Annotated in this window: 89 protein-coding genes, 3 tRNA genes, 3 rRNA genes and 1 pseudogene (2 of these 96 cut by a window edge); 43 read left to right on the forward strand and 53 right to left on the reverse strand. The window is 54.1% G+C overall.

Going from position 1 to position 115,343, the window contains the following annotated elements; translation table 11 throughout:
• On the forward strand, positions 1-125 hold the 3' portion of the coding sequence (locus tag AC52W5_RS11775) for a DUF411 domain-containing protein (protein WP_074972301.1). The gene continues 349 nt to the left of window position 1, outside the view; 125 of the gene's 474 nt are visible here — the last part of the coding sequence; its start codon lies beyond the left edge, outside the window; its stop codon occupies positions 123-125.
• Positions 122-838 (forward strand): c-type cytochrome, encoded by a 717-nt coding sequence (locus AC52W5_RS11780; RefSeq protein ID WP_495671130.1) that lies wholly within the window; start codon positions 122-124, stop codon positions 836-838. The genes AC52W5_RS11775 and AC52W5_RS11780 overlap by 4 nt, the downstream gene beginning before the upstream one ends.
• Before the next feature lie 318 nt (positions 839-1,156).
• On the opposite strand, the gene rplS is transcribed toward AC52W5_RS11780, so the two are convergent.
• The 5 genes from rplS to polA all read right to left on the reverse strand — a co-directional run bounded on the left by rplS (position 1,157) and on the right by polA (position 6,010).
• Positions 1,157-1,564 carry a 50S ribosomal protein L19 gene (gene rplS / locus AC52W5_RS11785; RefSeq protein ID WP_495671131.1) on the reverse strand — a complete coding sequence of 136 codons (408 nt, stop codon included), beginning with the start codon at positions 1,562-1,564 and terminating at the stop codon, positions 1,157-1,159.
• Between the two features lie 54 nt (positions 1,565-1,618).
• Positions 1,619-2,389, reverse strand: coding sequence for a tRNA (guanosine(37)-N1)-methyltransferase TrmD (gene trmD / locus AC52W5_RS11790; RefSeq protein WP_495671132.1), 771 nt, complete (start codon positions 2,387-2,389; stop codon positions 1,619-1,621).
• Between the two features lie 2 nt (positions 2,390-2,391).
• Positions 2,392-2,898 (reverse strand): ribosome maturation factor RimM, encoded by a 507-nt coding sequence (gene rimM, locus AC52W5_RS11795; RefSeq protein WP_495671308.1) that lies wholly within the window; start codon positions 2,896-2,898, stop codon positions 2,392-2,394.
• Positions 2,899-2,920: 22 nt separating this feature from the next.
• The gene (rpsP, locus tag AC52W5_RS11800) at positions 2,921-3,184 is read right to left on the reverse strand and encodes a 30S ribosomal protein S16 (RefSeq protein WP_011379931.1); all 264 of its coding nucleotides are present in this window, start codon (positions 3,182-3,184) and stop codon (positions 2,921-2,923) included.
• Positions 3,185-3,292: 108 nt separating this feature from the next.
• Complete coding sequence (gene polA / locus AC52W5_RS11805; RefSeq protein ID WP_495671133.1) at positions 3,293-6,010, reverse strand: DNA polymerase I; 2,718 nt, start codon at positions 6,008-6,010, stop codon at positions 3,293-3,295.
• 21 nt (positions 6,011-6,031) lie between these two features.
• On the opposite strand from polA, the gene AC52W5_RS11810 reads away from it, so the two are divergent.
• From AC52W5_RS11810 to AC52W5_RS11825, 4 genes are read left to right on the forward strand one after another with little or no spacing between them, the layout of a single operon-like run.
• Positions 6,032-6,760 carry an LOG family protein gene (locus AC52W5_RS11810; RefSeq protein WP_107762491.1) on the forward strand — a complete coding sequence of 243 codons (729 nt, stop codon included), beginning with the start codon at positions 6,032-6,034 and terminating at the stop codon, positions 6,758-6,760.
• 55 nt (positions 6,761-6,815) lie between these two features.
• A complete protein-coding gene (locus AC52W5_RS11815; RefSeq protein WP_074972313.1) occupies positions 6,816-7,181 on the forward strand; it encodes a DUF2782 domain-containing protein in 366 nt (121 codons plus the stop codon).
• 57 nt (positions 7,182-7,238) lie between these two features.
• Positions 7,239-8,189 carry a homoserine kinase gene (locus tag AC52W5_RS11820; RefSeq protein ID WP_495671134.1) on the forward strand — a complete coding sequence of 317 codons (951 nt, stop codon included), beginning with the start codon at positions 7,239-7,241 and terminating at the stop codon, positions 8,187-8,189.
• A gap of 33 nt (positions 8,190-8,222) precedes the next feature.
• Positions 8,223-8,990, forward strand: coding sequence for a BPSS1780 family membrane protein (locus AC52W5_RS11825; RefSeq protein WP_495671135.1), 768 nt, complete (start codon positions 8,223-8,225; stop codon positions 8,988-8,990).
• A 114-nt stretch (positions 8,991-9,104) separates the two neighbouring features.
• On the opposite strand, the gene AC52W5_RS11830 is transcribed toward AC52W5_RS11825, so the two are convergent.
• Entirely contained in the window at positions 9,105-11,336 is a 2,232-nt protein-coding gene (locus tag AC52W5_RS11830; protein WP_495671136.1) for a UvrD-helicase domain-containing protein, read from the reverse strand.
• Between the two features lie 219 nt (positions 11,337-11,555).
• A complete protein-coding gene (locus AC52W5_RS11835; protein ID WP_113066557.1) occupies positions 11,556-12,428 on the reverse strand; it encodes a phosphoribulokinase in 873 nt (290 codons plus the stop codon).
• Between the two features lie 348 nt (positions 12,429-12,776).
• On the opposite strand from AC52W5_RS11835, the gene rplM reads away from it, so the two are divergent.
• From rplM to erpA, 6 genes are all read left to right on the forward strand, one after another.
• Positions 12,777-13,211, forward strand: a complete 435-nt coding sequence (rplM, locus tag AC52W5_RS11840) for a 50S ribosomal protein L13 (RefSeq protein WP_074972322.1) — start codon at positions 12,777-12,779, stop codon at positions 13,209-13,211.
• Positions 13,212-13,216: 5 nt separating this feature from the next.
• On the forward strand, positions 13,217-13,609 hold the full coding sequence (gene rpsI / locus AC52W5_RS11845; RefSeq protein WP_074972681.1) for a 30S ribosomal protein S9: 393 nt from the start codon (positions 13,217-13,219) through the stop codon (positions 13,607-13,609).
• Positions 13,610-13,783: 174 nt separating this feature from the next.
• Complete coding sequence (gene argC, locus AC52W5_RS11850; RefSeq protein ID WP_074972324.1) at positions 13,784-14,812, forward strand: N-acetyl-gamma-glutamyl-phosphate reductase; 1,029 nt, start codon at positions 13,784-13,786, stop codon at positions 14,810-14,812.
• A gap of 245 nt (positions 14,813-15,057) precedes the next feature.
• Complete coding sequence (locus AC52W5_RS11855; protein WP_495671137.1) at positions 15,058-15,837, forward strand: DUF6776 family protein; 780 nt, start codon at positions 15,058-15,060, stop codon at positions 15,835-15,837.
• A 9-nt stretch (positions 15,838-15,846) separates the two neighbouring features.
• A complete protein-coding gene (locus tag AC52W5_RS11860; RefSeq protein ID WP_074972328.1) occupies positions 15,847-16,272 on the forward strand; it encodes a bactofilin family protein in 426 nt (141 codons plus the stop codon).
• A 78-nt stretch (positions 16,273-16,350) separates the two neighbouring features.
• The gene (erpA, locus tag AC52W5_RS11865; protein ID WP_495671309.1) at positions 16,351-16,692 is read left to right on the forward strand and encodes an iron-sulfur cluster insertion protein ErpA; all 342 of its coding nucleotides are present in this window, start codon (positions 16,351-16,353) and stop codon (positions 16,690-16,692) included.
• Positions 16,693-16,720: 28 nt separating this feature from the next.
• On the opposite strand, the gene AC52W5_RS11870 is transcribed toward erpA, so the two are convergent.
• Together AC52W5_RS11870 and AC52W5_RS11875 are read right to left on the reverse strand one after the other, a co-directional pair.
• Positions 16,721-17,821: an anhydro-N-acetylmuramic acid kinase gene (locus tag AC52W5_RS11870; protein ID WP_074972330.1), complete on the reverse strand. Its 1,101-nt coding sequence runs from the start codon at positions 17,819-17,821 to the stop codon at positions 16,721-16,723.
• Positions 17,822-17,872: 51 nt separating this feature from the next.
• Positions 17,873-19,420: an OapA family protein gene (locus tag AC52W5_RS11875; protein WP_495671138.1), complete on the reverse strand. Its 1,548-nt coding sequence runs from the start codon at positions 19,418-19,420 to the stop codon at positions 17,873-17,875.
• 201 nt (positions 19,421-19,621) lie between these two features.
• Between AC52W5_RS11875 and AC52W5_RS11880 the strand changes: the two genes are divergently transcribed.
• From AC52W5_RS11880 to AC52W5_RS11910, 7 genes are all read left to right on the forward strand, one after another.
• On the forward strand, positions 19,622-20,812 hold the full coding sequence (locus AC52W5_RS11880; protein WP_495671139.1) for a sensor histidine kinase: 1,191 nt from the start codon (positions 19,622-19,624) through the stop codon (positions 20,810-20,812).
• A 254-nt stretch (positions 20,813-21,066) separates the two neighbouring features.
• Positions 21,067-22,560 carry an apolipoprotein N-acyltransferase gene (gene lnt, locus AC52W5_RS11885; RefSeq protein WP_166636957.1) on the forward strand — a complete coding sequence of 498 codons (1,494 nt, stop codon included), beginning with the start codon at positions 21,067-21,069 and terminating at the stop codon, positions 22,558-22,560.
• Between the two features lie 96 nt (positions 22,561-22,656).
• Entirely contained in the window at positions 22,657-23,562 is a 906-nt protein-coding gene (glyQ, locus tag AC52W5_RS11890) for a glycine--tRNA ligase subunit alpha (protein ID WP_495671140.1), read from the forward strand.
• A complete protein-coding gene (gene glyS / locus AC52W5_RS11895; protein WP_495671141.1) occupies positions 23,529-25,766 on the forward strand; it encodes a glycine--tRNA ligase subunit beta in 2,238 nt (745 codons plus the stop codon). Before glyQ ends, glyS begins: the two co-directional genes overlap by 34 nt.
• Before the next feature lie 14 nt (positions 25,767-25,780).
• Positions 25,781-26,314 carry a D-glycero-beta-D-manno-heptose 1,7-bisphosphate 7-phosphatase gene (gene gmhB / locus AC52W5_RS11900; protein WP_074972334.1) on the forward strand — a complete coding sequence of 178 codons (534 nt, stop codon included), beginning with the start codon at positions 25,781-25,783 and terminating at the stop codon, positions 26,312-26,314.
• The gene (locus AC52W5_RS11905; protein WP_107762503.1) at positions 26,311-27,084 is read left to right on the forward strand and encodes a lysophospholipid acyltransferase family protein; all 774 of its coding nucleotides are present in this window, start codon (positions 26,311-26,313) and stop codon (positions 27,082-27,084) included. The genes gmhB and AC52W5_RS11905 overlap by 4 nt, the downstream gene beginning before the upstream one ends.
• Positions 27,081-27,848 (forward strand): M48 family metallopeptidase, encoded by a 768-nt coding sequence (locus tag AC52W5_RS11910; RefSeq protein WP_495671142.1) that lies wholly within the window; start codon positions 27,081-27,083, stop codon positions 27,846-27,848. Before AC52W5_RS11905 ends, AC52W5_RS11910 begins: the two co-directional genes overlap by 4 nt.
• Positions 27,849-28,264: 416 nt before the next feature.
• Here AC52W5_RS11910 and AC52W5_RS11915 read toward each other — a convergent pair whose 3' ends face one another.
• The gene (locus tag AC52W5_RS11915) at positions 28,265-29,098 is read right to left on the reverse strand and encodes an SIR2 family protein (RefSeq protein ID WP_495671143.1); all 834 of its coding nucleotides are present in this window, start codon (positions 29,096-29,098) and stop codon (positions 28,265-28,267) included.
• Positions 29,099-29,344: 246 nt separating this feature from the next.
• Between AC52W5_RS11915 and lptM the strand changes: the two genes are divergently transcribed.
• Entirely contained in the window at positions 29,345-29,506 is a 162-nt protein-coding gene (gene lptM, locus AC52W5_RS11920; RefSeq protein WP_256210247.1) for an LPS translocon maturation chaperone LptM, read from the forward strand.
• Entirely contained in the window at positions 29,503-30,759 is a 1,257-nt protein-coding gene (lysA, locus tag AC52W5_RS11925) for a diaminopimelate decarboxylase (RefSeq protein WP_495671144.1), read from the forward strand. Before lptM ends, lysA begins: the two co-directional genes overlap by 4 nt.
• A 12-nt stretch (positions 30,760-30,771) precedes the next feature.
• Here the strand turns inward: lysA and mgtE are convergent, their stop codons facing one another.
• From mgtE to AC52W5_RS11960, 7 genes are all read right to left on the reverse strand, one after another.
• Positions 30,772-32,208: a magnesium transporter gene (mgtE, locus tag AC52W5_RS11930; RefSeq protein ID WP_495671145.1), complete on the reverse strand. Its 1,437-nt coding sequence runs from the start codon at positions 32,206-32,208 to the stop codon at positions 30,772-30,774.
• A 222-nt stretch (positions 32,209-32,430) separates the two neighbouring features.
• On the reverse strand, positions 32,431-33,123 hold the full coding sequence (gene mtgA, locus AC52W5_RS11935) for a monofunctional biosynthetic peptidoglycan transglycosylase (protein ID WP_074972347.1): 693 nt from the start codon (positions 33,121-33,123) through the stop codon (positions 32,431-32,433).
• A gap of 82 nt (positions 33,124-33,205) precedes the next feature.
• A complete protein-coding gene (aroE, locus tag AC52W5_RS11940; RefSeq protein WP_495671146.1) occupies positions 33,206-34,033 on the reverse strand; it encodes a shikimate dehydrogenase in 828 nt (275 codons plus the stop codon).
• Positions 34,034-34,150: 117 nt separating this feature from the next.
• A complete protein-coding gene (locus AC52W5_RS11945; RefSeq protein ID WP_495671147.1) occupies positions 34,151-35,146 on the reverse strand; it encodes an energy transducer TonB in 996 nt (331 codons plus the stop codon).
• Between the two features lie 75 nt (positions 35,147-35,221).
• A complete protein-coding gene (locus tag AC52W5_RS11950) occupies positions 35,222-37,075 on the reverse strand; it encodes a ribonuclease catalytic domain-containing protein (RefSeq protein WP_495671148.1) in 1,854 nt (617 codons plus the stop codon).
• Positions 37,076-37,476: 401 nt separating this feature from the next.
• Positions 37,477-38,784 carry an alpha/beta fold hydrolase gene (locus tag AC52W5_RS11955; RefSeq protein WP_495671149.1) on the reverse strand — a complete coding sequence of 436 codons (1,308 nt, stop codon included), beginning with the start codon at positions 38,782-38,784 and terminating at the stop codon, positions 37,477-37,479.
• Positions 38,785-38,821: 37 nt separating this feature from the next.
• Positions 38,822-40,921 (reverse strand): S8 family peptidase, encoded by a 2,100-nt coding sequence (locus AC52W5_RS11960; protein WP_495671150.1) that lies wholly within the window; start codon positions 40,919-40,921, stop codon positions 38,822-38,824.
• Positions 40,922-41,475: 554 nt separating this feature from the next.
• Here AC52W5_RS11960 and AC52W5_RS11965 point away from each other — a divergent pair.
• A complete protein-coding gene (locus AC52W5_RS11965; RefSeq protein ID WP_495671151.1) occupies positions 41,476-42,882 on the forward strand; it encodes a peroxidase family protein in 1,407 nt (468 codons plus the stop codon).
• Positions 42,883-42,955: 73 nt separating this feature from the next.
• Positions 42,956-44,620 (forward strand): lipoxygenase family protein, encoded by a 1,665-nt coding sequence (locus tag AC52W5_RS11970; RefSeq protein WP_495671152.1) that lies wholly within the window; start codon positions 42,956-42,958, stop codon positions 44,618-44,620.
• Positions 44,621-44,835: 215 nt separating this feature from the next.
• Here the strand turns inward: AC52W5_RS11970 and AC52W5_RS11975 are convergent, their stop codons facing one another.
• The 4 genes from AC52W5_RS11975 to AC52W5_RS11990 form a co-directional block, all read right to left on the reverse strand.
• Positions 44,836-46,041 (reverse strand): catalase family protein, encoded by a 1,206-nt coding sequence (locus tag AC52W5_RS11975; protein WP_074972359.1) that lies wholly within the window; start codon positions 46,039-46,041, stop codon positions 44,836-44,838.
• Positions 46,038-47,552, reverse strand: coding sequence for a Dyp-type peroxidase (locus tag AC52W5_RS11980; RefSeq protein ID WP_495671153.1), 1,515 nt, complete (start codon positions 47,550-47,552; stop codon positions 46,038-46,040). Before AC52W5_RS11980 ends, AC52W5_RS11975 begins: the two co-directional genes overlap by 4 nt.
• Before the next feature lie 11 nt (positions 47,553-47,563).
• Positions 47,564-48,868 carry a hypothetical protein gene (locus tag AC52W5_RS11985; RefSeq protein WP_074972361.1) on the reverse strand — a complete coding sequence of 435 codons (1,305 nt, stop codon included), beginning with the start codon at positions 48,866-48,868 and terminating at the stop codon, positions 47,564-47,566.
• 213 nt (positions 48,869-49,081) lie between these two features.
• Positions 49,082-49,513, reverse strand: coding sequence for a hypothetical protein (locus tag AC52W5_RS11990; protein ID WP_074744536.1), 432 nt, complete (start codon positions 49,511-49,513; stop codon positions 49,082-49,084).
• A gap of 1,382 nt (positions 49,514-50,895) precedes the next feature.
• On the opposite strand from AC52W5_RS11990, the pseudogene AC52W5_RS11995 reads away from it, so the two are divergent.
• Positions 50,896-52,139, forward strand: a pseudogene (locus AC52W5_RS11995) (IS3 family transposase).
• An 843-nt stretch (positions 52,140-52,982) separates the two neighbouring features.
• Here AC52W5_RS11995 and AC52W5_RS12000 read toward each other — a convergent pair.
• Both AC52W5_RS12000 and AC52W5_RS12005 read right to left on the reverse strand, forming a co-directional pair.
• Positions 52,983-53,627, reverse strand: coding sequence for a hypothetical protein (locus AC52W5_RS12000; RefSeq protein ID WP_495671154.1), 645 nt, complete (start codon positions 53,625-53,627; stop codon positions 52,983-52,985).
• Between the two features lie 186 nt (positions 53,628-53,813).
• Positions 53,814-56,264: a S8 family peptidase gene (locus AC52W5_RS12005; protein ID WP_495671155.1), complete on the reverse strand. Its 2,451-nt coding sequence runs from the start codon at positions 56,262-56,264 to the stop codon at positions 53,814-53,816.
• An 813-nt stretch (positions 56,265-57,077) separates the two neighbouring features.
• On the opposite strand from AC52W5_RS12005, the gene AC52W5_RS12010 reads away from it, so the two are divergent.
• The 3 genes from AC52W5_RS12010 (at position 57,078) to AC52W5_RS12020 (ending at position 62,900) form a co-directional block, all read left to right on the forward strand.
• The gene (locus AC52W5_RS12010; RefSeq protein WP_495671156.1) at positions 57,078-58,019 is read left to right on the forward strand and encodes a tyrosinase family protein; all 942 of its coding nucleotides are present in this window, start codon (positions 57,078-57,080) and stop codon (positions 58,017-58,019) included.
• 90 nt (positions 58,020-58,109) lie between these two features.
• Positions 58,110-60,755 carry a c-type cytochrome gene (locus tag AC52W5_RS12015; protein ID WP_495671157.1) on the forward strand — a complete coding sequence of 882 codons (2,646 nt, stop codon included), beginning with the start codon at positions 58,110-58,112 and terminating at the stop codon, positions 60,753-60,755.
• Positions 60,756-60,914: 159 nt separating this feature from the next.
• Positions 60,915-62,900, forward strand: coding sequence for a GMC family oxidoreductase (locus AC52W5_RS12020; RefSeq protein WP_495671158.1), 1,986 nt, complete (start codon positions 60,915-60,917; stop codon positions 62,898-62,900).
• 31 nt (positions 62,901-62,931) lie between these two features.
• On the opposite strand, the gene AC52W5_RS12025 is transcribed toward AC52W5_RS12020, so the two are convergent.
• Genes AC52W5_RS12025 through AC52W5_RS12045 form a run of 5 tightly spaced genes read right to left on the reverse strand, consistent with a single transcriptional unit; the run spans position 62,932 to position 68,388 of the window.
• The gene (locus AC52W5_RS12025; protein WP_495671159.1) at positions 62,932-63,858 is read right to left on the reverse strand and encodes a hypothetical protein; all 927 of its coding nucleotides are present in this window, start codon (positions 63,856-63,858) and stop codon (positions 62,932-62,934) included.
• An 11-nt stretch (positions 63,859-63,869) separates the two neighbouring features.
• A complete protein-coding gene (locus AC52W5_RS12030; RefSeq protein WP_495671160.1) occupies positions 63,870-64,931 on the reverse strand; it encodes a hypothetical protein in 1,062 nt (353 codons plus the stop codon).
• A gap of 2 nt (positions 64,932-64,933) precedes the next feature.
• Entirely contained in the window at positions 64,934-65,848 is a 915-nt protein-coding gene (locus AC52W5_RS12035; RefSeq protein WP_495671161.1) for a hypothetical protein, read from the reverse strand.
• A 2-nt stretch (positions 65,849-65,850) separates the two neighbouring features.
• A complete protein-coding gene (locus AC52W5_RS12040) occupies positions 65,851-67,401 on the reverse strand; it encodes a hypothetical protein (RefSeq protein ID WP_495671162.1) in 1,551 nt (516 codons plus the stop codon).
• A 57-nt stretch (positions 67,402-67,458) separates the two neighbouring features.
• Entirely contained in the window at positions 67,459-68,388 is a 930-nt protein-coding gene (locus AC52W5_RS12045; protein ID WP_495671163.1) for a hypothetical protein, read from the reverse strand.
• Between the two features lie 270 nt (positions 68,389-68,658).
• Here AC52W5_RS12045 and AC52W5_RS12050 point away from each other — a divergent pair, with 270 nt between their 5' ends.
• Positions 68,659-69,177, forward strand: a complete 519-nt coding sequence (locus AC52W5_RS12050; RefSeq protein WP_495671164.1) for a DUF3617 domain-containing protein — start codon at positions 68,659-68,661, stop codon at positions 69,175-69,177.
• Between the two features lie 59 nt (positions 69,178-69,236).
• Here AC52W5_RS12050 and mpl read toward each other — a convergent pair whose 3' ends face one another.
• Entirely contained in the window at positions 69,237-70,607 is a 1,371-nt protein-coding gene (mpl, locus tag AC52W5_RS12055; protein WP_495671165.1) for a UDP-N-acetylmuramate:L-alanyl-gamma-D-glutamyl-meso-diaminopimelate ligase, read from the reverse strand.
• Positions 70,608-70,998: 391 nt separating this feature from the next.
• On the opposite strand from mpl, the gene lptD reads away from it, so the two are divergent.
• From lptD to AC52W5_RS12090, 7 genes are all read left to right on the forward strand, one after another.
• A complete protein-coding gene (gene lptD, locus AC52W5_RS12060) occupies positions 70,999-73,785 on the forward strand; it encodes an LPS assembly protein LptD (RefSeq protein WP_495671166.1) in 2,787 nt (928 codons plus the stop codon).
• Positions 73,786-73,854: 69 nt separating this feature from the next.
• Positions 73,855-75,177: a peptidylprolyl isomerase gene (locus AC52W5_RS12065; protein ID WP_495671167.1), complete on the forward strand. Its 1,323-nt coding sequence runs from the start codon at positions 73,855-73,857 to the stop codon at positions 75,175-75,177.
• 44 nt (positions 75,178-75,221) lie between these two features.
• On the forward strand, positions 75,222-76,202 hold the full coding sequence (pdxA, locus tag AC52W5_RS12070) for a 4-hydroxythreonine-4-phosphate dehydrogenase PdxA (RefSeq protein ID WP_495671168.1): 981 nt from the start codon (positions 75,222-75,224) through the stop codon (positions 76,200-76,202).
• 70 nt (positions 76,203-76,272) lie between these two features.
• Positions 76,273-77,052 carry a 16S rRNA (adenine(1518)-N(6)/adenine(1519)-N(6))-dimethyltransferase RsmA gene (rsmA, locus tag AC52W5_RS12075; RefSeq protein WP_495671169.1) on the forward strand — a complete coding sequence of 260 codons (780 nt, stop codon included), beginning with the start codon at positions 76,273-76,275 and terminating at the stop codon, positions 77,050-77,052.
• Positions 77,053-77,258: 206 nt separating this feature from the next.
• The gene (locus AC52W5_RS12080; protein ID WP_495671170.1) at positions 77,259-77,885 is read left to right on the forward strand and encodes a transglycosylase SLT domain-containing protein; all 627 of its coding nucleotides are present in this window, start codon (positions 77,259-77,261) and stop codon (positions 77,883-77,885) included.
• A 235-nt stretch (positions 77,886-78,120) separates the two neighbouring features.
• Positions 78,121-79,326, forward strand: a complete 1,206-nt coding sequence (locus AC52W5_RS12085; RefSeq protein ID WP_495671171.1) for an ammonium transporter — start codon at positions 78,121-78,123, stop codon at positions 79,324-79,326.
• Positions 79,327-79,967: 641 nt separating this feature from the next.
• Positions 79,968-80,381: a DUF6299 family protein gene (locus tag AC52W5_RS12090; RefSeq protein WP_495671172.1), complete on the forward strand. Its 414-nt coding sequence runs from the start codon at positions 79,968-79,970 to the stop codon at positions 80,379-80,381.
• 127 nt (positions 80,382-80,508) lie between these two features.
• Here the strand turns inward: AC52W5_RS12090 and lpdA are convergent, their stop codons facing one another.
• The 7 genes from lpdA to ttcA all read right to left on the reverse strand — a co-directional run bounded on the left by lpdA (position 80,509) and on the right by ttcA (position 90,737).
• Complete coding sequence (lpdA, locus tag AC52W5_RS12095; RefSeq protein WP_495671173.1) at positions 80,509-82,404, reverse strand: dihydrolipoyl dehydrogenase; 1,896 nt, start codon at positions 82,402-82,404, stop codon at positions 80,509-80,511.
• A gap of 50 nt (positions 82,405-82,454) precedes the next feature.
• On the reverse strand, positions 82,455-83,720 hold the full coding sequence (locus AC52W5_RS12100) for a glutamate-5-semialdehyde dehydrogenase (RefSeq protein ID WP_495671174.1): 1,266 nt from the start codon (positions 83,718-83,720) through the stop codon (positions 82,455-82,457).
• Between the two features lie 252 nt (positions 83,721-83,972).
• Positions 83,973-84,989 (reverse strand): DNA polymerase III subunit delta, encoded by a 1,017-nt coding sequence (holA, locus tag AC52W5_RS12105; protein ID WP_495671175.1) that lies wholly within the window; start codon positions 84,987-84,989, stop codon positions 83,973-83,975.
• Positions 84,990-85,027: 38 nt separating this feature from the next.
• Positions 85,028-85,540, reverse strand: a complete 513-nt coding sequence (locus tag AC52W5_RS12110; protein ID WP_107761065.1) for an LPS-assembly lipoprotein LptE — start codon at positions 85,538-85,540, stop codon at positions 85,028-85,030.
• Between the two features lie 41 nt (positions 85,541-85,581).
• Positions 85,582-88,182, reverse strand: coding sequence for a leucine--tRNA ligase (gene leuS, locus AC52W5_RS12115; RefSeq protein WP_495671176.1), 2,601 nt, complete (start codon positions 88,180-88,182; stop codon positions 85,582-85,584).
• Positions 88,183-88,362: 180 nt separating this feature from the next.
• Positions 88,363-89,733, reverse strand: a complete 1,371-nt coding sequence (locus AC52W5_RS12120) for a DegQ family serine endoprotease (RefSeq protein ID WP_495671177.1) — start codon at positions 89,731-89,733, stop codon at positions 88,363-88,365.
• A 101-nt stretch (positions 89,734-89,834) separates the two neighbouring features.
• Positions 89,835-90,737, reverse strand: coding sequence for a tRNA 2-thiocytidine(32) synthetase TtcA (gene ttcA / locus AC52W5_RS12125; RefSeq protein WP_495671178.1), 903 nt, complete (start codon positions 90,735-90,737; stop codon positions 89,835-89,837).
• A 312-nt stretch (positions 90,738-91,049) separates the two neighbouring features.
• On the opposite strand from ttcA, the gene AC52W5_RS12130 reads away from it, so the two are divergent.
• The 7 genes from AC52W5_RS12130 (at position 91,050) to AC52W5_RS12160 (ending at position 97,886) form a co-directional block, all read left to right on the forward strand.
• On the forward strand, positions 91,050-91,241 hold the full coding sequence (locus tag AC52W5_RS12130; protein ID WP_495671179.1) for a YezD family protein: 192 nt from the start codon (positions 91,050-91,052) through the stop codon (positions 91,239-91,241).
• 159 nt (positions 91,242-91,400) lie between these two features.
• A complete protein-coding gene (locus tag AC52W5_RS12135) occupies positions 91,401-93,029 on the forward strand; it encodes an alginate export family protein (RefSeq protein ID WP_495671180.1) in 1,629 nt (542 codons plus the stop codon).
• A 61-nt stretch (positions 93,030-93,090) separates the two neighbouring features.
• Positions 93,091-94,083: a sulfate ABC transporter substrate-binding protein gene (locus tag AC52W5_RS12140; RefSeq protein WP_495671181.1), complete on the forward strand. Its 993-nt coding sequence runs from the start codon at positions 93,091-93,093 to the stop codon at positions 94,081-94,083.
• 94 nt (positions 94,084-94,177) lie between these two features.
• Entirely contained in the window at positions 94,178-95,071 is an 894-nt protein-coding gene (locus tag AC52W5_RS12145) for an EAL domain-containing protein (RefSeq protein ID WP_495671182.1), read from the forward strand.
• A 1-nt stretch (position 95,072) separates the two neighbouring features.
• The gene (gene cysT / locus AC52W5_RS12150; RefSeq protein WP_495671183.1) at positions 95,073-95,909 is read left to right on the forward strand and encodes a sulfate ABC transporter permease subunit CysT; all 837 of its coding nucleotides are present in this window, start codon (positions 95,073-95,075) and stop codon (positions 95,907-95,909) included.
• A 16-nt stretch (positions 95,910-95,925) separates the two neighbouring features.
• Complete coding sequence (gene cysW / locus AC52W5_RS12155; RefSeq protein WP_495671184.1) at positions 95,926-96,807, forward strand: sulfate ABC transporter permease subunit CysW; 882 nt, start codon at positions 95,926-95,928, stop codon at positions 96,805-96,807.
• On the forward strand, positions 96,804-97,886 hold the full coding sequence (locus AC52W5_RS12160; protein ID WP_495671185.1) for a sulfate/molybdate ABC transporter ATP-binding protein: 1,083 nt from the start codon (positions 96,804-96,806) through the stop codon (positions 97,884-97,886). Before cysW ends, AC52W5_RS12160 begins: the two co-directional genes overlap by 4 nt.
• Positions 97,887-98,005: 119 nt before the next feature.
• Here AC52W5_RS12160 and AC52W5_RS12165 read toward each other — a convergent pair whose 3' ends face one another.
• The 8 genes from AC52W5_RS12165 to AC52W5_RS12200 form a co-directional block, all read right to left on the reverse strand.
• Complete coding sequence (locus AC52W5_RS12165; protein WP_495671186.1) at positions 98,006-98,440, reverse strand: quinol oxidase; 435 nt, start codon at positions 98,438-98,440, stop codon at positions 98,006-98,008.
• A 142-nt stretch (positions 98,441-98,582) separates the two neighbouring features.
• A 5S ribosomal RNA gene (rrf, locus tag AC52W5_RS12170) occupies positions 98,583-98,695 on the reverse strand.
• A gap of 124 nt (positions 98,696-98,819) precedes the next feature.
• Positions 98,820-101,709: ribosomal RNA gene (locus tag AC52W5_RS12175) — 23S ribosomal RNA — on the reverse strand.
• 372 nt (positions 101,710-102,081) lie between these two features.
• Positions 102,082-102,157 (reverse strand) — tRNA-Ala (locus AC52W5_RS12180).
• Positions 102,158-102,164: 7 nt separating this feature from the next.
• Positions 102,165-102,241, reverse strand: a tRNA-Ile gene (locus tag AC52W5_RS12185).
• Between the two features lie 123 nt (positions 102,242-102,364).
• Positions 102,365-103,900: ribosomal RNA gene (locus AC52W5_RS12190) — 16S ribosomal RNA — on the reverse strand.
• The 16S, 23S and 5S rRNA genes sit together here with 2 tRNA genes alongside, the layout of an rRNA operon.
• A 475-nt stretch (positions 103,901-104,375) precedes the next feature.
• Positions 104,376-105,587 carry a tyrosine--tRNA ligase gene (gene tyrS / locus AC52W5_RS12195; RefSeq protein ID WP_495671187.1) on the reverse strand — a complete coding sequence of 404 codons (1,212 nt, stop codon included), beginning with the start codon at positions 105,585-105,587 and terminating at the stop codon, positions 104,376-104,378.
• 17 nt (positions 105,588-105,604) lie between these two features.
• Positions 105,605-106,222, reverse strand: a complete 618-nt coding sequence (locus AC52W5_RS12200) for a superoxide dismutase (protein WP_495671188.1) — start codon at positions 106,220-106,222, stop codon at positions 105,605-105,607.
• Positions 106,223-106,771: 549 nt separating this feature from the next.
• Here AC52W5_RS12200 and AC52W5_RS12205 point away from each other — a divergent pair.
• Positions 106,772-108,034 carry an OmpP1/FadL family transporter gene (locus AC52W5_RS12205; protein ID WP_495671189.1) on the forward strand — a complete coding sequence of 421 codons (1,263 nt, stop codon included), beginning with the start codon at positions 106,772-106,774 and terminating at the stop codon, positions 108,032-108,034.
• 47 nt (positions 108,035-108,081) lie between these two features.
• Here the strand turns inward: AC52W5_RS12205 and AC52W5_RS12210 are convergent, their stop codons facing one another.
• From AC52W5_RS12210 to pheT, 9 genes are all read right to left on the reverse strand, one after another.
• Positions 108,082-108,507 carry a group III truncated hemoglobin gene (locus AC52W5_RS12210; RefSeq protein ID WP_074972422.1) on the reverse strand — a complete coding sequence of 142 codons (426 nt, stop codon included), beginning with the start codon at positions 108,505-108,507 and terminating at the stop codon, positions 108,082-108,084.
• A gap of 418 nt (positions 108,508-108,925) precedes the next feature.
• Entirely contained in the window at positions 108,926-109,879 is a 954-nt protein-coding gene (gene rpoS, locus AC52W5_RS12215) for an RNA polymerase sigma factor RpoS (RefSeq protein ID WP_143104256.1), read from the reverse strand.
• Between the two features lie 15 nt (positions 109,880-109,894).
• Positions 109,895-110,806 carry a peptidoglycan DD-metalloendopeptidase family protein gene (locus AC52W5_RS12220; RefSeq protein WP_495671190.1) on the reverse strand — a complete coding sequence of 304 codons (912 nt, stop codon included), beginning with the start codon at positions 110,804-110,806 and terminating at the stop codon, positions 109,895-109,897.
• Between the two features lie 207 nt (positions 110,807-111,013).
• On the reverse strand, positions 111,014-111,676 hold the full coding sequence (locus AC52W5_RS12225; RefSeq protein ID WP_495671191.1) for a protein-L-isoaspartate(D-aspartate) O-methyltransferase: 663 nt from the start codon (positions 111,674-111,676) through the stop codon (positions 111,014-111,016).
• 13 nt (positions 111,677-111,689) lie between these two features.
• Positions 111,690-112,457, reverse strand: coding sequence for a 5'/3'-nucleotidase SurE (gene surE, locus AC52W5_RS12230; protein WP_074972424.1), 768 nt, complete (start codon positions 112,455-112,457; stop codon positions 111,690-111,692).
• A 95-nt stretch (positions 112,458-112,552) separates the two neighbouring features.
• Positions 112,553-112,629, reverse strand: a tRNA-Pro gene (locus AC52W5_RS12235).
• Positions 112,630-112,758: 129 nt separating this feature from the next.
• Entirely contained in the window at positions 112,759-113,124 is a 366-nt protein-coding gene (locus AC52W5_RS12240) for a MerR family transcriptional regulator (RefSeq protein WP_107760865.1), read from the reverse strand.
• On the reverse strand, positions 113,105-113,410 hold the full coding sequence (locus tag AC52W5_RS12245) for an integration host factor subunit alpha (RefSeq protein ID WP_011379855.1): 306 nt from the start codon (positions 113,408-113,410) through the stop codon (positions 113,105-113,107). The genes AC52W5_RS12240 and AC52W5_RS12245 overlap by 20 nt, the downstream gene beginning before the upstream one ends.
• A gap of 50 nt (positions 113,411-113,460) precedes the next feature.
• Positions 113,461-115,343 carry the 3' portion of a phenylalanine--tRNA ligase subunit beta gene (gene pheT, locus AC52W5_RS12250; protein ID WP_495671192.1) on the reverse strand. It continues 502 nt past the right edge of the window, so 1,883 of the gene's 2,385 nt are visible here — the last part of the coding sequence; the start codon falls outside the window, past its right edge — the gene reads right to left on this strand; the stop codon is at positions 113,461-113,463.

Here is a 115,343-nt window from a genome sequence, read left to right on the forward strand (position 1 = left end):
CTGGAATGGAAGGCGAGCGTAACGATCCATACGATGTACTTCTGATTAACAAACAGGGGGTCACATCGATTTATAGCCGTCATCTTCCTTCTGATCCGAAAGCATCTGTGATGAGACTCAAATGAGAAACTTCAGATCATCGCGCGATAGCGAGGTATGCGATAAAAAGCTTGCGGGTCCCGGCATTCTGGGCAGTAACTGTGGCGGTAACTGGAAAAATGACAGGCATGAGAGCCGGACAATCATGAATATGCGGTTATTGCTCCTGGCAAGTATGACGGTTGGACTGATCGCGGGATGCGGCGAGCCGAAGCAGCTCGCCTCGCCATCCGCAACCACTCCACCTTCCGCCACGGAGACTGCGCCACCCGAGGCGCCACCGGCGTCTTCTGCACCTCCTGCCGCGGAGTCCAGTACGGTTCCGGCTGAACCAACTCCACCTGCCGCTGCTCAGGTGGAGCAGCCTAAAAACCTCGCCGCACGCAAGTTGGCACCGGAAAAAATCAAGCGCGGTGAAGAGACTTATCGAAAGAATTGTGCAAGTTGTCACGGACCGAACGGTGAAGCTACACCAGGTTGGCGTACTCCGGGACCGGACGGGCGGTATCCTCCACCGCCATTGGATGGCAGTGCTCACGCCTGGCATCACTCAACGGAAACGTTGGAAAAGATGATTCAGGATGGCAGCGTGGATGGAGCTATGCCTGCCTGGAAGGGAAAACTGACAGACCAGCAGATCGGGGACGTGATCGTCTGGATCAAATCGCTCTGGCCCGATGAGGTTTATGATATCTGGTACAAGGAAATCGAAAACAAGCCGCAGCCGAAGCAGAATTAAGGGCTGACCAGCGAAGAGTGGGGTTAGGGTGAGGGCAGAAAGCCTTAACCCTAACCCCACAACACATGATCTGAATCGATGGCCTAATTCGCTGGATTGCTATGCTACAGTCCGTCCTGCCTTGACTGTCTCTTACCTTCGCTACCTTTGCGGATCCCGGACCAATCCTGAGTGAGTCGACGCCGAGTGACGAACGTGCGTAGCGCACAAGAGCATGAACGAGAGTAACGTGCACAAAGGTGCCCCCCTGTGCAGAAAGGAACCGCTGAGGACCTGCTCCGCGGTTCCTTGAAGCCGGTTTAATGCCGGCTTAATGGTTTAGGCCTGCTCGGTCTTTTGCGTTCCGTTTTCTGCTTTCCTGGCTGAAGCGCGAGCCGGCAGTTTTTCGCGAATGCGAGCAGATTTTCCGGAGCGATCACGCAGATAATAAAGCTTGGCGCGCCGGACCGCCCCACGGCGCTTGATCTCTATGCTTGCGATCAAGGGAGAATAGGTCTGAAACGTTCTTTCCACTCCCTCGCCGCTCGATACCTTGCGCACGGTAAAGGCAGAATTGAGACCACGGTTACGCTTGGCAATGACGGTACCCTCGTACGCTTGAATGCGTTTTCGGTCCCCTTCCACCACCTTGACGTTGACGACAACCGTATCTCCAGGGGCAAAATCGGGAATTGTCTTGCCCAGGCGGTTGATTTCTTCGCTTTCAAGTTGCTCGATCAGATTCATTTCGTGACTCCTTGCCTTATATTCCTTACGTTTCGGTAACTTTCAATTTGGCACTCAATTCGCTTCGTATGCGTGCTGGAATTCTTCCAGCAACTTCCGCTCTTCCGCGGTGAGGCCTTTCTCCATTTTCAATGACAGCAGGTCAGGCCGCCGCAACCATGTTCTTCCCAGGGACTGCTGTAGCCGCCAGCGTTCGATCCTCGCGTGATTTCCGGACAATAAGACCTCGGGCACTACGCTTCCCCGATAGACCTCCGGCCGGGTGTAGTGGGGAAAATCCAGCAAACCTGCTGTAAAGGAATCCTGATTCGCGGATTCCGGATCTCCCAATACGCCGGGCAACTGCCGCACCAGACAATCCATGAGCACCATCGCCGCCAGTTCACCGCCGGATACGACATAATCCCCAATGGAAATCTCATAGTCCACCTGACGTTCGATCAGCCGCTCATCCACTCCTTCATAACGGCCTGCCAGCAACACCAATGCAGACAATTCGCTTAACTCCGTCACCATGTTCTGGTTCAGCGGTCTTCCCTGAGGTGACAGATAAATTACTTTCGTGCTGCTGATACCACAGGCTCTTTGCCTTTCCCTGGCAGCAGTTATCGCTTTTTCCAGGGGCTCCGCCAGCATTACCATGCCGGGTCCGCCCCCGTAGGGCCGGTCGTCCACCCTGCGATAATTGTCCTCGGTAAATTCCCGCGGATTCCAGGTATACAGGCGATAAATGGCATTTTCATTCGCCCGCCCGGTTACCCCGAACCTGGTTACAGCGTTGAACATTTCGGGGAACAGGGTGATAACGTCGAAATCGAACGTCATAATCAGTAGTCCAGACCCCAATCCACCGTAATCCGACCCGCCGCCAGATCGACTTTGAGGATTACCTGGTCAATGAAAGGTATCAGTCTTTCGGTTTCTCCCGGATTTTGCACCTGAAGCACATCGTTCGCTCCGGTTTCCAGTAGCCCTGTCACCTTACCCAGCGCCTCACCCTGCAGATTGATGACTGCAAGCCCGATGAGATCCGACCAGTAATAACCCTCTTCACCGCTCTCCGGCAATGCCGGCAGCAGCCTGCGGGGAATGGCGATCTTCAGTCCCTTCAGCCGCGCAGCCGCATCACGGTCCGCACATCGTTCAAGTGAGGCCAGCAATACGCTCCCGTGAACCTCGCCCTCGATCACCTTGAATTTGTGCCATTTGCCACCCTCGCTGCCCAGCCACCAGTCCGGGTAATCCAGCAAGCCATCCACATATTCAGTATAGGGAAAAACCTTGATCCAGCCGCCTACCGCATATGGACCGGTAACGCGGCCCATTATCACCATTGGTTCGGTGGATTGGTCCGGCTCAGCTTCCTGCGACTTCTTGCCTGGAATCAAATTGCTTGATCAGCTTTTTCACGGTATCTGACGGCTGCGCACCTTTTGATTGCCAATAGGTGACGCGATCCAGCTTGACGCGAAGCGATTCCTCACCCTCGGCTGCCCGCGGGTTATAAAAACCGACGCGCTCGATAAACTTGCCATCACGCGCATTGCGTGAATCTGCTACGACCATATTGAAAAACGGGCGTTTTTTTGCGCCGCCTCGCGCCAGTCGAATAATGACCATGTAAATTGCCTATGGAGGTCCAAAACCGAAAAGGGGGTGATTTTACGGCAATTTTCAGCAGTTTAGCAAGCAATACTTCTCCCCTTCCCGCTCTTTTCACCCCTGTGTTCAGTGCGCCTGCTCCCAGTTTGGCCCGATGCCTACCTCCACCAATAACGGGACCTGAAGTTGCGCCACGTTGCCCATGAGCAGCGGCAGCTCGCGCTTTATCGTCTCGATTTCATTTTCCGGCACTTCCAATACCAGCTCGTCATGGACCTGCATGATGAGTTTGCTGCCCAGGTCATTCCGCCGCAGCCAGTCATGCACTTCTATCATCGCAAGCTTGATGATATCCGCGGCAGTACCCTGCATGGGCGCATTGATCGCTGCGCGTTCTGCCGCCTGTCTGCGCATGCCGTTGGCACTGTTGATCTCCGTCAACCAAAGCCGCCGCCCCAGGACAGTCTCCACATAGCGGTTTTCCCTTGCGGTTTTTCGCGTCCGCTGCATGTAGTCCGCCACTCCGGGATAGCGGGCAAAGTAGCGGTCCATATAAGCTCTGGCCGCCGCCCGCTCGATGCCGAGCTGCGTAGAGAGCCCGAATTCGGACATCCCGTAGATCAGGCCAAAATTAATGATCTTTGCATATCTGCGCTGTTCGCTGCTCACTGCCTCCAGAGGAACGCCGAATATCTCGGAACCCGTGGCGCGATGGATGTCTTCCCCTTGTGCGAAGGCCTTGAGCAGTCCGGCATCCTGTGAAATGTGCGCCATGATGCGTAATTCGATCTGTGAATAATCCGCGGAAACGATCCTGTATCCGCTCGGGGCGATGAATGCTTCCCGGATACGCCGCCCTTCGGCAGTGCGAATGGGTATGTTCTGCAGGTTCGGTTCGTTACTGGCGAGCCTGCCCGTTACCGCGACGGCCTGGGCATAATTCGTGTGCACTCTTCCAGTGACGGGATGCACCATGCGCGGCAGCTTGTCGGTGTAAGTCGACTTGAGTTTGGCAAGACCGCGATAATCCAGCAGAGCCTTGGCGAGCGGATAATCGAGTGCGAGTTTTTGCAGCACATCTTCGTCGGTGGAAGGAACGCCGGTCGGTGTTTTTTTTATGACAGGCAGCTTGAGTCTGTCAAACAGGATTTCCTGAATCTGTTTGGGTGAATTCAGGTTGAATGACAGCCCGGCAATGGTGCAGGCGCGCTCCTCCAGCGCCAGCATTTTCTCGCCGAGCTCGCGGCTTTGCGTTTCCAGCAATTTGAGGTCCAGCAGCACGCCGTTACGCTCCATCTCGAACAAGACATCCATCACGGGCATTTCCAGCGTGCGATAGATATGATCGAGCTTTGCATCGTTGCCAACTTCAGCATACAGATGCTGGTGCAGCTGCAGCGTGATATCCGCATCCTCGGCCGCATATTGCGCAGCGCGTTCGATATCCACCTGCTCGAAACCTATTCGGGCCGCTCCCTTGCCGGTGACTTCATCATAGCTGATGGTTTTGATCCCCAGATGCCGCAGCGCAAGGTTGTCCATATCGTGCGGGCGATGGGATTCAAAGACATAGGATTGCAGCAGCGTGTCGTGAACGATTCCTTTCAACCCGATACCGTAGTTGGCGAACACGTGCCTGTCAAACTTCAGGTTCTGTCCCAGTTTCGGAGCGGCGGCGTCTGTCAGCCAGGGTTTGAGCTTTTCGAGTACGAAGTCGAGCGACAACTGGCTGGGAGCGCCGGCATAACGATGCCCCAGCGGTACATATCCCCCTTGATGCGGTTCCACGGAAAACGAGATACCCACCAGCTCGGCACGCATCGGATCGAGCCCGGTCGTTTCGGTGTCGAGCGAAACAAGCTGCGCGGCGGCGATTCGCATCATCCACTCATCAAGCTGCTCCGGGGTAAGAATGGCCTGATAATCGGCCTGCACCAGACTCGAGCCTGCCTGGGCTGAACCTGCAGAAAGCGCATCAGTACCTCCTCCCGCCTGGGATTCCTGTTGCAGCTCGCGCAACCAGCTCTTGAAATCCAGCCGCTCGTACAACTCCGCGAGCTTTACTGTATTTAGGGGCTGGGGTCCGAGATCATGCAGGCTGACCGGCAACGAAACATCGCACTTGATGGAGAGCAGCTGCCGTGATCTGCTCAACCAGTCCAGTGCATTGCGCAGATTCTCCCCGATCACACCGCCTATTTCGTGAGCGTGGACAATCAGGTTGTCGAGCGTCCCATATTGGTTGAGCCACTTCACCGCGGTTTTCGGTCCCACTTTCGCCACGCCGGGAATGTTGTCGACCGCGTCGCCCACCAGCGCCAGATAGTCGAGCATGCGTTCCGGGGATACGCCGAAACGGCCGAGCACACCGGCTTCGTCGAGTGTTTCATTCGTCATGGTATTGACGAGAGTCACCCGTGGGTTCACCAGTTGTGCAATATCCTTGTCGCCAGTCGAAATGATGCAGCGCATGTTCTCGCATTCCGCCTGCTTGACCAGCGTACCGATCACATCGTCCGCCTCTACCCCTTCCACAGAGAGCATCGGCCATCCCATCGCATTGATGCATTCCAGGAGCGGCGCGATCTGGGTGGCAAGCTCGTCGGGCATGGGTGGCCGGTTCGCCTTGTACTCGGCATAGAGCTCGTCGCGGAAAGTCTTGCCTTTTGCATCAAATACGCAAGCGCTATAATCGGCCTGATAATCCTTGTGCAAGCGACGCAGCATATTCAGCACGCCATAGACTGCACCGGTCGGCTCGTTATTGCGGTTGCGAAAATCGGGCAGCGCGTGGAAAGCGCGATACAGATAAGATGAACCATCGACCAGCAGTAGTGTTTTCATTTAACTTCCAAAGGTTTTCAGATGAGCCTGAAAAACAAAGCAGCCCGTACCATGACAAACGATTTCCGGGAGAAGGCATGGTCAGGGCGTGAATCCTGGCGCGTGTTCGGGATTATGGCAGAATTTGTCGAGGCAACGGAACGCCTCCACGCCGTCATGCCCGCGGTCAGCATTTTCGGCAGTGCCCGCACCCTTCCTGATCATCCCTACTATGAGTTAACTGAACAGATTGCACGGCAACTCTCTGATGCAGGCTTTTCCGTCATTTCCGGTGGAGGCCCGGGCATCATGGAAGCCGCGAACAAGGGAGCCTATTATGGCGAATCCCCCAGTATCGGACTGAATATCCAGCTGCCGCACGAACAGCACCGGAATGTTTATCAGGACGTCAGCCAGACGTTTCGCCATTTTTTTGCGCGCAAATACATGTTCGTCAAACTCGCAACAGCCTATGTGGTGCTGCCCGGCGGATTCGGCACGCTGGACGAACTGATGGAGGCGCTGACACTGGTCCAGACCGGGAAGACGCGCAGAATGCCCATTATCCTGGTTCGTTCGGATTTCTGGCGCGGCATGCTCGAGTGGCTGCAGAATGTGCTCGTTGCGGAGGGCATGATCGCCCCTGAAGATATGGACCTGATCCAGGTAATCGACGAGCCGGCGGAGGTGGTGGACGCGATATTCAAGTATTACGAGACGCGCGGTTTCGAGCCTTCCGCCGCGGAACGGGAAATTCAACTCAATCTATAACAGCCAGGGCATTTCGGATAGAATGACGTATTGACCTGACCCGCCGGGAGGCGCCATGCGTCGTATCGTTGTTGCACTGTTATTGAGTTCTGCACTACCGGCGGCGGCGCAATCCAATCAACCCAAGGATCTGCGGCCCATACCGGAAGTGCCGGAACCCCCGGAATTATCGCTGCCCTCGCCCGGCATCGAGGACGAGGAAGAATCGCTTGAACCGCAGGTTACCATCACCAAGCGGGGGGAGGACCAGATCGAGGAATATCGCCTCAATGGACGCCTCTACATGATCAAGGTCATACCGCGTATAGGGCTTCCGTATTACCTGATCGACAATCGCGGCGATGGCACTTTTTCCACCCACGACACAGGTGGTCTGGATCAGCGTATTCGCCCTCCGATGTGGGTGATACGAGAGTTCTGATTTCCCAGGACAGCCATTGCGCCTGATTAAACTGCTTCTGCCTTACTTTCCCGCTCCATGTCTGTCTTCACCACTGTTACCCATGAGCAGCTTTCCGCATGGCTGAGAAATTATTCCATCGGCAAACTGATCAATCTGCAGGGCATCTCTTCCGGCATTGAAAATACGAATTATTTTGTCACCACCAGCCACGGCAAATATGTTCTGACACTGTTTGAGAAATTGGCTCCGGCGGAGCTGCCCTACTATTTGAACCTGATGGCCTACCTGGCGCGCCACGGCCTTCCCTGCCCCAGCCCTGTGGCGGATCTCGCCAATAAATTCCTGGGAGAGCTCAACGGCAAGCCGGCGAGCATTGTCACCTGCCTTCCCGGAAAGTCGCAGGAATCTCCCACGGCGGCGCACTGTGCCGAGGTTGGCGAACTCCTGGCGAACATGCATTTATCCGGCTTATCCTATCCGGAAAAAATGGAGAACTCGCGAGGACCCAGGTGGTGGAAAGCTGCGGCGCAGGAAGTCATGCCGTTTCTTTCAGAGGATGAGGCGGCAATTCTCAGGGAGGAATTACGCTTCCAATCATCGCATCGGGCGGAAAGTCTTCCGCGCGGCGTGATTCATGCCGACCTGTTTCGTGACAACGTGCTTTTCAACGACGGCGCAATGGGCGGAGTAATCGATTTCTACTTTGCCTGCAACGACGTGCTGCTATACGACCTGGCGATTACGGCGAACGACTGGTGCCTCAACGAAAACGCGGAACTGGACACGGAGCGAACCTCATCACTGCTCGAAGCCTATCATCGCACCCGGCCGCTGCTGGAGGTCGAGCGTGACGCCTGGCCGGTGATGCTGCGCGGCGGCGCGTTGCGCTTCTGGCTCTCACGCCTGCAGGATTATCACCTGCCGCGGGCCGGAGAACTTACGCATGTGAAGGATCCCGCTCACTTCAAGCGTATACTGAAAAACCATGCAGCAGCACGCTCCAAGCTCGCCGAGGTGTGGATCTGACCGTCAGTTGAACAGCCAGCGGCATGCCAAAGCATGGAAGGCGTTTACCGGAGAAAAAACAAGATGGATATCAGGCAGGTAGATGGGAGAAGGGGATGGGAGTGGATAGCGGAAGGTTTTCAGTTGTTCCGCAAGGTCCCCATGGTATGGATTCTTCTTTGCACCACCCTTCTGCTGATCGCAGCCACCCTGGGGCTTATCCCGACAGCGGGTCAATTCATTTTCACGCTCCTCTCGCCGGTATTCCTGGCGGGACTGATGATTGGCTGCAGAACGCTGGAACGCGGGGGACAACTGGAAATAGCGCATCTCTTTGCGGGCTTTCGCAACGCCGGACCGCTGGTTACGATAGGAGGAATTTATCTGGTGGGCCAGGTGCTCATCGTTGGCATATTCATGCTGGTCGGTGGCGACGTGCTCATGAGCCTGCTGCTGGAAGGAAAACGGGTCGATGAAAACGAATTGAAAAACGTATCAGGCGATATGCTATCCGCTTCCCTGGTAGCGCTGACCCTGTCCATCCCTCTCCTGATGGCGACCTGGTTCGCACCCCTGCTCACGGTATTCAATGAAATGCCTCCAGTGGAAGCAATGCGAACGAGCTTTTTCGCGTGCGTGAAAAATATCGTGGCATTCCAGATTTACCTGGTGGTACTCGTGGGGCTTACAATCACCGCCATGATTCCTTACGGCCTGGGATTTTTTGTGCTGGTCCCGACCGTTTTTGCTTCGATCTATACCAGCTACATGGATATCTTTCAGGAAACAGCAAACTCCGGGGATGTCACGGAAGCCGCGTGAATCCGCCTGGGAATTCCCAGCGGGAAATGCCGGCGGGAACTGCCGGCGGAAAACTACGGGGAGATGCGAAAGTGCAACGTTTCCAGCTCACACCGGGCACATGGACTCACGAACTCACACCGCCGTCAGTTTTGCGTATTCCAGTAACAGCCACTTGGTGCCATTTCGGCCGAATTTAACCTCAACCCGCGCGTCTGCACCGCGGCCTTCGCAGCTGACGATCACCCCTGCCCCGAACTTTGCGTGAACCACGTTCTGGCCCACCCGCCAAGGCGATGCCGCCGTCTCCCGGGTACCCGTTTCCCGGATTTGCGGGCGCGGCGCAAACTCCCGACCAGGGGAAACCGGCTCTGGTCGCCAGGGCGCTGTCTTCTGCACGGGTTGCAGCCATTTGAGCACGCTCTGGGGTATTTCCTCCAGGAATCGGGTGGGAATGTTGTAGCGGGTCTGGCCATGCAACATGCGGCTTTGGGCAAAGCTCAAATACAAGCGGCGCCGCGCGCGCGTCACGGCTACATACATCAGGCGTCGCTCCTCTTCCAGTCCCCCTGCCTCGTTACGGCTGTTATCGTGGGGAAACAGACCTTCTTCGAGACCGCTTAGAAATACGCTGTGAAATTCCAGTCCTTTGGCGGAGTGCACGGTCATCAGCTGCAAAGCGTCCTCCCCTCCGCCAGCCTGGTGCTCGCCTGCTTCCAGGGAAGCGTGATTGAGAAAAACGGCCAGGCCGTCATCTTCGGTTTCATGCACGAAGGCAGTAGCCGCATTGATCAACTCGTTCAGATTCTCCAGCCGGTCGGTACCCTCGCGCTCGGCGCGGTAATGCCCAATCAATCCGCTCTGCTCCAGCATGTGTCCGACGATTTCCGGGAGCGGCAGGGTTTCACAAACCTGCCGCATCGATTCGATCAGCGCGACGAAGCCCTCGATGCCTCTTCTGGGCCTGTCCGGCTCTTTATTCTCTCCCGTTCCTACTGGCGGCTTATTCGGCAAGCCTGACGTGGAAGGCTCTCTGCCCCTGCATTTTTTCAGCATCGCGTCCCAGAGACTTCCCCCTTGTTGCCTGGCTTCGTCCTGCAATTGCTCCAGGCTCCGCAGGCCGATGCCACGCGCGGGGAAGTTGACGATTCTCAGTAGCGCGTTGTCATCCTCCGGATTGGCTATCATCCGCAGGTAAGCCAATGCGTGCTTGATTTCCTGCCGCTCGAAGAAGCGCATGCCCCCGTACACCCGATAAGGCAGCGAGGCATTGAACAAGGCGTGCTCCAGAACGCGTGATTGCGCGTTGGAACGATAAAGGAGTGCGATCTGGGACAATGCGACACCCTCCGCACGCAGGGATCTGACCTCATCCACAATAAACGCCGCTTCATCGAAATCAGTCGGAGCATTGTATACGCGTATCGGCTCGCCACGTCCTTCCGAAGTCCAGAGATTCTTGCCGAGCCGTCCATTGTTATTGCGTATCAATGTATTGGCTGCATCCAGGATATTGCCATGTGAACGGTAGTTCTGCTCCAGCTTGATGATCCTGGGGATGCGAAAGTCCTGTTCGAACTCTCTCATGTTGCCGGTATTGGCGCCGCGAAAGGCATAAATGCTCTGATCGTCATCGCCCACGGCTAAGACAGCGGTTTTCGGACCGGCGAGCAGCCGCAGCCATTTGTATTGCAGCCGGCTCGTATCCTGAAACTCGTCCACCAGGATGTGCAGGAAACGACCGCGATAATGTTCGCGTACGATTTCGTTGCGCATCAGCAACTCATAGCTGCGCAGCAGCAGCTCGGCAAAATCAACCACCCCTTCCTTGTTGCATTGCTGCTCGTAAGATGCATAAAACTCGACCATCTTGCGCGTGTAGTCATCGTACGCTTCCACCTGCGATGCGCGCAGCCCCTCCTCCTTGGCATTATTGATGAACCATTGGACCTGGCGCGGAGGAAATTTCTCATCATCCGCGCCCAGATTTTTCAGGATGCGCTTGATGACCGCCAGTTGATCGGCGGAATCCAGAATCTGAAAGGTCTGCGGCAAGCCGGCATCCTGGTGGTGAGCGCGAAGCAGGCGGTTGCATAAGCCGTGGAAGGTACCTATCCACATGCCGCGGATATTGATGGGCAACATGGCGGCAATGCGAGTGAGCATTTCCTTGGCCGCCTTGTTGGTAAAAGTGACGGCCAATATTCCGTGAGGACTGACATCGCCCGACTGGATCAGATAGGCGATGCGAGTTGTAAGCACCTTGGTCTTGCCGCTGCCCGCGCCGGCAAGCACCAACGCCGACTGATGGGGTAACGTAACGGCTTCGAGTTGTTCCGGGTTTAGTGCGGTGAGTAGAGAAGACATACAGCAAAGGTTTTTTCGGTCCGGGCAGGGCCCGGAATCGTTCAGGCCGTGCAAAATCGGATTAAAAGCAATGTAGAACAGCTTGATGCTCCTGCATCCCGGCACCTCCCTCCGATATATGGAATCTGCGCAAATCCGCGAGGTGCGGGCAGAAAGGGACGAAGGGACGCCGGGTTTGCAGGAGGTTTTACTATAACGCCTCGGCGCTATTGCGCGCGACTACTTTTTGCGGCTCGCTACCACGAGATCGAGAATGAGCGGCGTCAATATGAGCTCTATGGCCAGACCCATTTTCCCGCCGGGAACGACGATAGTGTTTGGGCGAGACATGAATGAGTTGTGAATCATGGCAAGCAGATACGGAAAGTCCACATTCTTTGGATCGCGGAACCGGATCACGACGAAACTTTCGTCCAGTGTCGGAATATCCCGGGCGATGAAGGGATTGGAGGTATCCACTGTCGGTACCCGTTGGAAATTGATATGCGTCAGGGAAAATTGCGGAGTAATGTAATGCACGTAATCGTGCATGCGGCGCAGTATCGTGTGCGTCACCGCTTCAGCCGAATAGCCACGCGCATTCATGTCGCGGTGGATTTTCTGAATCCACTCCAGATTCACGATGGGCACAACCCCAACCAGCAGGTCGACATATCTGGCCGCGTCCACCGTGTCGCTCTGGACTCCTCCATGCAGCCCTTCGTAAAACAGCAGATCCGAGCCGGGCTTTATCGGCGCCCAGGGCGTGAAGGTGCCCGCCTTCTGCTGGTAGGGCGCCGCTTCCTCGTCATTGTGCAGATACAGGCGCGTCTCCCCGCCGCCAGTCTCGCCGTATTCCTTGAACAACGCTTCCAGCCTCTCGAACTCGTTGGCCTCCGGACCGAAATGACTGATGGGGCGTCCTCCGTCCTTTTCGGATTCGGCTACGGCTTTTTTCATGGCATCGCGATCATAACGATGGAAGCTATCCCCCTCCACCACCGCAGCAGTCAGTTTCTCGCGCCGGAAAATGTGCTCGAAACTATTCTTGACCGTCGACGTACCGGCGCCGGATGATCCGGTAACGGCGATGACAGGGTGTTTTTGCGACATACAACTTCTCCTCGAACAAATAAGATAATAAGATGATGTTATGGAATCTTCTAACTCGTTGCCAGGCGAGCATGGAGCCCCTGTTCAGAGGCTTCCTGCAGTTCTTGTCTCAATAATTCGCTGTAATCTTCCGCCGGCAATTTTAAGGTGCGTTATGATAACCGTTTTCTCAATTATTTTGGTGGGAACAGAAGTCGCCGGCATTCTCCGTCTTGCAAAACGAAAGTCAACGAAGAAAGCGGTGTTTGTGGCAGGCGAATGCGTCCACTGCCTGCGGATGCCGGTTTGACATTTGCGCATCTCTGACATAGAATGCGCGGCTTTCAGTAAATAAGCAGGGGTAGGTTTGTGAAAACCTTTTCAGCCAAGCCACATGAAGTGAATCGGGAATGGTTCGTGATTGATGCGGCGGACAAGGTACTTGGACGTCTCGCGGCCGAGATTGCCCATCGTCTTCGCGGCAAGCATAAGCCCATCTATACGCCGCATGTGGATACCGGTGATTTCATTGTCGTGATCAACGTGGACAAGATGCGCGTTACCGGCAACAAGGCTGAAAACAAGATGTACTATCGCCACAGCGGTTACCCTGGTGGTATATACGAAACGAGTTTCGCGAAAATGCATGCGCGTTTTCCCGGCAGACCGCTGGAAAAAGCGGTAAAAGGCATGCTGCCGAAGGGTCCTCTCGGCTATGCAATGTTAAAGAAGCTAAAAATATATGCCGGTGCAGCACACCCACACGCCGCGCAACAGCCGCGGCAACTTGAAGTCAGGGCTTGATCATCATGAATGGAATCTACAGTTACGGTACGGGGCGGCGCAAAAGCGCCGTAGCGCGCGTGTTCATCAAGCCGGGTAGCGGCGTGATAACAGTCAACAACAAACCCGTGGATGAATTTTTTTCCCGGGAAACGGGACGCATGGTGGTGCGCCAGCCGCTGGAATTGACCGGAAATCTCGATCGCTTTGACATCCTGGTGAATATTCATGGCGGAGGCGAATCCGGACAGGCAGGCGCAGTGAGGCATGGAATTACCAGGGCGCTGATTGACTTCGATGCAACCCTGAAACCCGTATTGAGCAATGCCGGGTTGGTTACGCGTGACGCGCGTGAAGTGGAGCGCAAAAAAGTTGGTCTGCGCAAGGCACGACGCCGGAAGCAGTTCTCCAAGCGATAAGCTTTTATCTATTTAAAAAGCCGCCTGTCCGCTGCTTCTGGCGGACAGGCGGCTTTTTTCTTTTTTTAGCGCCTGTAATCGTAAACCTTCCTGCCACAGACATCATCCGGATCTCAATGTGAGGTAGATGCGGCGTGACAACGAATTTTAACCACACGAAAATCTCGAAGAACCATGCTTAAGATTGGCATCGTAGGTGGAACCGGATATACCGGAGTGGAGTTACTGCGTATTTTGTCTCAACATCCTCAGGTGAGTATCGAGGCAATTACATCGCGCAAGGAAGCTGGGATGGATGTCGCCCAGTTGTTTCCAAGCCTGCGTGGACGGATAGAGTTAAAATTTTCCGATCCCGCGGAGGCAAACCTCGATAAATGCGACGTGGTATTCTTTGCCACCCCGAATGGCATTGCCATGAAGCAGGTTCCATCCCTGCTCGATGCAGGCGTACGGATAATTGATCTTGCCGCCGATTTTCGCATCAAGGATATCGCCGTCTGGGAAAAATGGTATGGAATGTCCCATGCCTGCCCCGAACTGGTTGCGGAGGCGGTCTACGGCCTGCCGGAAATCAATCGCGACAGGATAAAGACAGCGCGGCTCATAGCCAACCCCGGCTGCTATCCCACGGCCGTGCAACTGGGTTTCCTTCCTCTAGTAGAATCAGGCGCCGTGGATCTGGATCATCTCGTCGCAGACGCGAAATCAGGCGTGTCAGGCGCAGGACGCAACGCGGAAATTCATACCCTTTTTGCTGAAGCAGCGGATAATTTCAGGGCCTATGGGGTAGCCGGGCATCGCCATCTTCCCGAGATCAGGCAGGGCTTGTCACAAGCGGCAAAACACCCCATCGGCCTGACATTCGTACCGCACCTTACCCCGATGATTCGCGGCATCCATGCCACGCTTTATGCAAAACTCCTTAAAGAAGTCGATTTACAGGCGTTATACGAAAACCGCTACGTGAATGAACCGTTTGTCGACGTACTTCCGGCAGGCTCTCATCCGGAAACTCGCTCTGTGCGAGGTTCGAATCTCTGCCGCATCGCCGTCCATCGCCCCCAGGGGGGGGATACAGCCGTCATACTCTCGGTTACGGATAACCTTGTCAAGGGGGCGGCCGGGCAGGCAGTGCAGAATATGAACCTCATGTTCGGCTTGCCGGAAACTCTTGCTATCACCCACGTCCCCTTGTTTCCGTAAGGAAAATCGTAAATAAGCGGAATGACGAGATTCATAGTATTTTCTGGCCGGATTAATAGTCTTTGTCAAGATCGAAGTTCATCGTTAGAATATCCATAGTCGGCTGCGGGTTTCTCTCGGCACGGCTCCTGGTAGTGATCGAGAACCCGGCCTGCAAGAGAAACTTTCCATTATTCCGATCTGATGCTCTTTTGCGATGTTTCGGATACGCGTGGCTGCCGCTTCAAAGGGCATGACCTGCGCTTATGATAAAGTCGCGTAACAGAAGGCAAAAAATAGCTGCGGCGCCAGCCGCGGTCCGATTACAGACTCCCGCTCATGTCCGCTGGGCGACTCTTGCCATCCTGCTCGTGGCTGCGCTGATTCTTTCTTGGGGTATGTACGATGCCGGGCGCAAAGCGGGTATTCCCGACAGAATCGAACTTCCACGTGAAGAAAAAACTGAGACAGGACCGGAGATGGAGCGGTTGTCGCAGTCGAATGCGCGATTGCAACACGAGAATGACGAACTGCGCATAAAGATGGCGGGGCTCGATCAGCAGTTGCAAATGGATCAGGCCGCCCGTCAGGATATTGCAAGCCAGGTCAAGACCCTTCAGGCCGAGAATACGCGCCTCAAGGAAGAACTGGCCTTTTTCCAGAATCTTGGTTCTGCTCCCGGCAAGACCGGGCAGCGTGTTTCCATCGGGGGCCTGAAGCTTGAAAAAGGTAAACTGCCCGGCGAATACCGGTACAGCCTGCTTCTGGTTCAGTCGGGAGTGCGGGGCAAGGATTTTCACGGAAACCTGGAATTTGCCGTCAACTTTCAGCAAAACGGGGAAAAAATGGTTCAGTCATTGACCTCCAACGAGACCAGCGACGACGACCCATCGAAGAAGTTTGATGTCAGCTTCCGATTTTATCGGCGGGTGGAAAGCACTTTCTGGCTGGCTCCGGATGCCATTGTCGACAGCTTGCAGGTGAAAGTGTTCGAGAAGGGCGAAACGCAGGCCAGACTCATGCAAACGGTGAATCTGTCTTTGTAAGGAGAGAAAATGTTTGAGAAAATAGGCAAACCGCACAACCAGATCGATTCGCTTATCGGCGTTGATACTCACATTGAAGGAAATATCATCTTCAGCGGGGGAGTACGGATAGACGGTCGTGTTACGGGAAACATTACCGGGTTGAGCGACATGCCGAGCACTCTGGTTTTAAGCGATCAGGCGGTCGTAGAGGGTGTCATCCACGTTTCCCATGCGGTGATCAATGGCACGGTAGTCGGCACGATAAAGGTTACCGAGTATGTGGAACTCCAGCCAAAAGCAAAGGTCTGTGGCGATGTACACTATAAGGGCATGGAAATACATCTCGGCGCATCTGTTCAGGGCATGCTGCTCCATACGGAAATCCTGGAACGCGGAAGCAATGTCGTTACATTATTGCCGGCAGCCCAGATCAACGATTTGAAGCACGTGTAACACTGCAATCTCTTACCAGGTAATTCGGAAACGCTTATGAACGCCCCTTTCAACGACGGTTCAAGTCAGACTGATTCGATGACGAACATCCCGACGCCATTGATCTTTACCGACAGCGCGGCAAACAAGGTCAGAGAGCTGATCGAAGAGGAAGGAAACAACGATCTCAAGCTGCGGGTATTCGTGGCAGGAGGCGGATGCTCCGGCTTCAAGTACGGATTCACCTTCGATGAACTGATAAGTGAAGACGACACAGTAATGGAAAAAAACGGTGTCAAACTCCTGGTGGACGCAATGAGTTTCCAGTATCTGGCAGGAGCGGAAATCGATTATCAGGAAAACACAGAGGGCGCCCAGTTCGTTATCAAGAATCCGGGCGCTGCAAGTACCTGCGGTTGCGGCTCTTCATTCTCCGTTTAAACCCTGCGGGTTAACTCTGCGACAGGTCCTAAGCAGGGTAGATGGCTCCGAGAAGGCGTTTCCCCTTCGCGCCGGTAACCGAGGGAATATTACCAGGCATGCCATGGATGACTTGTCGCGCAAGCCAGCCAAAGGCGAAAGCTTCCAGCCAGTCCGCGTCCACGCCCAGGCTGTCCGTCAATCCAACTTTCCTGCCGGACAATGCCACCTGAAGGGAGGCGACGAGCTGAGTGTTCCGTGCGCCCCCGCCGCACACATAAATTTCAGCTGCATCCCCGCAGTAATCGAGTATACAACGGGCAATTCCGGTGACGGTCAGCTCCAGCAGGGTGGCCTGGACATCGGCCGGACTCTCATTTCCCTTCAGATAGCCTTCCAGCCAGGTTGTACTGAATAATTCCCTGCTGACGCTTTTAGGTGGGAGAAGGGAAAAAAACGGCAGTGCCAGCAGCTTTTCCAGCAGCAGTGGGATCGCTTTTCCGGTTGCCGCCCACCTTCCATCCTCATCATACGCTTGCCCGGTATATCGCGCACACCACTCGTCCATCATTGCATTGCCCGGACCGCAATCGAATCCTGTCACGTTTCCACTTCGCGGCAGATCAGTGAGATTGCTGATTCCCCCGATGTTGACGATCACGCGATGAACGTGCGGGTCCGCGAACAAAGCCTGATGAAATGCCGGCACCAGGGGCGCGCCCTGTCCTCCTGCAGCGATATCGCGACTCCTGAAATCGGAAACCACCCTGATTCCGGTGAGTTCTACCAGCAACGGGGAATTGCATAACTGGATGGTGTAACCCGCTTCTGCCTGGGGACAATGACGTACGGTTTGTCCGTGACATCCGATGGCAGCGACTTCGTAGGGCGCAACGCCGCTTTTGCGGAGCAGGCCCGCCACTGCTTCAGCGTAATGACGGGCAAGCTGATTACCAAGCGTCGCGGCGCGGTGCAACTCGTCATGGCCGGGAAAGTGGAGTTCCTTGAGCTGTTCGCGGAGCTTTCCTGGGTATGGCAGATAGAAGTTGTTCAGTAATACCGGCGGGGAGGCTTCAAAATCGGCAAGTACTGCGTCGATCCCATCAAGGCTGGTGCCCGACATGATGCCGATATAATACTCCGCTTTCAAATCTCTCCCGCTGACATAACCTTTATCCAGTCGATCCGGTCGACCACCCCGTTAATCCAGCAGTGCGAGATTGATGCCGCGCAGCATATCGAGCCTCGCCATCGACGATTTCGTTGATTCGTAAAATGCCGCGAGGTGTGTGGGAGCGATCGGTTTTCCTTCCGGCATGGGCTCCTTCAGAGGATCGCGTTGAATGCCGTCGACACGGAATTCAAAGTGCAGATGGGGCCCGCTCGCTAGGCCAGTGGCTCCAACCCGGCCAATGGTATACCCCTGGCGGACACGCTGACCCTTGCGCAACCCTTTGGCGAAAGCAGACAGGTGGCCGTAAACCGTAGCATACGACCCTTCATGCTCGAGGATGATCACATTTCCATATCCCCCTTTCCATCCCGCCACCGCCACGACGCCATCGGCCACTGCCTTTACCCCTGTGCCGGTGGGGGCCACGTAGTCGATGCCCTTATGAGCCCGCCATTTTTTCAGGACGGGATGGAAGCGGCCGGTGGAAAAACCGGAACTGATGCGAGAGAATTCCAGCGGCGAGCGCAGAAACACCCTGCGCAGGTTCTTGCCATCCGGCGTGTAATAACCGCCTTCTCCACCGTCACTCCCCGGGAAGTACACTCCCCGATAAGGCACTCCCTGGTTGACGAACTCCACCGCCAGCACCCGGCCTGCTCTCGTCGGTTCCCCGTTGCCGTAGAGGGAATCGTACACCACCGTAAAACGGTCACCCTTGCGCAGATCGCGGTGAAAATCTATTTGGGAAGCCAGGATATCGACAATCTGGGAAGCCACGCTGTCTGGAATGCCCGCGCGGTCGATCGCAGAAAAAAGCGAGCTTTCGATCACGCCGGATTTCATCTGGATATGTGTTTCCAGCAATGCCGGCCTATCGCTCACCACATAGCTGCCATCGCGCTTTTCCAGCACCACCTGTTCGCTGCCACCGGGAAAGTAGCGCAGCAGCAGCAATTCACCCACGGCGCTGGTTTCGGCATGCACCATTCTGCCCGCGGCCAGTGGATGCAAGGCCTTCAGATCCGAGGTATCCCGAATGAGACGCGCCACATCCTGATTATTCACTTCAAGCCGGGAAAGCAGGCTCCCGATGGTATCGCCCTGCTGGATACGTTCATGACGCCAGAAAGTCATGCCCTCCGCCGAGCTGGCGCGAATTTCCGGAATCTCCAGGCCGAGGACGACCTGCTCGACCGCCGGCACGTCTTCCACCGCCGTATCGGGGGCAATACCGAAGGCTGCCACCATTCCAAACAATGGAATGCTCGATAACAGTATCAGGCCGCGCAGTGTTTTTCTTGTAAGTGTAAGAGCCTGGCTGTTGCTCACTATCTCAAGTCCCTGGTAAATGAGCCAATATAATCTGTTTCTTATGCGCGCCCATGTCTGCCTGCCGCTTGCCATCTCCCATGCCCGGGAAATCAGCTGGACGAATCTCTTTTTTATGGTTGCCAATATCCAGCTATTGGCCACTCTCCCCAACTCTCGTTGCCCGTGCCGAAACAGCCGGCACAATACATCCTTGGTGAGCGTCAGCAGACTGTGCGCGGAACCCCTATTCCTATATCCTCGCATAGGTTCCTCTTGACGTCATGGCTTCAGAATATGAGTCTAGCACAAAATCAGCAGCCCATATCAAGGCCACCCGCAAGCCCCCCTTAAAAGGCAAGGGCCCTGCCTCAGATCAACCTGAGATTGAAAGATATCGCTCCCCGACTTCATCTCCCAATTTGGCAGTAAAATAGCGCTCTCCAAACCCTCAGTTTTTCAGAACTTATGTCTATAGCCGGCCCCACTCTGGACCTGCTGGCATATCATGCGTTTCCTCACCTCGCCTCCGCCCTGCGCGTACGCAAGGAGGCCATCCTTCGGGAGTGGGAGAAGTCTGTCGCTTGCACCCTGCCCGCGGCTGACGCGCTTACGCTAAGAAACCTCCGCGACTCCGTGCCTCTTATCCTGGAAGAGGTGATCGAAGCGTTTTCCTCCAGCCATCCCGTCACTACCCAGGCGCTGGTGGAAGGCAGCAAACTGCATGGCGAGTCGCGCTTTCAGGAAAATTACAACATGCGCGAACTGGTGGTCGAGTACCAGCTTCTGCGGCGCGTAATGATCGAACAGATTTCCGAAGAATTGAATGGCGAACTGGACGAGACAAGCAATGTTGCCCTGAACATGGCAGTGGATGCGGCGCTGCAAAGCGGAATCGTCATATTCGTCGAGAATCTGCAGCGGCAGCTCAAGTCTGCAACGCAAATCCAGTCTAAGTATCTCTCTTTTCTTTCTCATGATCTTCGCAATCACCTCAGTCACATGACACTGTACATCCAGATGCTTGCCACGAAGCTCGCAAAAATTCCCGAGCTTGCTGGCAACGTCGCGGACCTGGAGTCGGTCAGGAGCATCATACTCAAGACCACTGCTGGAATGGATCGCTTGCTGCAATCCGAGCAACTGCGAAAAGGGTACTTTCACCTGGCGATGGAAGCGGTGGATCTGAATTCACTGGTATCTGAATCAGTCAGGCAGATCACACCGGAAGCGCAATTGAAGGGAATAAAGTTACGCATCGATGTGCCGGAAGGCGCGAAAGTGATCAGTGAAGAAGCGTTGCTGGTGCCTATATTGCAGAATCTGCTGGGAAACGCGGTAAAATACAGTTCGGATGGCCGGATAGAAGTCACAGCCCGTCATAACGCCAGCAGGGAAAATAGCGCCTGGATCCTCAGCGTGAGCGATCAGGGTCCGGGCATTGCGCCGGAAAACCTGACCCACCTGTTCGATGCTTTCCAGCGCGCCGATACCTACGGCAAACCGGGCGTTGGGCTGGGCTTGTCCATCGCTTCAGAAGCGACACGGCTTTTGGGAGGCAAACTGGAAGTAGAGTCGGCGGTAGGGGTCGGTTCGACTTTCCGATTATTGCTGCCCTGCCACATACTGGAAGACGAGGTTTCTGATCAAGGCGCGTGATCCTGGCGTCTTTTTGGGGATAAGCACTCGCTCCGCCGGGCATACGGGAGCTCGGCACGCTCTGTTGCTGATTATCAGCGCTCCTCTTCGTATAAGGCCGGTATGGCGCATCTTCTCAAGCAAGCGGGTTATGAAGATCGGATCCCGGACGGATTGATTTGAAGATGGTTTTCTGTCGTTCGGTTCCAAAGAAGAGGTAGCACAGGTGGGCGCACTATCGCCCAGGCGCGAATCATTGAAGCACATTGAATAAAATAATCCGTTCGGAACTGCTGGTCTGTTTTCTGCTCGGCGCACTTACCGTTCCCGGTTTTGCGCCGTTTTATCTTTTTCCGATCCCGCTTGTGACCCTCGCGCTGTTGTGTCATTTCTGGCGCAACAGCGCGCGACCTCGCGCAGCCGGGTTGCTCGGCTTCTCGTTCGGCATGGGAATGTTCAGTGCGGGTGTCACCTGGCTGTATATTTCCCTGCATGATTTCGGCGCAATGCCAATGCCGGTGGCCGTGCTTGCGCTCATTTTTCTGTGCGGCTACCTCGCGCTGTTTCCGGCAATGACAGGCTGGACACTGAAAAAACTGGATATCGCGTCCCCTATCGTATGGGCTCTGGCTGCCGGGTCGCTGTGGGCCTTGTCTGACTGGCTGCGCAGCGTATTGTTCACCGGCTTTCCATGGCTGACCCTGGGTTACTCCCAAGCGCCGCTCAGCCCCCTGGCTGGTTTCGCGCCCATTATCGGCGTATACGGCGTTTCCCTGCTGGTGGTGCTGAGTGCCGCGCTGCTGTGTTTGCTCGTTCAGAAGAAATTTCGCAAGCCCCTCTATTTTTTACCCCTGCTGACGCTCTGGCTTGCCGGTTTAGGCCTCCAGCAGATTCACTGGACTGAACCCGAAGGCGAACCGGTGACCGTAAGCCTGCTACAGGGGAATATTCCGCAGGATATGAAGTGGCGTGAAGACCAGCTCATCAGTTCCATGGAAAACTACACGCGGCTTGCACTGCAAAGCGACAGCCGCCTGATCATCACACCCGAAATTTCGATCCCGCTCTACCGGAATGAGGTATCGCCCATCTATCTTGCCCAGCTAGCCGCCCATGCAAGGCGGAATAATGGCGACATTCTGGTTGGCCTGGTGGAAGCACCGGGTGGCCGCAGCGAATACTATAATTCCATGTTCAGCTTCGGCACCTCCCCTGAACAGAGTTACCGCAAGTATCACCTCGTACCGTTTGGCGAATTCATCCCATTGAAGCCGGTGTTCGGGTGGATCATCAACGTCCTGAAAATTCCGTTATCCGATTTTTCACGGGGCGCACTCGGACAGCAGCCCATGAATATCGCGGGGCAGCGGGTCGCAGTGAATATCTGCTATGAAGACGTGTTCGGCGAGGAGATCATCCAGCAGCTGCCGCAAGCCACCCTGCTTGCCAACGTTAGCAACGATGCCTGGTTTGGCCGCTCCATCGGTCCCCGTCAGCACTTGCAGATCTCCCAGATGCGCGCCCTTGAGACGGGACGCTATATGGTGCGGGCAACCAATACAGGGGTCACGGCAATCATCGACGAGCGCGGCCGGGTGTTGCAGGAGGCGGAAATATTCACCACCACCGCGCTGCATGGCACAGCACAGGGATTTGCCGGCGCCACCCCTTACGTGCGGTTCGGCAACAGCCTGATTCTCGGGCTTTGCGGAATATTGCTGGGGTTTGCCGTGTTATCCGCTTTTCGCGAAACCCGCAAAAAACGGTAAAATCGCATTCTCACGCAGTTTTACGGCGCCCGGTATCTCTTGCTGCCTCTTGCTTTTGCGCCTTTTTGTCAATTACGGTCCGGCTCAGAGTCTTACATGCGCACATTTCAGGAAATCATTCTCGCCCTGCAACACTACTGGGCCAGGCAGGGCTGCGCGCTGCTTCAACCGTACGATATGGAAGTGGGTGCGGGAACATCCCACACCGCCACATTCCTGCGCGCGCTCGGCCCCGAGCCGTGGAAAGCGGCGTATGTGCAGCCCACCCGCCGTCCAAAAGACGGGCGTTATGGCGAGAATCCCAACAGGTTGCAGCACTACTACCAGTTTCAGGCGGTGCTGAAGCCCGCCCCTGCCAATATCCTTGAACTGTACCTCGGCTCGCTCGAAGAACTCGGTTTCGATCTCCGCCAGAACGATATTCGTTTCGTCGAGGATGACTGGGAAAATCCCACTCTCGGCGCGTGGGGGCTGGGCTGGGAAGTGTGGCTGAACGGCATGGAGGTGACGCAGTTCACCTATTTCCAGCAGGTGGGCGGCATGAACTGCAAGCCCATCACGGGTGAAATCACTTATGGCCTGGAGCGACTGGCCATGTACCTGCAAAGCGTGGACAACGTTTTCGACCTCACCTGGACAGAGGGGCTTTCCTATCGCGATGTTTACCATCAGAACGAGGTCGAGCAATCCTCCTACAACTTCGAGCACAGTGACGCAGATTTCCTGTTCCAAGCCTTTGCAAGCCATGAAGCACAAGCCCGGCATCTGGTAAAACAGGGACTGTCCCTGCCGGCCTATGAGCAGGTGCTGAAAGCCGCGCACACTTTCAATCTTCTCGATGCGCGCGGCGCGATTTCGGTCACGGAGCGCGCCGCCTATATCGGACGTATCCGGGAGCTCGCACGCAGCGTGGCCCACGCCTATTACGAAAGCCGGAAGCGTCTGGGCTTTCCCCTGGCGCCAGTGGAATGGGCACAGGAATTGCTGGAGAAAGCCGCTTGACTGAAACAACGCAAGCAACACAAGGTTTGGCAACCCGAAATCTTCTGGTTGAACTGCTGGTAGAGGAACTGCCCCCCAAGTCGCTGAAGAAACTGGGTGACAGTTTCGCGCAGGGAATAGCCGCAGGCCTGAAAAGACAGGGCTTGGCGTGGGAAGACTCGACCGTTACCCCTTTTGCCTCTCCACGGCGCCTTGCCGTACATCTCACACGCATAGCAGCACAGGCGCCGGACACATCCTCCCTGAAAAAACTGATGCCGGTAGCGGTGGGTCTGGACGCAAGTGGCCAGCCCACTCCTGCCCTCCTCAAGAAGCTGCGCAGTCTTTGCGGCGATGCTGATCCTCTCCCTCTCCTCCCTCTGCTCAAGCGCGCCCAGGATGGAAAAAGTGAAACTTTATTCCTGGACAGCGCGGTGACGGGCGCGACGCTGGCGGAAGGCCTGCAGGCAGCACTCGACGAAACGCTGCAGAAATTACCCATTGCCAGAATGATGGCGTATCAACTGGCCGATGGCTGGAATACTGTCAATTTCGTCCGCCCGGCACATGCGCTAGTTGCCCTGCATGGGGAAGAAGTCGTGGACGTATCCATATTGGGCCTGACAGCCGACCGGCAAACGCAAGGTCATCGTTTCGAAGCGATGACGAATCCGCTGACGGTGAAAGATGCCGACAGTTACGAACAACAGCTGCGGGAAGAAGGCGCGGTGATTGCGAGTTTCTCCCATCGTCGCGCCGAGATCGAGCGCCAGTTGCTGGGGGCCGCCAGCAAGGAAGACCTCGGATTGACCCAATATGACGGTCTGCTGGATGAGGTTACCGCGCTGGTCGAACGCCCCAATGTGCTGATGGGTAAATTTGAAACGGCATTCCTGGAGGTGCCACAAGAGTGCCTGATCCTGACGATGCAGGCCAACCAGAAGTATTTTCCCCTGCTCGATGCCGCTGGCAGGCTTTCGCACAAGTTTCTGATCGTATCCAATATCTGCCCCGTGGACGCGGGTGCAGTGATTGCCGGCAACGAGCGCGTGCTACGCTCACGCCTTGCAGACGCAAAATTCTTTTTCGACCAGGATCGGAGGAAGACGTTGGCCTCGCGGGTGGAAGGCCTGCAGAGGGTGGTATACCACAACAAGCTGGGCACGCAGGCGGAACGGGTGGAAAGGATCTGGGCCATTGCACAAACCATCGGCTTACAGCTCGGAGGCAATGAACTCGCAGCCAGGGCGGGCGAAGCAGCCATGCTTGCCAAAGCGGACCTGCTCACCGACATGGTCGGCGAGTTCCCAGAGTTGCAGGGCATCATGGGACGCTATTATGCCAAGCATGACGGCGTGGCCGAAGAGGTCGCCGACGCGATCGAAGACCACTACAAACCGCGCTTTGCCGGCGACGAATTGCCGCGCAATCCAGTGGGCGTGTGTGTCGCGCTCGCCGACAAGCTCGAAACACTTGTCGGCCTGTTCGGCATTAGCCAGATACCCACTGGAGACAAAGACCCCTTCGCCTTGCGCCGTCACGCGCTGGGCGTCATCCGGATACTGATCGAAAAAGAAGCGCCACTTTCACTTGATGACCTGCTTGAGCAAACCGAGGGTATTTTTGGAAAAAGGATTAATGGCGCAACGGAAATCCTGAGCGATTTCATTTATGAACGGCTGCGCCATTACTTCAGCATAGAGTCATTTGATGACCAAGCTATTGAGTCAGGCAAGCGTGTTTACGTAGCATCTGCCGAGGACCGCCTCGCTTATTCGCCGCAGCAGATCGAGGCAGTACTCGCTCTGCGACCCCAGTTGCTGAATGATGTCAAAAAACGCCTGATCGCGGTGCGCGCTTTCGCGGCCCTACCGGAAGCCGAAAGCCTCGCGGCGACCAACAAGCGGGTGGGCAACATTCTCAGAAAAGCGGAAGTCGATACAGGCGGGGAAATCGACCCCGCCCTGTTGCAGGCGCCCGCGGAACAGGCGCTGCATCAGGCATTAAACCGTATAATGCCGGAAGCCGATGCAGCCTTTGCTGCCGGCGACTATACCGCTTCGCTGCAGGCGCTGGCCGCACTGAAAGCCCCAGTGGATCAGTTTTTCGATACGGTGATGGTCAATACGGAGGATGCAGCGCTGCGCCACAACCGGCTTGCCCTGCTTGCGCAAATGCAGAAGACAATGAACCGGATCGCAGATATTTCCCGGCTGGCGATCTGATACGGTAACTGCTCATGAAACTTGTCATTCTCGATCGGGACGGCGTCATCAATTATGACAGCGCCGCCTTTATCAAGACGCCGGATGAATGGAAGCCGATTCCGGGCAGCCTGGAAGCAATCGCGCACCTCACGCAGGCGGGCTATCGGGTGGTGGTCGCCACCAACCAGTCCGGCATTGGCAGGGGTTTGCTGGATATGGTGTCATTCAATGCCATCAACGACAAGATGTGCAAAGCCGTCATCCAGGCCGGGGGACGCATCGATGCGATGTTTTTCTGCCCCCATGCCAACACCGACAACTGCGGGTGCCGCAAGCCCGCTACCGGGATGTTCAAGGAAATTTCCGAACGCTTCGGGCTGGACTTGAAAGGTGTGCCTGCGATCGGCGACTCCCTGCGTGATTTGCAGTGCGCCGCCGCCGTCGGGGCGCTTCCCGTCCTGGTGCTGACCGGAAAAGGAAAAAAGACCGAAGCCGAGGATGGCCTGCCCGAAAACACAAAAATATTCGCCGATCTCTCGGCGGCGGTCAATGCCCTGACGCAATGAACTGGATTCCGGTCGTGCTGCGCTCCATACTTTACGCGCTCCTGCAGCTCATCATCACCCCTTTTTACTTCCTGATCGTCTTTGCCGCATTCCCGCTTTCGCGCCTCAACCGCTATCGCATCACCTCCGGCTGGGCGCACCTGATGCTGTTTCTGCTGACTGTGGTCTGCGGCATTCGTTATCGCGTCATAGGGAAGGAAAATATTCTCTCTACTCCGAGCATCATTCTGTCGAAACACCAATCGGCATGGGAAACAATCGCCTTCCAGCAGATCTTTCCGCCGCAGGTGTGGGTGCTAAAGAAAGAACTGCTGCTGGTCCCTTTTTTCGGCTGGGGCCTCGCTATGACTAATCCAATTGCCATTGATCGCAGTTCAAGAAAAGCTGCGTTGAAACAGATCGTCGAGCAGGGAAAAGACCGGCTCAGGCAGGGATTCTGCATCGTCATTTTTCCGGAGGGCACCCGCATTGCCCCCGGCAAAAAAGGTAAATATGGCATTGGCGGCGCATGGCTCGGCACCCATACCGGCGCCCCGGTCATACCGGTGGCGCACAATGCGGGCCGCTTCTGGGGCAAGAACGCCTTTATCAAGCGTCCCGGCACGATCACCGTCAGTATCGGCGCGCCCATCGACCCCAGCGGCATGGAACCGGGCGAACTCAATGCAAAAGTGGAAGCCTGGATAGAAGCAGAGGTGGCGCGGATCGATAGCCTGCACCCGGACGAAAACCCCAATCCGGACCAGACGCAAGAGGAACCTGCGGCGTGAAGAAGATTGCATTCCAAAGGACGAAGACGAGCAAACTCGCGGCAAACGAACTGCGCCGCATAAACCTGAACGGCAGCGAAGTCCCCTACACGCTCATGCGTTGCAGGCGCAAGACCATCGGCATGAGAGTGAGCAGCCAGGGCTTGACGGTGCGCATCCCGATGCGGGAATCATTGAGCTGGGTCGAATCCGTACTGCAAAAAAGAGCCGACTGGATCGTCACCAAGCTCGACGAATGGAAAAACAGGAAGCCCATCCGCCCCGCGTGGGAAGCAGGCGCCATTTTCCCCCTGCTCGGAGAACCGTGGCAGGTGACGGTTACCTCCGCCGGAGCGGTACAGATGGTGGCGGCAAGTGCGAACGGCGAAGTTAAAAAAATGAAAGGCGAGCAGCAGTTTCCACTATCCCCGTCACCTGTGGTTGCTGCCGAGCACATCGAAAGCGCCGTGATGAAGTGGTACCGTCAGCACGCGCTGACCTGCTTTACCGAACGCATCACCCTTTACGCAAATAAACTTAATGTGGCCCTGCCGCAACTGCGCCTCTCCAATGCACGCACGCTCTGGGGCAGCTGCAACTCACGCGGCATCATCCGCCTCAACTGGAGGCTGATCCAGAAGCCGCTCGATCTGGTGGATTACGTCGTCGTGCATGAACTCTCCCACCTCATCGAAATGAACCATTCGAAGGCGTTCTGGCAGACGGTGGGAAGCGTGTATCCCGATTATGCGACGGCGAGGAAGAAGTTGAGGGGGATTGGGTGATGTGGCGGAGACGATGTATTGGAATCTGTCTACCTGACTCGAATCTTACGGAAATGCGAAACCTTCAAGTGAAATTGGTTAAGTGGACCCAACGCATAAAACTGTGTTTCTTCCAACTCGACACGCAATCCCATAGATAACTACCAAAATCCGCAGCTTGGAAAAACTTTATATTAGCCCGCGCCTTGATTCGTTCGGCAACCCCCAACGGAAGGTGCGCATCGTTAGAAAGCTTATCGCGCAGCCAGAGACATTGCTTTCGCACAGCTTAAGGGTGAGCTTGTTCTACGACACAGGGAAGACGCGAAGCCCTCATCACTACAAAGGTTTTTGAAGACAACGGCGGAATCTTCATTCTTAATATCCAACCCATTAAGCTTACCTTTTCCAATCTTTCCAAGGATTAGCTTACTCATCTAATTTGCTTCATAAGGTACAGCTATGGATTTAAGAATGTCTGTAACTTGCTCGTAATCTTCAATGAACCAAGGGGTTACACCCAAGCTCTTCAGATCAAGTTCAATCATTTGTCGTATGCGCAACTGCTGCGAACGCTCTGAAACTGGAACGTGTTTCGTCGGATCGCAAAAGACGGCGAAGTGTTGATTGCGAAAACCTTTGCTCCGAGACAAATCAATTAGTCTACGCAAGTTTGGATCTTGCATAGAGAGGCCGATGAATAAAACAGAGAAGCTGGTTAACAGTGAAAGTTGAACAATGTTAGCCCATGAGTAAGGGTCGGAGTAAAGGTTATGATAGTCATCTTCCGAGAAGACTATCCTACTGTTATCAAGTTCTAAGTCTCGATCAAAACGAGGGAGCATGCCATGCGGATGGAAGACAGTAACTCCATTATGCTTGGGCTGACAATTCTCAATCGGGGTAGCAACAGCAGGTTCGACTCCGATTGTAAGGAAAGCTTCTTCAACTAGATCATCGAAGTTAAAGTTACAAATTTGTCGAATGCCAGACGTAGCGATCGCTTTAATACACGGTGAGATTGCAATGTCTCCGGCATAGAGGCACTCGTGCATGATTCGATTGAATTGGATGCCAGCTTTTTGCTTTGCGTATCGCATTGCCAATACTCGACGTTCTGCCATTAACACCTCGACCATCTCTGGGTCTCGCCGCCAGACCTTATTTAGGACACGCAGAACAAGCTCTTCCCAGCTTGGTAATCCGCACCCCATAGAAATGCCAGCTCCCATAAATAGAGCTAATTTTCCATGAGCATTAATATTTTTCAACGTGGCTCGGAGAGACCGTTGAGACCGTAAAGGTTTCTTGCTTTTTTTCAATTCGATCAAAGCTTTCTCTCGTCATGACATCGGATATCGACGAGTGAAGAAGCGTTCAACTACATCCCCTTACGAGTCCGGAGATTATTATATTTGATGAGCTCTACAAACGGACGTGCTTCATCGTTCGCCAATATGAAAATGACCGATCGCCACTGAGCTCAAAACTAAGAGCTGAATGAGAGCTGTGGTACGATGTCAAATTTACTGTCCGCCTTACCCATGCGCACCCTCACCGCTCTTGCCCTGACCGCCCTGCTGCTCAACGCCTGCGGCCTCAAGGGACCCCTCTATCTCCCGCAGGAGCCTGCTCCTGTGCAGCCACAAAAATCCCCGGATACAGAGAAAAAGAAGTGAGCGGCTTCCCCTCGTTCAGCTACCACAATGGGCGTTTGTGGGCAGAGTCGGTTCAACTGGAGCGCGTCGCCCTTGAATTCGGCACGCCCTGCTACGCCTATTCGCGTGCAGCGCTGACAACAGCATACCGGGAATTCGACGATGCCTTTGCGGGACGAAATCATCTGGTCTGTTATGCCGTCAAGGCCAATTCCAATCTTGCCATTCTCAACCTGCTGGCCCGCCTGGGGAGCGGCTTCGACATCGTCTCCGGGGGAGAGCTTCAGCGGGTATTGAAGGCGGGGGGCGATCCGCAAAAAATCGTTTTTTCGGGTGTGGGCAAGCAGCCTGCGGAAATGAAAGCGGCGCTCGAAGCGGACATACTGTGCTTCAACGTGGAATCGGAAGCGGAGCTGCATGTGCTGAACCGCATGGCCGGGGAAATGGGCAAGGTTGCGCCGGTGAGCCTGCGGGTGAATCCGGATGTGGATGCGAAAACGCATCCGTATATTTCCACCGGACTCAAGGAAAACAAGTTCGGCATTCCTTTCGATGAGGCAGAGGCGCTTTATGCTTCTGCGCAGGAGTTCGGCAATGTACAGGTGGCTGGTCTCGATTGCCATATCGGCTCGCAATTGACGGAACTGGCGCCTTTCATCGAAACCTGCAAGAAGATGCTGGGGCTGCTCGACCGGCTGGAGGCGCAAGGGTTGGAGATCGAGCATCTCGATCTGGGTGGCGGCCTGGGGATACGTTATGCCGGAGAAAATCCCCCCTCGGCACGGGAATATGTCGAGGCGTTACGCAGCGTGGTAGGCAGTCGCAGGCAGAAAATCCTGATCGAACCGGGAAGGTCGCTGGTGGGCAATGCGGGTGTACTGCTTACAGCCGTCGAGTATCTCAAGCCTACGCCGCATCGCGATTTCGCCATTGTCGATGCGGCCATGAACGATCTGATGCGCCCGGCATTATACAAGGCTTACCATGAAATCCTTCCGGTGGTTGCGCGCAGCGAGATGGATGCAAAAACCTATCAGGTTGTCGGCCCGGTGTGTGAAACCGGCGATTTTCTCGGACATGACCGCCATCTGGCGCTGGCTCAGGGTGATCTGCTCGCTGTGATGTCCGCCGGCGCTTATGGCATGAGCATGAGCTCCAATTACAATACGCGCCCACGCGCTGGCGAGGTGATGATCGACGGCGACCGTATCCATCTCATCCGCGAGCGGGAATCGATCGAGCAATTGATGGCGGGCGAGAGAATCCTCCCGTAGCCATTACGCGAGTCACAGCAGAAAAAGAGTCGCAAGCCCGAGGAAGATAAAAAAACCTCCGCTATCGGTCACGGCGGTGATCATCACGCTGGAGCCCGCGGCAGGGTCGCGCCCCAGGCTGTGCAGGGTCAGCGGTATGAGCACGCCCATGAGCGCAGCCAGCAACAGGTTGAGCATCATTGCCATCATCATTACCAGGCTGAGCGAAAAACTGCGGTAAATGATGTAAGCAAACCCGCCGACCACCGCGCCCCACACCAAGCCGTTTACGGCGCTCACGCCGATTTCCTTGGTGATCAGCGTGCGGGCGTTCCCGCCATTCAATTGCCCCAGAGCGAGCGCCCGCACGATCATGGTAATGGTCTGATTGCCGGAGTTGCCGCCTATTCCGGCAATGATCGGCATGAGCGCGGCCAGGGCAACAAGTTTTTCGATCGAATCTTCAAACAGACCGATCACCCGCGAGGCGACGAACGCTGTAACGAGGTTGATGGCAAGCCAGGTCCAGCGGTTCTTGAGACTCTTCCAGATGGGTGCGAACAGGTCTTCTTCCTGACTCAAGCCGCCTACGCTCAGGGCTTCGCTGGCTGATTCTTCCCGGATAAAATCCATCACGGCATCGATCGTGACGCGCCCCACCAGTTTTCCTTCCGCATTCACCACCGCGGCGGTAACGAGGTCGTAGCGCTCGAACGCCTGCGCTGCCTGTTGCGCCCTTTCGTCAGGATAGAACACGATGGTTTCCTTGCTCATGACCGAACTTACCAGCACCGCCGGGTCGCTTACCAGCAGGCGATTCAAGGGCAGCACGCCCTTGAAATACTCGTTCCGGTCCACCACGAACAACAGATCGGTCTGATCCGGCAATTCGTTCAGGCGGCGCAGGTAGCGAAGCACTACTTCCAGCGTTACATCCTCACGAATGGTGACCACATCGAAATCCATGAGCGCGCCCACCGCGTCTTCCGGATAGGACATGGCCGCCCGCAGCTTCTCTCGCTCTTCCATGGGAAGCGACTGGAACACATCTTCGAGAACGTCGCGGGGAAGATCAGGCGCGATGTCCGCAATTTCATCGGCATCGAGCTGCTCTGCAGCAGCACGCATCTCGCCGCGTTCCATCGAGGCGATCAGGGTTTCACGGACGGCGTCCGACACCTCCAGCAGGATTTCGCCGTCACGCTCCGCCTTGACCAAGTCCCAGATCAACAAGCGGTCTTCGAGCGGCATCACCTCGAGGATGTGGGCGACGTCAGCGGGATGAAGCTCGTCAAGGAACTTTTGCAACTCAGCCAGGCTTTGCCCGTGCAGCAGCCCATCCATGAGCGCCTGCTCGGGCATAGGCTGCGGGGGCAGTAGCCCTTCCGCGAGCTTGTGCTCGTACAGTAGCTGGATCACCCGCTGCAGATGTTCTTGCAGGTTTTCTGTTTCCCTGAGGTTATTTGCCATTAGGGAGATTCCTGGAACAGGTTTTACCTGATTGTAGGGAAAAAAACGTCGAATATTATGACAAGGCGAGCGAAGACGCAAACCCGGCCATAAAAGCACGGAGAAGCCAATCGGCAGTCAGCAACCAGCGCCGGCAGTCAACGGGATGGAACTTCTCCCACAACCCGAGGCTCTGCCCGAAAAGCAGAGCCCATCGGCCACCTCGACCTCTGCTATTTTATCTCAGGGAATGGAAGCCGACGCCATGCGGCGCAGAATCATGCGCGTTTTCTTCGACAGCCAGGCCGTATTGCGATTTTCGTCGTAGAACCGGGGACTGGGAACCATGGCAGCGAGCCGGGCTGCCTGCTCCCTTGAAACAGAAGAAGCGGAAATACCGTAGTAATGGCGAGCCGCAGCCTCGGCCCCGAACACCACATTGCCCCATTCGATCACATTCAGGTAAATCTCCAGGATACGGCGTTTGGACATCACCTTTTCGAGCATCAGCGTAATGAACGCTTCCTGGAGTTTGCGCCATGGGGTCTTGTCACCGGAAAGAAACAGGTTTTTTGCCAGTTGCTGACTGATGGTGGAGCCCCCCATGATCAACCTGCCCTTTTTCAGGTTTTTCTCGTACGCTTTCTGGATAGCGTCGAAATCGAATCCTTCATGCTCCAGAAATTTTGCGTCCTCGGCTGCAATGATTGCACGCTTGAGATGTGGAGAAATCTGTTCGTAAGGAATCCAGCGGGTACGCAGTGCAGCCTTCGTATTTTTTTCCCGCAGTGTTTCCAGCCGGGTTTGCATGAAAGCGCTGGAAGAAGGATTGAAATAGTTCCAGTAGACAACCTTGCTGAAAATCCACAATTGATAGGTAAATATGGCGGTAATAAAAAACAGGAATATCCGCCAGAACCAGCGCTTGAAAAACATTCTTATTATTCCCACTGTTGTTTCCAGGTTGCGCAGTTGCGCCACCCTCACCGGTGGATGACGCTATCGCTGCTCCGCCTATCTACGGACTGCCGAGGCTTGACCTTAACATTTCAATGACCGGTTCCGTTTCCGGCCTTGTCCCGCGCCAGAGAAAGAAGGATTCGGCCGCCTGCTCCACCAGCATGCCGATTCCATCGGCCAGCCGTGCTGCCCCCTGCTGCTGCGCGAATTGCAGAAAAGGAGTGTGCCCCTTGCCGTACATCATATCGTAGGCCAGCGAAGCGGCAGCAAAAATACCTTTGGGCTGAGGCGGCAGGTCGCCGTGCAGGCTGGCGGAGGTGGCATTGATGACAAGGTCGAATTCCTGCCCGCGGAGATCCCCGTACGCTGTGGAGACAACGTTCCCCGAGGACGCAAACAACTGCTGCAAGTCATCTGCTTTTTGCCGGGTGCGATTGGCAATTGTAAGCACCGCAGGCTCGTGCTCGAGCACGGGTCTGATTACACCGCGCGCTGCCCCACCCGCGCCCATGAGCAAGACCCGCTGCCCACCGAGCGGATATCCGAGATTGACGACGATGTCCCGCACCAACCCCGCACCGTCCGTATTATCTCCCAGGATGTCATCCGCCTCGAACACAAGCGTGTTCACTGCCCCAGCCGCCTTCGCCCGCTTCGTGAGCCGGCTTGATAGCGCGCACGCTTCCAGCTTGAATGGTACGGTTACATTCGCTCCTTTGCCACCACGCTGCCTGAAGGCAACTACCGTTTCCACGAATCCATCCAATGGCGCAAGTATCGCTTCATAATGGATATCCTGCCCGGTTTGACGGGCAAACCGGGCATGAATCAGGGGCGACTTGCTATGAGCAACAGGATTACCGATGACGGCATAAAGATCACTCATGGTCACTCCCGGTGTAAGTCATGGAATCAGACTCCGACTGGAGCCGACCGGGAGGAGGAAACAGGGAGACATGCGATTGTGAGCAATACCTGCGGGCAAATCGGTACGCCCGCATGATCACTCACTTGTCAACTCATCGGCGCTGGTGAATACCCAGGAGCGGGTAATATGCAGAATATCAGTATCCCGGCTAAGCTCCGGAGGAAAAGGAGCGAAGCCGTTTTGCCCCGCCAGCTTCACGATACGGACGGCTGCCTGATCCAGAATTTTCTTTCCGGAAGAGCGGTTTATTTCGACCGACTCCAGACTGCCATCGGAACGGATGCCAACGGTAAGCTGCAAGCTACCATACAGCTGTTCACGTTTTGCCGCCTCGGGGTAATTGAGGTTCCCGATTCGCTCCACCTTGAGGCGCCAGTCTTCGGCATAACGAGCAAAACGATAGTCCCGGGTACGGCTTCCGATAAACTTTCGTTTCAGTGGCTTTTGATTGGTTTCGAAACCCCCGTCGTTGCGGGCTGCCACACGCGCGAGCGCCAGTCCTCGTTGAACGAGGTCTGCAGTATCGAAGATGCCGCTCTCGTTTTGCTGGGTCTGCGGCGGTGCGGGGGCAGCGAAGAGATCAGTTGGATAAACGCTCTGGTCGCTACCGTTATCAGCTGTCATCAAAGGCTGTGTCTCGGGTTCACGAGGCGCCAGTTCCCCTCCTGGAACAGCAGGAGCGGAACCGGCAATTGTATTCAGGGGAATATTCGTTGCCTCCTCCTGCTTCGGCAAGGGAGGAATGGGTTGGGTTGGATGACGGTTGGCGTTGCCTTTTACAGCTGGAGTGTCGCGCGCCACGCGCGGCAACGCTTCTTTCCTGTCCACCTTGTCCGCCTTGTCCGGATGGGGAGCGGGCTCCCTGTTCACCAGCATCACTTCCAGCGGCGCGTTCACTGCACGGATTTGCGAAAGAGGAAACTTGAAAGTAACGCCGGACAGAACCACGACATGGAGAATAACCGAGACCAGTATCGCAGTTTTCAGGCGCGATACTCCATTCAGCGGCGAGCTGTAACCCCCGGCCGGATTAAACTCGTTTAAGGTCGGTATTGTCGGATTGGCGCTCAAATCTGCCGAAGACCGAAGAATAGTGAGGCTGAAAGGCCGTAAACCGTAACGGCCTGCTATGTTACAGGATATATCTCAAGCTTGCAGTTTTCTCAGGAATTTTATGCTGAAGGTAAGTTCCAGCAGATCGATATTCGAGATTTCAACCTCGACAGCCGTTTCCGGCGGCAGCTCCGGCAACGATGCAACACGCGCCACAAGCGGCAGGCGATCGAACTTCACCAGGTTTTCCTTCAGCACCTGGGCGCCTGTTGTCACGACATTTTCCTGCAATAACCAGCGCAGACACCAGTAGCGTTCCATCGAGCGTTGAAAATCGCCGTACACTTCATAAGTGGACTCGAAATTCCGCATGAATATGTGCAGGCTCTCGCTCTCCCTCGTATAAGAAGGCTCTTCTCCACGCAACAACGCAACCAGTTGCCGCTGATTGATGAAATCCACGTAGCGGCGCATGGGCGAACTGATCCAGGCGTACTGGGAAACACCGAGACCCTGGTGCGGCGCCGGTGACGTGCTCATCCTGACCTTGCCATTGCCCTGACTGCGATAGATGCCGGTGACTCCGCTATCCGCAAGCAGCCGGCCCCATTCGGCGTTCACGTAAATCATCAGCTCAGCCACTACCTTATCCATGGGCGAGCCGCGGCGGCGCTCAGTAATCATGATATGGTCGCCATGAAGATTGAAGCTGTAATCGATGCGTTCGTTATTGCTGTCGTTGGTCTTGCCCCGGAGTGTTTCCATCTTGCAGGCAAAATTCCATAGTGCACCCAGTTCCCTGCCGAAGGGATGATCGATGTTTCCTCCAGCCAGGGTAGATTCATTGAATTGCTCCTCCAATGTGTCGTGTCGGAGGTTGGCCGCAACCTTTACTTGCTCGATGCGCGTGCTGGTGGCGGTCACCGTGAAATCATCGGCCACGTCCAGATACATCGAGACAGCGGGACGCAATTGTTTTTCGTTCAATGTGTACTGCTGTATCACCGGTTCCGGCAACATGGTGATCTTATTGCCCGGAATATACACGGTTGAGGCCCGCTGTTCCGCCACTCTGTCCAGGGGCGAACCTGGCGCAATGCCCAGCGTGGGTACGGCAATGTGAATGCCGATGCGGAAACTTCCCAGCGTTAGCGGTGTAACGGAAAAGGCATCGTCAATTTCAGTGGTGGTGACATCATCGATGCTGAAAGCGGCCACATCGGCTACCGGCAGATCGGGCAGCACCGCCAACTGATCTGCGTCCAGTTCTCCGAAGCCCGTACCCTCGGGAAAATGCTCCAGCAGGAAACGGTTGAGATGGTAGTCATGTGTGGAAGGAATCGCGCCGCATTTTTGCAGCAACTGGGAAACACTCAGTTTCGTTGCGGCACAGACGGCATCCAGCGCTTTCCACTCGACCGAATTTTTTTCCGGACGATAGAGCAGATTGAACAGTGACGGCTTGAATTCTTCCGGGAGGATAAACTCGCTCAGCGATTGCATATAACGAGCCTGCTGTTCCGCCTGGCGGCGCTTTTTCTCCTGGCTGGCAAGCGCCGCCTCCAGCGCTTTCGGCGGCGCAGCCTTGTAGCGGCCCCGCCCTTTCTTGTAAAAATACATCGGGGCGCTGTGCAGCCGGATCAATACCGCGGCCGCTTCTTCCGCCGTCACCCGATCGCCGAAATAATCTGCGGCAAGCGCGTCGCTGGAAAATTCGGCCTCACTCTCGCAGCATTCCCAGAGAAAATTCGGGTCAAGGTCTTCCGCCGTTTTTTGCGCGACATCCATGAATTCAGTCAATGAGGACGCGTTAAACCGCAGCAGCACAGAGGCTGCCTTTATTTTTGCGCGCTTGCCGTGAGGCGCCTCCACCTGCAGCGAAGTCGTGTTATCGGCAAGAACCGCACCTACCTTGAAGGTGCCTTCCTCTTCGTAAAAAACATTCATGAAATGATTCTAGGGGCAAGCGGAAAGACATGAGACTGGGCGAGGCCAGATCTCAGTGCATATCGGTCATCAGATTATAGCCTATAGCCCGAAACGTATTTTCAGCAGGTTGGACCAGGCGCTGTTCCACCTGAGCAAAACGGCTGATGGTAAAGAGAAAAGGCTATCAATGATGACGAGGGCTTTGTCGTCAATCGAGACGAACCGCAGGAAGTCCCGAAAAACCCAAATCTTAGATGCTCGGCGGGGACAAAAGTTTTCTATTCTGTCGGTTTTTTTCGACAGGATCACGCAGCGAACCTCCGTTCGCACTGAGTCTATCGGCAGGCTCAGGACAAGCTTGTCGAAGCATACAAGGAGCGGTCCTCAGGATATGTTTCTCTGCCTGGCGATTAGCCGATTTATGCGGTTGCGACGGCTCTGCGCACCATATAGCCAACTTCCTTCCCTTTTACATCCTTGTGGTCCTTGATGAAATCGCTGGCTTCCAGATTGAAACAGGTGTCGGCCTTGAAAGTATAGGCACCGCCTACGGGAAGCAACTTGCCTTCGATGGCTTCGCCCTGCTCCATTTTCTGTGCTCCGTTACGACCCATCGCTCCAAACAAGTCATCCTTATCACCAAACGCCATGGTTTTATCGCCGCTGATGCGAGATGCAAGCGGATATGCCAAACCTACCGCTCTATCATTGGGCGTATGCGTGATAAGGACTGGACCCTTGACTCGATGATTATCCACGACCCCACGGTAAAATCCCTGTTCAATCCTTGAAAACCCGTTCTGGGAGAAAGCCGCCTGGAGGAGTGCCATGCTTTTTATCTTGTCGGTTTTCGAGTTCAGTGCCGCGGAGGTAACAACGCGGCAGCCGAAGCTGTGCCCGATCAGATGGATGCGTTCAATCTGCGAGGCAAGTTTATCGATCAACGGGGCAACCCCGTTCTTGCCAACGGCTCCCGATCGCGTCTTCATCTCATAGTAGGTGGTATAGTTGAGCAGATTTATGGCAGCTGCCTTGAATCCGGAAAGAATCTCTACCAGTCCCGCCGCTCCGCCTTCTGCCGGCGCGGGAGCGCTCACACCGAGCGGCAACGCTGCCCCGCCTCCCGCAACATCCTCGCCCAGATCCTCTTCCTCGGCCTTCAGGTTTTTCATCAATTCGTTGCCGTCATCCTTGAAGAAGATATTGGACGCATCCTCCTTGCCCGCGGCACTCGGATCGAGCAGGGAGCGCATTTTTTTCACAAATTCATCCCGGACTGACGCTTTTTCCTCGAGGTCCGGAAGCAATGCTTTCGCCTCATCAAGAAGTTTCTTGTGCTCCGGATCGGTGAAAATTTCTTTCATGTCATCCAGTTTCTCTTCCAGCCGCTTGATGGCGTCGCCATTTCCACCCCCAAGGGCGGCGCCACCTCCCCCAGTGGCAGGAGTACCCGAAACGGCAACAGATGTATCATATTCCCTGGATGGCCAGAATACCCCCAGAATGACAGGCTTTCGCCCGGACAAATCATTTGGTTGTGCGGTGGCGGCAAAACTTGCAAAAAAGCTGTTATATAGATCTTCTGCCTTGGACTTGTTGTTGTTCCATCCGTGCGACATGATGATAAGGTCAGTCACACCGGCAGGCAGAACAACTCCCTTTTCAGGACCCTGCCCGTTCTTGTCGAAGCTTGCTTCCACGTAAGGAATTCCCGCGATTTCATCCATTGCCATGCTCCTTTTTTCTCTTCTTATACTTTCAAAATCACACCGACTGAATAGCGCGCATCAGGTCAATGAGGCCAGTGCCCTGGAAGTAGCGGTCGCGCCGCAGGTCAGTAGCCGTATCAACGAAAATCTCTTTAACACGTTCTGCCTTGCCGATGAACTCGGTTCGCACCGAGAGAAACGCGGCGATTGCGCCGCTGACATGGGGAGCCGCCATACTCGTGCCGCTGGTTTCGACGTAGTCGCACTCGATGGTCTGCGCGCCCTCACTTTTTAAATGGCCCGTGGCACATGAGATGATTTTTTCGCCGGGCGCGACGAGGTCCGGCTTGAGGCGGCCGTCGCCCGTCGGCCCTTTCGAGGAAAAGTAGGAAACCCCGTAAACGTGCGGCATGTCGCGATGGGTCGAACCCACTGTAATAGCAAGTTCCGCATTGCCGGGATCATTGATGGTCAGCGCCATTCCTGCCGAGAGCGCACCTGTGGCGGCCTTCAACGTGCCGTAACCTGTATTGCCCGCGGCGACGACGACCACGACCCCGGTTTTTACCAACCGGTCAACCTCGACGCAGAGTGGACTCTGGCCGCAGGCGAACCATTCGGGCTCGAAGGTATATCCCAGGCTCATGTTGACCCCGTGGATCAGAAGCTTTCGGCCGTAACCGTTGATCTCCTGCACGTGGGCGATGGCCGCGATGAGATTGCTCACGCTCCCTTTTCCGTTTTCGTCCAGTACCCGCAGGCTTATCAGCTTGCAGCGCGGCGCCATTCCGCTGATGCCGTCCACGAGTTTTATCTGCTGGTATTCGACATCTTCGGAACCCGTTTTCAGATAGCGGGAAACCGCTACAGGAATTCGGGAGGGTGCCGCGGAATCGCCCGCCGGAGGGGAAGCATCCGCTGACGCAGTCCCTTCTGTTCCTCCTCCTGGTGCACCAGCCGGACGCCACTCGCCGGCAATGATGCCTGCCACATGCGTCCCATGTCCGTTCTCATCGTCGAACGGGCCGCTGCCGTCAGCCGTAAAGTCTTTATGCCATGTGGAATCTTTATCGACGTTGTTGTGCTTGCGAAAGTGCTCATGATCCTGCTTTATTCCTGAATCCATCACCGCCCAGGTGATTCCGGCGCCCCGCGCGGAAAAAGAATTTTGCGCCGCATCCGCTTTTATCGTGGCGATGGAGTGGGTGATGGAGGCAGAAATCTCGAAATCCGGCCATATACGGAAGATAGCGCGAAATTTGCCCGAGTTGATTTTTGCTGCACGAGCCTTCGCTTCATGGCTCGTACCCCGTACTTTTTCCTGAGCCTCGCGAGCCTTCACCTTTGCCTGGGCAACATCGAGCTCGATGAGCGCCTTGATGGTACGGGCTTCCAGGCAGGCGAACATGTAGCCGCTTTCGCGCTGTTCCTTCTTGAGATGAACATCCTGGCCCGCGTCGTACACTTTCGCTTTGTTCTTGGCCTCTTCGATATTCTGGTAAATCCAGCGCCGGGCCTCTTCCCGCCCACCCGGATATTCGAGATTGATATCGATGATAACTTCGTAACGTGTAGGGTGGATCCGAAGGATAGGTGGTTTCTTTGGAGCTTCCTCAACCTGTGACAGCCGTTCGTTTGCGGCTGATATTCGCCGTATTATGGTTGCGTGCAAGCTGGCAAAGCTATAGGCGCCATCCTCCGAGACCGGCCCGATTTTCTGAGCCGCGATCGCTTCCTCGAGATCCTTGTGGCGCCGTTGCTCCATCAAAAAAAGATTTCCGTAAATATCAGCCCGGCTCCTTGTCGAGCCGCCACGCACCGGCGTGCCCCGTGTTCCCGCTGGGGCCATCTCCTTGCTCTCTTCGACCCGTTTTTTCGATGCTTCCAATGCCTTCGCTGCCGCCTCTTCGGCCATCTTGACAACCAACTCCCGCATCTCCTCCGGCTTCCCATCGAATTCTCTGTTGTATTCGATCAGCGTATTGAATTCTCCATTTTCGGGAAACGGATGCGCAGCCCGAAAAGCTTCAATTCCTCTTAATTCCTCCTCCATCTGCCGCAGAAGAGGAATAGCAATCACGGAGCGGTCAAGCTCCAGCGGGTCAAAAACTTTGACAGTGGGCTGACTTTCCGGGGGCTGGTTGGAAGGGGACATTGCGACCTCTTGTCATGAGCCAGGATAACGTTGCATTCGCATTCTGATATTAGGCTATTTTTAAGTTTTTACAACAGATCAACGGTTTTGACGTTCCCTTTTTTATGAACTATTGTGAATTGACGATATTCATGACAAAGCATGTTTTTGTGCGGGTTGCGGGACTTCCTGTTCCAGCCCGGTGGTGAAAAACAGCCCTTGCGCATGCACGTTGACAGAGTCGAAAAATGAGCAATTCACCCACTCTCCGTGGACAGCATCGCTGGCTTGCCGATCTCTATCCGTGCATACCCCACCGTTCTGAAAAACAAGAATATGGGATTCGTCAATGACTTGCCGCTTACACGAAGAAGGGGTGTGAGATTATGTATGAATTTTTTTTCCCGATCCTGTTTCGGATTGCGAACAGATTTCCCTGGCTCGTCAGAATTGTTTCGCGGATAACATGGTTACGGCGGTTTATCAGTGACGCTTTTGTCAATTGGCAAGCCTATTCCACCAACCCTCGGCCCCGGCCGTTCTCGCTGGCTTCATCTTATACGACCTGGCAATCGTTGACGGATAAGTCATTTACCGGAAGGCATCTGCCGGAGGTGGAAGGGGATCAGAATCTACCGGATATGGAAAGAGTCGTTGATTTATGGCGAAGAAAAGAGAACAAAGAAATACCCTCAGTCGATACAAGCATACTGTTTGCTTTCTTTGCCCAGTGGTTTACCGATAGTTTCCTCAGGACGGATTTTCGCGATCGCCGGAAAAATACATCGAACCATGAAATCGATCTTTGCCAGCTCTATGGTTTGCGGGAAGAAATTACGCATTATTTACGGCTGAAAAAAGATGGGAAGCTGAAGTACCAGATTATCGATGGAGAAATTTTTCCTCCCTACCTTTTTAACGTTGAAGAGACGACTACGGGCCACTGGGTGTTCGCAGATAAAGAATTCGAGAAGCTGCACCCCCGCGAGGTTCTGGATTTTGTTTTTAGCAATATCCCCGAGGAACGGTTGAAACGCATGTTTGCCGCGGGGCTGGAGCACGGCAACTCGTCGGTTGGCTATACCATAATGAATACATTGATGTTGCGTGAACACAACCGGATTTGCGACCTGCTAAAAGAAGCTTACCCAACATGGGATGATGAACGCCTGTTTCAGACGGCAAGAAACATCATGGTTGTGCTGCTGATCAAAGTGGTTCTGGCGGATTACGTCTCGCGTTTTACGCAGTTTGGTTTTACCCTCGACCCCTCCCCTGATCTGGCGGAAAAGCAGCGCTGGTACCGCACCAACTGGATCTCCCTGGAATTCAACCTCCTGTACCGGTGGCATTCCATGGTCCCCGAAAATTACAGGGTCGGTAACAAGTCATACCCGCTGGATAAGTTTCGTAACAACACCCCGCTGGCAATTCAACATGGCATCGGAAAACTGATAACGGCTGCATCGATGCAAAGAGCAGGCCGTATTGGTCTTCACAATACACACGATTACTTTTTCTATCCGCTGCCCGTTGGTGACGATAATCGAAGCGTCATGGAGCGTTCCATCGCAATGGGACGTCAGGCCAGGCTCCGTCCCTTCAACGACTATCGCGAGGCGTTCAGCATGCCCCGTTTGCGGAGTTTCGAGGAATTGACGGAGGACAGCGAACTACAGCGGGAACTGAAGGACCTTTATAAAGACCGGATCGACGATCTGGAGTGGCAGGTTGGCATATTTGCCGAAGATCATGATGAAGGCTTCAGTCTTGGGCGCCTGATGGTACGGATGGTGGGGTACGATGCGTTTACCCATGCGCTGACAAACCCACTTGTATCGATCTATGTACACAATGAAAAGACCTTTTCAAGGGTTGGACAATCCGTTATTGAAGAAACAAGTTCACTCGCGGATATCGTCAAACGTAATGTAAGGAATAGCGATACGGTCGTTGCAAGCTTCAATACATCTGTGCAGTGATCAGTGAAAGATAGGGCACATAGAAAAGCTATGGAAACCAGGCGAGAACCTTATTTTTATAAAGGAGTGCCTCGTGTCGAACAAGCTACCGCAGAACGAAGAAAATACAGGTAAAGAAGATCGGAAGAATTATCTTCTTCAGAGGCAGGCTGAATATCAATATGCCTATGAGTATGTCGATACTATTGCAGTCGTGCGTAAACTGCCATGGCGGGAGATACCCGGTATTGGATACTGGCTCCGTGGGGGGATGAACCTTTTACGGTTGATTCCAAGTTTACCCAGCCTATCGGTTACCTTTTTGCGCTACCTGCTCGGCAAGCCGATGGAAAGTTATCGGGATTATGTTTTTTTTCCGGCAAGTCCTCCAAACCCCGATCTCGTCGATAGCTTCCAGCAAGACCTGGTATTTGGCCTGCAACGCGTCATTGGAGTAAATCCTGTAATGTTGCGCGCTGTAACCCATCAGAATCCTCTGCCGGAAAAGCTGCCGGAACCTGAGATACGACAAATTTTTGAAGAGCAGGTTGATGAGATCGACTATGCGACTGCCACCGAGCAAAAGCGCCTATACGTCCTGGACTATGCAGTCCTGGATGTATTGCAGTCAAACCCGGGGTATATCGATGGCGGGAAAAAACAATATGTCACGACTCCGATCGTCGTGTTGTTCCTGCAATCGGATGGCATGCTGCGGCCGATTGCCATCCAGCTATACCAGGATGCCAGGCCCGATAATCCAATCTATACGTCAAAAGACGGCAATCTCTGGCTGACAGCGAAAATGTTCGCCCAGGTCGCAGATGGCAACCATCACATCCTGTATACCCATGCGACCCGTATTCATTATGTGATGGAAGCCATTATCATGGCTTCACGAAGACAGCTTTATAAATCTCATCCGCTTTATGTTCTATTAAATCCGCATCTTCAACACACGCTCAATGTCAATCACCAGCACACTTTCCTGAAAGACCGGAAAGGACGGCCGGGCCGGTATGGTGAGTTATTTGCCGGAGACTATGACTCGATGACTCAGTGCATGGCCAATGGCATGACGAGCTTTAATTTTAAAGAATCCGCCTTCCCTGATGATATTGCGAAGCGGGAAGTCGATAATCCTGATCTTTTTTATCCCTATCGCGATGACGGCATTTTGCTGTGGAATACGATTCAAGGCTTTTGCAAGGAATATGTCGATTTATATTACAAATCTGAAGCAGATGTTACTGACGACTATGAAATTCAGGCATGGGCACATGATATCAGTGCGCGGGATCGCGGCAGGATTCCCGGGTTTCCGGCCAGATTCGGATCCAGGCAAGAGCTGAGCGAGACTCTCGGTCATATCATTTTCCTATGTACTGCTTTTCATTCCTGCATTCACTTCAACCAATACAAATATCCGGGATTCGTTCCCAATATGCCGCATTCGGCTTATGCACCGCCTCCGGCTGGAAAAAATGCTGAAATTGATGCAGTTGGATTATTGAAGATTCAGCCGGCATTTCGAGCTGCTTATTCGCAAACCTGGACCTATTTCCTGACGAATTTTCGTGTCAGCTCGATCGGTCAGTACAACTTACAGCCATTCGATTCTGAAGCACACGAGGTGATAGAGCGGTTTGGGGACAGGCTGAAAGAAATAGAAGAGGAAATCGACCAGAGAAACAGCAGACGTTCCTTTGCCTATGATCGCATGAACCCAAGATTCATTCCGAACGGTGTAACCATTTAATGGAGGGTGAAATTACAGCGCAGACCCACCTGTCAGATTAATTCTGAACTACCACAACTATTGATTCAGCGAGCAAGCAGTACAAACGTCATACCGGCGGAAGCCGGTCTCCAGTGACGTTCAAAGCACGCCATTACTGGTTTGGCGAATTCCGGTTTGCTGGATTCCGGGCAAGCCCGGAACAAGGGGATTCATAGTGCTTTCTGGCCGGATCATTAGTCGAATATCTCATCCCCGGTTGGTTCAAGATGGGTGGTTTCATTCATCTCCTGCCGGAATTTGGATAGCTCATAATACATTCTGAAGCGTGCCCGATTCAGGTTGCCTAACGGCCTGTGTTCAGGCAGGCAATGCCAAGGATTCATTTTCAGCCGCTTGGCAAACTCAAACTGCGCATCGGAATCAAATTTCTGTTTCGGGATATGAACCGTGGCAGCAGGAATAAACGGGGAAAGCTGTTCCGGCCACCGTACCGAACTATCTTCAATAGGCATCAGATGAGGGTCCGTCTGGAGTTGAATCATAAGATCAAACTCGACATCCTTCTCATTCAAGGTCTTGATCATGTTCTCCCGCAGATAATTAAACGGCGGGGTGCCAAATGGCAGGCCAGGAATATGGGTTTCAACATCTGTCGTTTTCGGTACGAATGAATACATCATGGCCTGTCCTTCACCCAGCAGATAGGGAGTGCAGCTCCAGTAACGCTGCCCCAACGGATTATATTGAGTTTCATTCCACAGGCTCTGCATGAAGAAGTCAAGCAGGTGGGAATCCTTGGGATTGAGAAAATAATAAAGCGTCATATCCACCAGGCTCCAGTATTGCAGCTTGGCATTTTCCCGCGTGTTGGGTGTGACGAACGTCGCGCCGCCACTGGTCGTTATGAAATCCTGCGTGAATTTTTCCTCGCTCATGAGTTTTTCGCCCGGAACACCCATGATTTTCACCGCCATGCTCATGAAACCGACATCATTGATATCGGCAGGCACGTTCGGTCCTGGCCCGGAATAACGCACATAGGCAGGATAGGTGCGGGGATTGGCAAAAATACCCTTGCGGCAATGTTCCGGCAAATCGTCCCGGATGGTTACCGTGGCACGCACAATGCCGTGTGTTTTTGTATTGCCACCCCGCTCATACCCTCCCGGTTTGAAACGGCCGCGCATCTGATCCATCATGAGGTCGATAATCTTGTTCAGGCTTTCTTCTTCATCCGGATAGAATTTTTCTTCAGCCAGTTGCAGACCTTCGTTCTTGCGCCGACGATTGATCAAGTACTGAATAAACTTCGCGCTGGGTTCACGGAAGAGATAATCCCACTGGGCGCGGAACCAGGGTTCCAGCCGGCGCTCGATCCGTAGCAGCAGAATCAGAAAATTGTGAATAGCCTTCAGTATCCGGTTCTTTATCTTTGTCATGATGGGCTACCAGTCCTGTTAGCAGGTAAGGCGGAAATGTATTTGAGTGCGCGCAGCCCCGGCATAAAAAAGTATCCGCCACCAAGGGTGGTAACAAACTGCGGCAGATGACAGGTTGTCCGCATCGGCCCCGATGGATCGGGAGAATTAAAATGATCGGTGCTCTCACCGCTCATCAAGGGTTCGCGATTCCCCAGCATTGGATCTTTTTCATTTTGCACGCCATCGAATTTACTGTTCATGGTCCATGCATTCTGAACAAACTCGAATTGCCGCGATATGTTGCCTACCAGGCAGATAAACTGTATTCCCCGTTCGGCAACAGGTGCCTGGGGTTTGATGGCATCTTTCGGTGCAAGCGCCGGCCCATAAGAGCGACCACGCCGCAGCAAACGATGAAAACGGGAAGAGGCGACCAGATCTTCATCCGGCCTTTGACCAAAACCCAGTATTTTGATCAACCGGTCTAAGGGACCACATGCACTCGTAGGCAAATCGCCTGTACGCGGATTGGATCGGCGCACATGAGCGCCGAGCGGGCAATAGTTCCCCTTTGAGTCCTGGTCGTAGGTAAAATCGTTCTCATATTCTTTGCGCGAGATACCTGGAATGTGTGCCGGAACCAAAGGCGTGCCATCGAGTTCCCTACCCACCATGGCAGCGGCAAGCTGCTCGCGTTTTTCCGGTATGTGATCCGACACCTTGTCAAGAAACTGCCAAAAGCCCGGAACATCCTGGCTCAGTTGACGAAGCACCAGATATGTCCCATTACGGCCGAAATCCTTGAGGGGGGGATCATCCTCGGCGCTGGGCAGCACGGTTGCAAGCTGGTCTTTCCGGGAATCGATGAGCGGCCGCGCAGTGTACTGCCCATATTCATTGCGATAGCCAAGCACGATTTCTCCAGGAGCCAGCAAGTTGGAATAACGATCGCGCTCGTGGGTATCCGTGCTTTGCCGCTGCATCCAGTCCACGGTTGGCTGGCTGATGCTATCCGGGAATCCGAAAGGCTCGATGTCACCGATATAAAGCGTAGGTAATTCCTGCAGCAACTGAAATGCGCCTGAGAAATATTCACCTTCTATGGTTTTTTGCCAGGCAGTGATACCTCCTTTCGTGGCGTAAAGCAGTAACAGGACATGCGGAACCTGTGCCGCATTGCCTCCCCATTTCCACTGTTGCGGCGCATTGTTGCCGACATCACCCAAGCGGCGGGAGCGGCTTTCATCTCCTGCCATACCTACGATGAACTCATCGGAAAAGCCCTCGACAATGGATTCCTCCAGTCCCAGGGCGCGCAGACCCTCCACGGAAAAGGCAATCTGCAGTGCCGTGTCTGGCGGAGGATCCTGCGTGATGGCGCTGCTGATGGGTGCTGTCTCCAGCCATTTTTTGGCCAGATCGGCATTTACGATATTCAGCAACATAAAAGAGGTATCCGTCAGCTTCCCATACCCAAAGCGCAGCAGCCCCTGAAGATCATCGAATTCAAAGTCGCTTGATTCTTTCATTTCCATGCTCCTCAGATCAGGCTGAGCCATTCACGGATTTCCGCATCATTGGATTGCCGAATTTCCACGCCTTGCCGGATACGGCTGTTTCGCGCGAGATCAACGGCTGTCAATCCCGGGTACGCCTTATACCAAACCTCGGTAGGTATTTGATGTCGCCTTTGCGTATATTTGAAGGCATGCTCCCGGTTTGCGCCTTCCTTGATGATCCACTGAGTGGTGGGGTAGCCGACACCATTAGTGAAGGTAAGATTGAGGCCCCAGCCAACCTTATTGATAAAATCATCCATATAGCTTTCATGGCTGCCATCATAATTACTGGCGAAAAAAACTCTATGGTTATTGTCCATGAACACCCAGCGGGCAAAGTGAATCGTTTTTATTCGGGCGAGAAATCCGTGGTTGTATATGTGCCTGGCAAAATAGTCGGTCAGCAGGAGTATGAATTTGAAAGTCAGCAGGCGGACCACCCCAGGTTTCACGTCACCGAACACACTATACTGATTACTGACATCCTGATCTTCCTGCACTGTAAGCTCTGCCAAATGTTCACGGCTGGGCCGGATGAAGAGCTCAGGGTCAGAGCGTTCAAGCATTCTTAAACGTAGCGCAAAGATAAGTGCAATAACCAGTAATAGCGGGGATAGAAGAAGCAGGATCAATGGAACCCCGATCATATGCAGAAGATTGCGCATTTTCCATTCGGGGGGTGTGGGTTCTGCCGGGGTTAACGTAAGCGTGCCTTTGTATTTTTCCATTTCGACATAAGACAACAGCTTTTGCCGTAAAGCACGAACGTTTTCCCGGCCCACATCGTCAGCAGTTTTCTGCAGATAGATGGACAAACTTCGATGTAGCGCTGCTTCTTCATGGATCTGCCTGACCGTCCGACCAATCCAGTTAACATAGGTGGCGCTGGCATTTATATTGTTTGCCTTCATCCAGCCCAGCAAGTCTTGGTCTTCTTCAGAAAAACCTTCGCAATGAGAAAAGATTTTTTTTAGACCTGGCTCTGCACGCTCAATCAGTTCCAGAAAAAAAGTCTGCATATCCCCGTCGATATCGCCAAGAAAGGCGAGTGTGGGTCGCCACGGTCTTGGCGTTACACCGAATTCTCTAATTTCCTGTGCGGTTCTTGCTTCTATGATCACGAAACGCGCAAAATGCACGCGATCAAACTTCCTGAATGGAATCAGCTCATTATCGGGGTCAGCATGACCGGGCAGGTTATTCATCGAAGCCAGTAAGGCGCGCAGGTCTTTCAACTGTCCGTCACGTACAGCCGCAACAATCATGAAGCTGGATTGAGGTGTCATGGCTTTTTATCTCACTAGATATTTATACGACTTCTTGTTTTTCTGCTCAACCGGCTTTCCTGCCCCCCGATTGCGAAGTATAAGCTGAGCCCGTCAGTGAAACAGCCGCCATCGTGAAACGACGGAGTTCCGATAACCGCAAACCTGTTTTGAAGCCTCAAACATTCAACCCGAATGCCTGAAAGCGGAGTGTGGCGGAATCACTCAGATAACTCAGAACTGCAGGAAGAAGTCTATAAGGTGCTTGTTGCCCCAGTAAACCTTCCCCAGATATTGCTTGTCCGCCACCTTGCGGATTTCGTCACGGATCCGTTGGGCAACTGTGGACGTTTCCGAATAATCGAGAACAATGCATGGCTTGTGGTCGAACCAGCTATCGTCCTTGTACACCTTGGCGATGATCGCGCGAAAGCCAAAAGGTGAAATTTCGTTCTTCAAGGTACTTGTCTTGGCATCAAAAATCTTTCCCTGCCAGGCAAAAAAATTGATGACCTGAGCGATCGCATAGTTGTAAGGCGTGCCGGGCGCGATAATAGCGGTGCCCTTTGCTTCACCGTCCGGTATCTCGCCGACTTCCCCGGAAGAAAACAATTTATCGAGCTCGTCTTGCGACATATTGATCACCTGCTGAATATCGTAAGCCATTATTACCTCCCTATCTCCTGTTACGCATTCTTTATTAACCCCGACCGGCACCGCACACGCGATTCGGCTACTCCTATCGCATCCCGGACTCGTTGTAGCAGCTCTTCCAAACTCGAATAAGGTTTTCTCCGGTTGCTCGCCTCACGTCCCGCTCTTCAAAAGCCAGGACTACCGATCAATCCTGCCCATCAGAAATTGGCCCCCCACTCAGACTCAGGCGCCTCCGCTTAACCCACCTATTTCATCATATATCCGATCCCCAATTAGTCAATGTGAATTTTTATCAGGTGGGCGTCCTTTTGTTGATTCTTGGCATTGGCCTCGGGGAAAACGGTCTTCGGGCCATGGCCTTGATGGATTCGTTCTTACTCTGAGCCTCCTTTCGGGTCGAGTACCGGATTCATTGTATTTGCTGCAAGACGAGGACAAACGCTTGCCGTATTTAATGATCAACAGGCGCTACTACCAGCACATCGCTCCATTTTGGGGTGTAACAGGGCAGACACAATCTTCCATCATTCTTAGAGGAGTCAGAGTTCCGTTTTTATTCGTGGCGCAGCTCAATTTTTCCAGTAAATCCTTCCTCTATAAACTGATCTATATGCCGTAAACCCTGGCATATTTGTGGTATTCATTTCATACCTCCTATTTCATTTTAAGGTTCGTATACGGCATTATTTCGCTAACATATCAATTCCCACCGAACAACCCAACGCCGGAAAATGGAAAGTGTTGTCGCACGAGTTGTAGCAAATTGATTATATCTAGGGAGAGGTGGGAACATGACGCAAGCTACAGGATGGTCATCAAATTTTGACTTTGGGGAGGCGCTAAAAGACGGAGTAGGAAAGCTACCGCTAGAAGATAGTGCACTCGGGTTTTCTAGGGTCCACTCCTTGTACGGAAATTGCTGCTTTCACTGTAGAAAATAAGCCTGAAGCACTCCGCCCCCACCACATAAGCCGGGGTGGTCGACGGAGACACCGCATCCTACTCAGCTTAATAGGGGCAATTCCCTCTTTTTCGCTGTTTCCGTATGGTTTTTCCTTAGAATAGCAAGTCCTAACAAATTCTCTGGATTTCATTATTACATTTTTAAAAACATTCACAGGGTCTTCAGAAGCGGCACCCAATTAGGCAATCTAACCTGCATTCCCTACCAAGCCCAAGCTCTCTGCAAGCAGAAAAGCATTCACCGAGACAATTTAAACTCAGTTGTTGTGGCACTACGGCTCCACTATTCACTCCCAAATATACATTACCGCGATAATGCTCACCTGTCGTATATATCGAAGTATCGGCAGTAAATCCTGGTATGTTCATGATTGGACTAGCCCCCAATTCAACCGGACACGGATGCACTGATGACAGGAGATAGGCGTATGCCTGGTGCTATGCATAGTGCTTCTGGTTCTGATCGCATTGAAGTCGTCACCGGGGTTGGGCGCCGCAGGCGCTGGAGCCTGGGTGAGAAATTAAAAGCTGTTGAGGAATCGCGCTTGCCGGGGATGAGTGTCTCGTATGTGGCACGAAAATATGGTATTGCTCCAAGCTTGTTATTTCGCTGGAGGAAGCTCATGGCTGAGGGAGGACAGGAAGCGGTACGTGGCGACGATGCGGTAGTGTCCGCGCCGAGGTACGGGAGTTGAAAAAGCGGATTCGGGAGCTTGAGCGGGTGCTGGGCAAGAAAACCCTGGAGAACGAGATTCTCACGGAAGCGGTGAAGCTTGCCCATGAAAAAAACTGATCTCGCGCATGCCCTTGCTGCCAGAGGATGGTTCCCTATGAAAGCGGTTGCAAGGGCTCTGGGTGTGGCGCGCTCCCATCTTGTGGAACGGATGAAGCCGCAGGCAAAGCCTGCTCGCTGCCGCTACAACAAGGCTGACGACGCCTGGCTTTTGCCCTTGATCCGCGAACTTGTAGATTACCGGGACCTACGGATACAGAAGGATTTGCGCCCTGCTTAACCGGAAGCTGGACACCTTGGGCAAGTCTGCCGGCAATCATAAACGCGTCTATCGCATCATGCGCCAGAATGGGCTGCTGCTGACCCGGTATACGGGTAGACAGCGCGTGCTGTCTCATGAAGGTCGTTACCTTGCGTTCCAATTTGCGCTGGTGCTCGGATGGCTTTGAGATTCCCTGCTTGAATGGGCAGGTGGTGCGCATTGCCTTCTTCCTGGATTGCTGTGATCGGGAAATCATCAGTCATGTTGCCACCACCGGCGGCATTACCGGGGAGATGGTGCGTGATCTGATGGTCGAATCCATCGAGCAGCGTTTTGGGTCGGTCTCCAGGCTCCCGCACGTGGTGGAATGGCTAAGCGACAATGGCAGTTGCTATACCGCCAGGGAAACTACTGCTTTTGCCAGGGATCTGGGCTTTATCAGCTGTTTTACTCCCATCAGAAGCCCAGAATCCAACGGCATGGCCGAAGCCTTCGTCAAAACCTTCAAGCGGGACTATGTCTATGTCCACGATCGGCCCGATGCAAAAACAGTCATGGCACAGCTTGACCAATGGTTCGAGGATTACAATGAATACCATCCTCACAAGGGGCTCAAGATGAAGCCGCCCAGACAATTCATCCGCAGCCAGTTACTAACCGCATCCTGTCCGGTTTAATAAGGGCAACTCCAATGATATACCTCCTTTCATGGGTTAAAGTTCATGCTCTAATATGTCGATTTCTTGGTGACTAGGTAGAGGCATCCCTTTGGTCACATCCATCTACCTCGTACCGCTTTAGTTGACTGCCCACGTCGTCATATGGAGCACATTACCCCGCTCTCTGTGGGCATCCAGACCTTGAAATGAAAGGGCGCTGGTTAACCTGAGGATGGACAAGTACCTAGCCCGGTACAGAAATGAGAACAGCCTACGAGCCTCTTTTAAATTCCACATGGAATGGGCATAGGACCGCGCACCGCTCTACGCCCTCCAATTTCCCGACACTCAGCATAAAGGGTTTCAAGGAGGCCGTCACAGCCAACCTAAAATATCGCTCATCGATCAGCGGTGATTCCTTGGTACCACTCGTGGCGGAGGACGTCTTGGCCTACCACCACATGGGCCGTCAAATTGGGTGATTCCACAGCCTACCGTATCTGAGAGGTGTGCCTACAGCACGTACGTTCACACCTTAATCTCCGCCAAGGCCACCCGCTTCTAGTACAGTCATCGGTGCACTGGGGTGGGTCGAGACGTTGGCGCAATCAGCGCCCAAGGTAACGATGGAACCCTCCATCTTGCTAGTAGCTTGGAGCCGCAGTATAGCTCCAAGCCTTGTATATTGATGCTTCTGCATTAAAACCTGGCATTGCTCATTTTCAATCTCCTTTATCAGCTTAGGACTGACTCACTAACAGAAATAGTCCATCTGCTCATTCAAAATAACGTGTCATTATTTAAAATTTTCCAGTATCAATCACTCCAGTACCCTACGGTGAAAAGTACGTAATTTCATGTCTATGTGATAATGAGGCGAGCAGTCCCTCTAAGTTTTAGCGTTTCGTACGTCTCGACCTGCAACCCGTTACCAGTGCCTCCAGGCCCGGCAAAAGGAGTTTGCCTAGTGGTGATTATCGCTGTTGTCTCAATTGGGAATTCCCTCTCTTCCTCTGGCAGATAAATCGTTGGTAACAGCAGGGTCAGGAAAACGACGTGTGAATCCGGAACTTGCTCGATCAAAACCGTGACTAGTTTACTGATTTTAGGCTGGGTTATATCTATCTCATCTCCACGAAAAGTGCGGCTCTCGCCGTCCTCATCCTTATAAGTGAGTACGGGTTCCCCCGGAAAGCTTGTTGTCGCAAAGGTGATCTCCTTATTTTCTCCTTGCAGGGTGTATTCATTCGGCTCCCTTTGTGGGGTAGCTGCACCATTAGCCATTTCAATTCTCCTTCCGGTTGATTGTTGATCGTATCTTCCTGTTTGAACAGTGACTTCTAAATGCGGCGGCACAATCCCTCTGGTAAAATTACCCTCTATTTTTGTTACTATGACCGTATACCCAAGGGGACTATCAGTATCTTCTGGCGGTAATTTTCGTACCGCGTCTTTTAGCGCCTCCCCAAAGTCAAAGTTTGCTGACCATCCTGTAGCCTGACTCATGATTCCTCCTGTCCGTCAGTAGAATGTTAAAGATGCAACTGAAAGTATATCTATACAGTCATAAATCACGGGCAGGATTATCCGGGACCTACGCATACGTCATCGCATTCCCCGCTCGCACAACTGCCACAGCACCTTCTGCCCCCTGGGCAACAACGTGCACCTCTATCTCCTCTATGCATATACCTAGCATATACGTCCGACTGATACTCTAATGGAATGCGTTGCCTCATTGCCGTCGGCGTCTCGTACCTTCAGTGTAATCGTATGGGGGAGAAGCTCGGGGTCGCATGGAACTTGAGGTCCGCTGAGCGCTTTAGTGAGTGTTCTGCCCATTCCGAGAAATCCATCAATATGTGAGTACCATGACATGCCCGAGTCCGGTAGAGGTCCCTCTTGAGGGTCAGTGCCTTCACCCTGAAACGTAATGTTCTCGCCGGGAGCGACATTAGTGTTAGTCGCCGGTGCCAGAATACGGGCAGTAGGATGACCGGCTGCTGCTTCGACCGTCAGCGAAATGCTGTCTTGCCCGATCTGGCCCGTCGAATCCGTCGCCGTTAAAGTAATGATATGAGTTCCGATATTTAGTGGGGTTTGAATTTCCTGGCCCGATCCTAGAGGACCATTGAGGCTGGAGGCCCAGGTTAAATTTGCCGGTGGAATCGGTTCGTCCCAATCAAATCCACTACCACGAAAGTTGATCGTCTGATCTGCAAAAAATGTTGCACCGTCGCTCGGCAGGGCAATAGTCGCGATAGGAATTTGATTGATAACTGTCACAGCAATCGGGGCAGCAGTAGCTGTGCCGTCAAATTGATCTGTAGCGGTCGCTGAGATCACATGATCTCCCAGGCTGAGGACCGGGGCTTGGCAACCAGTTGCATACCCCGAGGTTCGACAAAGCTCCCCGTCACGATCAGACATGAAAACCACGGTACCTAGAAAATCGTTGCCCCGTTCTGGATCCGTTACCCTTGCATGAAAGAACTTGCTTTGGTTATATGGAATGGTCGCGCCGTCCCGGGGGATATTGATCGTGATAGAGGGCGGCATATTTCGGCGAACGCGCTCGACAGCGCGAAAGGCGTCTATATAACCTCGCACGTTCGGATCTCGGCTGGAGTTAGCAGTTTCTTTTAAATATTGGTCAACCCGAAACCAAGGCAGCGATGGAGCAAGTGCCTTCATCAGCGCCACAATGCCCGAGACGAACGGGGCGGATGCGCTTGTGCCGCCGAAACAGCATACTGCGGTAATCCCTTCGCTCCCGACTCGCGGTGGGATTACTGTCGAGGCAATATTGCTGGGGGCCCAAATATCAACAGGGGAACCATAATTATATAAATTGTCGCCATTTCGATCGATCCCGCCTACGCAGATTACAGTAGGCGTTTCGCAGGGAATCAGACGCAGCCTTTGATTACTGAGATCGTTTCCAGCGTTTCCAGCGGAGGCGACGATGACTACCCCGCTACTCGCCGCAAAGAGTGCCGCGCTTTCCATACTCGCAAATATATCGTCCCCTTCGGGCCAAATGCCGCATAGAATATTAGCCACCTGGCACCAACCGCTGAGGCTGACATTGATGACCTGCGCGCCGTTAATAGTCGCGGACCTGATGGCATCGGCCACCATAAAGCTTGTTATGTCTGTACGGATTAGCATGGGCCGGGCGATCGATCCGCCGGTCCCTGCTCCACCGAAGCGGTTAGCAGGGACCGCGGTCGCAACAGCAGCGACGTGTTGTCCATGCCAATCACCTGATGGTGGACCGTCCGCGCTGAGGTCGAAATCAACCAAATCCATTTGAATGGGACGGGAAGGAAAAAAGTCAGGCTGCGCGTTGATCGGTCTTCCCCTTACGTCCACGTCGAATCCACTGTCTATGATGGCAACAATAGGTGGGGTCCAGACACCAGGTGAGGGAACTCCTTTATAGCTAAGGTATCGCCAGGCACGAATAACTCCCACCGAGAGGCCTTGATCGCCAGGCGTATTCGGATCGTCGTCTTCTGACATCCACCACCAGCTTTCAGCATCCAGAAAGCCGCCCCCAACGTTCGGATGCTCCTCCACCCTATCGAGGTGCATCAGCATGTTGGGTCCGACTATACGTCCGTTACGAAGTTTTTCTCTCGCCAGTAGTGCGCCGAGCCGAGCCGCTTCATCAGATGAAAATACATGCAATCCACGTGAGCCGCCCTCCCCCATATTGCGAGTCAGATCGCCCAGTTCTGATCGTTGCGGATCGATCCTGATCAGATACCATCCGCTTGAGGAGGGGCGTACTGGACTTGTCGCCGCAACTTCGGGGAGCATGAAGGGTTTTCCGTCGCGCAACACCGTCCCACCGTAGGTCGTAAGAAAGGATTGCAAATCTTGTGAATTCTTTGGCCGATAAACCACTTCATTCGCAACGAATTCATCTTTGAGCCCGGTAGGTCCTACGAGTACTGCCACCTTACGTGGAGCCCCGCGGTTAAGTCCTGGAAGCTCAGGTTGCGACGGGACGATAGATGGGTCAACAAGATAGCGAAATGATTCTTGGTGGACCTTATGCAAATGCCCACAGGAGGCTAGCACGAGAAACGACAGAATAATGTATATGTGTTTGGTTGACGTGGTAATGACGCTCATGATGAACTCGACGACAAAATCAGGTGATTTTCGGCCGATTGGCTGTATGGATACGTCTAACAATAGTCCTAAGTTTTAGCGTTAATTGTTCGCTACCGTACGTTCCATAACTATTATCATCTTCCTCTTCCGTACGTGAAGTTTACTGTCCCCGCTTTACACTGAAGTATCACGTTTGAGTGGCGAGTACCCCCTTCCCATCGGTCATCCCTTTGCTTGGGGCAACGCGTATGCATTCAATGTTAAGGAGGTGTATGTAGAAACAATCAACGATGATCCTTTATCATTCCATCGCTTACACCCCTAAAGATTCTCATCCTTCATTTAACATTTCTCCCTTCAGATTTGCACATTCTCTGCCGTAGTGAGGTAGAGGTTATTCTTCCACGTCTTCTATGAATGGTGGGGGAGCTGGTGTCAGTAAAGCCTTCTCTGTCAAGGAGACAGCTTAGAAGTAGAACTTTCCCCCAACATCCCACCCGGCTCATCCCCTAAGTTCAGACCACTATTCGCTCCGATCCGCGACGCTGCCGTGCGCTGCCCATTTTAAATGTAGGGTAAGACTTGCAGCGCGTCCCTTGCCATCGACGGCCGTAAAAGCGGCAGGTTTTTTGAAACGAAACGCCTGGACACAGAACTCTCGATTCCCTCCCATCCAAGCACAGACAAACCACAGCCAAGCTCCGAAAAATCGAGCGGATCAACCGCCATGTACTATAGTTACTGTGTGTAAGGCGTATTGGGCATCGAGCGGGAGTCATATTGCCCGCTTGCTTTCCTAAACTCCGTCAACCCTTTGTCAGGAGCAAAAAAATGAACCATTCGCATGAGACCGGCAAGCACCTTCACCCCAAAACCTTCGATGAAGTTCTCGCTCTCGGTTTTCCGCTGGACAAGCTGGAATTGCTTAAGGATATCCATAAGAAACTCGTAAAACCCCTGCTTGGCGGAGCAGCTGCCTTCGCGCCCAAACCCCCGGGCGCACCAGTCACTCGCCAGAATCAGGCGGACCTTTCGCCGGAAAACCGGGAGGCATTCCGCAATGCGATTGTTCGTCTGGTAGAGGAAGGCAAATACCTCGAACTGGTCCAGTTTCATATGGACATGTCGCATGACATGCATGGCATGATGGGCGAGACAGGCCTTTACCGTTTTCTGGGCTGGCACCGCCGTTATCTCGTCGAGTTCGAGCGGGAATTGCAGCGTGTTGACGCTGTTCTCCGCCCTGACTCCAATGAAAAACTCGCGGTCCCCTATTGGCGTTGGGAAGACCCCTTCCCCGCTTGGCTGAACAGTTTTCTGCCTGCAAACGATCCGGATACGGGAACGCCGCCACCCTCGCGCAAAAATGCGTCGCCACCCCAAAAGGCCGACGCGTCAGATGTGGATATCATCGTTAACCAGTTCTCGATCCAGGATACCGGTCTGAACAATGAGAATGATTACACGAAATTCACCTATGGAATCGAGGGCTGGGGCCGGAGACCGGACGGAACGAGCCTTCCCGCTCACAATCATGGTCATGCCTGGGTGGGCGGCATCATGAACAATACGATGTCGTCCCCCACGGATCCCATTTTCTGGCTTCATCACTGTGAAGTGGACCGCTTGTGGCATATCTGGCAACAGGCAAATCCATCAGCGGAACCCAACCTGAGCGGGTCTGACCGCATCATGGATCCGTGGGGGGAATCGTACGATGATCTGGTGGATACGGAAGATCTGGGGTACGTCTACGACTCGACGTCGTTGTAAAAAGAAACCGCCCTTCCATTACTGGAAGATGCTTTTTCCGGGCACCGGCAAAAACCAATAATATATGATTTCTCCCAGGAGGGCTGCCACATGAAGTCCAAAAGAGTTGCCATCACTCTCATCGCAATGGGATTGACTACATTGCTTATCGGCTGTGCCTATAAGCGCCCGCCCTGGATTGCAGCCGAATGTATTGAAGGTCCGTTTGCGAAGGCCGGAGCAGTGAAGGACGAGGCACAATGCGTGAATCGATCAGCAGAGAGCTTCCCCGGCGCGGACGAAGATTACTTCAAGGACATGGACTATGGGATCAGCCAAGACCCGCAGAAGGTTGTCGCCACGCTGGAACCGTTTGTTCCCGGTATTTCCGGCGCTCCGGAAGAAGCTGTAAAAGCCATCGTCAGGGGCCGGAATAACTGGATAGTGTGGACAGGTGGCGATGACAAGTTCTGGGACCATCTCAATATCAACAGCCAGGGCAGCTTCGATCTCCTGAAAGTCCTTTCAAATCATCCGCACCTCATGAAAAATCCGGGATATAGCCGGGATAACCGGTGGTACTGGTTCGGTCTTGTCAATGAACCGTGCTTCAGGAAAAATGTGGATGCACAAGGCAATTCATTGGGACGCGCGGACCGCTTCGGCCTGTATCTCGACGTGCGCGATCCGAATTGCGCACGCGACCCGTTCGAGAATGAAGAGAAATACCCGGGCGTAAAGATCGGGGCGCGCGGCAAGACGGTGCCAATCGGGTCCTACTATGGATATGCGAGCGGGATTGTAGGATTGCGATTGTTCCCCAATCCCGATTTCGATGAAGCCGCAAAAAAGCGCTGGGACCCGGAAAGATATTATACCGATCCGTCCTACTACAACGATGCCAACCTGGTGAAGCCCTACCGGATCGGGATGTCGTGCGGATTCTGCCACGTAGGCCCGAACCCTTCCAATCCGCCGAAGGATCCGGAGAACCCGCAATGGGCCAATCTTAATTCCAATCCCGGCGCACAATATTTCTGGTTCGACCGGATATTCGCCTACGAAGCCGACAAGAACAGCTTCGCCTATCAGTTCCTCAGCACCAATCGCCCCGGCGCCCTGGATACCTCGCTCATTTCAACGGACTACATGAACAATCCGCGCAGCATGAATGGGGTATATAACCTGGGCGCACGGATGAAGAATGCGTTGCGCTCCGGCAGGGAGCAACTGACGGGCGACGAGCTGAACAATAAGCAGTTTAATGATTATCGGGAGATATCTTCCGAAAGTCCGCTGCGAAGGTTCTTCGAAAAATCGGGCACAGTGTTCACCCCACGAGTGCTCAAGGATGGAGCGGATTCCGTGGGCGCGCTCGGCGCCTTTAACCGCGTTTTCGTAAATATCGGACTTTTCAGCGAGGAGTGGCTTCAGCATATCAATCCACTGATCGGTGGCAAGCCATTCACGCCGTTCCCGATCGCCACTGCCAACAAGAATTCCAGCTATTGGCGGGCAACGGAAAACCAGACTCTGGATACATCGCTGTTTTTCCTCGCAGCCAGCCGGCCGGATTATCTGGCGGAAGCGCCGGGAGGCGAGCGTCATCTGACCGCTGATGCGGCCACCCTGAAACGCGGCAAGGAAGTATTTGCGGAGAATTGTGCCGGCTGTCACTCCAGCAAGCTGCCGGAGAAAGCGGTGAAATTTTTCCCCAATAACGGTTGCGTCGGGCCTGATTATCTGAACTGCTGGAACCAGTACTGGAACTGGACAAAGACCGACGAATTCAGGCAGGAGATGAAAGAAATCGTTCTGAAGGAGGATTTCCTTGCTGACAATTATCTTTCTACCGAGTTGCGTGTTCCTGTCACCCTCCTTGAAACGAATATTTGCGCTTCCCTTGCAACCAACGCGCTCAAGGGCGATACCTGGGATAATTTTTCCTCCACCTCGTACAAGGAACTGCCTCCCGTCGGGAGCGCGCTGATTCACCATCCCGTAACACGGGAGCCGCGCTCCTATCCCATGCCTGGTGGTGGCCGCGGGTATATCCGGCCGCCTTCGCTTGCGAGTCTCTGGTCCTCGGCGCCCTTCCTGTTGAATAACACCCTGGGCAAATTCTATCCCTCAGGCACTGTTGAAGACAGAATGAAATCCTTTTATAGCGGAATAGAGCAATTGCTCTGGCCGGAAAAACGCTACTGCGACCAGGAAGACCTGTACGGGGGTGGTTACTATGCAGAAAAGAATTATGGGGCTCAGGAACGAACAAGCTGCGAAAGCCGCACTTATGTCACCCGGTCGGGCAAGGAATTGCCGGGCATTATCGACCGAACCTGGGCAAGAAGCTGGCTGCTGATACCGGAAGGTTACCTGCCCTGGTACGTCAGATTGCCGATCCATGACGGAGTGCTGAATCTGGGACCCATACCGGAGGGCACGCCCGTCAGCCTTCTGTCCAACCTGGACCTCGATAAGAGAGGCGACGAAGTCAAGACGCTGCTGAAGACACTCAAAGGTCATCTGGGGGATTTGATCGCCGCCAAGGTAACACCCGATCGGATCACGGATGCGGAATTACGCAAGGTCTATTCTGACCTGGTCGATCCCCTCATCGGCGTGAGCAAATGTCCGGACTTCGTGGTCAACCGGGGTCACTATTTTGGAACCGATTACCTGCCGGGAGACGAAGGGCGGCCGGGACTCGGAGATAGCGATAAACGCGCATTGATTGAATTCCTCAAAACGATGTGACGCACTGCACCATAATCACCGCTCCCCTCGGGGGAGCGGTGCGAATTCTTATTGCAAAGCGGGGGACAAACCGAAGGGAAGTTGCAGCCAAACCGGTGGAAACTTTTCCTTTATAATGATTTTTGCGACTCTCCACAGAAAAATACTATTGGTTTCGTCTTGATCTCCCGACGCAGTTTTGTCAAGCTCAGCGCCCTGCTGGTATCCGGCGCAAGCGCCCTTCTTGCCAGTTGCTCTACCCTTCTCTGGAAGGGTTCTTCGCAGCCCTTTGCTCCCCTGGATTGTCCGCCAGCTGCGGAAAACAAATTTGATTACATCATTATCGGTTCCGGCGCAGGAGGCGGCCCACTCGCCTGCAACCTTGCCCTAAAAGGTTTCCGCGTGCTGTTGCTGGAGGCGGGGGGAGACGACGATCCCTGTGAATATTACGTTCCCGCCTTTCATGCGCGTGCCTCGGAGCACGAGGCCCTGCGCTGGGACTTCTTTGTACGCCACTACGCCGATGACGAGCAGCAGAAACGGGATGACAAGTTCGTTCCGGAACAGAACGGTGTGCTTTACCCGCGCTCTGGCACCCTGGGGGGATGTACTGCGCACAATGCGATGCTGCTGATCTATCCCCACAATAGCGATTGGGACTATATCGCCGAAAAGACCGCCGATGAATCCTGGCGCAGCGAAAACATGCACAAGTATTTCAAGCGGATGGAGCGCTGCGAATATGCCAGCCGGGCTGAAGAACCGGATAGCCGGCATGGATTCGGAGGCTGGCTTCCGACAAATCTGGCAGAGCGGGAAATGCTGCTGAGAGACAAGGTTTTGAGAAAGCTTTCAAAAGCTGCGCTCGAGGAATCGCTGAGCGGCATTATCAACCCGATCAAACGGACCTTGCTCAAGATAAAAACCCATGGCGATCCCAACGATTGGCGTTTCATTCGCAGAAGGCCGGAAGGCTTGTGCAAGATACCGATCACCACCCGGCAGGGGCGTCGGGCTGGAACCCGAGAATACATATTGCGCGTTCGCGAGCAATGCCCGAATTTACTCGAAGTCAGGACTCATGCGCTGGCAAAGCGCATCCTGCTCGATGAACAGAACAAGGCCTATGGGGTGGAGTACATTTCCGGCGCCCACCAGTACCGTGCGGATCCGCGGCATGGGACAGCAACTCCAGGGATCGTGGAAACCGTGCTTGCAGAACGGGAGGTGATTGTTTCCGCAGGCGCATTCAATACACCCCAATTGCTCAAGCTCTCCGGCATCGGCCCTCGGGAAGAACTGGTGAGCCATGGCATCGAGGTAAAAGTAGACTTGCCAGGGGTTGGAGAAAACCTTCAGGATCGTTATGAACTGGGAGTGGTTACCCGGCTCAGGGAAAACATCCCCCTGATCAAGGGAATGAAACTTCGCTGTCCCGCCCCCGGCGAAGCACCCGATCCCCAGTTCAGCCAGTGGCTTCAGGGCGTCGGGCCCTACACCACCAATGGTGCGACGATTGCGCTCATGAAGCGCTCGTTTCCCGAACGCCCCAATCCCGATTTATTCATTTTCGGCCTGATCGGGGATTTCCGGGGATATTATCCCGGTTATGCCGATAATATCGCCAGAACGGAAAATGCCTTTACCTGGGCCATCCTGAAGGGTCATACCGCTAATACAGCCGGCCGGGTCACGCTCCGGTCCGCCGATCCCCGCGATGTACCGGATATAAACTTTCATTATTTTTCGGAAGGCACGAACGCTGGAGAAGACATGGAATCGCTTGTCGCCGGAGTGGAAGCAGTGCGCAATATCGTCAGGCTTTCCTCCGACGTGATCGAGGAGGAGGTTTTGCCTGGTCCGGAAGTCAAGAGTCGTGAAGATATACGACGTTTCATAAAAAACCAGGCGTGGGGACACCATGCCTCGTGCAGCTGTAAAATGGGCGCTGCCACTGATCCCATGGCTGTCGTCGACAGCCGGTTTCGCGTTTATGGCACCCGGAATCTGCGCATTGTGGATGCTTCCGTTTTCCCCAAAATACCCGGTTTCTTCATCGCTTCATCCGTCTACATGATCAGCGAAAAAGCATGCGACGTGATCAGCGAGGATGCGGAGAACACGACAGCCGAAAGCGTAAGCCGGCACTTATATTCCCGTTCATAACTCCCCGCACTCTGCCAGCAAGGAGAGCGGTTCACTGATTGATTCCGGCTCCTTCCTGTTGCGGCGCCTCGAAAGGTTCTACAGCGGTAGCGGGTGCCAGGCACGGACGCAGGTTCTCATAACCTGCGTCAATCATTTCCGTCACGTCAGGCGTATGTCCCGTCTCCGCACGCAGCCACTCCGCAACCTTGGCCCGGAGCAAAGCAATGGATGGATGAGGCGTTGCCTGCATCCAGGGACTGCCCTTCCGCGATGCGAGCGGCGGGGGCATCGGCACTTTGTCACGCAAGGCGGGAGCAATCTCCCACATCGAGAGACGTACGAAAATCCTTGGTGCACATTGCGCCAGGCTCCTGCTGACCCGGTTCCTATCTCCCGCAAGAAAGTTTGGAGGGAAACGCTCGGCCGTAAGGTGGCAAGACCCGCAGGCTTTCTTGAAAGCAGCCCCCGGCTCAGGTACAGGCACTCCTGTTTCGAGCTCGGCCTGTGCAGGTGGCAGAAGAGATGGTTCCCTCTCCTCGCCCACCGCATCCAGATCAAGTGCCGAGCGGAGGAGCGTCCGGCTGAGAGGCGCATCCGGCCATGTAAACTGCGATATCCTCTGGCGTAGCGGGGCGAAATCCTCGGTGATGGTAACGAAAGCTTTGCCGCCATCCCGATGCTGCTTCACCTCGAAGTTTTCAATCAGGTTTCCATTCGCAGTCCGTGCCCTCGAGCCATCACTTGTCGCCATCCCGTCCTTGAACAGGAAATGCAGCGGCTGCTCATTGCCGAGAGCAAAAGCGTCGATAAAATTTTCGCGCCCACGCAGGATGAACTCTCCCCGGCAATCGTATCGTTCTCCGGAAAGAACGCAAGGCGCAGCATAAACGCGGCGCCTGGCTCCGGCAACGCTGGCAAGCCGTGCATCGAGATCGTGCAGATCCTCATCGGGGATGAGAGCAGCCAGTCCCGTCACGAAGCGACGCGCTAGCAGCGGATCGCCCGCTGTCCATATGCCAAGGGGGGACGCGGCGCAAGAGGATCAAACTCCGCGGCAACATGCGACTTTGCAACCCCTACCCCTTCCATATCTTCTTCCACACCTTCCACATCCTCCGCAAGCGCAAGCGGGTCCCGGTCTGGAAGATCGGGATTCGGAATGGCAAGACCGCCGGGCCAGCGTCCAGCGAACTGGCGTGAGAATGCCTGTTCCAAAGTGCTCATGTCTGAAAACCTGCCTCCCGACAAGCGGTACTGGATTGCAGCGGTGATTGCCAGTGAGCGGCAGGTCGAGTCGCACGCTTCGAGCCACACACGGTGTATTACACCGATAAGATTGGCCCGGTCAGTTGCATCGTCAATAAGATCGGGGAGATCAACGCCGCGATGCAAGGGGATTCCATAAAAGCTATCCCTTACTTGGGACAGCTTCTCCGCTACCCGTCGATTCGCATTGGTTTCATCCCATAACTGCCGCGAAAAAATCGGCGCGTGATTCTGGTGGCAAGCCATGCAAATATTCCTGTTTGCATAAACCAGCCGCGGTGTGCCGCCTTCCCTATAATCCCTCACTGCCTGAAATTCAAAGCGTGCGGCGGCCTCGTTGTAGCTGATCACTTCGATCACATTCGTCTTTTCCTGGTAAGCAAGATAGAGGCGGTCTTTTGCGAACAATGGACCTTTGCCCTCCCCTGTCACCGCGACAATTGCACGGGGATAGGCGAAAAAATCGGGTGCGGCGGCAGTGCGCTGCAGAGATCGGCCAAACGGAACCAGCACCGGGGTAATGCACGCTCCTTCCCGACACCCAAGCTGCCTCTCGATCTTCTGAACCAGGGCTGCAAACGGGAACGGAATACCATCGGCTGCAATGAAGTCGAACAGCGACCGGCCGGATGGGGGAAGTGCCGGGCCGGACACAGCCGGATCAACGGCCCAGCTCGGGCCCTGGCACTCCGTTACGCAGTTGCCGCTGGCGCCAGCAGACGGAGCGTAGATCAGGGAGATACAGGCTCCGATAATCGTCCCGAGCAATACAGTACGACACATGCTCAGTTTTCCGACCTGAAACCAATTGGACGGACCTGCTCCCCTGGCCAGCAATCCTGTCGTGTTGACTCCCCTCCAGAAAACCCCAGACTATGGCGCTGATCGAGATTCCTGTCGTAGAGGGTAAAATTCAGAAAAAAGGTTTTGCCGAGATAGGCGCGCCCGAGATAGAACCCCGGCCGGATCATACGGATTTCGTCGCGCACCTGGAGGCCATGGCGGCCAACCAGTTGATCAAGCAGTTCCGGATACCCTGGAATATCGTCGCTGAAGGAGTAATCGACGATGATCGACTCCCGGCGCGAATCAAGCAGGCTCTGCCCGCAGTAGAGGCGTGCGGGGAACATCAGCCACTGTTCCCGGCCCTCTATAGTGATAGTGGGAATGGCTGCCGGATGGGAGCCAAGCAAGTGGTCGAGGGGCGTCAGGTCATCAACGCGAGTGAACGCCAGGCGGACGTCGCCCTGAAACACCTTCCTGCCCCACAAGTACCTGCAAAGAAGCTTGAACCTGTTTGTGCTGGCATTCGCAAACCCCGGCAATTCACTGATGATTCTGGTTTCGGTGGTGATTCGATCATCAGGAATACCATTCGGGGAAAACGGCTGCGCATCGAACAATCCATCAGGGATCACACCGGCAGGCAGGCGCGCATAGATCTGATCTACCTGCTCCTGATCGTATGCAGCCAGCATCTCAGGCGTGAGTTCGGCCAGATGGACAGAAGTGAGGGAAAACTCATGCTCAACCCGCGCAAAATCGGGCTTACTCGCATAATAGCCGCCATAGCTGGCAAACCTGATGGCGGAAGGTGACGAGCCATGCAAGCTACCGCAGGCGCCAAGTGTAACGCCTGCACAGACAATGACCGTTTTCGCCGCCCTTATCCCTATCCTTATCCCTATCCCTGCTTTCATTGCTAAAGTGTAGCGAGAAAGGCGATAAGTGCATCCTTGTCGCCATCGGACAGGTCCTCTCCAAAAGGATGCCCCTCGTTATCGATCTCTGCTGTACAGAAACTGTAGCTTGTCATGAGGCGAGGAAAGTTGCGGAGAACTTCAGCCATGCGTCCTGATTCCTTCGCCAGCACTCTGGCGGCAGAGCGCAGATCTCCGGCAATTTTCCTGCCCTCACCGCGGCCAAACTGCCTGACGAGCTTCTCCTCCGCCATGGCGGGTTTGCGCCTGGCAAGAAGCATGTCGTTCACGAATGCCTTGTGCTGGAAGCTTGTGACCCTGCCGACGTTGAAACCCGCCGGCAGCACCAGGTTAAAGCCGAGCAATTCACCCTCACGCTTACCATCCCAAACCTTGGGACCGAGCGTGACTTGTATGTCGTTAGCGATGCGGGGAATCTTTGGTGTGCGCCTGCCGGGATTGAGCAAATCCCGCATCGAGGCTACATACAGCTTGAAACGCCCCTCGATACTCGGATCATATGACCAGCAGCCTTGTGCTTTATCTACCGGGATTTCCTGCCCATCTGCATCCACATACGGCGACCGGTAGAAATTGTTCATCTGGTTTACCGGCTTCCCGCAAAGCTCCGGACCAACGGAATTGTTGTGCAAAAACGGGGCATGGGCCCATACTGACAACAGCGAAATATTGCGATAGTAGCCTCGGCCACCATCATGCGGTTCGCGAATGTTCGGATCTGGAGGCCGCGCGCGAAGTGTTTCAGAGCCGTATTCTTCCCAGATGTGTCCCATCATATGATTCGAATGCAGGGAACGGCAACGGTGCGTGCCTGCTTCAGAGGCGAAGATAGATTCATCCGAGCCCAGCCAGTCTGCGCGCATCCCGGTCGCATCGACTGCCCGAAAGTCCCGGCTGCGGAACGCTCCGCCCACGAGCTCCGGAATAGACGAATGACAGCGTGCGCACTTATCCGCAAAGACTTCACGGCCACGTCTCACTGCATTTTCCCCAAACTCTTTGTTCAGATCAGCTTCTAGATCCGCCTTGGTATAAACGGCATTCGGGTTTGAATCACGCAGCGCAAGCTCGCGAGCGCGGGCGAGGTCCGTGGCTTCGCCTTCCCTCGACAAAAGAAAGTCGTGTATGTTCTCCAGCCGATCTTCAATGGCGCGAAAACTGGCGCAATCCCGGCGGCACTGACCAATGTCGAAGGGTGTCTGGCCAAAATTGCGTTGATGCGGATCGAGTTGGCGAAGGTCAGTCAGATGGTTCATCCAGCATTGCTCTGAACAGCTTCCGATATTGATATAGACACGCTGAATCGCCTCAAGCGTGCCGGTCGAGTCTTCACCACCCTTCAGAAGGTGATGAACTGTCGCAACAGACTTCTCCCGTAGCCAGCACTTGCCATTGCGGCCGGGTTCGCACCAGCAGCGGGGGTCGGCAACCTTGCACGACGCAACCTTGCGCCACCGCATGACCTGTTCATTATCGAACGTCGGCCGTACCTGGGTATGAGTAATGGCGTTCGTGCTCCCGGGATTGTGCACCTGATCAGTAGAGATCCCTGACGTATCAGACGTGCCTGGTCGCGCCTGCCCGAACAACTACGCCTCAAGCGTCGCTCCCGACATTCCGGAGGTGAGTATTTCCGAAATTCGCAAATACTGGTTCCCGATGGTGCCGCGGATGTTTTCCCACTTTGGATCAGCCGGATTTTTGGGAGGCTTCAATGGGTCGAAAGCGACATGGCAGGACGCGCAGGTGATGCCGATCAGAAACGGTGGCTCGATCGAGCCATCGGCAAGACGGCTGAATTCGCTGCTGCCCATTCCCGGTTGTTTTGGGAGCGGCATGCGATATCCATCCCAACCTGCGAGACTCCCGTTCAACGCGATCCATCGAGATCTGTCAAAACGGGGATTGGGAAATTTTCTGAAACCGATAGCACCGGTTGAGGTGCCAAAAGCGAGATCACATGCAGACTGACGCTGGTCCTTGCTCCCGTGATGCGGATCGGTCCTTATGGGAAGCGTGTCCGGATGGTCGCAGGCTGGATCGCGATAACCAGCATGCCCTACGTGCTTGAGCAGTTCCTCATCCCCAGGGCACCATTCGAACCCGTAGGTTTCTTCCCACGTCCTCGCGGGACAACCCGCGGTACCCGGCATGCAGCAGTCAGGATCGTTGATGAGACCCCACGCTGCAAAGCGATCTTCATGCTCATGCGCGTTGAGGACGCGATACCAGTCGACCTGTACATTGAGGCGCTGGGGAAACACATAGGTATAAAAGCGGCTGTTGCCGGCAGTCGCCTTGTACCAGATCTCGCGACCGGCTCGCTCCGAAGCAGTAAGCCCGGATGCCGCGGCATAAAATCCGGAGGTATCGGCCCTCGGCAACACTTTCATCGCAGACGCGCCGGATGACTGTGCAGAAGTGAGGCGCAATCCGCCATCGTTTGACATTGCAGGGCCTAGCAATATCGCACCGACCAGCAACAGAATGATCCGCGCCAGAACATATGTTTTCTTCATACCCTCCTTACTACAGCGGCTGAAGGATGGGTTTCAGATATTGCTTTGAAAAAATCTGGATACCCACTTTCGCGGGTATGACGGCACCTTGATGGTGCCGGTCGCCAGAATTCCTCACTTCAGCGTTCGCGGATGAGGAAACCACAGTGGAGGCATGCCTCTACGACCTCAGTCTAGTACATAAATGCCCCGCTTTCTGCGAGTCAACTCCTTTGCAGGCGGCTGGTATAATCAACATGAATATCTGGAGAAGCGGGTTAGAAAGATTCGATGCGAAAAATCCTTCCATCACTACTGTTATTCATGGTTTCGGTGGGCAATGCGGCAGAAACCCCCATACGGCCCGGCTTATGGGAAATAACAACGACGTCGATGCTATTGGCCCTGGTGCCACAGATTCCGCCCAAGCAAATGCAGCAGCTGACGAATCTGGCGAAGCAATATGGACTGGATTTACCCCGGATCGAGAATGGAGCGGCCACATCCAGAATCTGCATCACCCAGGAAATGGCGGAGCAGGAGATTCCTTCCTATCTGCATGTTCACGAAGCGGGATGCAGCATCAAAAATGCTATCCGCACCGAGAATGACTACAAGATGGATCTCGTCTGCACCAATCCTCAATTGCAGGGCAAAGGGCGGGCTGAGGGTTCGTTTACGACATCGGAGAGTTTTTCGGGATGGACCGTGTTCACGGGCACAGTGCAAAATACTCCCGTCAATGAGCACGCCGATACCAGGGGACGCTGGATCAGCGCGAGTTGCAGCAAGGCAAAATCACCGCATTGATTGCCAACCCGGCTCCTGTCCCGCCATATCTGTCTGCGTGACTGGCGGCGGCTTAACCCTTACCCGCTGGCAACTTCGTCTGCTGCGACTGCGGCCATCCTTTTGAGCAGTTTTTCGTGAATACCGCCGAAACCGGCGTTGCTCATGACGAGTATATGGTCGCCTGGTCGGGCGTATGCCGTAATCGCAGCAATCAATTGGTCCAGCTCTTCAAAGGCAACCGCTTTTTCGCCCAGCGGAAGCAGCGCTTGCGACAGGTCCCAGCCCAGGTTGGCAGCGTAGCAGAACACCACGTCCGCCCTTGTCAGGCTGTCTGCCAGACTCTCTTTCCATACGCCCATTTTCATGGTATTCGAGCGTGGCTCAAGCACGGCAATGATGCGTGCCTCCTTCACCCTGCTGCGCAGCCCATCGATCGTTGTACGAATCGCTGTCGGGTGGTGGGCAAAATCGTCATAAACCGTGATGTCCCTTGTTACACCCCTTACTTCCATGCGGCGCTTGACATTCCTGAATTCCGCCAGCGCAGCAATGCCTGTCTTTACCGGTACACCGGCGTGACGAGCGGCGGCCAGTGCGGCGAGCGCATTCATCCGGTTGTGCTTTCCCAGCAATTCCCACAGCAGTGTTCCCTGGGATTCACCCAAAAAGGATACGGCAACCGCATCGTCCGTGAGGATGCTTGCCTCCCACCCGTTAGGAACGCCTATCCTTTCGACGGGCGTCCAGCATCCCTTCCCCAGAACCCGCTCCAGATTCTCTTCCTGGCCATTGCTGACGATAAGACCTTTGCCGGGAACAATGCGCACGAGATGATGGAATTGCTGCTCGATCTCCTCCAGGTTCCTGAAAATATCTGCATGATCGTATTCCAGGTTATTGAGAATGGCTGTTCTGGGGTGAAAATGGACAAACTTGGAACGCTTGTCAAAAAAAGCCGTGTCATATTCGTCGGCTTCAATGACGAAAAAACCTGAACCACCCAATCTCGCCGAGATTCCGAAATTCTGCGGTATGCCGCCAATGAGGAATCCCGGTTCCATCCCCGCATATTCGAGAATCCACGCCAGCATGGAACTGGTTGTGGTTTTGCCATGCGTTCCTGCCACCGCAAGCACCCATTTGCCCCGCAGGACATTTTCCGAAAGCCATTGAGGACCGGAAATATAGGGCAGGTTGCGGTCAAGAATCTCTTCCATGAGGGGATTGCCGCGGCTCACTACGTTCCCTATCACGAACAGGTCAGGATTCAGCGTGATTTGCTCCGGAGAAAACCCTTCGATCAACTCGATACCCCGCGATTTCAATTGCGTGCTCATTGGAGGATAGACTCCAGCATCGCAACCGGTAACCCTGTGACCTGCTTCCTGTGCAATTGCCGCAATGCCTCCCATGAATGTGCCGCAGATGCCAAGAATATGAATATGCAAAGCTTGCTCCTGATATATATAAAATGAATTACGCGGCCGCCTGCTTGCGGCTAAAATATGTCCGCCCGATACGCCCGCCCGGAATTGGCCCGTTTCATCCTGTCAGCGTGCTTCGATTGTGCGTTCGACCTCATCCCTGCTGGCTTGTCACTCTTTTTTGTTACACTTACGGCTTTTGTTTGCTTGCAGCCCACTACTGGTGCCGGTTGAGCGGCGGACTGCATGCAGGAGCAGCTTCCATTTGCACGCGCGGCGTCCCACTATTCCGCGCACATGCTTCCATAGGTGGCTTCCATACAGCGCTTCCATACGGTGACGCGAGACTTATGAGCTTGAAAATAGGCATTCATCCATTTCCGGATGATATCGTTTTCAGGTTGAAGAACTTCACATGAAATTGCGTTTTATCCGTTCCGTCTGCTGGTCTTTTTTGTTGTTTTGCCTTGCCTGGAATGTGCGCGCCGAGCCGCCTCTTTCTTCCAGACCAGAGCAGGAACGCGCAGCCCCTCCTGGTGAGGGTGACGATAAACCGGTGGTTATCGATACGGAACGCATCCGGGGTCATCATGAATACGAGTCTGGCGCCAGAAACGAGAGTGAATTGCGCAGTCGCTCGACCATTTCAACTGATCAGATAAAAAAACCCAATCAAAAAGCGAGCCCCACCGCTAAGGATGTGCCGTCCGGGCCTCAGCAGAACTATACACTATCCCCCGCAATAAAAACCGACTCCCGAACAAGCACCTCAGCCCAAGAATCGGAGAAGACGGAAAGCATGGTTTTACCGAGCGGTATGGAACGCCTTCCCGAACCCGTCGCAGAAGAAGGAGAACCCAGGCTGCGCACTACGACGCGGGCTGCACCGCGCAGTTTATCTGCGGAAAAGCGCGGGGAGAAGTCCGCGAGGGCAGCGGCGGCGGCAGAAGCAGACGAGGGCAGACCGGGGTTTGCAGAAGGCGAGCGCATTGGAGGGCACAGGGAAGAAGCGGGCGAAGCAAGGCTGCGTCTTGCCGGCGAGGCTGAGCCCGAGGGGGTTGAGCAAAAACTGGCGGAAGTTGAGGCGGAAACGGACAAACAGCCCCCCGTGTTCGTCGTTGCAGACCGCTTGCAAGGTCACGTGGAGCAGGAAATCGAAGCGATAGGCAAGGCGGAACTGTCTACCGGAGATCAGTTTATTTCTGCTGAGCGGATGAAATACAACCAGAGCACCAACGATGCCGAAGCCCAGGGCAACGTTCGCGTGGAAAAGGAAGGTGACATACTGGAAGGATCCAATCTCAAGTTCAATCTGCTGAGCAAAACCGGCCAGTTAAGCGAGCCCAACTATCGTTTGAAGGATGCGAGCAGCCGCGGTTATGCGGGCATGCTCCTGTTTGAAGGCGAGAATCAGTACCGCCTGCAGAAGGCCAACTACACCACCTGCCCGGCGGGAGATGACAGTTGGGTTCTCCAGGTGGCCGATCTGAAGCTCGACAATGACAAGAAAGTGGGCACCGCCAAAAATGTGAAGCTTACCTTCAAGGATGTGCCGATAATGTATACCCCCTGGATGAATTTCTCATACAGTGGCGAGCGCAAATCAGGATTACTGGCGCCTACTTACAGCACCAGCGGCAGGACGGGTCTTGAACTGGCCTTGCCCTTCTACTGGAACATCGCGCCCAACTATGATGCCACGTTTTCCGCACGCATGATGTCGAAGCGTGGCTTGGCGATCAACAACGAATTTCGCTTTCTGGGCAGAAACTCGAGCAGCAACCTGCTCGCCGACATCGTGCCTCGTGACCTGGATACGGAAACAACGCGATGGCGCACTTCGTTCTGGCACAATCATTATCTGGGAGCCGGCTTTTCCGCTCGTCTGGATTACAACAGGGTGTCGGATGATGCCTATTTCCGCCACTTTGGCAACAACCTGAATCTCACATCCCGCACCAACCTGCTGCAACAGGGACTGCTGTCTTACAATCGCGGGCTGGGAGATGACGGCACATTTAACGTAACCTCGCTTGTCCAGAGCTTCCAGACGATTCAGGATCCCCTGGCCGCAATTGTCGTGCCTTACAAGCGCCTGCCGCAGGTGGGGTTGAACGCGAATAAGCCGGACGTCCTGGGAACAGGAGTCGATGTCAATCTTTTGGGGAGCTGGACCAACTTCTCCCACCCCACCCTGGTCAGCGGCCGCAGGATCGTGCTCTTTCCAAGCATGAGCTACCCTCTTCGCAATTCTTTCGGTTTCATCACGCCAAAGGTGGGGATGCACTACACCCGTTACAGCCTCGGGGAGGATGCCGGCTCGCCGGATGAAACCCCCACCCGCACCTTGCCGATATTCAGCCTCGACAGCGGCATTGCCTTCGATCGCAAAACGTCCCTAGGCGGGGAAAGCTTTACACAGACGCTCGAGCCGCGCATATTCTATGTTTACGTCCCGTTCCGCGCGCAAGATCAGTTGCCGAATTTCGATTCCGCCAAGACTGACTTCAGCTTTGCGCAGATGCTGTCGGAAAACCGTTTCAGCGGGAGCGACCGTATCAATGATGCCAACCAGGTGACTTTTGCGCTGACGACCCGCCTGCTGGAGTCCAGTACCGGGAGGGAGCGTTTGCGTGTGGCTGTTGGGCATCAATTAAGCTTTATCGACCGTCGCATCTCGCTGGACACCCCGCAAACCGTCGATCGCCGACCTGATTTTATTGCCGCAGTGTCGGGTTTTCTCACACCGACCATCAGTACCGACACCAGCCTCCAATTTGACCAGACGCGCCTCCTAGCCGATGTGGTCCGCTCGGGTGTAAGCTATCGTCCCGAACCGGGTCGCGTGTTGAATTTCGGTTATCGTTTTACCCGCGATGTGCTGCATCAGGTGGATGCTTCCAGCCAATGGCGATGGTCGGAAAGATGGCAAACGGTGGCCCGCCTGAATTACTCGCTACTAGACCACAGAATTCTGGAAGGGCTGGCAGGAGTTGAGTATAATGCGTGCTGCTGGTCGTTGCGATTTGTGCTTCAGCATTTGACCCTTGCTACGCAGAAATCGACTACAGCGGCTTTTTTGCAACTTGAGTTGAACGGCCTGATGCAAATCGGATCGAACCCGTTGACCGTATTGCAACGCAGCATTCCCGGGTATATCAGGACGGGTAGCCAGGGAAGCAGCTTGATAGAAGGGCCATAGACCTCACATCTATCACTGTTCGCACGCCACGATCACACCATCTCTCCCCTATTCCAGAAGCTTATTCACATGGGCACGAAATTGTCGTCGCGTTCTCCCATTTCCTTTCCCCTTTTAACCCTGTTTGCCGGAATGGCCATTGCCCCGCAACCGGCGCATTCCGGGGTGGAAACCATCGATCATATCGTTGCGGTTGTGAATGAGAACGTGGTTACCCGCCATGAACTGGACGAAATGCTCAGCGCCATGCTGAAACAATTGCAAAAGCAAGGCGTACAGCCTCCCCCGCCTGCTGTACTGGAAAAGCAGCTTCTGGAGCGAATAATTCTGAACCGCGTGCAACTGCAACTTGCGAACGAAACCGGACTGACCGTAAGCGACGCGGAACTCGACCAGACTTTGCGCCGTATCGCGCAGGAAAACAAGATGTCCCTGCATGAGTTCGACAGGGCGCTGGCGGAAGACGGGGTCAGTTTCAGCAAATTCCGTGACGAGATTCGCGAGGAAATCATCCTGGTCAGGCTGAAGGAGCGTGAGGTAAGCAATCGCGTGAGCGTGACTGAAGGGGAAGTCGATCATTTTCTGGAAACACAGGAAGATTCGCCCAGTCAGAGCGATGAGTATCGCATTGCCCATATTCTGGTGCAGGTGCCCGAAGGAGCCGACCCTTTGAAACGCGATGCGGCACGGCAGCGGGCAGAAAGTGTCCTGGCAAAATTGAAGGCAGGAGCCGAGTTTGCCCAAGTAGCCGCCGAGTTCTCGGATGCGCCGGATGCGATGGAAGGTGGCCTGCTTAACTGGCGCCCCGCCGCCCAACTCACAAAAAAGTTTGCCGAAATACTGACTCCAATGAAACCGGGAGAAATTACCGGAATAATTCCAAGCCCGAATGGATTTCATATCCTCAAGCTGGTCGACCGCCGCAACCAGGATACAGTAACCACCGTGATAGACCAGACGCATGCGCGTCACATTCTTATAAAAATCAGCGAGCTCACTTCGGAGGCCGACGCCCACAGGCGTGTAACGGAATTGAAAGAACGCCTGGATCATGGCGGCAAGTTTGAGGAACTGGCGAAGCTTCATTCGGAAGATGCCAGCGCCCCCACCGGAGGGGATCTCGGCTGGGTCTCGCCGGGCGATACGGTTCCGGAATTTGAACAGGCCATGAGCGCTCTTAAACCGGGAGAAATCAGCGGGCCTGTCCAATCTCCTTTTGGTTGGCACCTCATTCAGGTCATCGAGCGCCGCACCCAGGATGTAAGTCAGGAGCGCAAGCGCCAGTCCGCACGCCAGGCGATCCGGGCCCGCAAAGCGGAGACGGCATTTCAGGAATGGTTGCAGCGCCTGCGGGACCGGGCATATGTCGAGTACCGGCTGGAAGAAGGCTAGCTGGAAGTCTTGAAAAAGCGCCGTGGACCGAGGCAGCCAAACCATTGAATAATCCCAAGCTCGCTCTCACCGCGGGGGAACCCGCCGGAATCGGTCCCGACCTGTGTGTACAGATCGCCCAACTGGGCTTACCTTTCACGCTCGTTGTCATTGCCGATAGGGAATTGCTGCAGGAGCGCGCACGCTTGCGGCAGCTTCCATTGACAATAACGGACTACTCTTCCCGTAGGGAATTAAAGCCGGAAAAAGGGAATCTGCACGTGCTGCACATTCCCCTGGCCGAGATTGCCACTCCCGGTAAACTCGATGCGACTAATGCGCCTTATGTGCTGAAGACGCTCGAACGGGCTGTTGCCGGATGCGTCCATGGCGAGTTTGATGCAATGGTAACGGCGCCGGTGCATAAAGGCATCATTAACGATGCCGGCATTTCTTTTACTGGCCACACTGAATATCTCGCGCAACTGACAAACGGCCGTCCCGTCATGATGCTCACCGGCGGCGGGATGCGGGTGGCGCTTGCCACCACCCACCTGCCCCTGAGAGACGTCGCGAGTGCCATTACGAGCGATGCTTTGGAGCAAAAGCTGCGCATCATCGAGCATGATCTGGTCAATCGCTTCGGTATTCCAAAGCCACGCATTGCCGTAGCGGGCTTGAATCCTCATGCAGGGGAATCAGGTCATCTGGGCAGGGAAGAAATCGATATCATCATCCCTTTGCTCGACAAGCTGCGCGCCGAGGGGATGAGTCTGATCGGCCCACTGCCTGCCGATACACTTTTCAATCCATCGAAGCTGAAGGATTACGACTGCATATTCGCCATGTACCACGACCAGGGGCTGCCGGTGCTCAAGCATGCGAGCTTTGGAACCGCCGTCAACGTCACACTGGGCTTGCCTATCATCCGCACCTCCGTGGATCATGGCACTGCACTTGAATTGGCGGGAACAGGGAAAGCTGACCCGGGCAGCCTGGTGGCGGCTATCGAAATGGCGGCATCGCTGGTTGCGCATCAGCCATAGCTCTCAACCCTGCATCTTCGTTCGCCTGAGCTTGTCAAAGGGTAAACGAACCTGCAAACTCTCATAAACCATGCAGCACACCCCCCGCAAGCGCTTCGGTCAGAATTTCCTGGTTGATTCCCAAACCGTAGCCGACATTATTCGCGCCCTCCATCCCCGTCGGGAGGATGTAATGGTAGAGATCGGTCCAGGACTGGGAGCATTGACACGACCCCTGCTCCAGTCACTTGAACATCTGCACGTGGTGGAGATCGACCGGGATATCGTGAAGCGGCTAGGTGATGAATTTTCCGCGAAAAAGCTGACAATACATGAAGGGGATGCGCTCAAATTCGACTTCTCCAGCCTCGGTGAAAGTCTGCGGGTAGCGGGCAACCTGCCCTACAACATTTCCACTCCGCTCCTTTTCCACCTGAGTCAATTTGCAGACAGCATCCGCGATATGCATTTCATGCTGCAGAAGGAAGTGGTCGCCCGCATCGTAGCCAAACCCTCCACCTCGGATTACGGACGGCTTTCAGTCATGCTGCAATACCGCTTCGAAATGGAACAGCTTTTCATCGTCTCGGCCGAATGCTTCCGCCCGCCGCCAAAAGTCGAATCGGCGGTGATTCGCATGATTCCACTCAAGAAACCGCTGGTCGAGGCGAGCCAGGAAAAATTATTTGCCGAAATTGTTTCCGCCGCCTTCTCGCACCGCCGCAAAACCCTGCGCAATACACTACGCAATTATCTCAAGCCTGGCGATTACCTGAAGCTGGAGATTGACCCTAACCTCCGAGCAGAAAATTTATCAATCGCGCAATATGTAGCGATTACAAACCATTTCAATGGAGCCAGACCCGATTGAAGTTGATTGAAAGTAGCAGAAGTGTTACGCGAAGTTCTGAACTGAGATCAAGGCAAAAAGTCACTCTGTCCCCACCGATCTCCGGCTTCTCAGTAATAAACAGGCAAAATACCTGTTTATGAAGTAAATCCTTAACATGACATGAGTATAATCTGGGAGCCATTTCTGGGCATGCAAAAAGGCGAAAAAGCAGACTCCTCGGTTTTATGAACTTGAAACAATCGATATTGCCGACCGTGGCATTGTTACTGGGTTTCGGATTAATACAGTCAGCCTGGGCAGAGGTCATCTACTCGTTTACGGATGACCATGGCGTGGTGCATTTTACCAATGTGCCGACGGATGAACGGTATATTCCATTCATGGGGAGCAGCACCAACCCCGGGAAATCACGGACAGCTTCAAATAACGGGCATCTGATCGCATCGCTCAAGACGCAATATGCGCCGGTAATCAAGGAAGTCGCCCGCGCCCACGCCCTCGAAGACGCGCTGCTCCATGCCGTGATCACTGTCGAATCTGCCTACAACCCCAAGGCGGTTTCAAAAAAGGGCGCAGCGGGCCTGATGCAACTCATGCCTGAAACTGCCCAGAGATACGGTGTCACAGATCGTTTCGATCCCGTGCAGAATCTCCATGGCGGTGCGAGATATCTCACAGAGCTGCTGAGAATGTTCAACGGCAACTTGAGTTTGACTTTGGCCGCTTACAATGCTGGGGAAAACAACGTCGTCAAGTATGGCAACCGGATTCCGCCATTTCAGGAGACGAGGACTTATGTGCCGAAGGTTCTCGATCTCTATCGCAGATATCATTCAGGGGAGAGGCTCTAGGAAGGGGAGTTTTCGTGTCGTCCTTCTTGAATTTCGCTACACAACCCTGCCCTTCTTCCCCTCCCCATACGACGAACGTCCAGCCTGCTCCTGCTGAGACTTTGAAGTCCCGGCATCGTGTTTCTTTTTTTTATTGAAGTCCGTTTTATTGAAATGTCCCCATTGTGCTTAAGGCTATTGAGGTTCACACTGTGCCTGGGCAAGTCAGATAACCGTAAACACTATGGGGGGAAAAATGAAAAAAAGTCTCTGCATGACGCTGTGTGGCACAGCCGGTTTTTTTCTGCTGTATTTAAGTGCCTGGGCGAGCGAGGGGGGCACTGCGCCCGAGCTTAACGAGGCGCGACAGGTAGCTCAATACAATTATGTAATTCATATCCTCGCCATGTTGCTGGTGGGTTTCGGCTTCCTCATGGTATTTGTCAAAAGATATGGATTTGGGGCCACGACCGGAACATATCTGGTGGTGGCTGTCGGTCTTCCGCTTTATATGCTGCTTCGCGCAAATGGAGTATTTGCCCACGAAATTGCTCCGAACACGGTGCAGGCATTGCTTTTTGCTGAATTCGCCGTGGCGTCCGGGTTGATTGCCATGGGCGCGGTCCTCGGTCGTCTCCGCGTTTTCCAATACGCACTGCTGGCGCTGTTCCTGATTCCCGCTTATCTCTTGAACGAATGGCTGGTGCTGGATAACGGAATGGGTATGACTGAGGGATTTCAGGATACTGCGGGGTCGATCATCATACACGCCTTCGGGGCATATTTTGGCCTGGGGTTATCCCTTGCACTGACGACGGCGCGACAACGAAGCCAGCCGATTGAGTCGGACCCGACTTCTGATCGATTCGCAATGCTTGGTTCAATGGTCCTGTGGCTTTTCTGGCCTAGTTTCGCCACCGCCATCGTTCCCTTTGAGCAAATGCCGCAGACGGTGGTCAACACGGTACTCGCACTGTGTGGCGCCACGATCACCACGTACTTCTTGAGCACATATTTCCATAAAGGCAAAACCTCGATGGTCGATATGGCGAATGCGGCGCTGGCCGGCGGAGTAGCGATCGGTTCGACCTGCAATATCGTGTCACCGACAGGTGCTTTTGGGATCGGCCTGCTCGCCGGAGCCGTCAGCGTCATCGGATTTGTGTTCATTCAACCTGCACTGGAGAGACGCTTCAAGATCGTTGACACCTGTGGAGTCCATAATCTGCATGGAATGCCAGGATTGCTGGGTGCATTCGTTGCTATCCTGGTCGTGCCCGGCATAGCAGTTGCCCAATTTATCGGCATCGTCTTCAGTGTCGTGCTCGCCCTGATAACGGGACTCGCCGCTGGCGCGCTCATCAGGGCTACCGGCACAACGCATCTGGCTTATGAGGATAGTGAGGAATTTACACACACTGAAGGACCGGAAGCTACGGAAATAGATGCAATGGGCACTTGAAGCCAAGACCCTAACTTAAAGATTGGAAAGCGACAATCACGCCTTGGCGTTTATGGAATGTTTATAGCGCCAAGGTCAGACCGATCAATAGAGTCCCATTGATCCAGTACCTGCTCTTGAGTAAGGATTAATGGGGTCAGGCTCGATTGGTCGAAAAATAAAAGTAACGAAGGGCGTTCACTTCCTCAAATAGTAGGTACAGAATCAATCGAGACTGAGTCTACTTGGACTTTATTGATGTTACTCCTTGGTTGCTTTTTTAATCAAATTCGAACACTTCCTTGTTATCTGGAATCCGCTGTACTAAAAATAATTTGGGGCGCCTGAAGGCCTAAACATATTTAGACTGGGACTTTCCAACTTTCGGTGTTCCTGCCGCAACGCTGACCAGGCTGAAAAAGAAGCAAGTACAGATTGTGCCGAATCTTTCCCACCAGCAGCAGTTAATAGGAGATTAAGTTATGAATAAGAAAATACCCTTTTATTTCTATAAATTTGGTAAAAACCACCGTCTTTAGACGGTGACTTTGACTTTAAATGTGTCGACTCATGCGCGCTAGCTTGGTGCGGATAGGCGACTTTAGTCGTCTGCACCCAAGCTGCGCTAACCCACCTACTTCTAGTAGGTGGTAGTTTAGTTTATGGCTGCAGTTCTTCTCTTTAGCGGCAAGGCTGCAGCAGATCCATTAAGCGCGACGCTTACGATCAATCCCGACGCAACCCTCTCTAGCGATCGTTTGGTTGTTACAATTAGTGGAACCTACAGTTGCAGTCCTCTCCCTCAAGCGGAATCTGCATTCGCGACCATAACGGTGAACGTGTCGCAAGCATCTGGACGTCAGGTTGCTGCAAGCGGGTTTTTTGGGGTCCAACCGATCTGTGATGGCCAATTGCACCCCTTTAAAGCTGGAGCTCACGCCTCGAATATACCCTGGCACGGCGGGAAGAGGCGTGTAATGGCGAATTTGTTCATTCAATCATGTGAATCTTCGCCCTGTGAAACAGTAACCAGTAGCGTGGACAAACCAGTAAGCATCAGAGGAGGCGGTCAATAACGGCCTGACCAGTGAACCAATTAGGTAGCCTGTTTATCCACACGCTTTTCATCCAACCCCGCAGGGTGAAAACGCTGCCGAAAGATCAATGGAGCCAGACTCCATTGATCAGGAAAACGAACCGGCGCTACTTCCTCGGCATATAAAGATCTGTAATCGTCCCCTCGGCAATCTCGGCCGCAAAGAATACGGTTTCGGACAGAGTCGGATGCGGATGAATGGTAAGGCCGATATCTTCCATATCCGCGCCCATTTCCAATCCCAGTACGGTTTCGGATATCAGTTCGCCGGCATTGATGCCTACGATGCCTGCACCAAGAATGCGTCGTGTCTTCTTGTCCAGCAGTAACTTGGTCACGCCTTCGTCGCGGGCCATTGCCAATGCGCGGCTACTGGCGGCCCACGGAAACACCGCTTTTTCGAATTCGACACCTTGCTTTCTGGCTTCGGTTTCGGTGAGGCCCATCCAGGCGATTTCAGGGTCGGTGTACGCTACTGAAGGAATGGCACGGGCGTCGAATACTGCGGACTTCATCTTATCGCCGCCGGCGATGATTTCCGCCGCCAGTTTGCCTTCATGCGATGCCTTGTGCGCCAGCATCGGTTCGCCGACGATGTCGCCTATGGCGAAGATATGCGAGACGTTGGTTTGCAACTGCTTATCCACCGGGATGAAGCCACGGTCGTTCACGATGATACCCGCATTTTCTGCGCCAATTTCGCGGCCATTTGGCCGGCGTCCTACCGCCATCAGGATCCGGTCGTATACTTGCGGTTCGGGTGCCTCAGTGCCCTCAGTGTTGCCTTCCGATGCGCCTTCGAACGTGACCTTCAATCCTTCTTCCAGAGCTTCGATTCCGGTGACTTTGGTTTTGAGGTAGATGGCTTCATAGCGTTTCTGTATGCGTTTGTGCAGCGGCCGGATGAGATCAGCGTCCGCACCGGGAATCAGTTGATCCATCAATTCGACGACACTGATCCTGCTGCCGAGTGCGTCGTAGACCGTCGCCATTTCGAGGCCGATAATGCCGCCGCCGATGATCAGCATGCGCTGGGGGATGTCCTCCAGCTTGAGTGCGCCGGTGGAATCGATGATGCGCGGGTCATCGTAGGGGAAGCCTGGAATGCGAGCGGCAGTAGAACCCGCGGCAATGATGCAGTGCTCGAACGACACCGTTTTTTTTCCGTCCGATGTTTCCACCTCGATTATATTGGGCGAAGTGAATTTGCCTGTTCCCCGCACCACCTTCACCTTGCGCTGCTTCGCCAGCCCCGCCAGTCCCTTGGTGAGTTTGCCAATAATGGATTCCTTCCACCCCCGCAGCTTGTCTATTTCTATGCCGGGCTTAGCGAAAGCGATACCCTGCTGTGCCGTTTCCTCGGCATCGGTGATGACTTTCGCCACATGCAGCAACGCCTTGGATGGAATGCACCCCACATTGAGACAGACGCCACCAAGCGTGGGGTAGCGCTCGATCAAGACAACATTCTTGCCGAGATCGGCAGCACGGAACGCGGCGGTATAGCCACCCGGTCCTGCACCCAGCACCACTACATCGGCATGAATATCACCTTGTGAAACCGAAGGCGCAGTGGGTGGCGCTACGGATTGGGGGGCAGGGGCAGGGGCAGCGGCTGAGGTCGGTGCTTCCTCTTCTTCCTCTTTTTCCGATGGAAGAGCAACGTCGGAAGCAGGCTTCTCAGCCGGCTCTTCCTGCTTGCTCACAGCAGCAGGATTGCTGACAAATTCGGCGGTTTCAGCAGGGGCAGCCGCTTCCGCTGCTGGGACCTCCAGCATGAGTATGACCGAGCCTTCCGAAACCTTGTCGCCGACCTTGACCTTGAGTTCTTTTACCACCCCGGCTTGCGGCGAAGGAACTTCGATGGATGCCTTATCGGTTTCCAGTGTGATAAGCGAAGTTTCCTTTTCCACTGTATCGCCGGGTTTCACCAGCACTTCAATCACTGCGACATCCTTGAAGTCGCCAATATCCGGTACTTTGATTTCGGTGAGCTGAGCCATGAAAACCTTATTAGTTTAAGCAAATAAAATTGAACCTTATTCCTGGAAACCTACTGCCGGATATGCCCGTCACCCAGGACGATGAATTTCTGGCTGGTCAATCCTTCCAGTCCCACCGGGCCGCGAGCATGGAGCTTATCGGTGGAGATACCGATTTCCGCGCCGAGGCCATACTCGAACCCGTCCGCGAAGCGGGTGGAGGCATTCACCATGACGGAACTGGAATCCACTTCGCGCAGGAAACGGCGCGCGTTACTGTAATTCTCGGTAATGATGGAATCAGTGTGTTGGGAGCCGTAAGTCGTGATGTGTTCGACGGCCTGATCGAGACTGCTTACCACGCGCACGCTCAGGACAGGCGCAAGATATTCCGTATACCAGTCTTCCTCCTTTGCTTCCTTCATTTCCGGAATGATCGTCTGCGAGGCCGGATCGCCGCGCAGTTCCACGCCCTTGTCCAGATAGATTCTGCACAGCGGCGGCAGCACTTCCCCGGCAATATTCTCATGCACCAGCAATGTTTCGAGCGTGTTGCAGGTGCCGTAGCGCTGGGTCTTGGCGTTGTCAGCAACGCAAATGGCCTTTTCCAGGTCGGCACCTTCGTCGATATAAATATGACATACGCCGTCCAGGTGCTTGATGACGGGAATGCGCGCTTCATTCGAAATGCGCTCGATCAACCCCTTGCCGCCGCGGGGCACAATGACATCGACAAATTCTTTCATGGTGACGAGTTCACCCACGGCAGCCCGGTCGGTCGTTTCGATAACCTGGATCGCCGTTTCAGGCAAACCGGCGGTCTTAAGCCCTTCCCTGACACACGCCGCGATTGCCTGATTGCTGTGAATGGCTTCCGACCCCCCGCGCAGTATCGCTGCGTTACCCGCCTTGAGGCACAACCCTGCGGCATCTGCCGTGACGTTGGGACGCGCTTCATAAATGATGCCGATCACGCCCAGCGGCACGCGCATTTTTCCGACCTGTATGCCGGAGGGACGGTAATTCAAATCGCTTATTTCACCCACCGGATCGGCTAACGCTGCAATTTGCAGCAAACCTTCGGCCATGCTCGCTATGCTTTTGGGCGTGAGCGTCAACCGGTCTATCATTGCCGATTCCAATCCCCGTTTTTTCGCATTTTCCACGTCCCTGGCATTCGCTGCCAGCAGCTGCTGCTCTTCCCGTTTTATAGCCATCGCCATCTGTGTGAGCGCCCGGTTCCTGGCTGCGGTTTCCGCTTTGGCAATCAGGCGCGAGGCGGCTCGGGCTTCGCGCCCGAGGGAATGCATATAGGTCTTGATGTCGATGATGTCCATGTCAATGGTTCCATTCAGACAGTAAATTAAAATTGCAGGAGTAACCAGTGGTTCCGGAACTGGATTCGGGGTCAAACCCCACTATTGTCCGGAATAAAATTAGTGAAAGTCTGGATACCCGCTTTCGCAGATATGACGGCGTCTTGACGGGTCCGGTACCGGAATTCCTCACTCCGGCGTTCGCCGATGGCGAATCCAATAGCGGTAGGTCGGCTATCCTCCGTTTGTGTCAGCGTTTTTGCCATGCTTTAACTACTGCCGCTGTCCGATCTTCGTAAAACGTAATCCCAGTTGCAGCAACTCATCCCAGGGATCGCCGCTTGCAACGCCCTTGCCGACTCTGTCTATTTTAGCGGCATGCGACAAGGCCGATGTCAACTGTTCAAGGTTCAGGCGGTGAGCGGCGTTCTCCATTATTTTCTGTCGGTCCTGCCATACCCGAGCCTGGCTGATCAATTGCCGCAGCGGTTTCCCTGCATCGAGTCCCGTGCGAATCGCGACAAGAAGACGGATCTGCCCCGCCAGCGTATTGACGACCAACGGCAACGCCATGCCTTCACCCTGCAAAACCTCCAGGATGCGCGCATAGCGGGCAGTATCCCCGGCAACCATCGCATCGGATAATTTGAATGCATCATAGCGGGCGACATCGAGCACGGCATCCTTCACCTGCTCGAACGACAGCATTCCGGGCGGATAAAGCAACGCAAGTTTCTTGAGTTCCTGATAGGCTGCGAGCAGGTTGCCCTCCACCTTGTCGGCAAGAAATTGCAGCGTGTCGACATCGGCATTCTGCCCTTGCATGGCCAGCCGTTGACCTATCCATGCAGGCAATCGACCGCGTTCTACCGGATAAACCGTAATGACTGCTCCTGCGGCATCAAGCGCCTTGAACCATCTGGTTGCCGCACCTTGCTGGTCGACCCTGGGCAGGGTAACGAGTGTGACGGTATCTGGCGGCAGGGCGCGGCAGTATTTCTCCAAAACGGCGCTGCCCTGGTTGCCCGGCTTGCCCGAGGGGATGCGCAGATCGATTATACGTCTTTCGCCGAACAGCGACAGGCTGTTGCTGCACCGTTCCAGCTCTACCCAGTTGAAGTGGCTATCGACGTTGAAAATCTCCCGTTCGATATATCCGCCCTGACGCGCTTTTGCACGAATCAGGTCGGCAGCTTCGATTGCCAGAAGTAATTCGTCGCCGGAGACCGCATAGAGCGGCGCAAGCTGTTTCTCGAGATGCCGCGCAAGCTGTTCGGGCGCAATACGCATGCCTTCGCCTTCAAGTTACCGCAACACAGGAGCGACAGTCAGGGATTCACCTGTGGAGACTTATTCAGTTCCGCCACCTTGACTGCTCCAAGGCGTCGCACGATCTGATCTGCCGAATCACTCTGCATTTCCCGCACGAGCATTGCCTCTTCCCCCTCCTTGGCGACCACCTGCTGATTGGTAAAAGGCATGATCCGGCGCAGGGCCAGTTCATTGGTGGGAATGATTTCCTCCCCTTTGGCATCGACCAGACGGAAGGAAACCCGGTACCGTAGTTCAAACTCCAGAACGCGCCCCCCGCCTGACACGGACATGATCTGCCTGTCATTGGTGACGCTGAGAATCTCCAGTATGGCCTGGGCCTTTTTCCGGTTGTCGACGAGGCGAGTGTTTGTGCTCGCTCTAACGAGGCGCCTGAGGTCGGTACCGATGGGATGTCCTTGCGGAAAGGAAATATAAAGCGTATCAAACGGAAGCGCTGCAGTGCCGCGCAACTGGAAGCCGCATGCCGCGAGCAAAAGACAGCATGCAAGCAACAGGATTTTTTTCATCGGCAATCCTCGAGTTCCGGTTTCTGTATCTTTCTGTGTCTTCAAATGACGATATTGATCAGTTTCCCTGGCACCATCACCACTTTTTTAACTGCTTTTCCATCCAGGAATCTTCGCACCTGTTCATTCTCCAGCGCAAGCTGCTCGATGACTACCGGTTTTGTATCTGCGGCAACCCGTATCTTCCCGCGCAACTTGCCATTGACCTGAACGATCAGTTCAATCTCATCCTGCACGAGCGCTGCGCTGTCTGCTCGCGGCCACGGCTGATCGAGCAGTTCGGTTCCCGGCCTGAGTTCACGCCAGAGGGCATGGCAGATGTGGGGAACGATGGGCGATAGCAGCAGGACAATATTTTCCAGTGCTTCCTGCATCAATCCGCGCGCAGGCGGGCTCGAATCCTGCAATTTTCCGAGAGCGTTCATCAATTCCATTACGGCTGCAATCGCGGTATTGAAGGTATGCCGCCTGCCCAGATCATCGCCCACCTTGGCGATGGTCTGGTGCAGCTGAAAACGCAAGGCCTTGAGTTCAGGACTGAGACCTGCAACCAGGGTTGGACCATTCACTGCGCCGCTTTGTTGCAGATGATCGTAAACCTGTTTCCATAATCGCTTCAGAAAGCGGAATGCGCCTTCTACTCCGGCATCCGCCCATTCAAGGGTCTGCTCGGGCGGGCTGGCGAACATCATGAAGAGCCGGGCTGTATCCGCCCCGTATTGCTCGACGAGTTTTTGCGGGTCGACGCCGTTGTTGCGGGATTTCGACATCGTGCCGATGCCGCCTGCTTCAACCGGCTGGCCGTCGGCGCGCAGCACTGCTCCGATTTTTCTTCCCTGCTCGTCGGTCTGGATGTCCACATCCGCAGGGTTGAAATAGACGATGCGTCCACTTTCCGTTTTCCGGAACATGATCTCATTGAGCACCATGCCCTGAGTCAGCAGATTGGCAAACGGCTCGTCGAACAGCACCAGTCCGAGATCGCGCATGACCTTGCTCCAGAAACGCGAGTAGAGCAGATGCAGGATGGCATGTTCGATTCCGCCAATATATTGATCAACGGGGAGCCAGTAATCCACGCGTGCATCCACCATGGCGTGGTGCTGGTCGGTGCAGGCGTAACGGATGTAATACCATGACGAATCGACGAAGGTATCCATCGTGTCGGTTTCCCGGCGCGCGGGCTGCCCGCAGCGCGGGCAGGAACACTCGTAAAACGATGGCGTTTTAGCAAGCGGGTTGCCCGAGCCATCGGGTACCAGATCTTCCGGAAGCACTACGGGAAGCTGTTCATCCGGCACTGGCACTACGCCGCACGCATCGCAATAGACGAGAGGAATGGGGCAGCCCCAATAACGCTGCCGGGAAATACCCCAGTCGCGCAGGCGGTAATGGACGCGTTTCTCGCCCATTCCCTTCTGTTGCAAGGCGGCAGCGATCGCATCCACTGCGTTCTGGAACGCGAGACCGGAGAATTCGCCTGAATCGAACGTAATGCCGTGTTCCACATATGCCTGTGCAAGCGGCACTGGCAGGTCGGAGTCGACAGGCTTGATCACGGGCCGGATCGGCAGCGAATATTGGGTGGCAAACTCGAAATCGCGTTCATCGTGGGCGGGAACCGCCATCACCGCCCCTTCCCCATAGCCCATCAGCACATAGTTGGCTATCCAGACGGGCAATCTGGCCCCGGTCAGGGGATGGATAACGTACAACCCGGTATCCCTGCCCTTCTTTTCCTGGGTAGCGAGTTCCGCTTCCATCATCGCGCCCTGCCTGCATTCCTCGATAAATGCAGCAAGGGCCGCATTACTTTTCGCTGCGTGCTGAGCGACAGGATGCTCAGCCGCGACAGCCACATACGTTACGCCAAACAAGGTATCTGCACGAGTCGTAAAAACCTTCAGGTCCTGCGGCATGCCTGACTCGGCATCAGCAGGAAAGCGGACTTCGACACCGAAGCTCTTGCCGATCCAGTTGGCCTGCATGGTTCTCACCCGCTCCGGCCAGCCTGGAAGCGTATTCAGCGCTTCCAGCAGCTCATCGGCATATGCGGTGATCTTCATGTAATACATCGGGATTTCGTGCTTTTCCACCAGAGCCCCGGTACGCCAGCCGCGCCCGTCGATTACCTGCTCATTGGCAAGCACTGTCTGGTCGACAGGGTCCCAGTTCACGATACCCGTCGTTCTGTAGGCGAGGCCCTTTTCCAGCATGCGCAGAAACAGCCACTGATTCCACCGGTAGTAATCCGGCTGGCAGGTGGCAAGCTCGCGGTCCCAGTCTATTGCCAGCCCCAGGCTCTGCAATTGCTTGCGCATATAGGCAATGTTGTCATAGGTCCACCTTGCCGGTGGCACATTGTTTTGCATTGCCGCATTCTCTGCCGGCAGGCCGAACGCATCCCAGCCCATGGGCTGCAACACGTTGTAACCCTGCATGCGGTAATAGCGCGACAGCACATCGCCAATGGTATAGTTGCGCACATGCCCCATATGCAACTTGCCAGAGGGATAAGGAAACATCGAAAGGCAGTAGTATTTCCGCTTTTCCGGCGCTTCCACAGCCTTGAATGCGGCGGTTTGCTGCCAGTACTGTTGCGCTTCCGACTCGGTTTCCTGTGGGTGATATTTTTCCTGCATAAGCTCGGCTTTCTGCCATAAAGCTGGGGATTATACCGCGAACTCGGGCATTCCCGTGGATGAGGGGCGCCTCCGGCGAGCCCGCAAGGAAAGCGAGAGACTGTGTATTTTGAAGCCTCGGTGAGCGGCTAAAGAGGCTATCGGAAGCGATTCAGTTTCAGGATGTTTCAGGAAACGGATTTACTTGATCCTGATAGTCACCCTGAAGTCGCCTCGTATCAGGCTTAGAATAAGGCTTCCCTGGCTGCTGGCCTTGAGAGCAGCAAGCAACTCCTGAACCGAACGGACCTGCCGGCGATTGACGCCAATGATGAGATCACCCGGCCGGATGCCGCGCTGCCAAGCAGGACTATTGACTTCCACGTCTGTTACCATCACGCCCTCAATTCCCCGGCGGGCGCCAGGTTTCAGGTTCGCCACGGTTGCGCCTGAAACCTCGGGCACGACCTCCGCACCTGCACTGGAAACCTCCGCCAGCTTGGCGATCTTTACTTTGGCAGTCAGCCGCTTCCCATTCCTGATCAACCCGAGATCCAGCGTCTCCCCGATGGGCATCAGTCCAACCTTGTTGCGCAAATCAATCGAGTTCCGCACAGGTTTTCCGTTGACAGTCGTTATCACATCGCGCGGTTTCATCCCGGCTTTTTCGGCGGGTGATCCCGCCTCAATCGCGCTGATGATGGCGCCTTCCGTGGAAGGCAACCCTAGCGAGGCCGCCAGGTCGTGCGTAATGTCTTCGCTGCTCGCGCCCAGCCTGCCGCGGCGTACCTCGCCGAAGCGTAGGATCTGATCGAGGACTGCCTTCACCATCACACTGGGGACCGCGAAGCCGATGCCGACGTTGCCGCCCGCAGGACCGATGATGGCGGTGTTGATACCGATCAGCTCCCCCTTGAGATTGACGAGAGCGCCACCGGAGTTGCCCGGATTGATGGAGGCGTCGGTCTGGATGAAGTCTTCATATCCTTCTATATCCAGTCCGCTTCTTCCCAATGCACTGACGATGCCCGAAGTTACCGTTTGCCCCAGGCCAAACGGATTCCCGATCGCGATGACAAAATCCCCCACGTTGAGCAGCTCGGAATCACCGAGGCGCAACGCCTTCAGGTTCTTGGCATCGATCTTCAGCAGGGCAATATCGGTGCCCGGGTCCGTTCCCACCAGCTTCGCCTGGAATTGACGCCTGTCCTTGAGTGTCACCACCACCTGCTGCGCATCCTTGATCACGTGGTAGTTGGTCACGACATAGCCGTTGCCCGCATCCATGATCACGCCCGAGCCCACACTGCGCTCCGGGCGAGCCTCCTGCTCGGGAAGATTGAAAAAGCGGCGGAAGAAAGGATCCCGAAACAAGGGATTCTCTTCGATGGCCGAGCGCGTCACCACGGAAATATTGACGACCGCCGGGGTTACATCCTGAAGCACCGGTGCCAGGGTCGGCACACCATTTTTGGTGTCACTGAAAGGTAAAGCGGAGTGGGCTGGCAGCACAATGATCAGCACGCCGATAAAAACCAGCCAGAGTGAAACTGATAGCGGTGAAATTGACAACGAAGCTGGTTGCAAAACTGTTCCGGGTGATTTTCTCATTTGAGGAGTGCTTTACTTGGTTTGTCCACCAGTTGCAGGGTTGGCCGAATTTAATAGATTTTTCACCCTTTGTTCAGGTTCAGGAGCTCTTCCATACCCGGCTCGAAGGGCTCGGGGTCGAATGCCCTGTCGCCATCGGCAACTGGCCCGTTCCCGGTTTTGAGTCCATGAAAATCGTAAAGCGAGGAATCGAGCAGATGCGAGGGCTGGATGTTCTGCAAAGAGCTGAACATGTTTTCCAGCCTGCCGGGAAACTTTTTATCCCATTGCCGCAGCATTTCCTTTACTGCCTGGCGCTGCATATTCTTCTGTGACCCGCACAGGTTGCAGGGAATGATCGGAAAATTTTCCATCTCCGCATAGGCAGCCAGGTCCTTCTCCTTGCAGTAGGCAAGCGGCCGGATGACGATATGCCTGCCATCATCGCTTACCAGCTTGGGTGGCATGGTTTTCAGCTTGCCGCCATGAAACAGGTTGAGAAACAGGGTTTCAAGAATATCATCACGATGGTGGCCCAGCGCGATTTTCGTTGCGCCCAGCTCGCCTGCCACGCGATACAGGACCCCGCGGCGCAAGCGTGAACAAAGGCTGCAAGTGGTTTTCCCCTCCGGTATCAGGCGCTTCACCACACTATATGTATCCTGCTCGACAATGCGGAAGGGCATGCCGACGGAAGTGAGATAGTTCGGCAATACGTGTTCCGGAAAGCCCGGCTGCTTCTGGTCCAGATTTACCGCAATCAGCTCGAATTGTACGGCTGCGTGCGCCTGAAGGCTGCGAAGGATATCGAGCAGGACATAGCTGTCTTTTCCGCCTGAGAGACACACCATTACCCGATCTCCAGGTTCGATCATATTGAAATCAGCTATCGCCGTACCCACAAGCCGTCTCAACCGCTTGTGCAGTTTGTTGACGTTATGTTGCTCCTTCCTGGACAGCATTCCCATTCCTGCCTCTATTCCCATTCCCGCTCCAACCTCTTCTCAGGATACTCATCGAGTAACGGTGCCTCTTCCTTACGTTCGCGGCTCAGTCTCGATTTCTGAAAAACTGCACTCGTAATTTTCCCAGATTGGATGCGGTTTGGACAGTGCTGCCACAGTCCCAAACATACATCAATCGGCTTTCCCGCCTCCTTGGTCCCACTGTTCCTGTTTCCCACCCTCAGTAACGCTATATATGCAAAAAACAGATAAGCAAATCAAATGATATTAGTTTGAATTATAAGAGGTCACTGATAACGTGTCGCTTCCACAAACTCTGCAACTGTTTAGACCATGTCGGCCAGCACCGAAATTATTGATCTGGAAGAAAAGCATTATGAGCCTGGACAATCAGGCAAGCGGATACCTGTGGACGTTAAACAACGGATTCTGTATGCCATTGCAAGCATCGAGTATGGCTCGGTGGAGGTGGTAATTCATGACGGCAAGATTACCCAGATAGAGTGCCGGAAAAAATCCGGGTGAGGCGTACCGAGGCTGACAGAGAAAATGAAGGGAATAATGCAAAACCGGAAAGCCGCAGGCACGAAAGCCGACCAAATGACTGGAGGCCCAATAAAACAGATTAAACAGATTATATCGCTACCTGACCCGGCAACCGGGAGGGCGATACAGGAGAGAGAAATGAAGTTTTATCTGGGAACAGTCATTGCGTTTGCTCTCACGGTACTGCCTTGGAGCGGGGTTCAGGCAGATGCAAACGCGATTGACACCGAAAAATTCAAAATGACGGGACAGGAAAACAGGTTTGCTCAGAACGGTGCTGTCCCTGTTGAAGGAAAAGGAAAGGCCGATCCCCCGGGAGCAAGCAGCAAATCAGATGGAAACACATCGGCTGGAAAAACAGTGGCAGCGGCAACAAAGGAGGAAAAAAAATCGACGGGCTACTTCAGGCCTTCCAGCAGCTACTCGACCCAACCCGAATCCGATCCGCCGCGCTATGTGCGCACCCTGAGCAAAACCGGCATTGAAGCTTTCAAGGACATCTACTGGCTGGATGTGGGCATTGATCATCGTACCCGCTACGAATTCCGCAGCAACGATATACGGCGCACCGAACTCAGGCTGGACCAGCCCTTTCTGCTGCGCTCCCGCGCCTACTTCGGTATCCGCGAAATATTTGATCCGCTGCGCGGCGCGGTGGAATTCCAGGATTCCCGCCGCTACAACGGCCATTTTCCACCTGATGACCGTGATTTCAATGAGCATGACCTCATCCAGGCTTACGCCGAATTGTATTTCAAGGGCGCACTGGGTCAGGACGACCTGAAACAGCAGCGGCCGCTCAGGTTGCGCGCGGGCCGCATGGCCTATGAGGCTCTCGACCGACGTCTGATCGGCCGCAATGAATGGCGCAATACGACCAATACCTTCGAAGGTTTTCGCATCAACCTGGGGCAGGAAGTCAACGATTGGGAGGGGGACTTATGGGCCTACCAGCCTGTCCAGCGGCTGCTGACGGAATTTGACGAGCGTATCGAGAACCAATGGTTCTATGGCGGTATCGGTCACTGGCGCAAATGGTCGGACTTTATCACGCTCCAGCCTTATTACATGGGATTGACGCAGGACGGCAGCAAGACGGGCGAAATCGACCGTCATATTCATTCTCCCGGCCTGCGGGGATACGGCAAGATAGGCGATACCGGCCTGGATTTCGATTTCAACCTGATCTACCAGTTTGGCCGGAATGGGACGCAGGAACATCAGGCCCATGCATACATTACCGAGCTGGGCTATACGCTCAAACACGCCTGGAAACCGCGTATCAGCGCCTTTTACGGTTATGCCAGCGGCGATCGCAATCCCAATGACAACGTAAATAACCGCTTTGAGCGGTTCTTCGGTTTCGCGCGGCCCTGGTCGGCGGATGATTACATCGTTTTCGAGAATATCAAATCTCCGAAAGTAAAGCTCGAGTTCCAGCCGGTCAAGGATCTGCGTATCGATGGGGGCTACAGCTGGTACTGGCTGGCTAGCGATACCGATCGCCTCAATAACCTCTTCAGAGGCAGCGGAACTAATGGAGGCGGTTTTTCCAACCGCGATGCTACGGGAAGCAGCGGTGATTTTATCGGACACAATTTCGATATCCGGGCACGCTACAAGCTGGCAAAGCACATCGACACGACCATCGGTTACTCGCATTTCACGAGCGGGGAGTTTGTGCGCAATCGGCAAATAGCGGCGCTGGGCAGAAGCCCGGGAAGTTCGGACTTTTTTTACGTTGAAGTTGTATTGAGCGCATTTTAATTATTTGACACTTATTGATTTCACTTATTGGCTTCACTTTGCCTGAAGGAAGAGTACGAAAATGAAAACATGGATAACGACTAGCCTTGCCGCAATCCTCCTGGTGGGAGGTAATGCATGGGGAGATAAAACATTATTGAATGTGTCCTATGACCCGACCCGCGAGCTGTATCAGCAGTTCAATTCGGCATTCGCGAAGCATTGGGAGGGCAAGACGGGAGAAAAAGTAGCCGTAAAACAGTCCCATGGCGGCTCCGGGAAGCAGGCGCGCTCTGTCATCGATGGGCTTGATGCTGATGTCGTGACGCTTGCCCTGGCGAAGGACATCGATGAAATCGCGGAAAAAGCCAACCTGTTGCCGGCGGACTGGCAAAAGCGCTTGTCGCACAACAGCACGCCTTACACCTCGACCATCGTACTGCTGGTCCGGAAGGGCAATCCCAGGAACATCAAGGACTGGGACGACCTGGTCAAGCCCGGCGTAGCCGTAATCACCCCCAATCCGAAAACCTCGGGGGGTGCCCGCTGGAATTACCTCGCCGCGTGGGAATACGGCAAGCGAACGTACGGCGACGACGCCAGGGCGAAGGAGTTCATAGCGAAGCTCTACCGAAATGTACCTGTGCTGGACTCGGGCGCGCGCGGCTCGACCACGACGTTTGTGGAGCGCGGTATCGGTGATGTCTTCATTTCCTGGGAAAACGAAGCATTCCTCGCCATCAGAGAGCTCGGACCCGACAAATTTGAAATTGTCGCACCATCCATCAGCATTCTTGCCGAGCCGTCGGTCGCGGTGGTAGACAAGGTCGTCGACAAGAAGGGTACGCGTCCCGTCGCGGAAGCCTATCTCCAATATCTCTATTCCGACACAGGCCAGGAGATTGCCGCGAAGAATTTCTATCGCCCCACCAATGCCGCAATTGCGGCGAAATATGCAAGCCAGTTTCCCGACATCAAGCTGTTCACGATCGACGATGCGTTTGGTAGCTGGAAGAATGCACACAAGCTTCATTTTGTCGATGGCGGCACTTTTGATCAGATTTATCAGAAATAACAACACAAACTGTACTGCCTGCACTGAAAACCGGAAAAACACCCTGCTGATGTCCAGGAATTGACGTCCGGGAAATTTTGAAAGGAGATGGAAAGTGAGCATTTCTTCATCACAGAAAAAGGATGAATTGGCGCGCATCCAGGAAGCAACCGATTATGCGGTGACGCGAGCGGAGAATGGTTTCATCATGGGACATTTTTTCAACTGCTCGCTGTCAAGCGTATTTCAGCCGGTATTCGATGCAAAAATACGCAGTGTGGCAGGACATGCGGCTTATATCCGTTCTGTCATGAATGAGGAAAATCCATTATCACCCTGGAAAGTCCTCTCTCTCGGGGAAGGAGACGCCCCATTGGTACGTTTTGACCGGCTGTGCCGCGCAGTGCACGTGCTTAACTACTTCAGCGGGAGCTCGCATGACGCCAATCTTTTTGTCACCGTGCAGCCACGCCTTCTTGAAGCCGTGAAGGATGATCATGGCCGAGCGTTCAAAAGAATCCTCGACATCATCGACGTGGAGACTTCCCGGGTGGTAATCGAAATTCCGGCTGAGGTGAACCGCAACTGGAAGTTGCTCAAACACGTGATCAGCAATTACCGCTCGCACGGCTATCGCATAGCGATCAATCACAACGATGCTGGCGACGATTGGGTAGCGGAACTTGCCAGCCTGTATCCGCTGTATCCGGACATGGTACGGTTGGAGGCCTCGGTTCTTCAAAGGCTGGGCGAGGCAGGACCGCTGGTGGACGCCATTCATCACTTTGGCGCGCAGGTTTTGTTCCGTGAGATCGAAACAGCGCGGCAATTGACAGGAGCTGTTCGCGCAGGCGCAGATCTTCTCCAGGGGCGTTTTCTCGGCCTCCCGGCGCAGGCGATTGAGTTTGACGTGCTCCTGCCTGCTACGGCAACAGAGTACGGAAGCGCGGAGGCTTCCCGCGGGCGCGTCAGGACGCTTCAATACTATATTGATGCGGCGGGAATCTGAAATGGGCACGTTCAGACAACACAGCGTTCTGCCCGGATTCAATCTGGCGCTTGGATTCACGTTGCTTTATCTGAGCCTGATTGTTCTGATTCCAATCTCGGCGGCATTTATTCGCACGGCAGAGCTCACCTTGCCCGAATTCTGGGATATGGTGACGACACCAAGGGTGCTGGCTTCTTACCGGTTGACATTTGGCGCCTCGTTTGCTGCGGCGCTGCTCAATGCAATATTCGGGCTCCTGGTCGCGTGGGTGCTGGTGCGCTACTCTTTTCCCGGAAAGAAGCTGATCGATGCCCTGGTAGACCTTCCATTTGCCCTGCCAACCGCGGTAGCCGGTATTGCCCTGACAGCGCTCTATGCGGGGAATGGGTGGATCGGCCAGTATCTGGAGCCGCTTGGCCTCAGGATCGCCTTTACACCGGCAGGGGTCTTCGTGGCGCTGACGTTTATCGGATTACCCTTTGTAGTGCGAACGGTGCAACCTGTGCTGGAAGACCTCGAGCCCGAACTGGAAGAAGCAGCTGCTACACTCGGCGCAAGCCGCTTGCAGACATTCCTGCGAGTCATTTTCCCTGTCATTTTTCCGGCACTGATAACCGGCTTTGCGCTTGCCTTTGCCCGTGCGATCGGGGAATACGGGTCCGTTATTTTTATTGCGGGGAACATGCCGATGATTTCCGAAATCACGCCGCTCCTGATCATTACCAAGCTTGAGCAGTACGACTATGCAGGCGCTACGGCGCTGGCCGTGGTCATGCTCGTGATTTCTTTCGTGTTGCTCCTGATCATCAACCTGCTGCAATGGTGGAGCCGCAGCCGGAGTTCATCGTCAGTATGAGCATGAGGATATCCTGATGACTGCTATCGCTCTTCCGTTGCCCGTCACTTCAGGTCGCGTGCGGCCCATCGAGGAATCCGTGTGGGTGCGGTGGTCCCTGATCGGGCTTGCCCTGGCCTTTCTGGCGCTCTTTCTCTTCGTGCCGCTGATATCGGTTTTCTACGAGGCGCTCAGGAAAGGCTGGGATGTTTACGTCTCCGCCATTACGGAGCCGGATGCGGTGTCTGCCATTCAGCTTACCCTGACTGCCGCCGCCATTGCGGTTCCGCTTAATCTGGTATTCGGCGTAGCGGCAGCATGGGCGGTTGCCAAGTTTGAGTTTCGCGGCAAAAACCTGCTTGTCACGCTCATCGATCTGCCTTTTTCGGTTTCGCCTGTCGTCTCCGGGCTCATCTATGTGCTTATTTTCGGCTTGCAGGGGTGGCTAGGCCCCTGGCTGGCGGAACACGACATCAAGATCATCTTTGCCGTGCCCGGCATCGTACTGGCGACCCTATTCGTTACGGTTCCCTTTATCGCACGCGAACTGATTCCCCTGATGCAATCCCAGGGGACCGAAGAGGAAGAGGCGGCCGTGGTACTCGGGGCGAACGGCTGGCAGATATTCTCCCGGGTAACGCTTCCCAACATTAAATGGGGCCTGCTTTATGGCGTCATCCTTTGTAATGCGCGCGCAATGGGAGAGTTTGGTGCGGTATCGGTGGTATCCGGGCATATCCGGGGGAGCACCAATACCTTGCCGCTGCATGTCGAGATTCTTTATAACGAATATAACTTCGCGGCCGCCTTTGCCGTGGCGTCGCTGCTGGCACTGCTTGCCCTGATCACATTGGCATTGAAGACTATCGTTGAATCAAAAACCGGAAAAAAACCGGTAACCGCAGGAATACAGGAATGAGCATAGAGATGCGTAATCTTTCCAAACAATTCGGGACTTTTTCCGCGCTGCGCGACGTCAGCCTGGAAGTAAAATCCGGTGAACTGCTCGCACTGCTCGGCCCTTCAGGGTCAGGGAAAACAACCCTGCTGCGTGTCATTGCGGGACTGGAAGCAGCGGATACCGGCCAGGTCCTGTTCCAGGGCGAAGACGCAACGGATCAGCACGTACGTGAGCGACAGGTTGGCTTTGTATTCCAGCACTACGCCCTGTTCCGGAACATGACTATTTTCGAAAACGTAGCCTTCGGCCTGCGTGTACGTCCGAAAAGATTTCGGCCTTCCGAAGCAGAGATTCGGCAGCGCGTACATGAGTTGCTGAAACTGGTGCAACTGGACTGGCTGGCAGACCGCTACCCGCATCAACTCTCCGGCGGCCAGCGCCAGAGAATCGCCCTGGCACGGGCCTTGGCTGTGAAACCCAAGGTTCTGCTGCTCGACGAGCCATTCGGCGCGCTTGATGCCAAGGTGCGCAAGGAATTGCGCTCATGGCTTAGAAGACTCCATGATGAGATGCATGTTACCAGTGTGTTCGTCACCCATGATCAGGAAGAAGCATTGGAGGTCGCGGATCGGGTTGTAGTCATGAACGAAGGCCGAATCGAGCAGATCGGTACGCCGGATGAGGTATACGAGCATCCAGCGAGCCCGTTCGTGTACAAATTCCTGGGCAAGGTGAATATTTTCCACGGGCGGCTGCATCGCGGTCGCGCCTGGATAGGGGGAATCGAAATCGATGCACCGGAGCATACTGAAGCCGAGGAAATCTCAGCAGTGGCCTATGTGCGCCCCCACGACATCCATGTGGAGAAGGTGGACAATGCCTTGAATGGGGAGGGAGGAATTGCCGCGCATGTATCCCACATTCTCTCGGTTGGCCCGATAGTTCGCCTCGAGCTGATGCGCAATGACGGCAAAGATAAGGAATTGATCGAAGTCGAAATCAGCAGGGAGCGCTTTCGCGAACTGCAGCTGACGCGAGGCGATCAGGTTTTCATCAAACCTTCCCGTTTCGATCTCTTTCCGGCGCAGATACACTGACAGGCTGGCAGGTTTGTCCCGTATTCTTGTGTTATTTCCTGGAACAAGAGGGAACAGGAGTTCGTGCGGGAGCCCTATGAGGGGCAAGCGCATGAGGACAAGCCGCAATCCACGCCCGGCTACTCAACAACCTCCAGAACCCCCTCCATCCCGTGCTCCCTGTGGCTCTTGAAAAAGAGCAGCTTCTTTGGACAATAGAAAGCATATTTACCTGGCGCGGTCGGGGTAAAAGTGAATGTTTGGGACTCGCGGCTGAGATCCTCATCGATCGAGATATTCGCTTTGGAAGCCTTGAGCATCAAGCCGTGAGGGATGACGCTCTGTTCTACTCGAACCACAAGCATGACAGGCGTGTTGACTTTGACGATGATGTGCCTGGGTCGGAAAAAATAGTCGCCCGCCAGAATGTTCACGTGTTGCACGCCATCACTGCCTATCGTTGTCCGGTAGGATTCATTCTCTGACTGCGCGGCGACACGTCCCGCTGTGAAGCTGATCACCAGCACCAGTAACAGGGATAAAAATCGGTGGAATAAAAAACACTGTGGTTTCATGATGATATTCTCGCCTGATGATCTCCTTGTCATGGAATGCTGAAATTCGACGGGGAAACTTGCACATGCAAGAATACGCTGATTCCGACACACCAACAAAAAAGCCCCGACTCGCAAGAGTCGGGGCTTTTTTCTATAAGGTGCCTGGCAGTGACCTACTTTCGCATGTGAAAACACACTATCATCGGCGCGACTTCGTTTCACGACCCTGTTCGGGATGGGAAGGGGTGGGTCCAAAGTGCTATGACCGCCAAGCGTAACTTTTAGTGGCATTCGACAAAAGCAGTAGGCAGCTCTGGCTTTTATCGAAAACCGCAATCTTGAAGAAGTAAATGGGACGATTGTATCTTATAAACACCTTGTTATTGCTTAAGGTTATAGGATCAAGCCGCACGGTCAATTAGTATCGGTTAGCTTAACGCATTACTGCGCTTCCACACCCGACCTATCAACGTCGTAGTCTTCGACGAACCTTTAGGGGGGTTTAACCCCCGGGAAGTCTCATCTTGAGGCGAGTTTCCCGCTTAGATGCTTTCAGCGGTTATCTCTTCCACACTTAGCTACCCGGCGATACGACTGGCGTCATAACCGGTACACCAGAGGTGCGTCCACTCCGGTCCTCTCGTACTAGGAGCAGGTCCTCTCAAACTTCCAACGCCCACGGCAGATAGGGACCAAACTGTCTCACGACGTTTTAAACCCAGCTCACGTACCACTTTAAATGGCGAACAGCCATACCCTTGGGACCGGCTACAGCCCCAGGATGTGATGAGCCGACATCGAGGTGCCAAACTCCCCCGTCGATATGAACTCTTGGGAGGAATCAGCCTGTTATCCCCGGCGTACCTTTTATCCGTTGAGCGATGGCCCTTCCATACAGAACCACCGGATCACTATGACCTGCTTTCGCATCTGCTCGACTTGTCAGTCTCGCAGTCAAGCACGCTTTTGCCATTGCACTATCAGCACGATTTCCGACCGTACCTAGCGTACCTTCGTACTCCTCCGTTACACTTTGGGAGGAGACCGCCCCAGTCAAACTGCCTACCATACACGGTCCCCGATCCAGATAATGGACCTAGGTTAGAACCCCAACAACACCAGGGTGGTATTTCAAGGTTGGCTCCATGAGCTCTAGCGAGCCCACTTCAATGCCTCCCACCTATCCTACACAGATGTTGTCAAGGTCCAATGTAAAGCTACAGTAAAGGTGCACGGGGTCTTTCCGTCTAGCCGCGGGGAGATTGCATCTTCACAAACATTTCAACTTCGCTGAGTCTCAGGAGGAGACAGTGTGGCCATCGTTACGCCATTCGTGCAGGTCGGAACTTACCCGACAAGGAATTTCGCTACCTTAGGACCGTTATAGTTACGGCCGCCGTTTACCGGGGCTTCGATCAAGAGCTTGCACCCCATCACTTAACCTTCCGGCACCGGGCAGGCGTCACACTCTATACGTCCACTTTCGTGTTTGCAGAGTGCTGTGTTTTTATTAAACAGTCGCAGCCACCATTTTTTTGCAACCCCCTTCCGCTTCACGCGCGAGGCGCTACACGTACCGAGGGCACACCTTATCCCGAAGTTACGGTGTCAATTTGCCGAGTTCCTTCTCCTGAGTTCTCTCAAGCGCCTTGGAATTTTCATCCCGCCCACCTGTGTCGGTTTGCGGTACGGTCTTCATTCAACTGAAGCTTAGTGGCTTTTCCTGGAAGCAGGGTATCACTCACTTGGCACCCCGAAGGGTGTTTCGTTATCACGCCTCAACTAAGCCGCCCGGATTTGCCTAAGCAGCACGTCTACACGCTTCAACCGGGACATCCAACACCCGGCCGAGCTAACCTTCTCCGTCCCCACATCGCATTGAACAAAGGTACTGGAATATTAACCAGTTTCCCATCAGCTACGCATTTCTGCCTCACCTTAGGGGCCGACTCACCCTGCGCCGATGAACGTTGCGCAGGAAACCTTGGGCTTACGGCGAGGGAGCCTTTCACTCCCTTTATCGCTACTCATGTCAGCATTCGCACTTCCGATACCTCCAGCAGCCTTCTCAAGCCACCTTCGCAGGCCTACGGAACGCTCTCCTACCATCTACACTTGCGTGTAGATCCCTAGCTTCGGTGCACAGTTTGAGCCCCGTTACATCTTCCGCGCAGGACGACTCGATCAGTGAGCTATTACGCTTTCTTTAAAGGATGGCTGCTTCTAAGCCAACCTCCTGACTGTTTTAGCCTTCCCACTTCGTTTGCCACTTAACTGTGTCTTTGGGACCTTAGCTGAGGGTCTGGGTTGTTTCCCTCTCGACACCGGACGTTAGCACCCGATGTCTGTCTCCCACGCTCGCACTCTTCGGTATTCGGAGTTTGCCATGGTTTGGTAGGCCTAAACGGCCCCCTAGCCATAACAGTGCTCTACCCCCGAAGGTGATACGTGAGGCACTACCTAAATAGTTTTCGGAGAGAACCAGCTATTTCCAGATTTGTTTAGCCTTTCACCCCTACCCACAGCTCATCCCCTAATTTTTCAACATTAGTGGGTTCGGACCTCCACGAGGTGTTACCCCCGCTTCATCCTGGCCATGAGTAGATCATCTGGTTTCGGGTCTACACCCAGCAACTGATCGCCCTATTAAGACTCGCTTTCGCTATGCCTCCCCTATACGGTTAAGCTCGCTACTGAATGTAAGTCGCTGACCCATTATACAAAAGGTACGCAGTCACGGAACAAGTCCGCTCCCACTGTTTGTATGCATGCGGTTTCAGGATCTATTTCACTCCCCTCCCGGGGTTCTTTTCGCCTTTCCCTCACGGTACTGGTTCACTATCGGTCGATTACGAGTATTTAGCCTTGGAGGATGGTCCCCCCATATTCAGACAGGATTTCACGTGTCCCGCCCTACTTGTTCCAATCCTAGTTCCACACTCAAACTTTCGCCTACGGGGCTATCACCCACTATGGTCCGACTTTCCAGACGGTTCGACTAGTTCGAGTGCTAAAAATTGGAGGCTGCTCCCATTTCGCTCGCCACTACTCTGGGAATCTCGGTTGATTTCTTTTCCTCTGGTTACTTAGATGTTTCAGTTCACCAGGTTCGCCACGCTTGGCCTATATATTCAGCCAAGGTTGACCCTTGCGGGCCGGGTTTCCCCATTCGGACATCTCCGGATCAAAGCTTGTTTGCCAGCTCCCCGAAGCTTTTCGCAGGCTTCCACGTCCTTCATCGCCTGTAATCGCCAAGGCATCCACCACATGCACTTATTCGCTTGATCCTATAACCTTAAGGGCTTTAGAAGCCAAATCGGATGTCGTTGAAAAACAGACTCCTTTTCATCTTCCAAACCAGTGGTTACAGGTGTTTGCTTCGCATCGCATCCGACTAAAAATGCGATACGTCGATACAATCTAACCCATTATTCCGCTCCTTGAAAAACGCAATCCAGTTAAGGGTAGCGTATCCATAGATACGGAATATTTACTTCTTCCAGATTGTTAAAGAACGTCGGGAACCGAATACAAGAATTCAGGGTTGAATAAAACAACCTTGAAAACCTGAATGCTCCCGAAATACAGCCGCTGGTTAAAAACCAGAAGTAAACCTTTCCGTTTACTTCTGGCTTCTAATAGGTAATTGCTTTTCTGATTGGTGGAGGTGAACGGGATCGAACCGATGACCCCCTGCTTGCAAAGCAGGTGCTCTCCCATCTGAGCTACACCCCCTTTTAGTTGGTGGGTCTGGGTGGACTTGAACCACCGACCCCACGCTTATCAAGCGTGTGCTCTAACCAACTGAGCTACAGACCCTGAACAGAGCCTGGAAACAAAGAGATGGCCTTTTGTGATTCTCAAGCCTATTTCCTTATCCCCCTAGCCTTGCTTTTCTAAACAACCGATAGGTTGTGGGCACTCAAACGGGAATTTCTCTAGAAAGGAGGTGATCCAGCCGCAGGTTCCCCTACGGCTACCTTGTTACGACTTCACCCCAGTCATGAATCTCACCGTGGCAGGCGCCCTCCTTGCGGTTAGACTACCTGCTTCTGGTGGAACCCACTCCCATGGTGTGACGGGCGGTGTGTACAAGACCCGGGAACGTATTCACCGCGACATGCTGATCCGCGATTACTAGCGATTCCGACTTCACGGAGTCGAGTTGCAGACTCCGATCCGGACTACGACGCGCTTTCTGAGATTAGCTCCCCCTCGCGGGTTGGCAACCCTCTGTACGCGCCATTGTATTACGTGTGAAGCCCTACCCATAAGGGCCATGAGGACTTGACGTCATCCCCACCTTCCTCCGGTTTGTCACCGGCAGTTTCATTAAAGTGCCCAACTGAATGATGGCAATTAATGACAAGGGTTGCGCTCGTTGCGGGACTTAACCCAACATCTCACGACACGAGCTGACGACAGCCATGCAGCACCTGTGTTGCCGTTCCCTTTCGGGCACATCCACCTCTCGGCGGACTTCGGCACATGTCAAGGGTAGGTAAGGTTTTTCGCGTTGCATCGAATTAATCCACATAATCCACCGCTTGTGCGGGTCCCCGTCAATTCCTTTGAGTTTTAATCTTGCGACCGTACTCCCCAGGCGGTCAACTTCACGCGTTAGCTGCGTTACCAAGTCCGTTAAGACCCGACAACTAGTTGACATCGTTTAGGGCGTGGACTACCAGGGTATCTAATCCTGTTTGCTCCCCACGCTTTCGTGCCTGAGCGTCAGTGTTAACCCAGGGGGCTGCCTTCGCCATCGGTGTTCCTCCACATCTCTACGCATTTCACTGCTACACGTGGAATTCCACCCCCCTCTGCCACACTCTAGCCTTGTAGTTTCAAACGCAGTTCCCAGGTTAAGCCCGGGGATTTCACATCTGACTTACAAAACCGCCTGCGCACGCTTTACGCCCAGTAATTCCGATTAACGCTCGCACCCTACGTATTACCGCGGCTGCTGGCACGTAGTTAGCCGGTGCTTCTTCTTCCGGTACCGTCAGTAGTCACGGGTATTAACCGTGACCGTTTCGTTCCGGCTGAAAGAGCTTTACAACCCGAAGGCCTTCTTCACTCACGCGGCATGGCTGGATCAGGGTTTCCCCCATTGTCCAAAATTCCCCACTGCTGCCTCCCGTAGGAGTCTGGGCCGTGTCTCAGTCCCAGTGTGGCTGGTCGTCCTCTCAGACCAGCTACTGATCGACGCCTTGGTAAGCCTTTACCTCACCAACTAGCTAATCAGACATCGGCCGCTCCAAAAGCGCAAGGTCTTGCGATCCCCTGCTTTTCTCCTCAGAGATTATGCGGTATTAGCACACCTTTCGGTGCGTTATCCCCCACTTAAGGATACGTTCCGATGCATTACTCACCCGTTCGCCACTCGCCACCAGGGTTGCCCCCGTGCTGCCGTTCGACTTGCATGTGTAAAGCATGCCGCCAGCGTTCAATCTGAGCCAGGATCAAACTCTTCAGTTCAATGCTGGTAAAACTCTCGCTTGACGTTATTCGATTCCGTTTCTCCCGAGTGATCGGGATGATCAGAATCTTGATACGTTGTGCGAGCACTTCGATTCTTGGAACTGACTGTTTCGCCTGAAAGGCGAAACAGTCGTATGTCCCGTTCAAGTGCCCACACCTATCGGCTGTAAATTTTTAAAGAGCGATGCTGGCTAACAAACTTTGTTACTAATGTTAGCTAGCGAAGGCGGCATTATACAGACGCCAGATACCCGGTCAAGGGTTTTTGATAAATTTTTTATTTTTCTTCGGAGATTCTTACTCTGGCAAACTTCCGCTTGCCTACCTGCACTATCACCATCTGACCACAAGGCAGCTTAAAAGTTTTGTCGCTTACTTTCTCGCCATTCGATTTTACACCACCTTGCTGGATCACGCGAAAGGCGGCATTATACAGACGCAAGATACCCGGTCAAGGGTTTTTTGATAATTTTTATTTTTCTTCGCAGATTGTTACTTTGGCAAACTTCCGCTTGCCCACCTGCACTACCACCATTTGACCACGGGACAACCTGAAAGTTTTGTCGCTCACCTTTTCGCCATTTAACTTTACACCCCCTTGCTCGATCATGCGCAAGGCTTCAGTGGTGCTGGCGGTGAGTCCGGTCTGTTTGAGCAACTGCGCGATCGGCAGTCCCTCTTTCCCGGCCTGCAGTATCTTTTCCGGCAAATCATCCGGGACCCCTCCCTGCCTGAAGCGCGATTCAAAATCTGCGAGAGCGGCTTCGGCATCTCGCCTGCTATGAAAGCGGGCAACGATCTCCTGCGCAAACGTTACCTTGAGGTCGCGAGGATTGCGTCCGTTCCTTACATCCTGCTGCCACTGGCGAACGACGCTCAACGGCTCGAACGACAACAACTCGATATATCGCCACATCAATTCGTCGGAAATAGACATCAACTTGCCGAACATGTTCCCCGGACTTTCGGTGATTCCGATGTAGTTGCCGGCGGACTTGGACATTTTATTGACGCCGTCCAGCCCTTCGAGAAGCGGCATTGTGATAACACATTGCGGCGCTTGCCCGAAGTGCTTCTGCAACTCCCGTCCCATCAGCAAATTGAATTTCTGGTCGGTGCCTCCCAGTTCGATGTCCGCGTGGAGCGCGACCGAATCATAGCCTTGAATCAGCGGGTATAAAAATTCATGGATGGCAATGGGCTTGTTGCTTTGGTAACGCTTGCCAAAATCATCCCGCTCCAGCATACGTGCGACCGTATGAGTTGCAGCCAGTTTGATCAGATCGACGGCATTCAGCTTATCCATCCATGCAGAATTGAACACCACCTCGGTCTGCTCACGTTTAAGGATGCGGAACACCTGATCCTGGTAGGATTTCGCATTCTCGGCTACCTGCTCGCGGGAAAGTGGAGGACGCGTCGTATTCTTGCCACTAGGATCGCCGATCATGCCTGTGAAGTCGCCAATCAGGAATAGGGCGTGATGCCCTAAATCCTGTAAATGGCGCATTTTATTCAGCAGAACGGTATGACCCAGATGCAAGTCCGGCGCTGTAGGGTCGAATCCAGCCTTGATTCTGAGTGGACGATTCAGGGCAAGCTTCTGCTCCAGTTCGTCTTCCAGCAAAAGCTCGCTGCAACCACGCTTGATAATTTCGACTTGTTCTGAAATTGGTATCGTCACATCAGCAGGTCGCGGTATTATTTATCGTTGTCAGCGGCAAAGCCCCAGTTGATCAGCTTGTCGAGCACGGCATTGACATAATCCGCGCGCCGGTTCTGGTAATCAAGATAGTAGGCGTGTTCCCAGACGTCGATCGTTAAAAGTGGCTTCATTCCTTTTGTGAGCGGCAGATCTGCGTTACCCGTCTTTATCACCTGCAGCCTGTCGCCATCGTTTACCAGCCATGCCCATCCGCTTCCGAACTGGGTTGTGGCTGCCGTCGCCAGTTCCTTTTTGCACACCTCCACGCTGCCGAAAGCAGTCTCGATTTTTTGCTTCAGCGAGGCGGGTGGCTCGCCACCGCCCTTGGGGGACAAACTGTTCCAATAAAAGGTATGGTTCCACACCTGGGCGGCGTTATTGAAAATCCCTACCTTGTCTGCCTTGCCCGCTGTGGAAGTGATGATCTCCTCCAGAGACAGATCCGCCAGATCTGTACCTGCAACCAGCTTGTTGAGATTGTCGGCATATGTCTTGTGATGTTTCCCGTAGTGAAAGCCAAGCGTATTTGCCGAAATGACGGGGTCCAGTGCGTTATCTGCATAGGGTAAAGGTGGCAGAACATACGGGGCGCTACCGGTATTTTGATTGCTCATTGTTTTCACTCCCATGTGGTGACATAAAAATTTGATCGGTGCCGCGCTTTCCTCTGAAACCTTGACAAGAGATCAGCGCATCCTGATACCTGACATACTGGTCATCTCCCGCAAATAGGGCCGATGATACGGATAAAAACGGAGGCAGAGTTTTCAGCTCCATTTCGCAATGCACTTGCAGGGAAAATTATATTTATGAGGGCAAGTATATCCGAAAACAGGAATACCTACCCAGGCACTGCCCGTGCAGCAAGTCATGCAAGTCAGGTATGAAAGCAAATTGCTCGATCGCAACAATGACTCCATGAATGGTGTTACTCCCCAAGGCTGCCTCCGCTTTACCCGGAGCGGCTCGAAGCCCTCGATACTTTCAGTAAAATCATGGAACCTGTCATTACATATCCCAGGTACCGGGCTGCAGGATGCGCTCCTTCGGCATGCTCAGGACAGAATTTTTAACAAGAACCGAAATATCGACTATGCTTGATTACGTGTGCAAGCATCGATAACCGGTAGCAACAGAACTTCTCAAATCAGCAGGCCCAAGTCATGCAACCCTCCAGATTACTATTGATGCCTTTGCTGTTGACAGGAACCATGTTCGTCGCCGATGGAGCTGTCGCGGCAGGATTCGCTCTGCAAAACCAGAACGGAGCCGGAAACGGCTACGCCTATGCCGGTGCGGCGGCTGTCGCGCAAGACGCATCCACGATTTATTTCAATCCGGCCGGCATGACCTACCTTGCTCCCGGGCATCATGTTTCCGGAGCGGGCAACCTGCTCATCCGGTCCTTGAGATTCAAGAATACGGGCAGCAGTCCTTTCCTCAGCTATCCCCTGGGCGACAATGGCGGCCAGGCCGGTGGCCTCTCGCCAATTCCCGCTTTTTACTGGAGCATGTCGCTGGGTTCTGCCTTCCGCCTCGGATTGGGAGTATCCCCCACCTTTGGCAACTCCACGGAATGGAACAAGACCTTTATCGGCCGTTACCAGGGAAGATTCTCTGAAATATTGGCGATTAATTTCAATCCGAGCTTTGCCTGGCAGTTGAGCGAGGATGTCTCGATTGGCGCGGGCTTGAATATCGTGAAATTTGACGCGGATCTGCGCAGCATGGTGCCCGCAACATCCCTGCTGCCCCTTCCGGTAGACGTTGAAACAAAGATGAAAGGGGATGATGTAGGCTTTGGCTATAACCTTGGCGTCATGTTCCGGTTTTCACCGTCCACGCGCATGGGGCTGACTTACAGATCGACGGTGGATTTGAAAGTGGACGGCCGACTGAGCGCGCCTGGCACTGTCATTCCTGCTTCGGTTGCTCTCGAGCTTCCAAACACTGCGTCGTTGGCAATCTCACACATGATGAGCGATCGATTGCGCTTGCTTGCAGACCTGACCTGGACGGGCTGGGGCCATGTGCCGGCAATTGTCGCCACGAATCGTGCTTCCGGCACTATTCTCGCAAATGAACGGCTGGGATTCGAAGACAGTTTCCGCGTGGGTCTTGGGGCGCAATATCAGTATACGGACCGCCTTCGACTCCACGCCGGGTTCGCCTACGACCAATCCCCTGTGCGTAACCCCAGGGATCGATCCGTACGTCTGCCGGACTCCGATCGTTTCTGGTTAGCGGTAGGTCTCAACCAGAAGCTTGGCGAACGAACGTCGATCGACGTGGGATATTCACATGTGTTCTTCAAAGGAGCAGAGATCGAGCGCCCCACCTTCCCAAACCCATCGCTTCAGGTAGTACGCGGCTCATTCAACACGAACGCACACATCATTTCCCTTCAACTCAATCACCACTTCTGATTTCGTCAGGACGACCGCACTATCGTTAGCGGCTCCCAGAGCAGGGACTACGCTCCGCAGAGCTCCACCAGCTGCCTGTTGGGGTAGCGCTCCATTTGATACCTTAGCCAAAGCCTGCTGCCGATATGCCGCGCCAGCATATCCGCATTGAACTGTAAATCGGCATTTTCCATTTCGCTCGTGGTCTGGTGAAAAAGTTGAAGCCATCGTTCGAATAATTCCGGCTTCAGTCCAGGCAGAGCTACGTGCTTAGGCATGGGCGCGCCACGAAACCTGCTTGTTCCCCGCAGTTTCATCGACCAGAAATTGATCATCTGCACGAAATGCGCATCCCAGTCAGTAACATGAGCTTCGAAGATCGGGCCGAGCAGCGGATCTTTTCTGGCCGTTGCATAAAACGTATGAACTAGATAGGAAATCTCTTCTTCTGTACACAACCCCGGATCGGGGGCAAAAAATTGTGGTTCAGACATGGCGGTGATTGTGATATATCTTGGAAAGTGAAAATTTCATCGCAAAAGGCGAGGTCGGGAGTTAGCCCTGATTTATATTCGAAAGCGCGATTTACACTTAGAGTCTTACTTACTACTTACTACTTACTTTACTTGGAAATGGTTTGGGAACGAAGCCGAACCCTAGCCAAGCCTCAAGTATATCCTTTACTTTAGACAAGCATGAATGTCATAAGTTCGGTAATCAAAGTTTAAACCAAAGAGTTTAAACAGTCCAAACCGAACGAGATGGGTGAAATGAAAGTTTGTCGCCGCAGCGATCAAACCAGAGTCGAGCGCCCGGGGTTGAAGACTCCAGAAGGTTGAAAAACTTAAAGAATCGTTGAATAAATCCCCCAGTGGCGCAACGCGCGCTACGGAAGATCTGATCAGCGGTTCCTCAAAATACGCCGTCCTTCGATACGCCCTCGCATCTCAGTATCATACGCAAGGTTTGCAGCGCTTCCAGTTGAATCTGGCGCACGCGTTCGCGTGTAAGATCGAGACTTGCGGCCAGTTGCTCCAGGGTCTGGGTTTCATAACCGTTGAGCCCGTAGCGCTGCTCGATGATATAGCGTTGCTTATCATTTAACCGGTTTAACCAATCCTGTACCCGACCTTTTATCTCGGACTGCTCCCACATAAGGTCGGGACCGGGGCTCTGGTCATCCGCAATTGCGTCACCGATTGACAGCAATGGATCAACATCGAGCGGCGCATCCAGTGACATCATGCTCTGGTTCAAAGACAACATTCTTTGCACTTCCTTGACCCTCCGCCCCAGCAGGTGGGCAACATCCTCCGCTTTGGGTTCTTTTCCTGTATGTGCTTCAAGGTGGCGGGCAGCCTGCAATATAATGTTCAAATCCTTGATGACATGGACCGGAAGACGAATGGTTCGCGACTGATTCATGATGCAACGCTCGATATTCTGCCGTATCCACCAGGTCGCATAGGTCGAAAAGCGGAATCCTCGTTCGGGATCGAATTTATCAAGGGCGTGCATCATTCCCATGTTGCCTTCTTCTATCAGATCGAGCAGGGCGACGCCATGGTTAGTGTAATGTTTTGCTATATTGACCACCAGTCGCAAATTACACTCAATCATTTTCTGCCGTGCGGCAAAATCGTTCTGTCTGACGCGGCGAGTCAATTCCCCTTCTTCCTTCGCGGTCAGCAGAGCGTTATGGCCAATCTCATTGAAATAGATTTGAGTAACATCGGTCAATAGAAAGTCGCTGGATGTGTCTGTTACTGCGCTGGAGGGCGTATCGGCAATCTCATCATCCTGCTCCAGCGAATCCTCCTTCTCGAAGAGTTCTTCCTCGTCAGTGTATTCTTGCTGGTTCATCATGAGCTCATCCTCGATTCATCCGGAAATACCCGGTAAATATTTCAGAGGATCGACCGGCTTGCCATTCTTCCGAATTTCGAAATGAAGCTTGACAAGACCAGCGTCCGTGCTTCCCATCTCAGCAATTTTCTGTCCTTTGATCACCGTCTCCCCTTCCTTCACGAGGAGTTTGCTGTTATGTGCGTAAGCGCTGAGATAGGTTTCGTTATGCTTGATAATGATCAGTTTGCCGTACCCGCGCAGACCCTCACCGCTATAAACAACTTTCCCTCCTGCGGACGCGGTTACCGCTTGTCCTCTCATTCCAACGATATCGATGCCTTTGGTGCTTTCCGAGAAGAGGTCGGATACCCTGCCTTTGGAGGGCCATACCCATTCGCCATGAGCATTATTTCTGACAACTTCCGACGGAGAGATGGAAATCGTACTGATTTCGGGAGATATAGTTTTTTCGATAGCCGGCGCGGCCTTTACCACCGTTACCGGCAGAGCTGTATCCGCCCGGCTTTTCACCTGTGCAAGGGCCTGTTCCGAGTAAGGCAACTTGAGTGCTTTTGGTTCTGTTTTCAGCTTCCCAACCGGGACCGGTTGTCTTGCTTCCGGCATCGACATACTGTCTTGTCTGATTTGTGCCGGCGATGCTGGCGCTACTACGGACGAAGATGGGGCGGACTCCTGAATGGCGAACAGGGTTGGCTGCGCCCCTACCGGCCCCTCGGGGGATAAAAAGATTTCCTGGCCAATCCGGATTGCACCTGGATCAGGGAGGTTGTTCCACGCTGCCAGATCCCTGGGATTAATATTGTTGCTGGTCGCAATGCTATAGAGCGTATCCCCTTTGCGAACGATATGCACGCCAGGTCGTTGAGGCTGAGAGTATGTTGAAACGGCATTTTTTTGCCGGTCCGGCACGGCCTTGTTACTCATTGGCCCCTGACGAGGTGTGGATGAACAACCGGCAATCAGTAAGCATAATGCGAGGGACAAACAGTAGGGGATAACATGCCGCTGCGCGAAAAATGTGCGAGGAAGATCTTCGTCAAGGCCTGAAAGGTTACTGCTCAGACTCATATACCTGATTCGTGTAGCACTCATTGTTGTCTCGTTTTCCTCGCTCGATATCGTTGCGGTTTCCTAACGCTGCCAGATTCCCGGTATCATTGGGACAAACTTGACTTCGTCTAGTATTGTCTCAGTATAACCTTGCAAGTTGCGTTCGATAACGCACAAAACTTGCTCACTGGTTCCCCTGGGAAATACCATTCTGCCATGAATGGCTAATTGTTCAAGTAGTGCGGGAGGTATGTGTGGTGTTGCAGCCGTGAGAATGATTCCGTCAAACGGCGCCGCCTGGGAAAGGCCAAGCAGACCGTCAGCATGCCTCAGGCGCACATTGTTGATGCGCAGCTCTCCTAACCGTCCGCGAGTGCGCGTCAGCAGAGGCCCGATTCGCTCGACCGAATAGACCTCTCGCGAGAACTGCGCCAGTATCGCAGTCTGATAGCCGGAACCCGTACCAATCTCAAGCACCTTGCTAGGATTGGAACCGGCGCGAAGCAATTGGCTCATTCTCGCCACAGTGAACGGATTCGAAATCGTCTGCTCGAAATTGATCGGCAACGCGACGTCGTCGTAAGCACGGTTTGCCAGTACTTCCTCCACAAAGATGTGACGAGGAACGGTAATCATGGCCTCAAGCACTGCTTCATCCGTAACACCCTGCGTGCGCAGCCGCTCAACCATGCGCGCCCGCGTGCGCTGTGAAGTCATGCCGATTCCGGAATGGTCAACCTTCAATCCCGATCTGCCTTCAACTCCGCATGCTGGCAAGAGCGTGACTGTTCAGCCATTCCTTTACCGCGTCCAACTGCCCATACCGCGTGAGGTCGATCTGCAAGGGGGTCACCGACACGCGCTTGCGCTGAATCGCGAGAAAATCTGTCCCCTCTCCGGCATCCTGCGCGGGCCCTGCCGCACCCACCCAATATACTGTCTCGCCGCGTGGGGTTTTATATTTTACTACGGGTTCCGCTTTATGCCGGCGCCCCAGCCGCGTAACCTCCAGGCCCTGCAACTCATCGTATGGGATATCAGGTACGTTAACGTTCAGCAGCACCGGTCCATGAAGTTTATCTGTTTCAAAGCGACGCACTATTTCAGTTGCGACACGCGCGGCAGTAGGAAAATTTCCGGCCGAAAAACCGGCGAGTGAAATGGCAAGGGAAGGTACACCAAGTAAAAAGCCTTCAGTAGCCGCCGCTACCGTCCCGGAATAAATGGTGTCATCCCCCATATTGGCGCCATCGTTGATTCCGGATACGACCATGTCAGGCAGGGTGTCGAGCATGCCTGTAACCGCCAGATGCACGCAGTCCGTCGGCGTGCCATTGACGTAATAGAACCCGTTGTGAGATTTGCGAAGACTGAGAGGCCGGTCCAGCGTAAGCGAATTACTGGCGCCGCTTCGGTCGCGCTCCGGGGCAACGACTACGACGTCCGCAATGGCGGAAAGCGCTTCCGCAAGACAAGAGAGACCTGGCGCAAAATACCCATCGTCGTTACTGAGCAGTATGCGCATTTGAACATGCCTCAGGTGATCGTTTCAGCTTATAGGAGGGAAGATAGATGCGCTCAACCCCACTGCGCATGACAGTACTTGTTGATAAGCTTGACTGGTCGGGGCGAGAGGATTTGAACCTCCGACCACTTGCACCCCATGCAAGTACGCTACCAGGCTGCGCTACGCCCCGACGTGGCGAATTATAACAATAAACTCGAAAGGTTAGAAACCTGCGGATAGTCCTCAACGGACATCAGTCGAATGTCAGCCAGCGCTTTACCAACATCTTACAGTCCATGAAATTGAAAAAAGAGAGAGCTCAGGAGCGGAGCAACCCCAGCACATCCTGGATCTCGCTCCGTAGCGACGCCAGATCGATAGATGAGGAAAGTGAGGCAACCGGCATGGGATTGACGAAACCTTGGCCCAGGCGGGCGCGGGCACCGTGGATGGTAAAGCCCTGCTCATAGAGCAACTCCCGAATGCGGCGAATCAGCAGCACTTCGTGGTGTTGATAGTAGCGCCGATTGCCCCGGCGCTTGACTGGTTTCAGTTGCGTAAACTCCTGCTCCCAATAACGCAATACATGCGGCTTTACACCGCATAATTCGCTTACTTCGCCAATCGTGAAATAGCGTTTGGCTGGAATAGGGGTAAGCGGGGTATCAGGCGTTATCTTTGCCATGCTGATTCTTTTCAACCATCGCCTTCAGTTTCTGGCTTGCGTGGAAAGTAACTACCCTGCGGGCAGTAATAGGAATTTCTTCACCTGTTTTGGGATTTCGGCCGGGACGCTGGGGCTTGTCGCGTAACTGGAAATTGCCGAACCCCGATAGCTTGACCCCGTCGCCATTTTGCAGCGCAATGCGAACTTCTTCGTAAAAAGACTCCACCATGTCCTTGGCTTCGCGTTTGTTGAAACCGACTTTTTCAAAGAGCAAATCCGCCAGTTCGGCCTTGGTTAAGGTCATAGTCTCCCTCTCACTTTTATTACTCTCAAACATCGTGTTCTATCTTCCGGTCAACTGCGCAGTCTTGCCCCAAACCTGTTTTCAAGAATACCTATCAGCTTTGTGACTGCCTGATCAGCTTGTGCGTCAGTTAAAGTTTTTTCAGTATCTTGTAATAACATACGGAATGCAAGACTTTTTTTGTCGCCTTCCACCCCTTTTCCCTGGTATACGTCAAAGAGGGCAATTTCAGAAATGATGGGTAATTTTTCGCTCCGCATGCTGTCCAGTATCGCCTGCACGCTGACATCCTTCGGCACGAGCACGGCGATGTCGCGCCGGATCGGGGGATATTTGGAAATTTCGGAAGCCTTTGGCAGCGTGCGCGCCAGCAGGACATCCATGTTCAATTCGAATAGAACGACGGATTGCGTCAGACCCAGTTTCTGCTGCCAGCGGGGGTGAAGCTCCCCCAGAAAACCGCCAATACGACCATTTATGAAAACCTCCGCAGACTTGCCCGGATGCAGGACTGGATGACGCACGGCAGTGGCGCCAAGCTCTCCGGGCCACAACAGCGCCTCAACATCGGCTTTTGCATCATAGAAATCCACCGGGCGGGCAGGCAAGCCCCACTGCTCCTCCACGACGTCTCCATAGCAGAGTCCTGCCAGCTTTTCCTGTTGCGAGTAGGTCTGCCCATCTTTCTGGAAACAACCACCGATTTCAAACAGGCGAATCCTGGATTGTTTACGGTTGAGATTGAACTGGAGATTAGAGATGAGTCCCCCCAGAAGGCTGCTGCGCATCACCGCCAATTGATTGGACAGAGGGTTCTTCAACGCGACAGGCGTCCTGTTACCCGCCAACTCCGTTTCCCATGAGGTTTCGACGAAAGCATAATTGATGACTTCCTGGTAATCCCGAGCCACCAGAATTTGTCGCAGGCTTGATCGTGTTCGCCGGGTTTCGGGAGCAGGAAGTATGTCGAGTTTCGCTCGCGGCATGGTCGCAGCTATACGGTTGTATCCGTACATACGCGCCAACTCCTCGATCAGGTCTTCCTCTATGGCAAGATCGAATCGGTAAGTTGGAGGCGTCACATAAAATACCGCGTCTGTATTCAGGAAACCGAACTGCAGTCGGTGCAACAGTTCTGCCACGTGGCCTTCATCCAGCTCTACACCCAACACTCGTCCGACTCGCCGCAAATCAAGGCGAATGGGATTACGCATTGGCAAACTCCCGCGGAGTTCAGTAATTGGTCCGGCCCGGCCCCCACAGATATCCAGAATCAGGCTGGTTGCGCGCTCCATTGCTGCGCGTGTGGCGCCAAAATCGACGCCCCGTTCGAACCGATAGGCCGAATCCGAGCTGAACCCGAGCGAAAAGGATTTGCCGGCGATAACCTCGGGGCTGAAAAAAGCGCTCTCCAGAAACAAGTCGATGGTCCCAGATGTGACTCCACTTTCATTCCCACCCATGATACCGGCCAGCGCCAGCGGCTTGCCCTCATCTGCGATAACCAGCATATCGGGTTGCAGCACAAGATTCTCGCCATTCAGCAATTCAATACTTTCCCCCGGTGTGGCGAACCTGATATGGATGGAACCGGCGAGACCACCCCGGATCCTTGCAAGATCAAAAGCGTGCAGGGGCTGACCCGTCTCCAGCATGACATAATTGGTCACGTCCACCACCGCGTTGATAGCGCGCAACCCGCTGCGTTCCAGTCGCTGCACCATCCATTGCGGCGTAGCGACATCAAGAGAAATGCCGCGTACTATCCGACCACAATAGAGTGGACAGGCGGCAGCCGCGTCCACATGTATTGCCAGGGTTTCGGCAGCCTGTGCTGGCACAGGCTTAATTTCGACAGTTTGGAGATTTTGGGAAGTAATTGCCCCCACTTCTCTTGCTATGCCGGATAATCCCAGGCAATCGCCGCGGTTCG

The sequence above is a fragment of the Nitrosospira sp. CT genome (genome assembly GCF_059489795.1).

Coding starts and splice junctions, on each gene's coding strand:
- AC52W5_RS11780 (WP_495671130.1), top strand. CDS start 122: ATGAGAAACTTCAGATCATCGCGCGATAGCGAGGTATGCGATAAAAAG.
- rplS (WP_495671131.1), bottom strand. CDS start 1,564: ATGAATCTGATCGAGCAACTTGAAAGCGAAGAAATCAACCGCCTGGGC.
- trmD (WP_495671132.1), bottom strand. CDS start 2,389: ATGACGTTCGATTTCGACGTTATCACCCTGTTCCCCGAAATGTTCAAC.
- rimM (WP_495671308.1), bottom strand. CDS start 2,898: ATGGTGATAATGGGCCGCGTTACCGGTCCATATGCGGTAGGCGGCTGG.
- rpsP (WP_011379931.1), bottom strand. CDS start 3,184: ATGGTCATTATTCGACTGGCGCGAGGCGGCGCAAAAAAACGCCCGTTT.
- polA (WP_495671133.1), bottom strand. CDS start 6,010: ATGAAAACACTACTGCTGGTCGATGGTTCATCTTATCTGTATCGCGCT.
- AC52W5_RS11810 (WP_107762491.1), top strand. CDS start 6,032: ATGAGCCTGAAAAACAAAGCAGCCCGTACCATGACAAACGATTTCCGG.
- AC52W5_RS11815 (WP_074972313.1), top strand. CDS start 6,816: ATGCGTCGTATCGTTGTTGCACTGTTATTGAGTTCTGCACTACCGGCG.
- AC52W5_RS11820 (WP_495671134.1), top strand. CDS start 7,239: ATGTCTGTCTTCACCACTGTTACCCATGAGCAGCTTTCCGCATGGCTG.
- AC52W5_RS11825 (WP_495671135.1), top strand. CDS start 8,223: ATGGAAGGCGTTTACCGGAGAAAAAACAAGATGGATATCAGGCAGGTA.
- AC52W5_RS11830 (WP_495671136.1), bottom strand. CDS start 11,336: ATGTCTTCTCTACTCACCGCACTAAACCCGGAACAACTCGAAGCCGTT.
- AC52W5_RS11835 (WP_113066557.1), bottom strand. CDS start 12,428: ATGTCGCAAAAACACCCTGTCATCGCCGTTACCGGATCATCCGGCGCC.
- rpsI (WP_074972681.1), top strand. CDS start 13,217: ATGAATGGAATCTACAGTTACGGTACGGGGCGGCGCAAAAGCGCCGTA.
- argC (WP_074972324.1), top strand. CDS start 13,784: ATGCTTAAGATTGGCATCGTAGGTGGAACCGGATATACCGGAGTGGAG.
- AC52W5_RS11855 (WP_495671137.1), top strand. CDS start 15,058: ATGATAAAGTCGCGTAACAGAAGGCAAAAAATAGCTGCGGCGCCAGCC.
- AC52W5_RS11860 (WP_074972328.1), top strand. CDS start 15,847: ATGTTTGAGAAAATAGGCAAACCGCACAACCAGATCGATTCGCTTATC.
- erpA (WP_495671309.1), top strand. CDS start 16,351: ATGACGAACATCCCGACGCCATTGATCTTTACCGACAGCGCGGCAAAC.
- AC52W5_RS11875 (WP_495671138.1), bottom strand. CDS start 19,420: ATGCGAGGATATAGGAATAGGGGTTCCGCGCACAGTCTGCTGACGCTC.
- AC52W5_RS11880 (WP_495671139.1), top strand. CDS start 19,622: ATGTCTATAGCCGGCCCCACTCTGGACCTGCTGGCATATCATGCGTTT.
- glyQ (WP_495671140.1), top strand. CDS start 22,657: ATGCGCACATTTCAGGAAATCATTCTCGCCCTGCAACACTACTGGGCC.
- glyS (WP_495671141.1), top strand. CDS start 23,529: ATGGGCACAGGAATTGCTGGAGAAAGCCGCTTGACTGAAACAACGCAA.
- gmhB (WP_074972334.1), top strand. CDS start 25,781: ATGAAACTTGTCATTCTCGATCGGGACGGCGTCATCAATTATGACAGC.
- AC52W5_RS11905 (WP_107762503.1), top strand. CDS start 26,311: ATGAACTGGATTCCGGTCGTGCTGCGCTCCATACTTTACGCGCTCCTG.
- lptM (WP_256210247.1), top strand. CDS start 29,345: ATGTCAAATTTACTGTCCGCCTTACCCATGCGCACCCTCACCGCTCTT.
- mgtE (WP_495671145.1), bottom strand. CDS start 32,208: ATGGCAAATAACCTCAGGGAAACAGAAAACCTGCAAGAACATCTGCAG.
- mtgA (WP_074972347.1), bottom strand. CDS start 33,123: ATGTTTTTCAAGCGCTGGTTCTGGCGGATATTCCTGTTTTTTATTACC.
- aroE (WP_495671146.1), bottom strand. CDS start 34,033: ATGAGTGATCTTTATGCCGTCATCGGTAATCCTGTTGCTCATAGCAAG.
- AC52W5_RS11950 (WP_495671148.1), bottom strand. CDS start 37,075: ATGAATGTTTTTTACGAAGAGGAAGGCACCTTCAAGGTAGGTGCGGTT.
- AC52W5_RS11955 (WP_495671149.1), bottom strand. CDS start 38,784: ATGGATGAAATCGCGGGAATTCCTTACGTGGAAGCAAGCTTCGACAAG.
- AC52W5_RS11960 (WP_495671150.1), bottom strand. CDS start 40,921: ATGTCCCCTTCCAACCAGCCCCCGGAAAGTCAGCCCACTGTCAAAGTT.
- AC52W5_RS11975 (WP_074972359.1), bottom strand. CDS start 46,041: ATGACAAAGATAAAGAACCGGATACTGAAGGCTATTCACAATTTTCTG.
- AC52W5_RS11980 (WP_495671153.1), bottom strand. CDS start 47,552: ATGAAAGAATCAAGCGACTTTGAATTCGATGATCTTCAGGGGCTGCTG.
- AC52W5_RS11985 (WP_074972361.1), bottom strand. CDS start 48,868: ATGACACCTCAATCCAGCTTCATGATTGTTGCGGCTGTACGTGACGGA.
- AC52W5_RS11990 (WP_074744536.1), bottom strand. CDS start 49,513: ATGGCTTACGATATTCAGCAGGTGATCAATATGTCGCAAGACGAGCTC.
- AC52W5_RS12000 (WP_495671154.1), bottom strand. CDS start 53,627: ATGAGTCAGGCTACAGGATGGTCAGCAAACTTTGACTTTGGGGAGGCG.
- AC52W5_RS12005 (WP_495671155.1), bottom strand. CDS start 56,264: ATGAGCGTCATTACCACGTCAACCAAACACATATACATTATTCTGTCG.
- AC52W5_RS12010 (WP_495671156.1), top strand. CDS start 57,078: ATGAACCATTCGCATGAGACCGGCAAGCACCTTCACCCCAAAACCTTC.
- AC52W5_RS12015 (WP_495671157.1), top strand. CDS start 58,110: ATGAAGTCCAAAAGAGTTGCCATCACTCTCATCGCAATGGGATTGACT.
- AC52W5_RS12030 (WP_495671160.1), bottom strand. CDS start 64,931: ATGTGTCGTACTGTATTGCTCGGGACGATTATCGGAGCCTGTATCTCC.
- AC52W5_RS12035 (WP_495671161.1), bottom strand. CDS start 65,848: ATGAAAGCAGGGATAGGGATAAGGATAGGGATAAGGGCGGCGAAAACG.
- AC52W5_RS12045 (WP_495671163.1), bottom strand. CDS start 68,388: ATGAAGAAAACATATGTTCTGGCGCGGATCATTCTGTTGCTGGTCGGT.
- AC52W5_RS12050 (WP_495671164.1), top strand. CDS start 68,659: ATGCGAAAAATCCTTCCATCACTACTGTTATTCATGGTTTCGGTGGGC.
- lptD (WP_495671166.1), top strand. CDS start 70,999: ATGAAATTGCGTTTTATCCGTTCCGTCTGCTGGTCTTTTTTGTTGTTT.
- AC52W5_RS12065 (WP_495671167.1), top strand. CDS start 73,855: ATGGGCACGAAATTGTCGTCGCGTTCTCCCATTTCCTTTCCCCTTTTA.
- rsmA (WP_495671169.1), top strand. CDS start 76,273: ATGCAGCACACCCCCCGCAAGCGCTTCGGTCAGAATTTCCTGGTTGAT.
- AC52W5_RS12080 (WP_495671170.1), top strand. CDS start 77,259: ATGAACTTGAAACAATCGATATTGCCGACCGTGGCATTGTTACTGGGT.
- AC52W5_RS12085 (WP_495671171.1), top strand. CDS start 78,121: ATGAAAAAAAGTCTCTGCATGACGCTGTGTGGCACAGCCGGTTTTTTT.
- AC52W5_RS12090 (WP_495671172.1), top strand. CDS start 79,968: ATGGCTGCAGTTCTTCTCTTTAGCGGCAAGGCTGCAGCAGATCCATTA.
- lpdA (WP_495671173.1), bottom strand. CDS start 82,404: ATGGCTCAGCTCACCGAAATCAAAGTACCGGATATTGGCGACTTCAAG.
- AC52W5_RS12100 (WP_495671174.1), bottom strand. CDS start 83,720: ATGGACATCATCGACATCAAGACCTATATGCATTCCCTCGGGCGCGAA.
- holA (WP_495671175.1), bottom strand. CDS start 84,989: ATGCGTATTGCGCCCGAACAGCTTGCGCGGCATCTCGAGAAACAGCTT.
- AC52W5_RS12110 (WP_107761065.1), bottom strand. CDS start 85,540: ATGAAAAAAATCCTGTTGCTTGCATGCTGTCTTTTGCTCGCGGCATGC.
- leuS (WP_495671176.1), bottom strand. CDS start 88,182: ATGCAGGAAAAATATCACCCACAGGAAACCGAGTCGGAAGCGCAACAG.
- ttcA (WP_495671178.1), bottom strand. CDS start 90,737: ATGGGAATAGAGGCAGGAATGGGAATGCTGTCCAGGAAGGAGCAACAT.
- AC52W5_RS12130 (WP_495671179.1), top strand. CDS start 91,050: ATGTCGGCCAGCACCGAAATTATTGATCTGGAAGAAAAGCATTATGAG.
- AC52W5_RS12135 (WP_495671180.1), top strand. CDS start 91,401: ATGAAGTTTTATCTGGGAACAGTCATTGCGTTTGCTCTCACGGTACTG.
- AC52W5_RS12140 (WP_495671181.1), top strand. CDS start 93,091: ATGAAAACATGGATAACGACTAGCCTTGCCGCAATCCTCCTGGTGGGA.
- cysT (WP_495671183.1), top strand. CDS start 95,073: ATGGGCACGTTCAGACAACACAGCGTTCTGCCCGGATTCAATCTGGCG.
- cysW (WP_495671184.1), top strand. CDS start 95,926: ATGACTGCTATCGCTCTTCCGTTGCCCGTCACTTCAGGTCGCGTGCGG.
- AC52W5_RS12160 (WP_495671185.1), top strand. CDS start 96,804: ATGAGCATAGAGATGCGTAATCTTTCCAAACAATTCGGGACTTTTTCC.
- AC52W5_RS12165 (WP_495671186.1), bottom strand. CDS start 98,440: ATGAAACCACAGTGTTTTTTATTCCACCGATTTTTATCCCTGTTACTG.
- AC52W5_RS12200 (WP_495671188.1), bottom strand. CDS start 106,222: ATGAGCAATCAAAATACCGGTAGCGCCCCGTATGTTCTGCCACCTTTA.
- AC52W5_RS12205 (WP_495671189.1), top strand. CDS start 106,772: ATGCAACCCTCCAGATTACTATTGATGCCTTTGCTGTTGACAGGAACC.
- AC52W5_RS12210 (WP_074972422.1), bottom strand. CDS start 108,507: ATGTCTGAACCACAATTTTTTGCCCCCGATCCGGGGTTGTGTACAGAA.
- rpoS (WP_143104256.1), bottom strand. CDS start 109,879: ATGATGAACCAGCAAGAATACACTGACGAGGAAGAACTCTTCGAGAAG.
- AC52W5_RS12220 (WP_495671190.1), bottom strand. CDS start 110,806: ATGAGTAACAAGGCCGTGCCGGACCGGCAAAAAAATGCCGTTTCAACA.
- surE (WP_074972424.1), bottom strand. CDS start 112,457: ATGCGCATACTGCTCAGTAACGACGATGGGTATTTTGCGCCAGGTCTC.
- AC52W5_RS12240 (WP_107760865.1), bottom strand. CDS start 113,124: ATGGCAAAGATAACGCCTGATACCCCGCTTACCCCTATTCCAGCCAAA.
- AC52W5_RS12245 (WP_011379855.1), bottom strand. CDS start 113,410: ATGACCTTAACCAAGGCCGAACTGGCGGATTTGCTCTTTGAAAAAGTC.